101 protein-coding genes (2 of these 101 running past the window's edge) are annotated in these 115,343 nt (G+C 63.5%); 56 read left to right on the top strand and 45 right to left on the bottom strand.

From position 1 onward, the window contains the following. From ACVW17_RS31700 to ACVW17_RS31645, 12 genes are all read right to left on the bottom strand, one after another. Positions 1 to 530: the start of an NAD-dependent epimerase/dehydratase family protein gene (locus tag ACVW17_RS31700; RefSeq protein WP_456755530.1), read on the bottom strand. 538 nt of this gene lie to the left of the window's left edge; only the first 530 of its 1,068 coding nucleotides appear in the window; the start codon lies at positions 528 to 530; the stop codon falls past the left edge of the window. Beyond that, the gene (locus ACVW17_RS31695; protein WP_456755529.1) at positions 523 to 1,776 is read right to left on the bottom strand and encodes an HAD-IIIA family hydrolase; all 1,254 of its coding nucleotides are present in this window, start codon (positions 1,774 to 1,776) and stop codon (positions 523 to 525) included. Before ACVW17_RS31695 ends, ACVW17_RS31700 begins: the two co-directional genes overlap by 8 nt. Next, positions 1,776 to 2,411 (bottom strand): D-sedoheptulose-7-phosphate isomerase, encoded by a 636-nt coding sequence (locus ACVW17_RS31690; RefSeq protein WP_456755528.1) that lies wholly within the window; start codon positions 2,409 to 2,411, stop codon positions 1,776 to 1,778. The genes ACVW17_RS31695 and ACVW17_RS31690 overlap by 1 nt, the downstream gene beginning before the upstream one ends. 181 nt (positions 2,412 to 2,592) lie before the next feature. Next, positions 2,593 to 3,759: a glycosyltransferase family protein gene (locus ACVW17_RS31685; protein WP_456755527.1), complete on the bottom strand. Its 1,167-nt coding sequence runs from the start codon at positions 3,757 to 3,759 to the stop codon at positions 2,593 to 2,595. Between the two features lie 49 nt (positions 3,760 to 3,808). Then, positions 3,809 to 5,473 carry a GMC family oxidoreductase gene (locus tag ACVW17_RS31680; RefSeq protein WP_456798261.1) on the bottom strand — a complete coding sequence of 555 codons (1,665 nt, stop codon included), beginning with the start codon at positions 5,471 to 5,473 and terminating at the stop codon, positions 3,809 to 3,811. Between the two features lie 155 nt (positions 5,474 to 5,628). Then, complete coding sequence (locus tag ACVW17_RS31675; RefSeq protein WP_456755525.1) at positions 5,629 to 7,020, bottom strand: O-antigen ligase family protein; 1,392 nt, start codon at positions 7,018 to 7,020, stop codon at positions 5,629 to 5,631. A gap of 25 nt (positions 7,021 to 7,045) precedes the next feature. Then, positions 7,046 to 7,786: a class I SAM-dependent methyltransferase gene (locus tag ACVW17_RS31670; RefSeq protein ID WP_456755524.1), complete on the bottom strand. Its 741-nt coding sequence runs from the start codon at positions 7,784 to 7,786 to the stop codon at positions 7,046 to 7,048. A 684-nt stretch (positions 7,787 to 8,470) separates the two neighbouring features. Then, on the bottom strand, positions 8,471 to 8,734 hold the full coding sequence (locus ACVW17_RS31665) for a recombinase family protein (RefSeq protein WP_456798260.1): 264 nt from the start codon (positions 8,732 to 8,734) through the stop codon (positions 8,471 to 8,473). Between the two features lie 307 nt (positions 8,735 to 9,041). Continuing rightward, on the bottom strand, positions 9,042 to 10,199 hold the full coding sequence (locus ACVW17_RS31660; protein ID WP_456755522.1) for a sugar transferase: 1,158 nt from the start codon (positions 10,197 to 10,199) through the stop codon (positions 9,042 to 9,044). Between the two features lie 66 nt (positions 10,200 to 10,265). Beyond that, positions 10,266 to 11,258, bottom strand: coding sequence for an NAD-dependent epimerase/dehydratase family protein (locus ACVW17_RS31655; RefSeq protein WP_456756572.1), 993 nt, complete (start codon positions 11,256 to 11,258; stop codon positions 10,266 to 10,268). A gap of 192 nt (positions 11,259 to 11,450) precedes the next feature. Continuing rightward, positions 11,451 to 13,073: a right-handed parallel beta-helix repeat-containing protein gene (locus tag ACVW17_RS31650; protein ID WP_456798259.1), complete on the bottom strand. Its 1,623-nt coding sequence runs from the start codon at positions 13,071 to 13,073 to the stop codon at positions 11,451 to 11,453. Positions 13,074 to 13,205: 132 nt separating this feature from the next. Continuing rightward, on the bottom strand, positions 13,206 to 14,546 hold the full coding sequence (locus ACVW17_RS31645; RefSeq protein ID WP_456755520.1) for a polysaccharide biosynthesis/export family protein: 1,341 nt from the start codon (positions 14,544 to 14,546) through the stop codon (positions 13,206 to 13,208). Between the two features lie 273 nt (positions 14,547 to 14,819). On the opposite strand from ACVW17_RS31645, the gene ACVW17_RS31640 reads away from it, so the two are divergent. From ACVW17_RS31640 to ACVW17_RS31610, 7 genes are all read left to right on the top strand, one after another. Then, entirely contained in the window at positions 14,820 to 15,800 is a 981-nt protein-coding gene (locus ACVW17_RS31640; RefSeq protein WP_456755519.1) for a UDP-glucuronic acid decarboxylase family protein, read from the top strand. Positions 15,801 to 15,865: 65 nt separating this feature from the next. After that, entirely contained in the window at positions 15,866 to 16,615 is a 750-nt protein-coding gene (locus ACVW17_RS31635) for a WecB/TagA/CpsF family glycosyltransferase (protein ID WP_456756571.1), read from the top strand. Between the two features lie 28 nt (positions 16,616 to 16,643). Beyond that, a complete protein-coding gene (locus ACVW17_RS31630) occupies positions 16,644 to 18,914 on the top strand; it encodes a hypothetical protein (RefSeq protein ID WP_456755518.1) in 2,271 nt (756 codons plus the stop codon). Further along, positions 18,911 to 19,714 carry a polysaccharide deacetylase family protein gene (locus ACVW17_RS31625; protein ID WP_456755517.1) on the top strand — a complete coding sequence of 268 codons (804 nt, stop codon included), beginning with the start codon at positions 18,911 to 18,913 and terminating at the stop codon, positions 19,712 to 19,714. The genes ACVW17_RS31630 and ACVW17_RS31625 overlap by 4 nt, the downstream gene beginning before the upstream one ends. Continuing rightward, complete coding sequence (locus ACVW17_RS31620; RefSeq protein WP_456755516.1) at positions 19,711 to 20,913, top strand: glycosyltransferase family 4 protein; 1,203 nt, start codon at positions 19,711 to 19,713, stop codon at positions 20,911 to 20,913. The genes ACVW17_RS31625 and ACVW17_RS31620 overlap by 4 nt, the downstream gene beginning before the upstream one ends. Before the next feature lie 28 nt (positions 20,914 to 20,941). Further along, positions 20,942 to 23,857 carry an HAD hydrolase family protein gene (locus ACVW17_RS31615; RefSeq protein ID WP_456755515.1) on the top strand — a complete coding sequence of 972 codons (2,916 nt, stop codon included), beginning with the start codon at positions 20,942 to 20,944 and terminating at the stop codon, positions 23,855 to 23,857. 83 nt (positions 23,858 to 23,940) lie between these two features. Beyond that, positions 23,941 to 24,855, top strand: a complete 915-nt coding sequence (locus ACVW17_RS31610; RefSeq protein WP_456755514.1) for a hypothetical protein — start codon at positions 23,941 to 23,943, stop codon at positions 24,853 to 24,855. Positions 24,856 to 25,042: 187 nt separating this feature from the next. On the opposite strand, the gene ACVW17_RS31605 is transcribed toward ACVW17_RS31610, so the two are convergent. Beyond that, positions 25,043 to 25,966, bottom strand: coding sequence for a LuxR C-terminal-related transcriptional regulator (locus ACVW17_RS31605; RefSeq protein WP_456755513.1), 924 nt, complete (start codon positions 25,964 to 25,966; stop codon positions 25,043 to 25,045). Positions 25,967 to 26,455: 489 nt separating this feature from the next. On the opposite strand from ACVW17_RS31605, the gene ACVW17_RS31600 reads away from it, so the two are divergent. Further along, complete coding sequence (locus ACVW17_RS31600) at positions 26,456 to 27,109, top strand: LuxR C-terminal-related transcriptional regulator (RefSeq protein ID WP_456755512.1); 654 nt, start codon at positions 26,456 to 26,458, stop codon at positions 27,107 to 27,109. A gap of 162 nt (positions 27,110 to 27,271) precedes the next feature. Here the strand turns inward: ACVW17_RS31600 and ACVW17_RS31595 are convergent, their stop codons facing one another. Genes ACVW17_RS31595 through ACVW17_RS31585 form a run of 3 tightly spaced genes read right to left on the bottom strand, consistent with a single transcriptional unit; the run spans position 27,272 to position 30,054 of the window. Continuing rightward, the gene (locus tag ACVW17_RS31595) at positions 27,272 to 27,961 is read right to left on the bottom strand and encodes a class II aldolase/adducin family protein (protein WP_456755511.1); all 690 of its coding nucleotides are present in this window, start codon (positions 27,959 to 27,961) and stop codon (positions 27,272 to 27,274) included. A 32-nt stretch (positions 27,962 to 27,993) separates the two neighbouring features. Continuing rightward, positions 27,994 to 28,719 (bottom strand): SDR family oxidoreductase, encoded by a 726-nt coding sequence (locus tag ACVW17_RS31590; RefSeq protein ID WP_456755510.1) that lies wholly within the window; start codon positions 28,717 to 28,719, stop codon positions 27,994 to 27,996. 15 nt (positions 28,720 to 28,734) lie between these two features. Then, positions 28,735 to 30,054 (bottom strand): iron-containing alcohol dehydrogenase, encoded by a 1,320-nt coding sequence (locus ACVW17_RS31585; protein ID WP_456755509.1) that lies wholly within the window; start codon positions 30,052 to 30,054, stop codon positions 28,735 to 28,737. Positions 30,055 to 30,192: 138 nt separating this feature from the next. Between ACVW17_RS31585 and ACVW17_RS31580 the strand changes: the two genes are divergently transcribed. The 8 genes from ACVW17_RS31580 (at position 30,193) to ACVW17_RS31545 (ending at position 39,910) form a co-directional block, all read left to right on the top strand. Continuing rightward, on the top strand, positions 30,193 to 31,230 hold the full coding sequence (locus ACVW17_RS31580) for a sugar-binding transcriptional regulator (RefSeq protein WP_456755508.1): 1,038 nt from the start codon (positions 30,193 to 30,195) through the stop codon (positions 31,228 to 31,230). 72 nt (positions 31,231 to 31,302) lie between these two features. Continuing rightward, on the top strand, positions 31,303 to 32,244 hold the full coding sequence (locus ACVW17_RS31575) for a carbohydrate ABC transporter permease (protein WP_456755507.1): 942 nt from the start codon (positions 31,303 to 31,305) through the stop codon (positions 32,242 to 32,244). Continuing rightward, positions 32,244 to 33,134, top strand: coding sequence for a carbohydrate ABC transporter permease (locus tag ACVW17_RS31570; protein ID WP_456755506.1), 891 nt, complete (start codon positions 32,244 to 32,246; stop codon positions 33,132 to 33,134). Before ACVW17_RS31575 ends, ACVW17_RS31570 begins: the two co-directional genes overlap by 1 nt. Positions 33,135 to 33,184: 50 nt before the next feature. Next, the gene (locus tag ACVW17_RS31565) at positions 33,185 to 34,711 is read left to right on the top strand and encodes an ABC transporter substrate-binding protein (protein ID WP_456798258.1); all 1,527 of its coding nucleotides are present in this window, start codon (positions 33,185 to 33,187) and stop codon (positions 34,709 to 34,711) included. A gap of 67 nt (positions 34,712 to 34,778) precedes the next feature. Then, positions 34,779 to 36,308 carry an FGGY-family carbohydrate kinase gene (locus ACVW17_RS31560; protein WP_456798257.1) on the top strand — a complete coding sequence of 510 codons (1,530 nt, stop codon included), beginning with the start codon at positions 34,779 to 34,781 and terminating at the stop codon, positions 36,306 to 36,308. Further along, complete coding sequence (locus ACVW17_RS31555) at positions 36,305 to 37,108, top strand: HAD-IIB family hydrolase (protein WP_456755503.1); 804 nt, start codon at positions 36,305 to 36,307, stop codon at positions 37,106 to 37,108. Before ACVW17_RS31560 ends, ACVW17_RS31555 begins: the two co-directional genes overlap by 4 nt. Positions 37,109 to 37,123: 15 nt before the next feature. After that, on the top strand, positions 37,124 to 38,233 hold the full coding sequence (locus ACVW17_RS31550) for an ABC transporter ATP-binding protein (protein ID WP_456755502.1): 1,110 nt from the start codon (positions 37,124 to 37,126) through the stop codon (positions 38,231 to 38,233). A 54-nt stretch (positions 38,234 to 38,287) separates the two neighbouring features. Beyond that, entirely contained in the window at positions 38,288 to 39,910 is a 1,623-nt protein-coding gene (locus ACVW17_RS31545) for a choline dehydrogenase (RefSeq protein WP_456798256.1), read from the top strand. A 34-nt stretch (positions 39,911 to 39,944) separates the two neighbouring features. Here ACVW17_RS31545 and ACVW17_RS31540 read toward each other — a convergent pair whose 3' ends face one another. The 3 genes from ACVW17_RS31540 to ACVW17_RS31530 are packed head-to-tail and all read right to left on the bottom strand — an operon-like array spanning position 39,945 to position 42,626. Continuing rightward, complete coding sequence (locus ACVW17_RS31540) at positions 39,945 to 40,616, bottom strand: TetR/AcrR family transcriptional regulator (protein ID WP_456755500.1); 672 nt, start codon at positions 40,614 to 40,616, stop codon at positions 39,945 to 39,947. Further along, positions 40,613 to 41,821, bottom strand: coding sequence for an amidase (locus tag ACVW17_RS31535; protein WP_456798255.1), 1,209 nt, complete (start codon positions 41,819 to 41,821; stop codon positions 40,613 to 40,615). The genes ACVW17_RS31540 and ACVW17_RS31535 overlap by 4 nt, the downstream gene beginning before the upstream one ends. Before the next feature lies 1 nt (position 41,822). Then, positions 41,823 to 42,626 carry a cysteine hydrolase family protein gene (locus ACVW17_RS31530; RefSeq protein ID WP_456798254.1) on the bottom strand — a complete coding sequence of 268 codons (804 nt, stop codon included), beginning with the start codon at positions 42,624 to 42,626 and terminating at the stop codon, positions 41,823 to 41,825. A gap of 331 nt (positions 42,627 to 42,957) precedes the next feature. On the opposite strand from ACVW17_RS31530, the gene ACVW17_RS31525 reads away from it, so the two are divergent. From ACVW17_RS31525 to ACVW17_RS31510, 4 genes are read left to right on the top strand one after another with little or no spacing between them, the layout of a single operon-like run. After that, entirely contained in the window at positions 42,958 to 43,911 is a 954-nt protein-coding gene (locus tag ACVW17_RS31525; protein WP_456798253.1) for a BMP family protein, read from the top strand. Between the two features lie 6 nt (positions 43,912 to 43,917). Continuing rightward, on the top strand, positions 43,918 to 45,498 hold the full coding sequence (locus ACVW17_RS31520; RefSeq protein ID WP_456798252.1) for an ABC transporter ATP-binding protein: 1,581 nt from the start codon (positions 43,918 to 43,920) through the stop codon (positions 45,496 to 45,498). Beyond that, positions 45,495 to 46,586, top strand: a complete 1,092-nt coding sequence (locus ACVW17_RS31515) for an ABC transporter permease (RefSeq protein WP_456798251.1) — start codon at positions 45,495 to 45,497, stop codon at positions 46,584 to 46,586. The genes ACVW17_RS31520 and ACVW17_RS31515 overlap by 4 nt, the downstream gene beginning before the upstream one ends. Further along, positions 46,583 to 47,500, top strand: a complete 918-nt coding sequence (locus tag ACVW17_RS31510) for an ABC transporter permease (RefSeq protein ID WP_456798250.1) — start codon at positions 46,583 to 46,585, stop codon at positions 47,498 to 47,500. Before ACVW17_RS31515 ends, ACVW17_RS31510 begins: the two co-directional genes overlap by 4 nt. Before the next feature lie 158 nt (positions 47,501 to 47,658). On the opposite strand, the gene ACVW17_RS31505 is transcribed toward ACVW17_RS31510, so the two are convergent. Together ACVW17_RS31505 and ACVW17_RS31500 are read right to left on the bottom strand one after the other, a co-directional pair. Next, positions 47,659 to 48,882 carry an acyl-CoA dehydrogenase family protein gene (locus ACVW17_RS31505; protein ID WP_456755493.1) on the bottom strand — a complete coding sequence of 408 codons (1,224 nt, stop codon included), beginning with the start codon at positions 48,880 to 48,882 and terminating at the stop codon, positions 47,659 to 47,661. A 93-nt stretch (positions 48,883 to 48,975) separates the two neighbouring features. After that, entirely contained in the window at positions 48,976 to 49,104 is a 129-nt protein-coding gene (locus ACVW17_RS31500) for a hypothetical protein (RefSeq protein WP_456755492.1), read from the bottom strand. A gap of 288 nt (positions 49,105 to 49,392) precedes the next feature. Here ACVW17_RS31500 and ACVW17_RS31495 point away from each other — a divergent pair, with 288 nt between their 5' ends. The 7 genes from ACVW17_RS31495 to sfnG all read left to right on the top strand — a co-directional run bounded on the left by ACVW17_RS31495 (position 49,393) and on the right by sfnG (position 56,919). Next, positions 49,393 to 50,814: an LLM class flavin-dependent oxidoreductase gene (locus ACVW17_RS31495; protein WP_456755491.1), complete on the top strand. Its 1,422-nt coding sequence runs from the start codon at positions 49,393 to 49,395 to the stop codon at positions 50,812 to 50,814. A 6-nt stretch (positions 50,815 to 50,820) separates the two neighbouring features. Continuing rightward, positions 50,821 to 51,591 carry an ABC transporter ATP-binding protein gene (locus ACVW17_RS31490; protein WP_456755490.1) on the top strand — a complete coding sequence of 257 codons (771 nt, stop codon included), beginning with the start codon at positions 50,821 to 50,823 and terminating at the stop codon, positions 51,589 to 51,591. Between the two features lie 7 nt (positions 51,592 to 51,598). Then, a complete protein-coding gene (locus tag ACVW17_RS31485) occupies positions 51,599 to 52,480 on the top strand; it encodes a branched-chain amino acid ABC transporter permease (RefSeq protein ID WP_456755489.1) in 882 nt (293 codons plus the stop codon). Positions 52,481 to 52,546: 66 nt separating this feature from the next. Further along, a complete protein-coding gene (locus tag ACVW17_RS31480; RefSeq protein ID WP_456756570.1) occupies positions 52,547 to 53,551 on the top strand; it encodes a branched-chain amino acid ABC transporter permease in 1,005 nt (334 codons plus the stop codon). Between the two features lie 79 nt (positions 53,552 to 53,630). After that, positions 53,631 to 54,980, top strand: a complete 1,350-nt coding sequence (locus tag ACVW17_RS31475; protein WP_456755488.1) for an ABC transporter substrate-binding protein — start codon at positions 53,631 to 53,633, stop codon at positions 54,978 to 54,980. Positions 54,981 to 55,025: 45 nt separating this feature from the next. Beyond that, positions 55,026 to 55,817 (top strand): ABC transporter ATP-binding protein, encoded by a 792-nt coding sequence (locus ACVW17_RS31470; protein ID WP_456755487.1) that lies wholly within the window; start codon positions 55,026 to 55,028, stop codon positions 55,815 to 55,817. A gap of 16 nt (positions 55,818 to 55,833) precedes the next feature. Further along, positions 55,834 to 56,919 (top strand): dimethylsulfone monooxygenase SfnG, encoded by a 1,086-nt coding sequence (sfnG, locus tag ACVW17_RS31465; protein WP_456755486.1) that lies wholly within the window; start codon positions 55,834 to 55,836, stop codon positions 56,917 to 56,919. A 77-nt stretch (positions 56,920 to 56,996) separates the two neighbouring features. Here the strand turns inward: sfnG and lpdA are convergent, their stop codons facing one another. From lpdA to ACVW17_RS31445, 4 genes are read right to left on the bottom strand one after another with little or no spacing between them, the layout of a single operon-like run. Then, the gene (gene lpdA, locus ACVW17_RS31460) at positions 56,997 to 58,394 is read right to left on the bottom strand and encodes a dihydrolipoyl dehydrogenase (RefSeq protein WP_456798249.1); all 1,398 of its coding nucleotides are present in this window, start codon (positions 58,392 to 58,394) and stop codon (positions 56,997 to 56,999) included. A 4-nt stretch (positions 58,395 to 58,398) separates the two neighbouring features. Further along, positions 58,399 to 59,670, bottom strand: a complete 1,272-nt coding sequence (locus ACVW17_RS31455) for a dihydrolipoamide acetyltransferase family protein (RefSeq protein WP_456755484.1) — start codon at positions 59,668 to 59,670, stop codon at positions 58,399 to 58,401. Position 59,671: 1 nt separating this feature from the next. Continuing rightward, positions 59,672 to 60,685, bottom strand: a complete 1,014-nt coding sequence (locus ACVW17_RS31450) for an alpha-ketoacid dehydrogenase subunit beta (protein WP_456755483.1) — start codon at positions 60,683 to 60,685, stop codon at positions 59,672 to 59,674. A 3-nt stretch (positions 60,686 to 60,688) separates the two neighbouring features. Then, on the bottom strand, positions 60,689 to 61,948 hold the full coding sequence (locus tag ACVW17_RS31445) for a thiamine pyrophosphate-dependent enzyme (protein ID WP_456756569.1): 1,260 nt from the start codon (positions 61,946 to 61,948) through the stop codon (positions 60,689 to 60,691). A gap of 32 nt (positions 61,949 to 61,980) precedes the next feature. Between ACVW17_RS31445 and ACVW17_RS31440 the strand changes: the two genes are divergently transcribed. Beyond that, the gene (locus ACVW17_RS31440) at positions 61,981 to 62,250 is read left to right on the top strand and encodes a hypothetical protein (protein WP_456755482.1); all 270 of its coding nucleotides are present in this window, start codon (positions 61,981 to 61,983) and stop codon (positions 62,248 to 62,250) included. Between the two features lie 96 nt (positions 62,251 to 62,346). Then, positions 62,347 to 62,859, top strand: a complete 513-nt coding sequence (locus ACVW17_RS31435) for an Lrp/AsnC family transcriptional regulator (protein ID WP_456755481.1) — start codon at positions 62,347 to 62,349, stop codon at positions 62,857 to 62,859. Between the two features lie 105 nt (positions 62,860 to 62,964). Here the strand turns inward: ACVW17_RS31435 and ACVW17_RS31430 are convergent, their stop codons facing one another. Beyond that, positions 62,965 to 63,474 carry a hypothetical protein gene (locus tag ACVW17_RS31430; protein ID WP_456755480.1) on the bottom strand — a complete coding sequence of 170 codons (510 nt, stop codon included), beginning with the start codon at positions 63,472 to 63,474 and terminating at the stop codon, positions 62,965 to 62,967. 384 nt (positions 63,475 to 63,858) lie between these two features. On the opposite strand from ACVW17_RS31430, the gene ACVW17_RS31425 reads away from it, so the two are divergent. The 8 genes from ACVW17_RS31425 to ACVW17_RS31390 all read left to right on the top strand — a co-directional run bounded on the left by ACVW17_RS31425 (position 63,859) and on the right by ACVW17_RS31390 (position 74,344). Continuing rightward, on the top strand, positions 63,859 to 64,857 hold the full coding sequence (locus tag ACVW17_RS31425) for an ABC transporter permease (protein ID WP_456755479.1): 999 nt from the start codon (positions 63,859 to 63,861) through the stop codon (positions 64,855 to 64,857). Between the two features lie 37 nt (positions 64,858 to 64,894). Next, positions 64,895 to 65,908 (top strand): sugar ABC transporter substrate-binding protein, encoded by a 1,014-nt coding sequence (locus ACVW17_RS31420; RefSeq protein ID WP_456755478.1) that lies wholly within the window; start codon positions 64,895 to 64,897, stop codon positions 65,906 to 65,908. A 52-nt stretch (positions 65,909 to 65,960) separates the two neighbouring features. Then, positions 65,961 to 68,081: an ABC transporter permease gene (locus ACVW17_RS31415; protein WP_456755477.1), complete on the top strand. Its 2,121-nt coding sequence runs from the start codon at positions 65,961 to 65,963 to the stop codon at positions 68,079 to 68,081. Next, complete coding sequence (locus tag ACVW17_RS31410; protein WP_456798248.1) at positions 68,078 to 69,157, top strand: strictosidine synthase; 1,080 nt, start codon at positions 68,078 to 68,080, stop codon at positions 69,155 to 69,157. The genes ACVW17_RS31415 and ACVW17_RS31410 overlap by 4 nt, the downstream gene beginning before the upstream one ends. A 5-nt stretch (positions 69,158 to 69,162) precedes the next feature. Further along, positions 69,163 to 70,656, top strand: a complete 1,494-nt coding sequence (locus ACVW17_RS31405) for a sugar ABC transporter ATP-binding protein (protein ID WP_456798247.1) — start codon at positions 69,163 to 69,165, stop codon at positions 70,654 to 70,656. A gap of 69 nt (positions 70,657 to 70,725) precedes the next feature. Further along, the gene (locus ACVW17_RS31400; RefSeq protein WP_456755473.1) at positions 70,726 to 71,631 is read left to right on the top strand and encodes an NAD(P)-dependent oxidoreductase; all 906 of its coding nucleotides are present in this window, start codon (positions 70,726 to 70,728) and stop codon (positions 71,629 to 71,631) included. Positions 71,632 to 71,726: 95 nt separating this feature from the next. Next, entirely contained in the window at positions 71,727 to 73,208 is a 1,482-nt protein-coding gene (locus ACVW17_RS31395) for an aldehyde dehydrogenase family protein (protein WP_456755472.1), read from the top strand. A gap of 56 nt (positions 73,209 to 73,264) precedes the next feature. After that, the gene (locus ACVW17_RS31390) at positions 73,265 to 74,344 is read left to right on the top strand and encodes an isocitrate/isopropylmalate dehydrogenase family protein (RefSeq protein ID WP_456755471.1); all 1,080 of its coding nucleotides are present in this window, start codon (positions 73,265 to 73,267) and stop codon (positions 74,342 to 74,344) included. A gap of 11 nt (positions 74,345 to 74,355) precedes the next feature. On the opposite strand, the gene ACVW17_RS31385 is transcribed toward ACVW17_RS31390, so the two are convergent. Next, positions 74,356 to 75,252 (bottom strand): LysR family transcriptional regulator, encoded by an 897-nt coding sequence (locus ACVW17_RS31385; protein WP_456798246.1) that lies wholly within the window; start codon positions 75,250 to 75,252, stop codon positions 74,356 to 74,358. 171 nt (positions 75,253 to 75,423) lie between these two features. On the opposite strand from ACVW17_RS31385, the gene ACVW17_RS31380 reads away from it, so the two are divergent. Then, the gene (locus ACVW17_RS31380) at positions 75,424 to 75,552 is read left to right on the top strand and encodes an SDR family oxidoreductase (RefSeq protein ID WP_456798245.1); all 129 of its coding nucleotides are present in this window, start codon (positions 75,424 to 75,426) and stop codon (positions 75,550 to 75,552) included. A gap of 438 nt (positions 75,553 to 75,990) precedes the next feature. Then, positions 75,991 to 76,986, top strand: a complete 996-nt coding sequence (gene dusA / locus ACVW17_RS31375; RefSeq protein WP_456755468.1) for a tRNA dihydrouridine(20/20a) synthase DusA — start codon at positions 75,991 to 75,993, stop codon at positions 76,984 to 76,986. A 129-nt stretch (positions 76,987 to 77,115) separates the two neighbouring features. Here dusA and ACVW17_RS31370 read toward each other — a convergent pair whose 3' ends face one another. The 3 genes from ACVW17_RS31370 to ACVW17_RS31360 all read right to left on the bottom strand — a co-directional run bounded on the left by ACVW17_RS31370 (position 77,116) and on the right by ACVW17_RS31360 (position 79,694). Next, positions 77,116 to 77,706, bottom strand: a complete 591-nt coding sequence (locus tag ACVW17_RS31370; protein ID WP_456755467.1) for a TIGR02281 family clan AA aspartic protease — start codon at positions 77,704 to 77,706, stop codon at positions 77,116 to 77,118. Positions 77,707 to 77,731: 25 nt separating this feature from the next. Then, the gene (locus tag ACVW17_RS31365) at positions 77,732 to 77,935 is read right to left on the bottom strand and encodes a DUF1289 domain-containing protein (RefSeq protein ID WP_456755466.1); all 204 of its coding nucleotides are present in this window, start codon (positions 77,933 to 77,935) and stop codon (positions 77,732 to 77,734) included. 154 nt (positions 77,936 to 78,089) lie between these two features. After that, on the bottom strand, positions 78,090 to 79,694 hold the full coding sequence (locus ACVW17_RS31360; RefSeq protein WP_456755465.1) for a sensor histidine kinase: 1,605 nt from the start codon (positions 79,692 to 79,694) through the stop codon (positions 78,090 to 78,092). A 1,736-nt stretch (positions 79,695 to 81,430) separates the two neighbouring features. On the opposite strand from ACVW17_RS31360, the gene ACVW17_RS31355 reads away from it, so the two are divergent. The 3 genes from ACVW17_RS31355 (at position 81,431) to ACVW17_RS31345 (ending at position 86,027) form a co-directional block, all read left to right on the top strand. Next, positions 81,431 to 82,033 (top strand): CarD family transcriptional regulator, encoded by a 603-nt coding sequence (locus ACVW17_RS31355; protein ID WP_456755464.1) that lies wholly within the window; start codon positions 81,431 to 81,433, stop codon positions 82,031 to 82,033. A gap of 1,186 nt (positions 82,034 to 83,219) precedes the next feature. Next, positions 83,220 to 85,007: a retroviral-like aspartic protease family protein gene (locus ACVW17_RS31350; protein WP_456755463.1), complete on the top strand. Its 1,788-nt coding sequence runs from the start codon at positions 83,220 to 83,222 to the stop codon at positions 85,005 to 85,007. A 348-nt stretch (positions 85,008 to 85,355) separates the two neighbouring features. After that, entirely contained in the window at positions 85,356 to 86,027 is a 672-nt protein-coding gene (locus ACVW17_RS31345; RefSeq protein WP_456755462.1) for a transposase, read from the top strand. A 614-nt stretch (positions 86,028 to 86,641) separates the two neighbouring features. Here the strand turns inward: ACVW17_RS31345 and ACVW17_RS31340 are convergent. From ACVW17_RS31340 to ACVW17_RS31330, 3 genes are all read right to left on the bottom strand, one after another. Next, positions 86,642 to 87,211, bottom strand: a complete 570-nt coding sequence (locus tag ACVW17_RS31340; RefSeq protein ID WP_137479178.1) for a peptidase S14 — start codon at positions 87,209 to 87,211, stop codon at positions 86,642 to 86,644. 315 nt (positions 87,212 to 87,526) lie between these two features. Beyond that, complete coding sequence (locus ACVW17_RS31335; protein WP_456755461.1) at positions 87,527 to 87,727, bottom strand: hypothetical protein; 201 nt, start codon at positions 87,725 to 87,727, stop codon at positions 87,527 to 87,529. Positions 87,728 to 88,440: 713 nt separating this feature from the next. Next, positions 88,441 to 89,313 carry an NAD(P)-dependent oxidoreductase gene (locus ACVW17_RS31330; RefSeq protein WP_456755460.1) on the bottom strand — a complete coding sequence of 291 codons (873 nt, stop codon included), beginning with the start codon at positions 89,311 to 89,313 and terminating at the stop codon, positions 88,441 to 88,443. Positions 89,314 to 89,531: 218 nt separating this feature from the next. Between ACVW17_RS31330 and ACVW17_RS31325 the strand changes: the two genes are divergently transcribed. The 6 genes from ACVW17_RS31325 to ACVW17_RS31300 all read left to right on the top strand — a co-directional run bounded on the left by ACVW17_RS31325 (position 89,532) and on the right by ACVW17_RS31300 (position 94,749). Continuing rightward, positions 89,532 to 89,969 carry a VOC family protein gene (locus ACVW17_RS31325; RefSeq protein ID WP_456755459.1) on the top strand — a complete coding sequence of 146 codons (438 nt, stop codon included), beginning with the start codon at positions 89,532 to 89,534 and terminating at the stop codon, positions 89,967 to 89,969. Positions 89,970 to 90,025: 56 nt separating this feature from the next. Next, a complete protein-coding gene (locus tag ACVW17_RS31320; RefSeq protein WP_456755458.1) occupies positions 90,026 to 91,156 on the top strand; it encodes an Mrp/NBP35 family ATP-binding protein in 1,131 nt (376 codons plus the stop codon). A 220-nt stretch (positions 91,157 to 91,376) separates the two neighbouring features. Then, the gene (locus ACVW17_RS31315; RefSeq protein WP_456755457.1) at positions 91,377 to 91,613 is read left to right on the top strand and encodes a hypothetical protein; all 237 of its coding nucleotides are present in this window, start codon (positions 91,377 to 91,379) and stop codon (positions 91,611 to 91,613) included. A 297-nt stretch (positions 91,614 to 91,910) separates the two neighbouring features. Then, entirely contained in the window at positions 91,911 to 92,999 is a 1,089-nt protein-coding gene (locus ACVW17_RS31310) for a TRAP transporter substrate-binding protein (RefSeq protein WP_212022595.1), read from the top strand. A gap of 245 nt (positions 93,000 to 93,244) precedes the next feature. Next, a complete protein-coding gene (locus ACVW17_RS31305; RefSeq protein WP_456755456.1) occupies positions 93,245 to 94,333 on the top strand; it encodes a TRAP transporter substrate-binding protein in 1,089 nt (362 codons plus the stop codon). A gap of 143 nt (positions 94,334 to 94,476) precedes the next feature. Next, positions 94,477 to 94,749 (top strand): hypothetical protein, encoded by a 273-nt coding sequence (locus ACVW17_RS31300; RefSeq protein ID WP_456755455.1) that lies wholly within the window; start codon positions 94,477 to 94,479, stop codon positions 94,747 to 94,749. A gap of 61 nt (positions 94,750 to 94,810) precedes the next feature. On the opposite strand, the gene ACVW17_RS31295 is transcribed toward ACVW17_RS31300, so the two are convergent. The 5 genes from ACVW17_RS31295 to ACVW17_RS31275 form a co-directional block, all read right to left on the bottom strand. After that, positions 94,811 to 95,134: a hypothetical protein gene (locus ACVW17_RS31295; protein WP_456755454.1), complete on the bottom strand. Its 324-nt coding sequence runs from the start codon at positions 95,132 to 95,134 to the stop codon at positions 94,811 to 94,813. 61 nt (positions 95,135 to 95,195) lie between these two features. Next, positions 95,196 to 95,396, bottom strand: coding sequence for a hypothetical protein (locus ACVW17_RS31290; RefSeq protein ID WP_456755453.1), 201 nt, complete (start codon positions 95,394 to 95,396; stop codon positions 95,196 to 95,198). A 38-nt stretch (positions 95,397 to 95,434) separates the two neighbouring features. Continuing rightward, on the bottom strand, positions 95,435 to 97,030 hold the full coding sequence (locus ACVW17_RS31285; RefSeq protein ID WP_456755452.1) for an efflux transporter outer membrane subunit: 1,596 nt from the start codon (positions 97,028 to 97,030) through the stop codon (positions 95,435 to 95,437). Continuing rightward, positions 97,030 to 100,290: an efflux RND transporter permease subunit gene (locus ACVW17_RS31280; RefSeq protein WP_456755451.1), complete on the bottom strand. Its 3,261-nt coding sequence runs from the start codon at positions 100,288 to 100,290 to the stop codon at positions 97,030 to 97,032. The genes ACVW17_RS31285 and ACVW17_RS31280 overlap by 1 nt, the downstream gene beginning before the upstream one ends. A gap of 46 nt (positions 100,291 to 100,336) precedes the next feature. Then, on the bottom strand, positions 100,337 to 101,524 hold the full coding sequence (locus tag ACVW17_RS31275; protein ID WP_456798244.1) for an efflux RND transporter periplasmic adaptor subunit: 1,188 nt from the start codon (positions 101,522 to 101,524) through the stop codon (positions 100,337 to 100,339). A gap of 405 nt (positions 101,525 to 101,929) precedes the next feature. On the opposite strand from ACVW17_RS31275, the gene ACVW17_RS31270 reads away from it, so the two are divergent. Beyond that, entirely contained in the window at positions 101,930 to 102,604 is a 675-nt protein-coding gene (locus ACVW17_RS31270; protein ID WP_456755449.1) for a response regulator transcription factor, read from the top strand. A gap of 2 nt (positions 102,605 to 102,606) precedes the next feature. After that, positions 102,607 to 103,941 carry a sensor histidine kinase gene (locus ACVW17_RS31265; protein ID WP_456755448.1) on the top strand — a complete coding sequence of 445 codons (1,335 nt, stop codon included), beginning with the start codon at positions 102,607 to 102,609 and terminating at the stop codon, positions 103,939 to 103,941. Positions 103,942 to 103,975: 34 nt separating this feature from the next. Here ACVW17_RS31265 and ACVW17_RS31260 read toward each other — a convergent pair whose 3' ends face one another. The 6 genes from ACVW17_RS31260 to ACVW17_RS31235 all read right to left on the bottom strand — a co-directional run bounded on the left by ACVW17_RS31260 (position 103,976) and on the right by ACVW17_RS31235 (position 110,494). Further along, positions 103,976 to 105,265 carry a M20/M25/M40 family metallo-hydrolase gene (locus ACVW17_RS31260; protein WP_456755447.1) on the bottom strand — a complete coding sequence of 430 codons (1,290 nt, stop codon included), beginning with the start codon at positions 105,263 to 105,265 and terminating at the stop codon, positions 103,976 to 103,978. 117 nt (positions 105,266 to 105,382) lie between these two features. Beyond that, the gene (locus ACVW17_RS31255) at positions 105,383 to 106,984 is read right to left on the bottom strand and encodes a TRAP transporter large permease (protein WP_456755446.1); all 1,602 of its coding nucleotides are present in this window, start codon (positions 106,982 to 106,984) and stop codon (positions 105,383 to 105,385) included. After that, the gene (locus ACVW17_RS31250; protein ID WP_456755445.1) at positions 106,981 to 107,520 is read right to left on the bottom strand and encodes a TRAP transporter small permease subunit; all 540 of its coding nucleotides are present in this window, start codon (positions 107,518 to 107,520) and stop codon (positions 106,981 to 106,983) included. The genes ACVW17_RS31255 and ACVW17_RS31250 overlap by 4 nt, the downstream gene beginning before the upstream one ends. A gap of 340 nt (positions 107,521 to 107,860) precedes the next feature. Then, positions 107,861 to 108,895 (bottom strand): GTP 3',8-cyclase MoaA, encoded by a 1,035-nt coding sequence (gene moaA, locus ACVW17_RS31245; protein WP_456755444.1) that lies wholly within the window; start codon positions 108,893 to 108,895, stop codon positions 107,861 to 107,863. Positions 108,896 to 109,158: 263 nt separating this feature from the next. Continuing rightward, entirely contained in the window at positions 109,159 to 109,653 is a 495-nt protein-coding gene (locus ACVW17_RS31240; protein ID WP_456755443.1) for a hypothetical protein, read from the bottom strand. A 160-nt stretch (positions 109,654 to 109,813) separates the two neighbouring features. Further along, complete coding sequence (locus ACVW17_RS31235) at positions 109,814 to 110,494, bottom strand: HAD hydrolase-like protein (protein WP_456755442.1); 681 nt, start codon at positions 110,492 to 110,494, stop codon at positions 109,814 to 109,816. 56 nt (positions 110,495 to 110,550) lie between these two features. Here ACVW17_RS31235 and ACVW17_RS31230 point away from each other — a divergent pair, with 56 nt between their 5' ends. From ACVW17_RS31230 to ACVW17_RS31205, 6 genes are all read left to right on the top strand, one after another. Then, entirely contained in the window at positions 110,551 to 110,673 is a 123-nt protein-coding gene (locus tag ACVW17_RS31230; RefSeq protein WP_456755441.1) for a hypothetical protein, read from the top strand. Between the two features lie 108 nt (positions 110,674 to 110,781). Further along, the gene (rpiA, locus tag ACVW17_RS31225) at positions 110,782 to 111,480 is read left to right on the top strand and encodes a ribose-5-phosphate isomerase RpiA (protein WP_456755440.1); all 699 of its coding nucleotides are present in this window, start codon (positions 110,782 to 110,784) and stop codon (positions 111,478 to 111,480) included. A gap of 23 nt (positions 111,481 to 111,503) precedes the next feature. Further along, positions 111,504 to 112,040 (top strand): DUF2059 domain-containing protein, encoded by a 537-nt coding sequence (locus ACVW17_RS31220; RefSeq protein ID WP_456755439.1) that lies wholly within the window; start codon positions 111,504 to 111,506, stop codon positions 112,038 to 112,040. Positions 112,041 to 112,106: 66 nt separating this feature from the next. Next, positions 112,107 to 113,492 carry a glutathione-disulfide reductase gene (gene gor / locus ACVW17_RS31215; protein ID WP_456755438.1) on the top strand — a complete coding sequence of 462 codons (1,386 nt, stop codon included), beginning with the start codon at positions 112,107 to 112,109 and terminating at the stop codon, positions 113,490 to 113,492. A gap of 46 nt (positions 113,493 to 113,538) precedes the next feature. Beyond that, on the top strand, positions 113,539 to 114,627 hold the full coding sequence (locus ACVW17_RS31210; protein ID WP_456798243.1) for an alpha/beta hydrolase family protein: 1,089 nt from the start codon (positions 113,539 to 113,541) through the stop codon (positions 114,625 to 114,627). Between the two features lie 249 nt (positions 114,628 to 114,876). Next, positions 114,877 to 115,065, top strand: coding sequence for a DUF2934 domain-containing protein (locus tag ACVW17_RS31205; protein WP_456755436.1), 189 nt, complete (start codon positions 114,877 to 114,879; stop codon positions 115,063 to 115,065). A gap of 237 nt (positions 115,066 to 115,302) precedes the next feature. Here ACVW17_RS31205 and ACVW17_RS31200 read toward each other — a convergent pair whose 3' ends face one another. Next, positions 115,303 to 115,343: the 3' portion of a hypothetical protein gene (locus ACVW17_RS31200; RefSeq protein ID WP_456755435.1), read on the bottom strand. The gene runs 127 nt beyond the window's last position; only the last 41 of its 168 coding nucleotides appear in the window; the start codon falls outside the window, past its right edge; it ends in the stop codon at positions 115,303 to 115,305.

The raw sequence follows: 115,343 nt of genomic DNA, 5'->3' as shown, positions 1-115,343 counted from the left end.
GGTGACAGGCCGTAGACGGTCCCGTTGCGGCAATAGGTCGGAGAGAAGCGATCGTCGGCGAGGGCGCGCAGCGCCATCTCCGCTTCGACCTTGGAGCGGGCGTATTCGGTGCGCGGCGCGAGCGGCGCAGTTTCGTCGACGACGGCCGCTTCGGAGGTCCCGTACATGATGCAGGAGGATGAAAAAATGAAACGCCGGACGCCCGCCTGCTTCGCCAGCTTCGCGAGCCGGATCGTTCCCTGCGAGTTGATCTCCCGCGTCCAGGCTTCGTTCAAATTTCCGATCGGATCGTTGCTGAGCGCCGCCAGGTGAATCACCGCGTCGAAACCGGCGAGTTCGTTGGCGGTAACCTCGCGCAGGTCCTGACGGATCGTCGGGACCTCGCCGAGGTCGGGGACGAGTGTGCAGGCAGAGAAATATCCGGTGTCGAGACCGACCACATCGTAGCCCTGGCGCTGGAGCCAGGGCGCCATGACCGATCCGATATAACCATCGTTGCCCGTGATCAGGATGCGCTTGTTGTCAGGCATATTCCGGGGTTCCATTCAGCATTTGCCGGGTGAGGTCGAGGAGCGAACAGGCATCGGTCACGCGCTGGAAGAGACAGTCGGCCGCTGCCGCTGCGTCGGCGTCGCGCTCGTCGTCGCCGACGAACAGCGTGCGCGTGAGATCGAGGTGGAAGTCGCGCTGGGCCTGGTAAAGCAGACCGGGTTTCGGCTTGCGACACTCGCAGCCGTCTTCCCAACCATGCGGACAGTAGTATATCGCGTCGATCCGGCCTCCCGCCTGCGCGACGTCTCGCTTCATGCGGTCGTGTACGGCTTCGAGATCGGCCTCACTCATGACGCCGCGGCCAATGCCGGGCTGGTTCGAGGCGATGATCGTGCGGTAGCCGCGGTCGTGCAGTAGCCGGAGTGCTTCGAGAGAGCCCGGGCACCATGCCCACTCATTCCAGTTCCGCACGTATTGCGCTTGCGGCGGCTTGCGGTTGAGCACCCCGTCACGATCGAGGATCACGGTCGGCTTGCGCCGCATAAAGGCTTCCGTCGTGGGCAGCCGGTCCAGCGAGCCGACGCTGTAATAGCGGTGATCGCTCGCATAGGCCGTGAGCCGCCCTTGTCGAGCGAGCGGTGTATAGATCGCCTCCTCGAGCAGCATATCCTGCTCCGGCAGCAACGCGAGGGCGAGGTCGGTCAGGATCGCGTAACTTATTTCGACCTGCTGGAGTCCGGGGGTCGTGCGCAAACGATCGAACACGCTGACATGACCGTCGCGATCGAGCAGGGCGCTGCCCCGGGAGTAACGATCCTTGTTGTTATAGACGGTGATCAAAGCGGGCTTCCCGGCCTCGCTGAACCGCGCCCACAGCCGCTCCATCTGCATCGGCCAGTAGTTGTCGCAGTACAGCAGCAGGAAGCAGGGATCGATCATGTGCCGAGCAGTCGCCACTCGGCTGCTGGTCAGTTGATCGGGCTCCGTGACCGAGTACTCGATGTGCACACCCCAGTCACGTCCATCGCCGAAATGGTTCTGTACGACCTCGGGCAAATATCCGAGGAGGATCAGGACACGTTCAAAACCCTGGTCGCGCAATTGCTCGATCTGGTACTCGAGGAAGGGGCGCCCAAGAACCGGCACCATCGGCTTGGGCCGATCGTTCGTGATCGGCTGCATTCGCGTGCCGCGGCCACCGGCCAGGATGACCGCCTGCGTCGGCCGGTCGTAGATCCGGCCTTCGATGCGAGCCTGGCGAGAAGTGCCGTCGAGGGCGGCCATTAGTTCAAACCTGGTCTGTCGGCAACGAGACACCTTGTGACCGCATGACAGATCGCCGAATGGACGTCCTCGACGAGTTCGTATTTGCCTTTCTCGGTCTCGACGCACATGGGCTCATCCACCAGACCCCGCAGCACGCCGCCGTCAAATCCGAGCAGCGCCACGGTAGTGAGCTTCTGCCTTCGCGCCAGTTCGACCGCGCGAACCAGGTTCGCGGAGTTGCCGCTCGCGGAAATGCAGGTCAGCACATCGCCCGGCGTCGCGAAGTTCTCGAGCTGGCCCGAGAAGGCCCGCTCGTAACCTTCATCGTTCGACAGAGCCGAGAACCACGACATGTTGTCGGACAGGCACATGACCTTCAGCGGTCGGCAACCCGAGCGTTTGGTGGCCTTGCCAAGGTCATTGACCCAGTGAGAGGCGGTTGACGCACTGCCGCCATTTCCGGCGATGTAAATGAACGCTCCCCGGTCGCGGGCCTCACGGAAAATATCGACCAGTCTCTGGACCGCGTGCACCTGAACTTCCGCCAGCACACGCCGCACATTCTCGAAATGCGTCGAGATGACGTCTGACGTCTCCGGTGGTGTCGTGATCACCGGCGGCACAAGTGGTGATTCAGACCGAATTGTGCGCATACGCCCGGTTCTCCAAGGTGAACAACGGCTCAAACCTCTGAGTGTATTAGACGCCAGTTCTTGCCGCGCGACATTCACTCTTTGGGGGTAGGCCGGATGGCGGCCGCAAATGTCACAGTCGCGAGCAGGATATTTCCGCGCTTTCATGACGACCGGCAGAACGGGCATCTCGGGCTGTGCGTCATGCCGGCAATGGCGACATGGCGGCGGCTGCGACTTCGCTGAGCCGGGACTTGCGATCGTGGAGCTGCGGCAACGGCTCCACTCCGATTGCAGACAGGATGTGCTCCCAGCGGTAGACCCAGTCGTGCCGCTGCAGGCTGCGTACGGCGTTCGTTCGGCGCACGCGCGCTATCCGCTCCGGCTGCGCATCCAGGTCCTCGATCACGGCGGCGATGTCGTCTATCTGCGGAGAGACCTCGATCACCGCATCCGGCCAATCGAAATACTCCTTAAACTCGGCGCACTGCGGCGCGTTTCCAAGGATGACGGCGCCCCCGGCGGCGCCCTCGAACAGGCGCGACGGCAGGACCTGTTCGCCGGCGACCTTGCGCGAGTTTGCGCCCGCGACTGCCGCGGGATTGAAGCCCATGAAGTAACGGGTGCGCTTGATGGTGTTGGCAAGAAGCAGTCGGTGCTCCCGCCAATCCTTGACCTGGGAATTGCCGCTCGAGAGCGAGTCATAGAGGTAGAAGAAGTTGCGGCGTTCTGCCAGCGCCACCAATTGCCGATGTGGTCCCACCGCGCGATTGCCCATCGAATAGACATCGATGACCCGTTCGGGGGGCGACGGATACGGCGTGGCAGTCAGGCAATCGACGGCGGGCGCCAGGAAGGAACAGGGAGCATCCGTATACGCGGAGAGGCGCGGTATGCTTGCGCTGTGCAGCAGAAACACGTGGTCGAACTGGTCCAATAGTCTCAGGTAATGGCGGTCCTCCTCGAGCGTGCTGGACCAGAGCTCGATCAGATACGCCACGGCGATCTTGCAGCGACCGCGCCAATTTCGGATGCGCGAGAGCTCAACGAAACTTTGCGGGCTCCAGGCCACGAAAAAGAAGACGTCGTAGTTCTGCTCCAGCTCGACCCGCTCGATCGTCGGCGCGTTCTTCAGTCCGAGCCCCTTGCGGACACCGTTGACCAGCCTGTTGAAGTCGCTCTGGACGCTCTGGCTGTCGTGAGAGGGCAGGATGCCGCCGAGATTTTTCGTCAGGTAGTTGTCGATGCCCGGCGCGACGAGGTCGGCATGATCGCACTCGGTGACGATACGGCAGAACTCGTAGGACGATGCGAAATGGGCTCGATCTTTCGCGTTGAAGTCGGAAGCAACGAGGATTCGTCTCTTCAAGGACCGGTCCTCCATTTACCTTTAACCAGCTTGGCCTCTGGATTCGGATCTACGCCGTCAAGGCGCGCTGAGGACGCTGGACTCGGTCGGAAGGATCAGAATGCATTGCAGGCAAGGGATGAAGTCCAAGTATCATGTCTGCGGCTTTCTCTGCGATCATGAAGACGGCCGCGGATGTGTTGGCCGAGGGCACGGCGGGCATAATCGAAGCATCGGCTATCCGCAGGCTCTCCAAACCGTGGACACGCAATTGATCATCGACGACAGACGCCGGATTGTCCTGCGGGCCCATTTGGCATGTCCCGCACGGATGGTATGATGTCAGTCCGGCTTCCCGCGCAAACTCCAGGCACTCGGAGTCGCTCAAGACCGAAGGACCGGGCAATTCCTCTCCGTAGTAGTAAGGCTGAAGCTCGGGGGCGGCGAGCAACCGCCGCATCATCCGGATGCCGTCGACGGCAACGCGCTGGTCCCTCTCGTCCACGAGAAAGTTGGGCTGAATGATCGGGGCCCGGAACGGATCTGGCGAGCTCGCGCGGACGAACCCGGTGCTGTACGGCCGCAGCTGATAGAAACCGGGCTTGAGGACGGGAAACCGCTCCCGGAGATTGGAGTAATTCCCGATGGCAACGTCGATTTGAACGTCCGGAGTAGAACAGAGATCGCGCGAATTGGCGAAGCCGTACACGAGAGACGGGCTGAGGGCGAGAATGCTCGGACGGCCGAGGACCCATTTGGTGCCTTCCCGAAGCAGACTCAAGCCGTGCCCGCTGACCGTCTTGCCCTTCACCCGGACGATGAAATGGATCATGTAGTGGTCTTGCAGGTTCTGGCCGACGCCAGACAGCTCATGCAGGAGCGGAACCCCGAGGTCGGCGAGCAATGCCGGTGAACCGACGCCTGAAACCTGCAGCAGCTTCGGTGTGTTCGCGGCGCCCGCGGTGAGGATCACCTCGCGGCGTGCTTTCACTTCACGGGTGGGACGGCCAGGTCCTTGCGCGTACCGGACGCCGACCGCTCGCTTTCCCTCGAACAGCACGGCGGTTGCCTGGGCTCGGGTTCGAATCTCCAGGTTCTTCTTCCTGGCAACGGGTCGCAGAAACGCCCGCGCTGCGCTGACGCGCCAGCCGTTCTCGATGTAGCGCTGGTAGTATCCGAAACCTGCCTGCCGTGCGCCGTTGTAGTCGGAATTGTGCGGGAGTCCGAGGTTGTGCGCAGCCTCAATGAATGAATCGCAGAGCGGGTGTTTCCAATCGCAGTCGGTGATGGGCAGCGCTCCCTCGATACCTCGGTATGTGGTGTCGCATGTCCCGATTCTTCGTTCAGTCTTCTTGAAGTACGGCAGCACGTCGGCGTAGCCCCATCCCCGGTTGCCGCGTCGGGCCCAACCATCGAAATCGTCGGAATGGCCCCGGTTGTAGTTCATTCCGTTGATGGCGGTCGAGCCACCGAGCGTTTTGCCCTGCGGGATCGGAATGGCGCGGTTTGCCGTTGCCGGGTTCGGCTCCGTTTCGTACTGCCATGCGTATTTCGGAATGGATGCGGCCTTGTAGACCCCGGCGGGGACACGCAGGAACACGCTGTAGTCCGGCGGGCCCGCCTCGAGCAGACAGACAGTGTAGGCTTCGGTGGCCGCGAGCCGATTGGCCACGACGCATCCCGCGGCCCCGGCACCGACGATGACATAGTCGAAAACCTCTGCGTCCGCCGACATTGCTTCTACCCCACGGGTGCCACTGCATGGCGGATGTTAGCGGACAGGTCTTTGCGCCACTTGGTTCATCGGTGTTACCCCTTCGGGGAGTTTTTGAGATCGTCATCCGCAGGCATGCTTCAGAGCAGACGCGGCTCACTATGATAGGGCCCCTCTCAGGCAGGCGGCGACGCTTCGCGTGCACTGGCCGGCAGGGGCGAGCCGGTTGCCGGTGCTTCGCGTTCATCCGAACCCTGAAGGTAGCGATAGATCATCGTCGTGCCGATGCCGAAGCCGATCAGGCACCAGAACCAGATCCCCTGCATCGGAGCCTCGAGTGCGACGTCGAACGAAGCGTTGATGATGCAGGATGAGGCGTAACAGGCGATGAACAGCATCAGCGCGGCCCATTCGGCGTGCCCGCGCCTGTAGGCCGGCGCCATGGCGCGAAGCAGCGTGCCATACCAAACGGCGAGAAAAGCTGCCCACAGCACAAGCCCCGGCACCCCCGCGCGCGCCAGGATCGTCATATGGGCGCTGTGCGGGCTGCGCAGGGGCCGCTCGCTGTTGGCCCTCGCGAGCCCGTCCTCGACAGCCAGGTTCACCCCAAATCCGCGGCCGGTCCAGAAATACGGTCCATGCACCGTTTTCTCAACGATGGTCCGCCACCAATTTGCGCGCCACTGCGTGGTGTCCTCGGTCTGGGCGCCTCCCTGGCCGACGATGCTGGCCATATTCTCGACGATCTGCGCAACGCTGACCCGCCGTTCGGTCGAGACGCGGGCTTCCTGGTAGCCGGAGACGCTGATCTCGATCGCGTAGGAAGTGGCGAGGAGCATTGTGCCGGCCGCGACGACGATCAGGACGGGACGCAGCTTGCCGAGCACCAGCGCCGCCAGAACGACAGGCACGGCAAATGCAAGAACGGCAGCACGGCTAACGGCGCTGACCATCACCACGGCCATGATGAGACAGGCCGTCCAGATCGGAGTTGGCTTGCGCAAGCCTGCGAGGACAAACACGGTGGCGCCTGCAAGGTGTGTCGCGACCTCGCCGGCGCCGAGCCAGATCAGGCCGACACTGGTGCCGGGTATGGTCGGTATCTCGTCTGCAAAATAGAAGCTGAGCGGAAACAGGATGGGGACGAGGGGAACGTAGATATCCAGGAATCTCTGGTAGTAACCAATGATCGTGTCGATGCGTCGATAGTCTTCGATCAGAAGAGCGGCAACGACGAAGGCGAAGCCCCCATACACGAGGATTACGCTGTCGCGCAACGCGTCGACACCATAGGTGTTGAGATAAGGAAAGGTGCGCACCAGGACCCAGCCCATGGCCACCGCGAGAGGGAGGCTCGGTCCGGATGCGAATACGGCCACCAGGCAACCCGATCGCAACAGCACAAGGAGCCCGACCAGGAAGGCGATCTCGCCGACGAAAAACGGCCGGTAGCCCCAATAGGCGAAACCCTTTCCCATCAGCGCATATCCTGCCAGGGCGCAGCAGAGCGCGAGGGTGTAGCGGTCACCCAGGCCTGCAGAACGTGAAACTGGGAGCGGGGTGGTCATGATCAGTCAGGCATTCATCCCTCGCTTACGGCCGGTAGGCGACCATACGCAGACCTCCGTCGATAGCCAGCTTTTGCATGCCGACGTGAAGAAGCGCACGTAACGGGGAAGCCTCGGGATACCGGACATGCCAGCGCTGGCGCTGGACGCGGTTGAACCCATTCTTCTTCAGGAGCCTGGCGAGCGCTGCGGGAGTGAAGAAGACGATATGACCCGGCCTTGCAGCTTCGCGCCAACGCTGACCCATCAGCCGTGCCGGGAAACCAGCTGCATTCGGAGTGGTGATCAGGAGCCAGCCGCCCGGTGACAAGCGCTCGTACAAGCCCGCCAGCACGCGGCCTGGGTCACGAAGGTGCTCAATGACCTCGAGGGACACAATCCCGTCGAAGCTGGATCCTTCCGGGAGGTCTGCAAGATCCCGATAGACTGCAATGCCACGTTCGGCAAGGAACTGATACCCGAACGGTTCGACAGCGGCGAGCCTGGCGCCGCGCTTCATCAATTCGAAAGTCATTGCGCCGCGGCCAGCACCGAAATCCAGGATGCGCATGCCGGAAAGGCCACGTACGCCCAGCGTATCTGTCAGTGAATCCACGAGACATCGGGCGACCGCTTCATCCGTAGCGCCGGTTTCGACGGTGTTCTGCTCAGGTTGTTTCCATCCTTCGCGGTAATAGTCCGCAAGCTCCGACTCGTCTGGGTAGGGATCACGGAAGATCGTGCCGCATTCGCGGCAGCGCAGGAAGCGGGGCGCCTGCCAGTGCAAGCAAGCGTCTCCCTGATGCTTGCATTGAGGACAGATCGGAGTATTCATCTTGGTGGTTTACCCTTCGTATGCCCGTGGCGGCGCCGCTCTCTCCTACGCAACAATTCCCCCGATACCACCGCTGATGGCGTCAGCAGGCATCAGCGGGCAATTGGACTTCGTTCCAGCCAGAGCCGGTTTTCGCGCCTTGCAGATTGTCCCCACCCGGCGGCGCGGTATCGGTTTGCGGAAATTGTCGATATCCGATCGTCGCTGGTGAAGGTTCGATACATCGTGGCACAGGCTCGCGTTGGTGCTCGCGTGGTCATGTTGTCGACCCGACGGCCCGAGACTAGTGGTTGCGTACGCCCCTGTTGCCGAGAAACACGGGCTATCGGAATGCCTTTTGGAAGTACTTCACTGGGGGTACGGGCTTCGCCGCTGCGGATTCGGTACTGCATCGTCACCAGAGTTGTCCCCCCGCGCCGACGCGACGTGCTTTCCCGGGGAGCGGCGGGCGCCCCGCATGTATGGGGTATATCTGTATCGAGACTTCTGTGATCCACAATCACAGTCGGAGAGGTCGCGCGGTGGATGTCGGGCAACGCTAAGTGTCCGGAATCGGATGCGCCGAACATGCCGTCAGAACAGAAATCCAAGGCGGCGGCGTCTTGCGTGGCGTCCCGCCGCACGCCGAAGCGGCCGTCATCGTCCGCGCCACCAGCCGATGCTCAGATCCCACAGCACAGACCGCAGCGGGGAAGCGCCAAGCGACCAAAGCGGCGCCGATCCGAGGATCATCCGTCCGGTCGTGGTACTCGTGTCGATCGGCGTGCCGAGGATGCGAAGGCCGACGCCCTTGCGGCCCAGCCGCTCGATGAGCGCCAGCACGCCGCGGGTCGAATGTGCCACGCGATAGGGTTTCGTGATCGCTATCACGTCCCCCTTTGCGGGTGACCTTGATCGCACGCTCCAGCTCCGGCATCTTTCCGAAGACGCTGGCCTTCTCGCAAAAGTGCTCTTGCGCCCCGAGCGCGGCCAGGTCGCGCTTCTGGGCGTCAAGTCGCTCGATGGGTTCGAGTGGACCAACGCGACAATAGCTCACGATCACCGGCCTTCCTCCTAGCTGTCACCTGGCTCAAGCAGGTTGAAACACGTGCCGCTTTGGACGGTGGTCCATGGCGGTCCCGCGGCAACCATCGTGAGCAGGCCTTCCGTCCGCCGCGCTGAACGCGCGCCTCGGCTTCGAAGCCGGTTCAAGGGCACGGCTTGACGGTTAACGGGCTCCCTTTGCCCCCAGCACGGCGGGCAGCGTTTGCAGCATGATGTACACGTCCAGCCAGAATGACGAATTGCGGATGTAGGAAAGGTCCTGTTCTCTCAGAACCTGCAGATCGCCGTCGCTGCGGGACGAGACCTGCCACAGTCCGGTGAGGCCCGGCAGAACGCTCGTGCGCAGTGACTGGAATTCCTCATCGAGCTGTTCGATATGGTAAGCGGGGAGAGGGCGCGGGCCGACCAGACTCATGTCGCCACGGATGACGTTCCAGAGCTGCGGCAGTTCATCGATGCTGGAACGGCGCAGGAAATTGCCGATAACAGGCAGAATGCGTGGGTCGTTCCGCAACTTGAAGAATTGTTGCCACTCGGCACGCGCATGCGGGTTACGATTGAGATGCTCCTCCAGCAGACGGCCGCTGTCGGCATACATGGTCCGCAACTTGTACATCTTCACCAGCTTTCCGCGGAATCCAATGCGCTGCTGGGCAAAGAAAGCCGAACCCGGGTCGATCAGCTTGATCAATATCGCGGCCAGCGCCACGACGGGCAGCGCGAGCAGCGCCAGCGGAACAGCGAGTACGATATCCAGCATACGTTTGAGGAACTGGTTCTGCCGGGAGTATCGTGCGAGGTCGCGGTATTGACTGACCGGACCGATCAGGGCGGTTGAGCCATCCCACAAGTCGAAATTAATCAGCAGAGTTCGCAGCGCGGCCTCTACATAATGGCCGATCAAGAGGAGACAAGCCGCATAAGCGGTCTCGACGAAGATCAGATGGACGATGTTTCCGCCGCCGCCCCGCGCCATCGTGACGATGCTCCACATCGCCACGACAATGCCAACGCCACGGATGCGCTGCCGGAAACGCTGGTAGGGCTCCGGACCCGGACCGCTGTAGAGTCCGGTTGCGAAGAACGCGAAAACCGCAAGGAGCACCGCGACCCCAAGATGCTCCGGTGCCGGCAGTCCGACCGCTTGGGCCAGTAAGCTGGTACAGCAGCCGGCGTACAATGCAGCGGCCAGATCGCCACTGAACAGCAGGGGCGCCACGATCGACTTGCGATGCCGGCGGACCAATCCAAAGCCGGCTGGGCTGCCAGAGGGCAGGTTCGCGCGGCTCGCCTGGCGCAGGTGCAGCCCCTGGTCGGTCATGATACTGGCTTCCGTTCGATCCAATGGAAGATGTCCTCCGGCTGCGATGCCGGAGGACGTCTAGTGCTATGCGGCTGCGATGTTGGAGAGATCGGGCTTGCCAAGAACCCGCCCTTCGATCCAGCGGTAGGTGGGAACGAGGCCCTGCCGCAACGTCGTTCCGGGTTCCCAGCCGAGGACCGTCCTTAACCGCGAGTTGTCGCTGTTGCGGCCGCGCACGCCCTGCGGCTTCGATATGTCGTGACGCTTGATCACGGATTTGCCGGCGATCGCGGCAATGATGTCGACCAGTTCGTCGACCGTCACCAGTTCGTCCGTGCCGAGGTTCAGCGGCAGGGAATAGTCCGACTGCATGATGCGATGAATGCCTTCGACGCAATCGTCGATGTACATGAACGAGCGTGTCTGCTTGCCGTCGCCCCAGATCGGCATTTCGTCTCCGCTGCGCAGGCCGGCGATCTTGCGCGAAAGAGCTGCGGGCGCCTTTTCGCGGCCGCCGTCATAGGTGCCGAGCGGGCCGTAGACGTTGTGGAAGCGGACAACGCGCGTAGGCAGGTGCCAGTCCTCGGTGAAGTACTGGCAGAGTTTTTCGGTATAGAGCTTTTCGAGCCCGTACCCTTCTTCCGGATCGGCCGGAAACGCATCGTCCTCGCGCAGCGGGACGACGTCGGGACTTCGCTGCAGATGTTGCGGATAGACGCAGGCGGACGAGGAAAACAGGAAGCGCTTGACCTTGTTGTGCTGTGCAGCTTGCAGCATGTGCGCATCGATCAAGGTGTTGTTGAGCGTGATCTCGGCGTGTTGCGTGCTGATATAGCCGATGCCGCCCATGTCGGCGGCAAGATGATAGACCTCGTCGATTTTCTCGGTGACGCGCAGGCACTCTGCGCGCTCACGCAAGTCGGCAATCATGAACTCGTCGGCGGCGGTCTCTTCGTATTCGGGAGACTTGATGTCGGCGCCGCGGACGAAGTATCCGTGTCCGACAAGGTACTTGACTAAATGGTGGCCGATGAACCCACCGGCACCCGTGACGAGCGCCGTTTTCCTGCCTCGCATTTTCGCGCCTCCATGTTGTCTCGGTAGCTGTCTGAACTGCACCAATCGTGGAAGGATTGAGCAACGTCGAACGCGAGCTTAACCGGAGCGTTTCAAAGTCCCGATTGAAACGAGGTGGTAGTCCGAAATCGCACTGATCATGGAATGACATTCGATGTGCGCGGCTTGCGAGCATCGTGACCCCGGGTCATGTCAATGGACGAGGAGACTGCCGTGCTGTTCGAGCCCGGCGTGTTGCAGTCGGTCCCAATCGAGGACGGCACGCCCCCACGCGAATCTGACCGGTGCGCCTCCACGAGAGATGCGATAGACGTTGTGATCGAACCGGTTGTTGCCGGTCTCGATGACATCGGCGTTTGCGCTGTCAGCTCCGACGTCGGAGGCGGCGCCGGCACAAACTGCACCCTCGAACGTCATGTCGTTGTCATGGATGTGGTTGTCGCGGGTCTTGTAGAGCTCACCCGATTTGGTGCGGCGGCCCTGGTCGACAAGGATGACGCCGCACTTCCCAGCGCTTACGATCAGCTCGTTGCCATACACGTCGACGTTCTGGGACGCGGCAATCAGGAGGTTGTTACCCCAGAACCCGCCCTTGCCGAGGCCGTTGTGTCGAAGCTTGTTGTTGCGGATCACAGCCGCGAACGAGATTTCGTGAAATATTCCGGCCTCGCTGTTTCCTTCGGCGATATTGCCCTCGTAGAGAACATCGCGGCATTCGATGTCGCACCACAGGCCCGGGCCACGATTGTTGTAGACGAGATTATCCCGCATCACGACGTTCGAGCTGACCGCAAGCTTGACGCCGCCGGCTTCCCAGTTGGGATTGAACGCGCGGGTGTTGTTCTCGAACACGTGATTGCGTTCGATCACGACGTCGTGGCCGACGCCCGTGATCCCGATCTGGCCGTTGTGGTGGACGTCACAGTCGCGGATCCGGGTGCCGGAGCCCACCGCGATCCCCGCCGCGCTGTTCAGCCGAAGTTCGCAATTCTCGACCACCCAGCCGTTGGCATCCTGAGCCTGGACGGCCCCCTTCTGGCCGACACTGGCATATTTCTCGATAATGAGATTCTTGATCAGGACGCCGGGTGCAGTACTGCCGAACGCGAATGCCGCGACAGTGACTTCGACCTTATGGCCGGCAGGGTCATTGGCGAGGAATATCTTTCCAGCTGAATGATCGAAGTAAAAGCGATCGGCCGTCACCTCGCTTTTCGTCAACACCTGAGTGAGCGGAACGTCGTCGACGAAGACGGCCTCCGGCAAATTGCAGGCCGGCGCCGACTTGACACATGATCCGACCCGGCGTCCTTGCTGGTTCTGGCCCTCGGCAACCCAGTAAGCGCCTTCTCGGCTGAAGTCGGTGAGAACGCGGCTGCCGTTCAGGATTGTCCGGCCTTCTCCATAAAAGCGCTGGTCTTTGCGTGGCCGGACAGCTTGGCTGCGATGAATGCCGTTCTTCAGACAAAAGGCCGCGCCCTCCTGGGCACGATCGACTGCGGCCTGGATCGGCTCGTCCGGCTGAATCGGAATGGTATCGGCCGGGCAGGGCTCCTCGACGGGGCCACACAGCGCCGGCTGGGCCGAGACGACCCAGATCAACGCCGTGAGCCAGGCCGAGTGCCTCAGCCTGCGCCGGCCGACGGGACCTCGCGACGGGTGGCCGCGGAGAAGGCCCGGGGCAGACGCGAGCGGGACGATCAGGCAGCCTGCCTGAAGCAGGGCAAGCAACGCCGCGATCAAGGTGAATTCGCCGACGAGGATCTGTCGATAACCAAAAAAGGCAAAGCCCGTTCCGAGCAGCGCATAACCCATGAGAACGCAACTTGGCAGGAGGACGTAGCGGTCCGGGGATAGGGTGTGCGCGGTCGCGGCGGGTGCTGTCATGGCTCCTGAAAAGCCCAGGCTGGATTCATGGGCGGCAGTTCGTATGGCGGCGCCACCTGGCTATCTGGCAATCGGGTTGGTGAAGTCCTGGCCGCTGGCTTGTTCAGTTCCGGACGATCGCGATCCAAGCGATTGCGCGGCGGCCTGGTCGCTCGACGTGATGCCGCCTGGCATCTCGTTCTTGACCTCGATGACGTCGCCGGGCTCAACGGACGTCGTCTCGTCGGCATCCGAGACGACGGCCTTGCCATTCCGCATGCGCGTGATGCTGATCAAATGCTTGGCGCCAACCCCGCCGCCGACGTTCCGCCATCGGGCGTCGCGAACCGCAGTGGCCGCCGGCAGCGTGATCTCGAGGTCGTTGAGCTGATCGCGCGTCTGCTGCAGATCTATCGCGACCTGGCGCTTGAATGCCGCGTCAACCTCCTTGATCCTGAAATCCACGTTTCCCGCATCGACCTGCAGGCGGGACACGTCCGAGAGCGATCGCCAGACCGCCGCTTCCTGGTTTGCCTCGAGGACACGGTAATTGAAGTCGTTGTTCTGTGTCCCCAATCCTTGTCGGAGAAGGTTGGCATATCGATCGATCTGCTGCCGGATCAGGTCGAGCTGCTTCTTCCCGGCGTTGCCCTGCTCGCTGTTGGCCTCGATCTGCTCCTTCAGCAGCGGCTTTTGCGACCGAAGCAGGTCGATCTGGCCTTGCAGAATCGCAGCCTGGACCCGGAGCATGTCCTGCTCGCTTGCGATGATCCGGAGCGTTTCCTTGTCGTTGGCTGCGTTGCCGAGATCAGGCGGGGAGAAGCTGTCCTTGCCGTCGCGCTGCGCCTCGAGACGAGCCTGGCGGATGAGCATGGTGCGCTTCTGATTGGTGAGCTGGCGGACACGTTCCTCTGCCAGCAGATAGTCGGAGAGCGCGGTCTGGCGCAGTGCGTCGACGGGGCCATATCCTCCGGCAAGCGCCACGGCACTCTGCGTCGTGCTGCCATAGCGGAACGGATAGGCGCCCGGCAGCCGCACGTCGCCCAGCACGTAGAGCGGCCGCAGCTCGGCGATGCGCACGCCGACGGATCGGGTCCGGAGAAGTCCCTCGGCAAGCAATTGGTCGTTGATCCGCTCCTGGCATTCGAACACGGTCAGGTCCTTGACCTCGATGGCGGCGGCAAGCGGAAGGCTGATGGTGCCGGCATCATCGATCAGGTGATCGCCCGAGAGTTCTGGCTGCCCGAACACGGTCACCGTGATGCGGTCGCCGGGCGCAAGATGGTAGGTGGTCTGGCCTGCCGACGCTATGCCGGAGCACAACAGCACGGAAAGGCACGCCGCCGACAACGATATCAGCAAGCGTCGGATCGGCGTCGACGCGCCGGTGCCGGAAGCAATCGGTCGGTGATCACTGTCCACGAAGAACTCCACGCGTGGCCGGCTGGATCGGCGCAGACGCGCCATGGCCGGCGGCCTCAAGACTAGTGGTTGTGTGGGCCAAGTGCGGAAAAACACGGGCTAATAAGGCGCGCGTCGGCGGTACTTCGCTGGTGGTACCCCTCGATTCGCGCCGGATAGCTCCTATTCGTTGCGGCTTATCCATGAGCGCGACTGTCGGCTGCCCGTTGGCTCACGCAAGATCAGGACCGCCGGAGACTGTTCGGCGAACATGCAAAACGGCGGAGAGCCAGCGTGAAAAGACGTGTTCTGGTCACCGGGGGAGCAGGATTCCTCGGCTCACATCTGTGTGCACGGCTGCTGAAGCAGGAATGCGAGGTGCTTTGCGTCGACAATTTCTTCACCGGGATGCGCCGGAACATTGAACCGCTCCTCGGCGAGCCTGCATTCGAGGTCATGCGGCACGACGTCACGTTCCCGCTCTATGTCGAGGTCGACGAGATCTACAACCTCGCATGCCCGGCATCGCCAATTCACTACCAGCGCGATCCGATCCAGACCACGAAGACGAGCGTGCTCGGCGCCATCAATATGCTGGGCCTCGCCAAGCGGCTGCATGCCCGTATCCTTCAGGCGTCGACCAGCGAGGTCTATGGTGATCCGGACGTCCATCCCCAGACCGAGGATTACTGCGGCATCGTCAACATCGCCGGACCGCGCGCTTGTTACGACGAGGCAAAGCGCTGCACCGAGACACTGTTCTACGATTACCGGCGGCAGCATCGGCTGGATATCCGCATCGCCCGCATCTTCAACACCTACGGCCCGAACATGCATCCGCAGGACGGCCGCGTCGTGTCCAGCTTCATCGTGCAGGCGCTCAGGGGTGAACCGATCACGGTCTTCGGCACGGGAATGCAGACACGATCGTTCTGCTACGTCGACGATCTGATCGATGGCTTGACGCGGTTGATGAACGCGACCGTGGACATCGAGGGATCGGTCAATCTCGGCAATCCCACCGAGATGACCATGTGCCAACTCGCCGAGCTCATCATCTCGCTGACGGGGTCGCGCTCCAGGCTCGAGTTCCGGCCCTTGCCGCAGGACGATCCGCGCCAGCGCCGGCCGGACATTTCCCGCGCGCGCGAGCTGCTGCACTGGGCGCCGGTCGTGAGCGTGGTCGAAGGACTGAGCAAGACCATCGAATATTTCGACAAACTGCTGTCCGATCCGCGCGAGGCCGACAAGCTCGTGTGGAAGGTGCCCCAGTGATTGCCAGGGCCAACCCAGCGCTTGATCGTGGCGACGTGCTCGGTGTCGGCGTGAGCGCCATTACCATGGACGACGCGGTTGCGACGCTCGAGCGCTGGATCGAGGAACGACGCCGCGAATATGTCTGCGTCACGGGCGTGCACGGCGTGATGGAATGTCGAGGCGATCCGTCGCTGCGCAAGATCCACGATGAGGCCGGCATGGTGACCCCGGACGGGATGCCGCTTGTGTATTTCCTGCGCCTGGTCGGCAAGAGGCGCACGCAACGGGTCTACGGACCGGACCTGATGCGGGCGATGACGGCGCTTTCCGCAAGGCGGGGTTATCGGCAATTCTACTATGGCGGAGATGTCGGCCTCGCCGAGAAGCTGAAGGAAACGCTGGTTCGCGCCGCTCCGGGACTGCAAGTGGTGGGCACCTTCTCGCCGCCGTTTCGCGCACTGACGCCGGACGAAGACCGCGCGATTGTCGACATGATCAACGCCGCGCGGCCGGACGTCGTCTGGGTCGGCCTGAGCACGCCGAAGCAAGAGCGGTGGATGGCGGCGCATCGCGAACAGATCGAGGCGCCGGTGATGGTCGGCGTCGGCGCAGCATTCGATTTCCTCGCGGGAACCAAGCGTCAGGCGCCGCTGTGGATGCAGCGTCATAGCCTCGAATGGCTGTTCCGGCTGTGCTCGGAGCCGCGGCGTCTGTGGCGACGCTATGCCTACATCGTCCCCGGATTCTCCTGCCTTGCGGCGGGTGAGCTGTTGCGGCGCGCCGTGCGAAGTCGAAGGTCGACCGGCGCGATGCCGTCGCGTGAGGCCGGGTGAGTCGAAGGTTGGGATGCCGAAAATTGGAATGAAAGACCGTTCCGTGGCGCTTGGTGTGGACCGCAACGCGCTGCCGCATCCGGACCGCCACGCCGTCCGAGAACCCACCAGCCGCAGCGCCGCAGCGTGGGCAGCGATCGCGCGCATCATCTTTGGAACGCATGTCTTGGCGTTGGCGGACCAGGCGATCGTGAGCGGCACCAGCCTGTTGTCGACGGTGCTGGTTGGTCGTTTCACCCAGCCCAGCCAACTCGGCATCTACGCCATCGGACTGTCGGTATTGGGATTTGTGCTCGCGGTCCAGGACGCCCTTGTCCTGATGCCTTATACGATTCAGCGGCACCGCTCGTCGCGTACCCCCGCGCAGCATGCCGGACTCGCACTGCTGCACAGCACGTGGTTGGCAGTGGCCGCTATCGTCGTGCTGGCGATCGTGACCATCGTGATGATCGTGCTATGGGGCGGGAGGGATTTGACCTGGTTGGTCTGCACGCTGGTGCTGACCGTTCCGTTCGTATTGCAGCGGGAGTTCAATCGGACTTACGCATTCGCACATTTGAATGTGGCGAACGCCTTCATCCTGGACGCCGGCGTGGCGGCGGTGCAACTGCCTGCGCTGGCCTGGCTCGGATGGACCGGCAGAATGTCCGCAGTCAGTGCCTCCGTCGCACTGGGCGGCGCCTGCGCGTTGACAAGCCTCGTCTGGCTCTATCTGGCGCGACGGAATTTCTCGGTTCAGACGGGCCAGGTGCGGCAGGCGACCGCGGACAGCTGGCGACTTGGCAAATGGCTGTGCGCCGGACAGATCACGGTCACGATCCAGAGCTATGTCACCTACTGGGTGCTGCCGCTCTTGATCAGCCTGGTGGAAACCGGCGTTTTCGCGGCTTGCAACAGTATTGCGTCTCTGGCCAACCCATTGCTGAGCGCGTTCCGCAACACGCTGACGCCGCGCTCGGTCCTTGCTTTCAAGGAGGGAGGCGTCGAGAGACTGCGCCGTCAGGCGTCGCGCGATGCGCTTCTGCTCGTCGGCGTCATGTCGCTTTTCTGGTTCGTGATTTTCTTCAGCGGCGACGCCTTGATGAGCGTGGTCTACCACGATCACGGATACGACGGGCGAGGGGACGTGGTGACGATCCTCGCGCTGGCCGTGCTTGCGACTGCCGCCGGCGCGTCGGCCTCCAACGCAATGGCAAGCATGGAACGGCCGCGGGCGGTCGTGATGGCGACGTCGGTCGGAGCGTTCGTCACGGCGGTAGCGGTCTGGGCATTTACCGTCGAATGGGGATTGCTCGGAGCAGCTTACGGGATATTGGCCGGCAGCGTAGCGGGCTCGGCGGCCCGCTGGATCGCATTCCTGACGATCGCGGCCAGGCCCGCTCCTGAAGATCACGTCCGCGCTCCCATCGTGCGGGTTTTGCAACAGTTCGCGCAACCGAATCCGGCCGTCGAACTGGACATCAGGCAAATCGGAGAAGGATTCCAGGGCCGGATCTACGGCATCCGCGCCGGCAGGGACGATGCGGTCTGGAAAGGATATCGCGATCTGGCCGTCAAGCTCTATCCCGATGAGCCGGCCGCGATCGAAACGGCAAAGCGGCAGTTCGATGCCCAGGTGCGGCTGCACGGCTCGGTTGACGGCAGGACGGTTCATGACTGGACCTTACGCGCGCCATTGCCGCTTCACGTCTCCGAAGCGCCGCCGGCTCTGGTGATGACGATGGCCGCCGGCACCGACCTCAACAAGTCCCTTGCCGCCGATAGCGATCAGCCTCCCGAAGTGCTGGCGGCCATGGCCCGGGTTCTTGTCACCGTGTTGCAGCCGCATTGGGCGTCGGGCAGTCCACACGGTGATCTCTGCCTTCAGAACATTCTTTACGATCCTACGCATCGCATTCTCACGCTCGTCGACGCCGACAAGCCGGCATGTGCCGGCGCCGTATTCAACCAAAGCTACCCGGCGGCCTACGACCTGGCCGGCCTGCTTTGCGACGTGGCGACTGATATTCGCACCATCGATCGGCGCGTGGCCCTCAGCAAGCGGACGTTTGTGGAAAGCGCCTTGTCGGCCTTCCTGACAATGATGGAGGCACCGGAGCAGGAGCCGGCGCTGATAGCGGAAATCCGCGCCTTCGCACGGGCCGAGCTCAAATTGCTCGACCTGCGATGGTCGCCGCGCGGGCTTTTCCGCCTGATACAGCGAAGCATCGCGATGCCCCGCATCGATCGGATGCTCGCCGCCGCTCAGGCGAACGTCCGGACGCGGCATCGCCTGAGTGTGGTGGGAGGTGGGGCATGACGTTGCCGGCCTACATCACGACCAGCTGGGATGATGGCCACCCCCTGGATCATCGTGTGGCGGCATTGCTCGCGAAATACGGACTGGAGGGCACCTTCTACGTGCCGGCGACGACGCGCGAACGACCGACCATGTCCGCCACGCAGTTGCGCGCGCTGAGCAAGAGCTTCGAGATTGGCGCACACACGCTCCATCATGTCGATCTGACGTCCGTGACGACAGAAACGGCCTCGCGGGAGATCATTGATTCCAAGTCCTGGATCGAGGACGGCACGGGCGTTCGTTGCGAGTGCTTCTGCCCGCCGATCGGCCGCTACCGCAGCGAGCATGTGCGCATGGTCCAGAGCGCGGGATATATCGGCCTGCGCACCGTCGAGCTCCTCGCGCTCGGTTTTCCGCAACCGTTGGCCGGCCTGTTGCACATACCGACGACGGTCCAGGCGTTTCCGCACCGCGGTTCCGCGCTGGCGAGGAATGCGATCAAGCGGAGGGCCTTCGTCAATCTCTGGCGCTACATCCGCCAAGGCCGCACCGCAGATTGGCCCGCGCTCGCGGAAACGCTGCTGTCTCAGGTCATTGCACGCGGCGGCGTCTTCCATCTCTGGGGACATTCCTGGGAGCTGGAGGAGTTGGACCAGTGGCAGCGGCTGGAAACCGTGCTGCGCCTGATGGGGCAGTGCACGCGGCAGGCGCCGGCGGTCAGCAACGGCGAGCTTTGCCGCCTGCCGATTCCGCCCGTCGCGGCGTCCGGTCAGACCGTGCCCGCCATGGAAGCCGCGGCTGCAGGAGGACCTCGATGAACATTCTCGTGGCGCACAATTTCTACAAGCTCGCCGGCGGCGAGGACCAATGCGTCGCGGCCGAGGTTGCGCTGCTCAGGGCGCACGGCCACGAAGTGACGCAGTATTGTCTCTCCAACGACGCGATCGACGACATGGGCCGTCTGGCGCTCGCGGGCCGCACGATCTGGAGCCGGCCGACCGTTGTCGAGATGCGGCGATTGATCCGTTCGCACCGTCCGCAGGTCGTTCACTTCCACAACACGTTTCCCCTGATGTCTCCGGCCGCCTATTACGCCGCGCATGCCGAGGGCGTTCCCGTGGTGCAGACGCTGCATAATTTCCGTCTGGTTTGCGTCAATGCGCTGCTGTTCCGCGATGGCAAGCCTTGTGAGGATTGCCTCGGCAAGGCGACGCTCTGGCGTGGCGTTGCGCACAACTGCTACCGGCATAGCACGGCGGCGAGCGCGACCGTCGCGACGATGCTTGCGACGCATCGCTTGCTCGGGACCTGGCAGCACGCGGTCGATGCGTATGTCGCCCTGAGCGCATTCAGTCGCCGGAAGTTCATCGAAGGAGGGCTTCCCGCGGAGAAGATCGTGGTAAAGCCCAACTTCCTGTTTCCCGAGCCGCGCGTCGGCGCCGGCGATGGCGGCTACGCCGTCTATGTCGGCCGGCTTTCCGAGGAAAAAGGCATTAAAGCGCTTCTTGAGGCCTGGCGGGGACTCGACGTGCCGCTGAAGATCGTCGGCGACGGCCCGCTTGATGGGCTGGTCCGCGAGGCGGCCGCCCGCAATGCGGCGATCGACTGGTTGCACGGCGTGTCCCACGACGACGTCTACCAACTGGTCGGTGCCGCGGCAGCGTTGATCCTGCCGTCGCAGTGTTACGAGGGGGCACTTCCTCGTGTCGTGATCGAGGCGTTCGCCAAGGGCACGCCCGTTATCGTTCCCCGACATGGCGCGATGGCCGACATCGTCGATGGGCGCAACGGCGTGTGCTTTGCAGCAGGCGACGCGGACGACCTCGCGGCGTCTGTGCGCTCCCTCTGGTCCGAACCATCAGCACTGACCGGAATGCGCCACGCCGCGCGAGAGACGTTTGACCGGTATTTCACCGCCGACGCCAATTATCACGCGCTGATGGCGGTCTATGCACGCGCCATCGATCAATACGCCCGGCGCGATGTGTCCGAAATCGAAGCGGGGTCGGCAGCGTAACGTCTGGGGAATCGGAGCCGAGATAGCGATGTTGATGCTGGAGAGGCAGGCGATAATCGAGCGATCGACGGTGGTGCTGGACCCCCTGCCGGCCGAGACCAGGTTCTATTCCGCCTACGATTGGTGCCTCGATCCTCATTTGACGGTCGGCGAAGCGAGCGAGCGACTTGCCGCCGAGCTCGACCGGCTCGGCGATGTTGAACCGGGCTGGCAGGCGAGGGACGTTGCCACAAACATATATCTGCTTTCGTGCTCGATTCTGAATGGCGTCGACGAATATCTGCGCGGACACACGCTGCGCATACCTTCGCAGCTGGCAAAAACCCGGCTCGGGCGTCTCGCATCATGGACCACCGATAACGTCGCGCAGACGTGGCCGTTGCGGCACAGGTCTGAGCTTCGTCGCTGGAGACAGGAGTGGCAGAACGGGCTCGACATGCTCCTTGCCGGCCTGATGCAATCGGAAGGCGATGCGGGGCCGTTTGCGGAGGTGATCGGGAAGCTGTCGGCGTTGTTGCGCTGGCGGTTCCCGTCCGGTCTGCGCGACATTCGCCTGGGCATCCCGTCCGCATTCAATCGGCTCGATCTGACGCCTGTCGATGTGTTCGAGCTGGGGCGACAATTTATGCGGGAGGTTCCCGACAGGTCGCATCCGGTTCTCGTCCTGGGTTTGCGAACGGCCGGCACCTACTTTTCCGCGCTGTTGTGCTCCTTCTTCAAGGCTGAAGGTTACGGCCGGATCGCCGAGCTCACGGTGCAGCCGAAGAAGGGCCCGAGCAAGTCGGAGCGCAGGCAGTTGTCGGAATACGCCCGGCAGGGCTTCACGCTCGTCATTGTCGACGACCCGCCGAATTCGGGAGGCACGATCGTTCTTGCCGTCGATATCGCGCGTCAGGCGGGCTTCGACCTTTCCAGGATAAGGGCGCTGGTACCGACGCATCCGGCAACGCCCGATTGGGCGGCGGCGTTGCCGGACGGCCTGGTGATCACGCTCGAGCCGGAGCGCTGGCGAAAGCAGCAGCTGCTTGATCCCGGGATCGTCGAGGCACGATTGGCCGAATACCTTGCACCGCGCGGGTTCGCCGCTGTCGAGGTGCTGGATAGCTGGCGGGCGGAGGAACTCGACGGCGGTCCACAGCACGGCGCGGGCGCCAAGCGAGGCGCGACGCTGAAGCGAATATTCAAGGTGCAGCTGCAGACTGCGCAAGGCGATCGCGAGATCCGTCACTTCGTGGCGAAGAGCGTTGGACTGGGATACCTCGGTTACCCGGCGTTCCTTGTCGCGCAGCGGCTGTCCGAATTCGTTGCGCCGATCCTTGGGCTGCGCGACGGCATCCTCTACAGCGAGTGGCTGCCGCAAAAGCAGGCTGCCATGGACGTCGGACTGAATCGCGATTCCTGGATCGACCGGGTGGCCTGCTACGTTGCTGCGCGCACCCGTCTGCTGGCGCTGCCGAAGTCGCGTGTAGCGGGCAAGGCCGTGTACGAGAACGGCTGGACGCTGCTGGCGGAGGCGTTCGGCCGCGCGTATGGCAGTTTCGTGCTCGACGTACCGATGCGGTCGCTGATCCAGCAGCGGCTTTATCGGTTGCATTGCCCATATCCCACGCTGATCGATGGCAACATGGGACCTGCCGGGTGGATCGGGGGCGGGACGGGCCTGTTGAAGACGGGCTATTTTGGGCATGGCCTCGGCAAGACCCTGCTGAACAGCGTCGATCCGGCTTACGACCTCGCCGAGGCCATCTTGAGCTTCGAGCTGTCGCCCGACGAGGAGGATCGATTGGTCCGCCGTTACGTCGAGCATTCCGGCGACGCGTCGGTTGCAGACCGGCTCTTCATCAGCAAGCTGCTGGCCGGCCTGTGGGCGATGGAGACCGCGCAGGAGAATCTTTTCAGTGTCGTGCAGTGCGGCAAGCAGCAGCAGGAGCAGCACCGCCGCTTCCTCGGTGCATGGGATTTCCTGACCGTACAGACCGCTCGATTCTGCGGTGCGCGATGTCGGCCCTCGCGAGCGGTGTCCTGGCGCTCGCCGCTCGTGTTCCTCGACATCGACGGCGTCGTGGATCGGCGCATCTTCGGTTATCCGTCCACGACGGCGGCCGGCATTGAGGCTCTTTCCCTGCTGTCAAAGCACGGCTGCTCGGTCGCGCTCAACACGGCGCGGTCGGTCTACGAGGTCAAGGATTATTGTGAAGCCTACGGACTGGCCGGGGGCGTGGCGGAAAGCGGCGCTTATTTGTGGGATGCCGTTGCCGGGCACGGACTGCCGCTGCTCGATCAGGACTCGCTGGTTCAGCTCGACGAATTCAGGAGAGCGCTGCGACAACTTCCCGGCGTTTTTCTCGACGAGCGCCACAGATATTCCATCCGAGCCTACATGATCGAGAAGAAGCCCCAGAGCCTGCTATCGCGGATGCGCCGCTTTACCGTCGGCCAGGGCGTCCCGGTCCCGCTGCCAACGCTGACCGTGCGTGATCTGATCACGACGCTGCGGCTCGACCGGCTTTGCTTCCGTCAGACCACGAGCGATACCACCGTGGTAGCAAAGGGCGTCAACAAGGGGACAGGCCTTGCGGCCCTGCGCGACCGGGTGTTGGGACCGGACGCCGAGACGATTGCGATCGGCGACACCGAAGCCGACCTGCCGATGTTTCGGGCGGCTACGCTCAGCTTTGCTCCGGCGCAGATCCGCTGCAGCAGGGAGGCGCGGCTGCTCGGCTGCACGGTCTCGCGCTATTCCTATCAGCGGGGTCTGCTCGATATCGTCGGCGCTCTCGTCGACCGAAAAGCTGACGGGTGCGATGGCCGGACGGAACTGGCCGGCCGATCCGACGGCGAGCACCTGTTTCTGGATCTGCTCAGGGTAGCCGACCGCCTTCAGGCCCGTGCGCTGGTCGGCGCGCTTTTCAACCGGGCCACTTTCAGGATTTTCATACGATGACGTCACTGAGCCATCGGCTACTGGCCAACCGCCTTGGCCACTCGCAAAGATCGGGGACCAACCCCCGTTCGGGAGATCAGGACATGTTTGTCGAGACAGGCGCGATCAACGCCCCCCGCATGCATTATGAGCAGGTCGTACATAATGCGCTGGGTGTCGTATGGAGGCACCGGCGGCTCGTCACGGGAACCGTCGTGGTTGCCCTGGCCGCCTTTCTGGTCGCATTCATGTTCATGGCATCGCGATACACCGGCGAAGCCATCATTCAGCTCGACTTCGTCCGCAACGAAAACATCGCCGGCGAAAGGCTGCAATCGACAGCAGCCGTCGATGCGGCCGCCGTCGTGGACAGCTCGGCGCGCATCATCCGGTCGCGCGGCACCGCCAGCGCGGTGGTGTCGGCACTGCGGCTCGATCAGGACCCGGAATACACGCGCCCGAGCCGCCTGGAGCGGGTGTTGTCCCATGTCGGGCAGTACTTCGGGCCTCATCCCGCGACAACGCCGCGCGAGCTCGCGATCACACATCTCATGAAGCAAATCACCGTCACCAACGATCCGCGGTCTTATCTGATCTCGATCGCGGTGACCACGTCGGACCCGGAGCGCGCGGCCAGCCTGGCGAATTGGGTTGCGTCCGAATATCTGCGCGGGCGGCTGCGCGCACAGGCGACGGAGGGGTACGCCGCGGCCGAGCGGGAATTGGCCGGGCTTTCGGCCGTGTTGGGCCCGCGTCATCCGACCTATCTCAGCGCCCAAGCCAAACTCGAACGTCTGAAGCAGGTCATGGAGGGCGCGGAGAAGGATGCCGCGCTCGACAACCAAGACGGCGCGCCGGCGCATGACGTGGTCAGGTTCGCTGCGGGTCAAACGCTACTGCCCGCGGAAGCCGTGATGATACCCTCCGGTCCCAACGGTCCGCTGCTGTTCGCGCTGACGTTCCTCGCCGCACTGGTGCTCGGTGGTCTGCTGTCGTTGCTCGCCGAAAGACGCCGCTAACAACAACGGTCCGCCCGTCCGGGGGCCCTTGCAGAGGTTGGCTCCCAACGACTCCCGTTTGGTCCGGAGCTCCCGTCGTTCAGCCGCACGCGGATGCAAATGGAGGATAGATCGGTCAAGCCCGGTCGCAGTTCGCGCGACGTCCCGCTGGGGTAACCCGGCGGGACGTCAAGCGGGAAGGCGTCAGCTATTTGCGAAGCCGGATCGCCCCGTCGATCTTCGAGTTCATGCCGCCGTGGGCGTGGCCGTTCGTGAGTGGCACTTCAAAATACTTCACGGCGTGGTCGAGCGTGCCGAGTGGCGCCGGCTGGCTCGCTCGTGCGATCCTGGGAGCTTCCCGCTTCAGCGGGAGCGGCCGCTCGGCATCATTGGCTTGATGCGCAGAGCCGTTGCTTTTCGGCCAGGCCGCAGGCCGATGGTTCAGGCCCCAGATCGCGGCCTGGGTCCTGTTCTGCACCCGGATCTTGCGAAGGATCGCCTTGATGTGAACCTTCACCGTGGCTTCGGCGATATTGATCTTGCGTGCAATGCACTTGTTGGAGTCGCCTTCGATCAGGCACTGCAGAATGGAGACTTCCCGCGGCGACAATTGCCGAGCAAGCCGGTCATCGGCCTCCGCGACGGCACGATCGTCGTCGATCGGGGCCGGCGCATCGTCTGCGTCGTGTTCTTCGGCATCGAGCGCGGACGTCAGGAAGGCCGGCGGGAACACGGTCCCGCCCATCATGACGAGTTCGATCGACTTGATGAACGCGTCGCAATTCATCACGTCGATGAAGTATCCGGTGGCGCCGGCGCGAAGCGCGGCAGCGAGGTCGCTCACACGATATTGATCGGCGACGACTGCCACGCGCCCGTCGACGTGACGACGTTTGAAGGATTCGATCTGCTCGATTGTCGGGCGGAAATCATCGCCGGTATGAACAATGAGGAGCAGCAGCGGCTGGCTGGTCGGAGCTTTCTGATGCGCGTCGCCGCCAAGCAAGCCGTCGGCATCGGATATTGAAGCCAGGACTTGAAAACTTTCCGAATTCAGAATTCTGGCAAGACCTTCTTTGCGAAGACTATTTTCACCAACAAGCACAATGGAAAAAGGATATCGTCGTCTCATGGAAACTCTCCTGGACGCTACAATGAAACAATGGGCTGATCGGTTGAATCCGGTTCATGTTCGGTGATTGGTTCCGCCCAGTTAAAAACAACGTCGTATGAAAAATCCGCCTTGGTCGTTTGAAGCAGCAAATCTGAGGACGAAAAGTCCCGAGCCCACTCTGAAAATATTTAAGAATGTTAGATGCTAATCCCCAATATCCCTATATACCTTTGGTTATAGGCATTGTTTGCATGCCGACCATAATATGAAAGCCGCTGGTGTAGCCCGGATGGGCCATGGCTGCCTGTCGAGGGTACTCGCCCGGGGTGAGTTGGGCCACCGTTGCGATTATGCGTTGTCGGAATAATGCTTCTCCGCGTGCGTTGGCCGTAGATTCCCGGATGCCCGCGACAACAAAACCTTACTGAAAAGCCTCATATTGGAGTAGCCTGATTAAGGAACGCGGGGCGCCGAGCCGAACTGGAGGGACGTGAGGGTTGGTCGTAAATGCATTTCAGTCGTGTGGTTATTGCGAGTAGATTTCCAGTTGTCTTATTGGGTTTGAACTGCCTGCTCGAAGCAGAACATGATTTCAAGGTTGTCGCTCGTTGCAACGATGGTGCGAGCTGTTTCGAGACAATACGAAGCTTGGCGCCCGATATAGCCATTTTGGATATGTCGATGCCCGACGTTCTGGGGCAGGCGATGCTCGACGTCGCAAAGGCAGGGACGGCTGCTGCGCGGCTCGTATTCCTCGCCACCTCGGTCGAGGATCGCGACCTCGCCGTGTTGGCGGCAGCGGGGGCCTATGCCGTTATCCTGAACGACGAGGAGCCGGAGACGCTCGTACAGACGTTGCGGCAGGTCGCGGACGGCCAGAAGATGTTGCCGCCGCCCGCGTGCGAGGAAGCGCTCTCTTGTGCGCAAACCGCAATGCCGGAGAAATATCTGGCGGTGCTGACCGACCGCGAGCGTCAGATCATGAGCCTGGTGTCGGAGGGCTTGTCGAACAAGGAGATTGGCCGCCGCCTGAAGGTGGCCGACGGGACAATCAAGGTTCACTTGCACCACATCTTCCGCAAGCTCGAGATCAGCAACAGGACAATTCTCGCCACGCTCGTCGTCTCGCAGGCCGGGCCGGGCGGTCTGCCATCCAGCTGATAGGTGGTGCGGCACGCGTGACGAACGGCGCGGCTCGGCGAATGCGCTCCAGGGTCGGGTGCATGACCAGACGAGTTGACGCTTCTTATCGCCCTTGTCGCAGTGATCCTCGTCAGCGAATGTCCGCAGGTGCAGGTCGGAGATTCTCCAGCAGGAAGCCGGTCACGCACTCTCGCGACGGGTGCCAAGCCCCTTGGGCGGATCCTGAACGCCATAGCTGCCGAACGCGGCCGCGGTCTCGGCAATCTCGGCTTGGCTCAGGATGACCGGTCCGCCGATTGCCAGCGTGAGATAGTACTGCCGGGCGATCGTCTCGAGCTCGACTGCCAGCCACATCGCCTTCTCCAGCGATGCGCCGGTTGCGATCATTCCGTGGTTGGCAAGCAGGCAGGCGGTCCGGTTCTCCAGGGCGTTCAGCGCATTCTCGGACAATTCCTTGGTGCCGAATCTGGCATAGCCGGCGACGCGTACGTTCATGCCGCCGAACGCCGCCATCATGTAGTGGCACGCCGGAATCTCCTTGCGCGCGATCGCCAGCACGGTGGAATAGGTGGAATGGGTGTGAACGATGCCTCCGACTTCGGGACGCGCCTTCATGATGTCGAGGTGAAAGCGCCATTCGGTGGAGGGCTTGAGCGGTCCCTCCCATGATCCGTATTCGCCGTCGATCGGCATCGCCGCGATCATGTCTGGAGTCAGCGAGTCATAGGGCGTCGCGGATGGCGAGATCAGCATGGTGTTGCCGTGGCGCGCCGAGATGTTTCCGGACGTCCCCTGGTTCAGTCCTGTGGCGTTCATCCAGCGGCATTTCGCAATGATCATCTCGCGCAGCTGAAGTTCGGTGTCGGTCATCGTTGGTCCCTGGCGGTTGGTGCGGCCGGCGTTTAGAATTTCTGCCGGGTCGGCGTGATGCAGATTTCCTGCACCAGCGCGTTCTGTGGAAGGTTGTAGGCGTCGAGAATGAGGTCTGCGACATGTTCGGCCCCGATGCCGCCACCGATCGCGGCCTTGTTGGCTCTGTAATTGGCAAGGGTCACCGGGTCCTTCACGCCGTCAAGCACTTCGGTCTCGATAATCCCCGGCGATATCACGATGACGCGGACGTCATACGCCGACAGATACTCGCGGAGGCTCTCGGACACGCCATGAACGAAGAACTTCGTTCCGCAATAGACCGTATGATCGGGATAGACCTTGCGCCCGGCGATCGAGCTCATCATCACGAGCGTGCCGTGCCGGCGCGCCATCATGCCCGACATCACGGCGTGGACGCTGTTCATCACGCCATTGACGTTGATGGCGATCATCTCGTCCCAGTCGGCCGGGTCCTGCTTGCCGATGTCGCCAAGCCTTGCGATGCCGGCGTTGGCGAACATCATGTCGACGGGGCCGAACTTGGCTTCGGCTTCGCGCACCGCCGCGGCCAGCGCCGCGCGGTCGCGCACATCCACCTGTCGGCAGATCGAGTTGGACAGGCGCATGGCCTCCAACCGGTCGATCCGCCGGGCCATCATGAGCACAGGGTGGCCGGCGGCAGAGAAGGCGCGGGCGGTTGCCTCACCAATCCCGGAGCTCGCGCCCGTCACGGCGATGAGCGGCTTTGCAGTCATGTCACGGCCCTCCCGCTAGATTTCGCCTTGCGCAAACGCGGCCAGCGTGCCGGCATCCGCGGCGATGTCGAGGAATGAAAAGCGGTTGCGCATTTCGCGGCAATGGATGATGGCCTCGTGATAGAGGTCGATCGGCACGCCGAGCTCGGCGGCGGTCGTGGCGCCGCCGGCAGCCGAGAGCAGCCGCTTCATCTCGTCGACCGGAATGGTGAAGCCTGCCAGCTCGCGGCGCAGCGCGGGCCAGGTCTCCTCGAGCTTGCGGTTGAATGCGATGGCGCCGTCAGCGTCGAAGGCCTTTCGTTTGAGCTCCGCAAGGCACTGGGCTGCGACCTCGTCGCCGAAGCGGCGCGCCATGTCGGTTGCATCGATCAGTGTCGCCTGAACGGAGGGCGGCTGATCGCTCGACAGCATGTGCTGCTGCAACCGCGCCATGCTCAGGGATGCGATGCCCACCTGCTGGCCGTGCAGGCTGCCGGGATGCCGGTTGCCGGCGAAGCAATCGATATAGTGCGAAATCTGGTGCTCGCCCATCGAGCCATGGTGCGACATGCCGGTGAAGGAAATGCCGAGCCCGCACAATGTCAGCACGCGATAGAGATAACCCATGGCTTCGATGTCGCCCTTGGGCAGATTGCCGGCGCGCTTGTTGAGCTCGATCTCGTCGGCGGCCTGGATCGTGTAGGGTTCCTGGAAATAGGCCGTGCCCAACAGCCGGTGCGACATCCACCAGTCGTTCTGCGCGACCGAGCGCGCCAGGCAGTCGGCAAAGCCGGATGCGGCGAGGAAAGCCGGCGCCGCAGCGGATACCGCGAGGTCGACGAAGAACCCGGACGGCGTGTGCGATGGCAGCGACACCTTCAAGCCGCTGTCGAGCGTCAGCGACGCCGTCGACGAGGTATATCCGTTCATCGACGCCGCGGTCGCGAACACGCAATAACGCCGCCCGTCGAGACCGGTGACGTATTTGCAGAGGTCGTTGACGGTGCCGGAGCCGACCGCGACGACGGCATCGAAGCCGCGCAACTCCTCGGTCAGGCCGCGAACTTCGACCATGTCGGCGTGGGGCTGCTCCATCACGATGGTCCTGATCGGGCCGAGCTTGCGCAGGGCTTTTTCGACGCGCGCGCCCATCGCCTCGTAAGTCGCTTCATCGGCGACCAGCGCCAGGCGCTCGCCGAGCGCTAGGGATGCGACCAGGTCGGCCTCGCGACCGTCGAGGCTGTCCTCGATCACGATGGAATCGTAGGGCACCTTGATCTGTGCGCCGGTCAGCGGATTGGTCCAGCGGCCAGCCACCATATCGTCAATCAGAGCGGTCCAGTTCTGCTTCGGCATCGACAACATCCCGCGCCACATCTTCGGTGTCGCGCCCTGATCGTGACATTTGACAAAAGCGATTGGCAATTAAGCGAGACAATTGACAAATGTCAACTCGGTGTGCATTTTGTACAGAACGTCGAAACTGGATCGTCGATGACCCGGACGCTGCAACGCCAAGTGACCCCGCCGCGGATCAAGCGCAGGGCGCTGTCGATTCCCGCCGAGTTCGACAGCGATCCCGTCGTATGGGCGGCGTGGCTCTATTACGAAGAGGGCATGACGCAGGAGGAGGTCGCCGATCAGCTTGGCGTCTCGCGCGCGTCGGTGGTGAACTTCCTGCAGGAGGCCCGCGACCGCAACATCGTCACCATCGCGGTGTCGTCGCGGCATCTGCAGACCATCGGTCTCGCGCGCGAGGTCGCGGACGCCTACGGGCTGACCAATTGCCTTGTCGTGCCTGATGATGGCGGCCGGCTGCCGGTGCATGAGCGGATCGGCATGGCCGGCGCGCGGCTTTTGATCGAGCGGTTGCAGCCCGACGATGTGCTCGGGGTGTCCTGGGGGCGCACGGTGCAGGCGCTGTCGGCGGCGCTGCCCGAAATGAAGCTTCCCGGCGTCACCGTCGCGCAGATCACCGGCTGTTCGATCGGGACGACGGAGTTTTCGCCGGAGCTGTGCACGTCCAACATCGCCACCAGGCTCGGCGCGCGCTGCGTCAACCTGCACGCGCCCGGCATCGTCTCGACCGCCCAGATCAAGCGCTTGTTCGTGCAGGAGCCGGCGCTGGTCGAGACCTTCAGGATCATCCGCACCAGCAACAAGGTGCTGTTCGGTGTCGGCAGCGTCGACGATGCCGGCACCGCGATGCGCAGCGGCTACATGTCGCCGGAGAACATCGGGCCATATGTCGCGCGCGGAGCGGTCGGCGTGGTCAGCGGGCGCTTCATCGATCGCGATGGCAAGCCGCTGCTCGGCGCGCTCGACAACCGGATGATCGGCCTGACACTCGACGAAATCGCCGAGGTGCCCGAACGGATCTGCATTGCCGGCGGCGCCGACAAGATCGACGCGGTGTTCGCCGCGCTCAACAACAATTACGCAACCATCCTGGTCACCGACGTGGCAACGGCGAGAGCGCTGGTGCCGCGCGCGGCTCGATCGTCCCGAACCGGAGTGCCGCGCCGGCCCTGAAGACCCCGAGAACGAGGCGAACCGGCCGCAGAGCCCGGCGCCATGAGAAAAAAGATGCGCGAGGAAACGTCTATGGTTTCGAACCAGGTACCTAGTCTGGCTGTCGACGTGCCGGTATCGGAGACGCCGCGCCGCCGTGCCTGGCCGCGATTTCTGACCTCGGAGCACCCGTTTCCGTGGCTCGCGCCGATCACCGCGCTGATCCTGGCGTTCGGTGTCTATCCGTTGCTCTATGCACTCTGGCTGTCGTTCTTCAAGCGCAACCCGATCACGCGCCTGAATGTCTTCAATCCCACCTGGAATTGGGGAAAGCTGTTCGCCGACGACCGGGTGTGGGGTGCGATCGGCCACACCTATCTGTACACCGTCACGGCGCTTCTGATCGAGCTTTGCCTTGGGCTTGCCATCGCGCTGCTGCTCGACAGTGATCGCAAGGGCTATGGGCTGCTGCGTGCGCTGATGACGTTGCCGCTCGTGGTGCCGCCTGCGGTCACGGGCATGATGTTCCTGCTGATGCTGGATGGATCCTTTGGCGTGATCAGCACCGGCCTGGTGTCGCTCGGCCTGTGGCCGCCGCAGCATCCGATCCTGGCTTCGGGGAGCACGGCGCTGCTGGGCGTCCTGCTGGCTGATATCTGGCAATGGACGCCGTTCATGGTCCTGATCATGCTGGCGGGGCTGCGTGCCTTGCCGAAGGAGCCGTTCGAGGCCGCCGCGATCGATGGCGCGACCACGAGCCAGGCCTTCTTCCGGCTGACCTTGCCGATGCTTTCCAAGATCATCGCGCTCGCAGTCCTGATCCGCGGCGTCGATCTGTTCCGCATCTACGACTACGTGAAGGTGATGACGGATAGCGGGCCGGGCACCGCGACCGAGACGCTGACGTCCTACGCCGGCACCATCTACTTCAAGAACGCCGACTTCCCCTATGCCTCGACGATCTCACTGTTCACGCTGCTGCTGGTGATCGTCACCTCGAGCCTGTTCATCAAGCTGTTCAAGGTGCGGTTCTGATGCAGGAAACATTCTGGCAGAAGCGATTGCGTGACGTGGCCGCGGTGCTCGTGGTCGGCATCTTCATGTTCCCGCTGTTCTGGTGGGCGTTGACGTCGTTCAAGCCGACATCGGCGATCTTCGACAAGGACGGGATCGTCTGGTTCGACTTCAAGCCGACGCTGGTGAACTATCAGGTCACCATGCTCGGAAAGTCGCGGGCTGAGCTTGCGATCGAATCCGGCAATACCTTTGGAGTGGGCGGTGCGAGCTCCTACGACAGCCGGCAGACCATCATCGATTCCCTGATCGTCGCGATCGGTGCGACCGCGCTGACGGTGCTGCTGGCGGTGCTGGCGTCCTACGCGCTGTCACGGATGCGCTTTTACGGGCGGCAGGCCTATCTGAACTGGATCCTGTCGCAGCGCTTCATGCCGCCGATCGCGATCATCGTGCCCGTGGTCTTCATGTTCCACTACATGTCGCTGCTCGACACCCGGCTTGGCCTGATCATCGTCGATACGCTGATCAACCTGCCGATTGCCGTGCTGCTGATGAAGTCCTTCTATGACGACGTGCCGGTCGACGTCGACGAAGCCGCCATGATCGACGGGGCTTCGCGCTTGCAGATATTCTGGCGCGTCGTGCTGCCGATGGTGAAGGGCGGTGTCGCGGCGACCGCCGTGCTCTGCTTCATCTTCTCGTGGACCGAATTCCTGCTGTCGCTGTTCCTGACCAACTCGATACGGACGCTACCGGTCAAGATCACGACCTTCGTCACCTCGACCGGCTCGGAATGGGGATTCATCGCGGCTCTCGGCACCACCGCCGTGATCCCGAGCTTCATCTTCATCCTGCTGGTTCAGAAGCAACTTGTCCGTGGCCTGACCCTCGGATCTCTCAAGGAGTAGGCGCGCGGATCGGGACTACAAAGTCAAACAAAACGTTGGGAGGAGTATCTATGAGTTTCAAGAAGTTCGACCAGCAGACATTCATCGTCGATAGCGCCAACGCCTACACCAACAAGCAGATATCCAAGCGCGAATTCCTGCGCCGGATGGGATTGGCGGGCGTCGGCTTCTCCGCCTTCGGGGCCGGCATGCTCGGCAACCCCAGGGGCTTGCGCACCGACAACATGCTCACCAGCGCGGCCTATGCCGAGGGGCTGCCGGACAATCAGGCCAAATGGCTGAAGGACGTCGGCAGCAAGTTCAAGGGCGCCAAGATCCGCTACTCGACCGAGTCGACGCCGCCGTCGGTGATCCTCAACCAGATCAAGAAGGAGTTCACCGATCCGACCGGCATCGAGGTCGAGGTCGAGATCGTGCCGCTCGAGCAGGTGCTCGCCAAGGCGACGCAGGACGTGCAGGGCCAGCTCGGGTCCTATGACCTCTATTATCTCGATCAGTCCTGGATCTCGATGTTCCAGCCCGACTGCGTCGATCCGGTGGCCTACTACAAGGACAAGCCGGAACTGGCGATGCCGGATTTCGATTGGGACGACTTCTCCAAGCCGCTGGTCAAGAACGTCGCCCAGGTCGAAGGACAGTGGATGGGCATTCCGTTCGACATTCCGATCTTCACGCTGATGTACCGCAAGGACATCCTCGAGAAGCACAAGATCGCGGTGCCGACCACCTACGAGGATTTCCTCGCTGCCGCAAAGCAGATCACCGAAGCCGAGAAAGGCAACGGCGTGTTCGGCACCGGCCTGCAGGCCAAGTCCGGCCACTACTCGCTGGAATGCGACTGGAGCCAGGCGGTATGGGGCCATGGCGGGTCGATCTTCAACAAGAACAAGAGATTCTCGGGCAATGACGAGCAGGGCGTTGCCGGCTTGAAATGGTACCAGGAGCTGCTGAAGGTCTCGCCGCCGAACTCGACGGCATCGACCTGGGACGGCCAGTTCGAGATGATGCATTCGGGCCAGGTGGCGCTGGTGCAGAGCTGGGATGAATTCTTCCCGGGTCTCGACGCCGACGATTCCAAGGTCAAGGGCCTGTGGGAGCCGGCGAAGCCGCTGACCGCCAAGAAGCTGCGCTCGCCGTCGGATGCCGGATTCAACGAGCAGCCCAATCTCGGCCATCAGGGCGGCTCGTGCATCTCGCTGTCGAAATACTCCAAGAACAAGGAAGCGGCGTGGATCTTCATGCAGTGGGGCTGCTGCAAGGAGATCATGACGCGCTGCACGCTGCTCGGCGGCTTCGCACCGATGCGCAACTCCTCGTTCGCCGATCCACGGGTCAAGGCGAAGGCCAAGGTCGGCGCCGGCACCACGCGGCACCTCGAAACGGTGAAGTGGGTGATCGACAATGCGATGGCGACCGAGCCGCACATGGCGCTGTGGGCGGGCCTGTCGACCAACGAGATCCCGACCGAGCTCGGCAAGCTGCTCACCGGCCAGGCCTATGGCGGCGACCCGCAGAAGTGCATGGATGCCCTGGCCAAGGACATCGATGCCAAGGTGAAGGATGCCGGCCTGCTCTAGGGGCCCGCACGACAAGAACTTGCGAAGGCGACCTCGGCCGCCTTCGCGTCTTGTGGAATGAGGCGGCATGACCAAGGATCTGGTGATCGGTATCGACAGCTCGACCTCGGCGACCAAGGCGATCGCCTGGGACCGCAGCGGTCGTGCCGTCGCGGAAGGACGCAAGGCGATCGGCCTTGCCAATCCGCAGCCGGGTTATTTCGAGCAGAACCCGGACGAGTGGTGGGATTCGACGGCGGCCGCCTTGCGCGGCATCACCGACCAGGTCGGCGCCGGCCGCATCGCGGCGTTGGCGATCTCCAATCAGCGCGAGACGTTCAGTGCGTTCAGCGAGGACGGCACCGCGATCAGGCCCGGCATGACCTGGCTCGACGAGCGGGCGCGGCCGCAGGTCGTGCGCTTCGGCAAGTCGTTCGGGGCCGAACGCGTCCATGCGATTTCCGGCAAGCCGCTGGACGTGTTGCCGTGCCTGTACCGCATCATCTGGATGGCGGAGCAGGAGCCTGACATCTTCGCGCGCACCGCACGGTTCGCCGAGGTTCACGGCTATCTGACGCATTGCCTGACCGGTCAGTGGCGGACATCGACGGCGTCAGCCGATCCGACCGGGCTGCTCGATATGACGCGCAACACCTGGTCGGTCGAGATCCTCGATGCCGCAGGCATTGCCGCGGAAAAGCTGCCGTCGCTGGAGCGGCCCGGCATGCGGATGGGTGAGGTCACGCCGACGGCAGCCGCGTTCACCGGTCTGTCCGCCGGGACGCCGGTCATCTCCGGCGGTGGCGACGGCCAATGCGCCAGCACCGGCGCCGGCGTCACCTCGCCGGGCAGCGCCTACATCAATCTGGGCACGGCCGTTGTCTCAGGCAGCTACGGCCTCAACTATGCCTATGACCGCGCATTCCGCACCGAGAAAGCGGTGTGCGACGACGGCTACATCTACGAGCAGTGCGTCCGGACCGGAACGTTCCTGGTCGACTGGATGGCGCGCGAGATGTTCGGGATCGATCCGGCGGCGCAGCGCAGCACGTTCAAGGCGCTCGAAGCTGAAGCCGCAACATGTCCGATCGGGGCGGGGGGCGTCGTGGTGCTGCCGTACTGGCTCGGCTGCATGACCCCCTATTGGGACCCCTATGCGCGCGGCGTCATCGCCGGGCTGTCGGGCTCGACCCGGCGCGGCGCGATCTATCGCGCGTTGCTGGAGGGCATCGCGCTCGAGGTTGCCGCGCAAGCCGAGAAGATCGCGGCGGTGACCGGCGGCGAGATCGGGCAGTTCTCGGCGATCGGCGGCGGGTCGGACAGCGATCTCTGGCTGCAGATCCTGGCCGATGCCTCGGGGCGTCCGGTGTCCCGCTCGACGGCACGCGAAGCCTCGTCGCTCGGTGCTGCGATTGCCGCCGCCAAGGGCTGTGGCTGGTATGGGACCATTGCCGAGGCAACCGCGGCGATGACACGGCCGCCGGCCAGGATCTTCCAGCCTGTCGCGGCCAATGTCGCGCGCTATGCCGAGCTGCGCGCCATCCACGCCGACCTCTGGCCGAAGATGCTCGATTGGAACGCGCGCCTCGCGGCGTTCGCCGAGGGCGCGCCCTCATGAAGCCGATCTCGTGCTTTCCCGCGGAGACCGCGCGTCGGATCGTCTGCGTCCTGACCGATATCGACGACACGCTGACCACGGACGGCCAGCTCTCCGCGGCCTCCTACGCCGCGCTGGAACGTCTGCGCGCGGCCGGCCTCGCCGTGGTCCCGGTCACCGGCCGGCCGGCGGGTTGGTGCGACATGATTGCGCGGTTCTGGCCGGTCGACGGCGTGATCGGGGAGAACGGCGCGTTCTACTTCCGGCACGATCCGGTCGCGCGCAAGATGGAGCGCAAGTTCATTGCGAGCGAAGCCGAACGCGCCGCCAACCGGCACAAGCTGCGGGCGCTCAGTGAGCGGATCCTGTCCGAGGTGCCGGGAGCTGCGATCTCCGCCGACCAGCTCTACCGCGAGGCGGATCTTGCGATCGACTTTTGCGAGGACGTGCCGCCGCTGCCGCGCGATGCCGTCGACAAGATCGTGTGGCTGTTCGAGAGCGCAGGCGGCATCGCCAAGGTGTCGTCGATCCACGTCAACGGATGGTTCGGCCGCTACGACAAGCTCGCCATGACCCGGATCTTCCTGCGCGACAGGCTGGGCCTCGATCTCGATGCCGCCAGGGACCGCATTGTGTTCTGTGGCGACAGTCCGAACGACGCGCCCATGTTCGGGTTCTTTCCATATGCCTGCGGTGTCGCGAATGTCCGGGACTTCGAAGGCGCGATGGCTGCAACGCCGGCCTTCGTGGCCAACAAGCGGGGCGGCGAGGGCTTCGTCGAGATTGCGGAGCACATTTTGTCGGCGCGGGCGGCTGCGTAGCGGAAGGGTTCAGTCATGGCATCGGTCACCATCAATAGCGTACGCAAATCCTATGGCGGGTTCGAGGTGCTGCACGGCATCGATCTCTCGATCGCCAACGGCGAATTCGTCGTGCTGCTGGGGCCGTCCGGTTGCGGAAAATCGACGCTGCTGCGGATGATCGCGGGTCTCGAGCCGATCACGTCGGGCCAGATCAGCATCGGAAATGTCGTGGTCAACGAGTTGCATCCGAAGGACCGCAACATCGCGATGGTGTTCCAGAACTACGCGCTCTACGCGCATTTGAGCGTGTTCGACAACATGGCGTTCTCGATGCAGCTCAAGAAGGTCCCGAAAGAGGAGATCCGGCGCAAGGTGGAGTGGGCCGCGTCGATCCTCAATCTCACGCCTTATCTCGACCGCCAGCCGCGGCAGTTGTCCGGTGGTCAACGCCAGCGCGTGGCGATGGGCCGTGCCATCGTGCGGGATCCCTCCGTGTTCCTGTTCGACGAACCGTTGTCGAACCTCGACGCCAAGCTGCGCGTGCAGATGCGAACCGAGATCAAGGAGCTGCACCACAAGCTGTCGACCACGACGGTCTATGTCACCCACGACCAGATCGAGGCGATGACGATGGCCGATACCATCGTGGTGCTGCGCGACGGCCACATCGAGCAGATCGGCAAGCCACTCGACATCTACGACCGTCCGGCGAACCTGTTCGTCGCCGAGTTCATCGGCTCGCCGTCGATGAATTTCCTGTCCGGCGAGGTCGCCGCCGAAGCGGGCCGGCTGGTTGTGCGCGCCAACGGCGTCTCACTGCCCTTGCCGCCGGGCGCCAATGTGACCGCGGGGCAGGTCGTGAAGTACGGCATCCGGCCCGAGCATCTGCGGCCGGATACCAGCGGCGCGGGCATCCCGGCCAAGGTGTCCGTCGTCGAGCCGACCGGTCCCGAAATTCATATCTACGCGGATATCGGAGGACAGGAGATCTGCGCCATCACACAAGATCGCCTCGAATTGGCGCCTGACGATCCGATCAGCCTGGTTCCCGCACTCGACCGCATCCGCCTGTTCGACCCGACCACAGGCAAGGTCATCAATGGGCCCAACGAGACCCCGTCGCGTACCCTGATGCGGGCCTAGCTCGAGCGCCGCGGCCGCGCGGGCGTCACCAAACATAAGAAGCCGGAGGAAAACATGGTGGACTACGTCATCGTCGGCGCAGGCTCGGCCGGATGCGTCTTGGCGAACCGTCTGTCAGCATCCCCGGACAGCAAGGTCGTGCTGCTCGAGGCCGGCGGCAGGGACACCAATCCGTTCATCCATATGCCGGCGGGATACCTCGCGCTGATGAAGTCGGGCAGCGTCGACTGGCACTACCACACCGATCCGCAGCCGCATCTGAACGACCGCATCCTGTTCTGGCCGCGCGGCAAGGTGCTGGGCGGATCAAGCGCGATCAATGGCATGGTCTATATCCGCGGCCATGTCTCCGACTACGACATGTGGGCGCAGCTCGGCAATCGAGGCTGGTCTGCCGCGGACTGCCTGCCTTATTTCATCCGCTCGGAAGGACGCGAGACGGGAGCCGACGCTTATCACGGCGGCGATGGCCCATTGCTGACGAGCAGGATGAAGGAGATCACCCATCCGCTGACCAGGGCATGGTTCGAAGCCGGCAAGCAGGCCGGATTTCCCGCGACCGACGACTTCAACGCTGCGGACCAGGAAGGCTTCGGTCCGGTCGACAGCACCATCGGTGACAACCGGCGCGCCAGCGCGGCGCGGTGCTACCTGCATCCGGTCATGAGCCGTCCGAACCTCCAGGTGATCACCAAGGCGCTGGCGTCGCGCGTCCTGGTCGAAGGCGGCCGCGCCGTCGGCGTCGAGTATATCCGGAACGGCCAGCTCCACACGCTGCGGGCCGAGCGCGAGGTGATCCTGTCGGGCGGCGCGATCAACTCGCCGCAACTGTTGCAGCTGTCGGGGATCGGCGATGGCGATCATCTGCAATCGCTCGGGATCAAGGTCGTCCACGAGCTGAAAGGCGTCGGCCAGAATCTGCAGGATCACCTTGCCTGCGGCGTCAAGCAGCGCTGCACCCAGCCGATCTCGTTCCTCAAGCACACCAAGCCGCTCGGCGCCACCAAGGCCTTCATCCAGTATGTGCTGACCAGGACGGGGCCGGCGACGTCCCATGGACTGGAGGCGATGGCGTTCCTGAAATCGCAACCCGATCTGGTCGCACCGGATCTGCAATATTTCTTCGTTCTGTTGATGTATAGCGATCACGGTCGCCAGATCACCAACGAGCACGGCTTCATGGCCTACTTCAACATCGCGCGTCCCGAAAGTCGCGGCACGATCAAGATCAGATCGGCGGATCCGCGGCAGCATCCCTCGATCCAGCCGAACTATCTGGAGGCACAAAAGGACAGGGCCAACATGCGCGACGGCATCAGGATCGGCCGTGACATCATCGCCCAAAAGGCGTTCGACCCGTATCGAGGCGAAGAATATGCCCCCGGTCCTCGCGCGAATTCAGATGCAGACGTCGATGCCTATGTGCGTCAAACCGCCGAAACCATCTATCATCCGGTCGGCACGTGCAAGATGGGTTCCGACCCGCTTGCCGTCGTCGATGATCGCCTTCGCGTCCACGGCATCGAGGGATTGCGGGTCATCGACGCGTCCATCATGCCGCGATTGGTTTCTGGAAACACCAACGCACCGACGATCATGATTGCGGAAAAGGCCGCGGACTTCATCCTCGGCCGGCAGCCTCTCGCGGCGAAGGCGAGGCTGATGGAGGTGCAATAGCTGTCCGCTGATGCCGGCAGACCTTCACCGAAGGTCAGCTTCGCTTCAGATAGGCCGCCAGCATCTTGCGTGCGTCGTCGCGTCGGCTGGCGCGCCACGCCGGGTCTGCAAGGTCGCTGGCGAACATCGAAGACAGCGTGTGGACGTTGGTCAGATGAAACTGGCTCAACGCAGCGATCATGACGTAAAGTCGCAGCGGATCAATATCGGGGGCAAGCGCGCCCTCGGCGACACCGCGCGCCAGCAGGCGCTTGGTCATCGATAGAACCGGCGAGGACATCTCGTGGATGCGCGGCGACTTCTTCATGAAGCGCGCCTTCAGCAGGTTCTCGGTCCGCAGCAGGCTCACGAGGTGGCCGTTGCGTTCGAAATGCCCGTTCATGAAATCGAACAGTTTCAGCAGTCCCTCCAGCGGATCGAGATGCATCACGTCGAGCGTGAGCTCTTCGGTTCGCAGCGCGCTGAGCGCGCTTTCCAGGGTTGCGACATAAAGCTCGGACTTGCTGCCGAACAACTCGTAGATGATCCGCGGGTTGGCGCCGGCTTTCTTGACGATCCGGGTGATGCGGCCACCGGCATAGCCATGTGCGGCGAACTCGGCCGTCGCCGCGCGCAGGATCTCCGCACGGTTCTGCTCGGCGGAGCGGCGCGGTCGCCGCCGCGGCTTTGGATTGTGATCTGCGCTGGAGGAGAGACGTTCGGTCATGTCAGTCTGCTGGCCGTGAATGGAAGCGCCCAGGCGCGGGCGCCATCGAGCAGCGCACGGTCGTGACCGGCCGGGGCGACGATCGACAGGCCGACGGGGCAGCCATCGACCAGGCCAACGGGAACCGTGATCTGGGGCAAGCCGGCGTGACCGGCGATCGAGGTCAGCGCCAATGCCCTTTGATAGAAGGCGCCGATCTCCTCGCCGCCGGCGTCCTTCCGCAGGGCAGGCGAGGGTGCCGTTGGGATCACCAGCGCTGTGCCATCCGCAAGCTTCGCCCGGACGCGCGCCGCGAAGGCCGCGCGAATCGGCGTCCAACGTGCGACCTCTGCTGAGGTGATGGACGCTGCGTCCGCAAAGCGCGGGGCGATGTTATCGCCGAAGGCCGGCTTCGTTGCCGTGATCCAGGCGCCCAGCTCGCGCCAGATTTCTGCTCCCTGAAGCACCCGGTAGCATTCGCGCCAGTCGTCGCCACGGTCGTCAAAGATCGTAATCTCGTCGCTGACGCCGAGCTTTGCGCAGGCGTCGCGCATGACCGCGCCGACCGAGCCATCGGCCAGCTCGAGCGCGTCGCGCACGGCGATCAATCTGGTGATGCGCGGCGGCGCGGTCATTGGCAGCAGGACATCGCCGACCGCGGCGAGCGTTGCGGCTTCGCGCGCGAGCCAACCGATCGTGTCGTAGGACGGCGCGAACGGGACGACGCCCGCCAACGGAATCGCGTTGTGGGTCGGGCGGAAGCCGAACAGGCCGCAGAAGCTCGCCGGCACGCGCACCGATCCGCCGGTGTCGGTGCCGAGTGCGAAGTCGACCAGGCCGGCGGCCACCGCGGCGGCTGAACCCGACGATGATCCACCGGGGATCCGATCCGGGCAGGCCGCATTCAGTGGCGTACCGTAATGGGCATTGACGCCTTCGAGGCTGAAGGCGAGTTCGTCGGTCACGGTCTTGCCGCGCAATGAAGCGCCCGCGGCCAGAAGCCGGTTCACGGCCGGTGCCGAGCCTGCCGCCGGCGGATGCGTGCGCTGCCAGTCAGGGTTGCCGCCGCCGGTGACATGGCCTGCGACATCGATCAGGTCCTTCGCTGCGAAGGCCAGGCCACGCAGTGGCCCGGTGGCCGTCGGCTCCAGCGCAACCGGTGGTCCGGGAACGAATGCGCCGATATCGGCGTCCGGTCCGCGTCCCGTCGTGTCGGCCGTACCCACGTCAGCCGCGCTTCTCGAGCGCGCTGATGATGGCGGAGGAGTCCGTGACGAAGCCGAAGCACTTCTTCACATTCCACACCGTCGCCTCGGTGCAGAAGTCCGGTGACGAGGTGGCGCAGCAATCTTCGACCAGGAGACAGCCATAGCCGAGGAAGTTGGCATCGGTCAGCGAATGCATCACGCATTGGTCGGTATTGACGCCGGCGAAGAGCACCGACCTGACGCCGAGATTGCGCAGGATGCTGTCGAGCGGCGTGTCCCAGAAGCCGCTGATGCGATACTTGTCGACCTTGATGTCCTGCGGCTCCTGCGGCAGCTCATCGACGATCGCGGCGGCCCATGAATCCTTCTCCAACACGTGCGCGCCGCTCCCGGGCAGGGGATCACCGAGCCCGACGCCGGTGCCCTTCGGCTTGTAGAGGTGAATCTGGTTCGGCGGCATGTTGGCCAGATCGGGCCGATTGCCCCAGTTCACCCAGATCACCGGCACGCCGGCCTTGCGCAGCGCCGGCAGCAGGCGTTGCAGGGGCTCGATCGGCTTGCGGTCCGGGCGATAGTCGCCGCCGATGTGGTCGACCCAGCCGCCGGCCGCGCAGAAATCGTTCTGCATGTCGATGACGATGATCGCGGCGCGCAGGAGATCGACCGTGACGTTCTGCGGCGCGCACGCAATGGTCACGGCAACCGGCGTCGGCTGCGGCATCGCCATGTTCACGTCGGTTTCGGTCGCCCACCATGTGTATTGCCTGCCGAGTCCAAGCCGTCCGCCCGAGGTCGGCTCCGCGCGTTGTTCACTCGTCTTCATGGTCCTCTCCTCTCAAGCGAGGCCGGCGTGCGGATCGCGTTGCGCGCTCGGTGCATGGATGGCGATGAGGAAGTGCAAATTCGCTGCCAGAGATATTTCGCGAGGATTTTCAACGCCGGCTCGCTTGCGCGCCGGTCCCTTTGCCCATGAATCCGACAAATGCTCACGCGGTCTGGATAAAAAGTAAGCATTTGTTTGTTTCGAGCGGACTTCTCAATGTGATTATTGAGTGAAATCAATGCATTGAACCTCTGGCATGCCGCTTGCTGCGCGAACGTTGCCGGACGATTTAACGCGCTGTGCAAGAGGTTTTTCCATGAGGTCATGCCGTTTGGTTTTTCAGGCCGCGCTGCTTGCCGGCGCGCTTGCGCTTTCCGCAAACGCGGCCCACGCCGATCCGCTCAAGGTCGGCATCCTCATTCCGGGATCGAAGTCCGACAAGGGATGGATGGAGTCGTCCTATGACGGCCTGATGGCCGCCGAAAAGAAGTACGGCGACAAGGTCCAGGTGCAGATGATCGAGAACATCAACTACGCCGACATGGATCAGGCGCTGACCAATCTGGCGAGCAAGAATGAACTGGTGATCGGCGTGGGCGGCCAGACCCAGGCGTCGGTGTACAAGATCGCAAAGCGCTTTCCCAAGGTGCATTTCTCGATCGTCGGCGGCAATGACGGGGAGAGCGCGCCGAACGTTGCCGGCTATGACGTGAAGCAGGCCGAGATCGCCTATGTCGCCGGTGCCGCGGCCGCGATGCTGTCGAAGACCGGCGCGATCAGCTATGTCGGCGGCCTCGAAATTCCCTCGATCGTCAACGCCGGCAAGGAATTCGGCAACGGCGCGAAGTCGATCAACCCGAACATCAAGTATACCGAGAACTATACCGGCGATTTCGACGACGTCGCCAAGGCCAAGGAAGCAACCCTGGCCGCGATCGCGCAAGGTGCCGACATCCACTACCACATCCTGAACCTCGGCCTGCGCGGAATGGAGCAGGCGGCGAAGGAGAAGGGCACCCACATCATCGGCAGCTACACCGATCGCTGCGGCACCGATCCGCTCTACGTCGCCTATTCGATCACCGGCACCGGCTACCAGGTGCAATATGCGATCGACGAGGCGGTGAAGGGCTCGTGGAAGGCCGGCTACAAGGAGTTCGGCCTCAAGATGGGGCCCGAGGCGTCCAGCATGGTGATCTGCGGTGCGACGCCCGAGCAGAAGGCGAAGCTCGACCAGATCATGAAGGATCTGCTCGACGGCAAGATCAAAGTGCTGAAGGGCTGAGGCCTGATGACCGTCATGTCCCAGGCATCGGTCGCAGCCGCAGCCGAGCCGCTGCTCACCCTGTCGGAGGTGACGAAGCGGTTCGGCAGCTTCACCGCGTTGTCGGAGGTCTCGCTCGAGCTCCGGCGCGGCGAGGTGCACTGCATCCTGGGAGAGAACGGTGCCGGCAAGTCGACGCTGTGCAACCTGATCTTCGGCGTGCACCGGCCCGATGGCGGCGTCATGCGCTATCGCGGTGCGCCGTTCCAGCCCGCCGGGCCGGCGGACGCATTGGCGCAGGGCATCGCGATGGTGCACCAGCATTTCAGCCTCGTCGACGACATGAGTGTCGTCGACAATGTGCTGCTGGGCCGCGAGCGCGGCATTCTCAACCGCAAGCAGTGCGCGCAGCAGCTCGAGAAGGTTGCCGCCGAATACGGCCTGCCGCTCGACCCGTTCGCAAAGATCGAGCAGCTCTCCGTCGGCGAGCGGCAGCGGGTCGAGATCGTCAAGTGCCTGATCCGCGATCCCCAGCTGTTCGTGCTTGACGAACCGACCGCGGTGCTGCTTCCGGATGAAATCTCGGCGCTGCTCGATGTCTGCCGCCGGGTCGCGGCCGGCGGCCGCGCGGTGGTGCTTGTGACCCACAAGCTCGCCGAGATCAAGAAGGTCGCCGATTGCGTCACGGTGCTGCGCGGCGGCCGCACGGTGGCAACATCGAGCGATCCGGCCGGCGATATCGACGCGCTGGTGCGCGCGATGATCCAGGGCAATGTCGACGCGCTCGACACCTCCGCGGCATCGATCCTCGGGCTCGAGCCCGTCACGCATGTCGGTCATGGGCCGGCTGCGAAAACCAGGATCGAGGCGCTGCAGATCGACGGCCTGACCGTGAAGGACAGTCAGGGTGTCACCCGGCTCGACAATTTCACGCTCACGGTCGATCGCGGCGAGATCGTCGGCGTCGCCGGCGTCGAGGGCAACGGTCAGAGTGAACTGACGGCCGTGCTTGCCGGCATGATGGAGCCGACCGAGGGACGCATCCATCTCGGCGCGACCGACCTGACCGGCCGATCGCCGCAGCAGATCACGGCGGCCGGCATTGGCATCGTGCCGGAGGACCGTCATGCCGTCGGCTGCGTGCTCGGCATGAGCCTTGCCGAAAACATCTATCTCAACCGGCTCGACGAGTTCACCCGCTTCGGCTTCCTCAACCGCGCCGCGCTGGAGCGCGAGGCGAACGTCCTGATGCAGCGCTTTGACGTCCGCGCCCGCGGACCGGGATCGCTGTTCTCCTCGCTCTCCGGCGGCAATCAGCAGAAGGCGGTGCTCGCCCGCGAAATCACGCTGCCGAACCTGTCGTGCCTGGTTGCAGCGCAGCCGACCCGCGGCCTCGATGTCGGTGCGGTCGCCGCAGTCTACAGCCACATCCGAGAAGCCTGCGGTCGCGGCATTGCGGTGCTGCTGGTGTCATCCGAGCTCGATGAGCTCCTGACCGTTGCCGACCGCATCATCGTGCTCTACCGGGGCCGCATCATGGGATCCTGCCCGGCCGATCCGGCGCGAAAAGAAGCGATCGGCGCCATGATGGCGGGGCAGCCGCAATGACCGCCGTGAATCAGGAGCGTCCGCCGGCGGCGTTGCCGCGATTTGCGCTGCGTCCGGCACTCATCGTGCCCGTGCTTGCGGTGGCTTTCGCGTCCGCGGTCGGGCTCGTCTTGATCGCGCTGATCGGCGTTTCCGTGCCGAAGGCGGTCGCAGCGTTCGTTGACGGGACCCTCGGTTCGCCGTTCGCGCTCGCGGCGTCGCTCAACCGCAGCTCGGTGTTCGCGCTGGTCGGTTTCGGCTTCGTGCTCGCCAACCACGCCAACCTGACCAATGTCGGCGGCGAGGGCCAGATCGCGGTCGGCGGCATCGCGGCCACCGCGGTCGCGCTCTACGGCCATGTCAGCGGGCTGCCGCTGGGCCTCGCCTTCATCCTCCCGACGCTAGCGGCCGTGATTGCCGGCGCGCTTTGGGGCGCGCTTGCCGCCGTGCTGAAGGTGAAGTCGGGTACCAACGAGGTGATCTCGACCCTGTTGCTCTCCTTCATCGGGGTCTGGCTGCTCTATTGGTCCGTGCAGTCTCCATCGCTGTTGCGCAAGCCGATGACGAGCTCGGCGACATTGCCTGAATCGCTCGAGATTCCGGAATCGACGCAGCTTCCGCTGCTGACCGGCGACTATTCCTTCCCGGTTCACGTCGGGCTGCCCCTGACACTGATCCTCGCTGTCATCGTCGGCGTGGTCCTGTCGCGTACCATCCTGGGCTTTCGCCTGCGCGCGATCGGTCTCAATCCCGTTGCGGCCAAGCGGGCCGGATTCTCCTACGCCAGGACCGTCATTTTCGCGCTCTCGACCGCCGGCGCGCTCGGCGGTCTTGCGGGCGCGCTGATGCTGCTCGGCGAGCAATACACGCTGAAGGACGGATTCTCGTCCGGCTATGGCTTCGACGGCCTCGTCGCGGGACTGCTGTCGCGCGGCTCGATTCCGGGCGTGATCGCCGCGTCGCTGCTGTTCGGCTTCATGCGCTCCGGCGGCATCAACATGGAGATGGTCGCCGCGGTGCCGACCGCGCTGGTGCTGGTGATTCAGGGCCTGATCGTCGTGACGCTGGCGGGCGCCGGCCTCTTCATCGAGAAGTGGGAGCAGCGATGACCTGGGAGCTGTTTGCGGTCTTCTTGGGCTCCTCGATCCGGCTGGCGACCCCGCTGCTGCTCGCCGGCATCGGCGAGATGGTGTCCGAGCGTGCCGGTGTGCTCAACATGAGCATCGAGGGCATGATGCTGATGTCGGCGTTTGCCGCCGCTGTGGGCGCCTGGGCGAGCGGCGATCCGCTGATTGGCCTCCTGATCGGCATCGTCTCGGTCGTCCCGGTCGCGCTGCTGCAGGCGTTCCTCAGCAACACGCTGCGCGCCAACCAGATCGTATCGGGCATCGGCATCAATATCCTGGTGCTCGGCGCCACCACGCTCGCCTATCGCGAGATTTTCGGCGCGCGGTCGCGCGCGGAAATACCCGGGCTTGCCAAGGTGAAGCCGCCGCTGCTCGGCGACATTCCGATCATTGGTCCGGCCGTATTCGAGCAGGTGTGGCTGCTCTACGCCGGCGTCGCCGTGATCATCGTCACCGCGCTGGTGCTGCGCTACACGTCGATCGGTCTCGCGATCCATGCGGCCGGCGCGGAGCCCAAGGCCGTCGACAAGTCGGGCCTGTCGGTCGGGCGCATCCGATATGCCTGCGTGATTTTCGCGGGCTTGATGGCGGCGCTCGCCGGGGCCTTCCTGTCGATCGGCGACATCCACACCTTCACCGAGGGCATGACCCGCGGCGCCGGATATCTTGCGATCGCCTCCGTCATCTTCGGCAAGTGGCGGATCGGCGGGACCGTATTGGCCTGTTTGCTGTTCGGGGCGGCGACCGCGCTGCAATTCCAGTTGCCCGCGCTCGGTGTCAACGTACCCAACGCGCTGCTGATCATGCTGCCGTATCTTCTCGCCCTGCTGGCGGTGGGCGGCCTTGTCGGCCGCCAGGCGGCGCCATCGGCGTTAGGTGTTCCATACCGGCGCTGATGGCCCCCGGTTGGATAGGCGACCGGCCGGCGTCGCGCCGGTTCCATCGGGCGATGCGGGTCGGGAGCTAGACGACGATCCCAGCCGGGGTGCTCCTTTGCATGGGGTTGTTTTCGATATTTGAGTTGGGGCAGGCCGCCAGGTTATCAGAAGCAAGCCTAGTTGCTCCGCTGCCTTGTTGAACGAACACCGGCACTCCAGGCATATGGAAGGGTCTCGCCGTTCAACTCGTACGCGCCGATCGCGCGGAGCTTGAAGATCGCGGGGTTGTGGGAAGCGATGGTCCGAGCATTGCGCCAGTGCCGATCGATGGCGAGCGTCTCCGAGCTGAGCGAGGCGCCACCTACCTCGAAAAGCGTGGTTACGGCGTCGAGCACGAGCTTGATGACGGTCACCTGGGCCTGCGCCGCCGCAAGTTCTGAGGCATCGAGCTGTTGAGGGTCCTGGTGACGGCCGTCAAGCGTCCGCGCCAGCTCGTCGACGGCGGCGAGCACCGTTGCCCGCGCGCCAAACGCCGCGCTGAGGAGCTGGCCGATGACCTGCTGCACCAGGGGATCGTTGCGTGGCAGGTCAGCGACCGCATGGGTGAACGTGCGCGTTCGTGCCTTGATCCAGTCGCCGGTATCCGCCGCGGCGCGCTTCGCAATCCCTGCGAGGGTGGCGAGCAGGATCAGCTGGACGTGAGCCGTTCCGAATACTCGGCCTTCCGTTCCATAGCCGGGGCCGATGATCCGGTCCTCGGTCACCGCGACATCCTTGAACTCCGCGGTGCCGCTTGCCGTGAGCCGCTGGCCGAAGCCGTCCCAATCGTCCGCGACGCCGACACCTGGCTGGCCGGTATCGACAATAACGGTAACTCGTTTGCCGTTCCGGTCGGCCGCGACGAGCAGGTGATCGGCGTACAGCGTGCCGGTCGTGTAATACTTCAGCCCATTGAGCCGAAGCCCAGTTCCGTCTGAAGTGATGGCGGTCCGATAACGATCGACCGCGCCAAGTCCTGGCTCGGTAACGGCGACACCGAAAAGGGCGCCCTTTGCAATTGCGCCGAGCCACCGAGCCTTGATGGCCTCATTCTCGTTCAGTTGCAAGTCTTCAACCAGGTTGACGTGTGCCCGCAGCGCCTGCGGCAGGTTCGAGTCCGCGGCGGCGAGGTCGATCAGCAGGTCAAACGTCTGGCGGAGCGTTGCGCCGAGCCCTCCGAACTCGATCGGCACGCGCAGGGCTCCGAAGCCCGCCTCCTTCAACAGTCTGATCTGCTCGGTCGGCAACGTGCGGTTTCGTTCACGCGCCACCGCGCCCGCTGCGATCGTCTCAAAGATTGGAGCGAAGCGCTTGTGAAGGGCGTCGTCGGTGATGTTCGGTATGCCGGGATGAATAGTCATCGTGCTGTGTCCGATCGCTCGATCGGTCCTTGAATGGACGGGTCTTGTTGTTCCGAAGAATAGTCCGCGGGTCGACGAGAGCCAGACTGAATTTCAGTTCTGATGGAGCACGATCGTTTGGAGCGGCAGGATGCGCGGAGAACGATTCTGCTGCGCGGGCATTCTGCCCGATGCCCGCAGTGAGGTGAAGTCGCACATCGAGGTTGCGATGTCCGCGATCATGATCAGCTCATAACACGCCATCTCATCGACGCCAGGTCTATGCATCGTCTCATGCGATCGAAGCGAAGCCTGTTATCTTCGGTGCATATATCGAGAGTTGAGCTGCATGATTTCGATGTCAGGCTCGAGTACGAAGAGTGAGTTTCTCATCCGGTAGCGAGGTACAACGAAAGAAGCATCTCGAAAGAGATCGATAAACGCGATGGACGATCGATCGCGTCTTGTGGCGAGATGTCGCGCGAAATGAGCCAACGGTGTCGCGCCAAGCGACACGACGGAGAAGTGCGAATGGCGCGACAGATCAGGTTCAATGCGTTCGACATGAACTGTGTCGGCCATCAGTCTCCCGGCGTCTGGGCGCATCCGCGAGATCGTTCCTACAAGTACAAGGATCTCGACTATTGGCAGGACCTCGGGCGAACGCTGGAGCGTGGGATATTTGACGGCATCTTCATCGCCGACGTGATCGGCTACTATGACGTCTACAAGAACTCTCTGTTCCATGCGCTTGAGCAGGCCGCGCAGATTCCCGTCAACGACCCCTTGCAACTGGTCGCTCCCATTGCCTTGGCTACCGAACATCTCGGCATCGGCATCACGGCATCGACGTCATTCGAGCATCCCTACACGTTCGCGCGCAGGCTTTCGACTGCGGATCATCACAGCAAGGGGCGCGTCGGCTGGAACATCGTGACCTCGTATTTGGAGAGTGGGGCAAAGAATATCGGCCAGGGCGGTCTGCGCCGACACGACAACCGCTACGAGGTGGCGGCCGAATACACCGAGGTGCTCTACAAGTTGTTGGAGGGCAGCTGGGAGGAGGGGGCCGTCCTGCGCGATGCCGGGAAGCGGATATTCACCGACCCGTCGAAAGTTCACGAGATCGCGCACAAGGGGCGATACTTTGACGTGCCGGGCTATCATCTCTGTGAGCCGTCGCCGCAGCGGACGCCGGTGCTGTATCAGGCCGGTGCCTCAGGTGCCGGCAAGGCCTTTGCTGCCGGGCACGCCGAATGCGTGTTTGTCGCCGCTCCGATCAAGCCGGTCCTGAAGTCCTACGTGGCCGAGGTACGGCGGCTGGCGGTTGAAGCCGGCCGCGATCCGCGCAAGGTCCTGACCTACAATCTGGTTACGGTGATCGTCGATGAAACCGACGCCAAGGCCGAGGCAAAGTTCAGGGAGTATCAGCGATACGCCTCTTATGACGGCGCGCTGGTGTTCATGTCCGGCTGGAGCGGCATCGACTTCGGGCAATACGCGCCGACCGATCTGGTCAAGAAGGTCGAGACCAATGCGATCGTTTCCGTCGTCGACAATCTCGCCAGTGGCAGCAAGTCCTGGACCATCGAGGAACTGGCGCGCTGGGGCGGTATCGGCGGGCTCGGTCCGGTGTTCGTCGGCTCGGCGTCGACGGTGGCCGATATCCTGCAGCAGTGGGTCGAGGAGACCGACGTCGACGGATTCAATCTCGCCTACGCGGTGACGCCGGAGACCTTCGAGGACGTCGTCAACCTGCTGGTTCCGGAGCTGCAGAAGCGCGGCGTCTATCCGAGCGGCTATCGTCCCGGCACTCTGCGGGAGAAGCTGTTCGGAGAGGGCCCGTATCTGCCCTCGAGTCATCCCGCTGCGGCCTATCGCGACATTGAGGCGGTCAAGCGCCGCGAGCGCGAGGCGGCCGGCGTCGCTCCGCGGCAGCCCGTCGAGGCGTGATGAGCGATGGCCGAGCCCATTCTGCAGTTGCGTGACGTCTCGCTGTCGTTCAAGGGGATCAAGGCGCTCAATGCCCTCAGCTTCGATGTGGAGCGAGGCGAGATTTGCGCGCTGATCGGGCCGAACGGAGCCGGCAAGAGCTCGCTGCTCAACATCATCAACGGAGTCTACCGGGCCGACAGGGGCAGCATCACCTTCAATGGTGAGCAATTTGTCCGCATCCGCCCGGCGCAGGCCGCGCATTTGGGCATTGGCCGGACCTTCCAGCACAATGCCCTGTTCCGGCATCTCAGCGTGCTCGACAACGTGCTGGCCGGACTGATCCGGCATTGCCGCTCGACGATGCTCGAGCACGCCTTCGGTGTCGGTCGGGACCGGCGCGAGTCGCGCGAGTTCAACCAGCGGGTCGACGAGATCGTCGCCTTTCTCGACTTGACCAAACACCGTGACCGGGTTGTCGCGACGCTTCCTTACGGTGTCCAGAAGCGGGTCGATCTTGCGCGTGCCCTGGTCGGTGGCCCCAGCCTGCTGCTGCTGGACGAGCCGATGGCCGGGATGAACCAGGACGAGAAGCAGGAGATGAGCCGCTTCATTCTGGAGACCAACGCGAGCCTCGGCACCAGCATCGTACTGATCGAGCACGACATGAGCGTCGTGATGGGGCTGTCGCATCACGTGGTCGTGCTCGATTACGGCCGCAAGGTCGGCGATGGGTCTCCGGAGGACGTGCGTCGGAACCCGGACGTGATCTCCGCTTACCTGGGCACGACACATTGAGGTCCAGATGAGCTTCTTCGTCGAAACGCTGGTTGGCGGCCTGCTTGCCGGAGTCATGTACTCGCTGGTTGCGATCGGATTTGTGCTGGTCTTCAAGGCATCCGGCGTTTTCAATTTCGCGCAGGGGTCGATGGTGCTGTGTGCGGCGCTGACCTTCGTGACCTTGCGCGACAAGGGTATCGATTTCTGGCTGGCCGCGCTGATCACGCTTTCGGTCATGGTGGCGCTCGGGATCGCGGTGGAGCGCGTCGTGCTGCGGCCGTTGGTCAACCGGCCGCAGATCACGCTGTTCATGGCGACGCTGGGTGTCTCCTTCGTGATCGAGGGCGTCGCGCAGATCGTGATGGGCGCGAGCGTGCACGAACTCGATCTCGGGATCGTCGATACCCCGATCGAGATCGGCGGAGTTCAGATCAGCCAGTTCGACCTGGCGGCCGCGGGCACGGCCGGCATTCTCGTGATCGCGCTCTCGATCTTCTTTAACAGGACACGCGTTGGGATCGCGCTGCGTGCGATCGCCGACGATCCCCAGGCCGCCCTCTCGATCGGGATTCGGCTCCAGACGCTGTGGCAGATCGTCTGGAGCGTTGCCGGCTTCGTCTCCCTGATTGCGGGGCTGCTCTGGGGTGCACGCCAGGGCGTTCAGTTCGCGCTCACCCTGGTCGTGCTCAAGGCGCTGCCGGTGCTCATCATCGGCGGATTCACCTCGATCGCCGGCGCGATCATCGGCGGGCTGATCGTCGGCGCCGGCGACAGCCTCGCTGAAATCTATCTCGGAAGCCTGCTGGGCGGCAGCGTGTCGACCTGGTTTGCCTATGTGCTGGCGGTCGCCTTCCTTCTGATCCGCCCGGCCGGCCTGTTCGGCGAAGCGCCGATCGAAAGGATTTGATGCATGTCTGCGATCGGCACCGACGCCATCGAAGGGTTCAGCGCGACGGATAATACCGCTCAGGCGATGCGGGATCGGCTGCGCGTCGGCGCGGCGGTGCTGCTGCTCGCAGGGCTGCTCGGCATTCCGCTGGTGGCGAACGACTATTGGCTCAATGCCGTTCTGATTCCGTTTCTGATCATGTCGCTCACCGCGCTGGGGCTGAACCTGCTGATGGGGTACGCCGGTCAGGCCTCGCTCGGCACCGGCGGGTTTATGTCGGTCGGCGCGTATGCGACATACAATCTGCTGCTGCGCCTGCCGGAACTGCCGCTGCCGGTCAGCCTGCTGCTCGGCGGCATCATCTCCGGGCTTGTGGGGGTCGTAGCCGGGCTGCCAAGCCTGCGGATCAAAGGCTTCTACCTCGTCGCATCGACGCTGGCGACGCAATTTTTGCTCGAATGGTTGTTCAATCAGTATGGCTGGTTCTCGAACTACTCGACCTCAAGCTCGATCTCGGCGCCGCGGCTTGCAGTCTTCGGCCATGATCTCTCGAGCCCGACGGGCCGCTATTTCCTGACGCTGGCGACCGTCGTCGTCGTGACGGCTGTCGCGACGCGGCTGGTTCGCAGTCAGACCGGCCGGACCTGGATGGCGATCCGCGACATGGATACCGCGGCCGCGGTGATCGGTATTCCGGTTTCCGCCGGAAAACTGAAGGCGTTCTTCGTGAGCTCGCTGGTGATCGGAATCGCAGGTGCACTCTGGGCCTTTGCCTATCTTGGCACGGTCGATGCGCGCAGCTTCAACCTGGACCGTTCGTTCCAGGTGATGTTTGCGATCATTATCGGCGGCATGGGCAGCGTCAGCGGCAACTATCTGGGCGCCGCCTTCATGATCCTGCTGCCGATCCTGCTCGATCATGTTGGGGGTGGATTGTTCGGGGGCGCAATCGATGCCGGACAACTCGAGAATCTTCAGAGGGCGCTATTCGGTGCGTTGATCGTCTGGTTCCTGATCAAGGAGCCGAGAGGGCTCGCTGCGTTGCTGTCGCGGGCATGGACGCAGCTGGCTTCGCGCTTCGACCGCTAGCAAGCGGTCAAACCATCATGCGCGGATGTGAACCACAGCCGCGTCGACCTGAATTCTGCATCACATGGAGGGTAAGCAGATGTCTTTGCGGCAACAGACACGGATCACGAGCAGGGCGATCGGGCTGGCAGCACTGGTGCTGTCGGCGGTCGCCGGCACCACCGCATCGGCGGAAGAGCCCAAAACACAATACTTCCCGCTCGCGACGTTTCGTGCCGGAGCCTACGCGTCGAGCGGCATTCCGGTCTGGGCCGGCGAGATCGACTATTTCCGCTACATCAACGAGGTCGAAGGCGGCATCAACGGCATCAAGCTGGTCTGGGACGAATGCGAGACCAACTGGGAAGTCGAGAAGGGCGTCGAGTGCTATGAGCGGGTGAAGGCGGGCAAGAACGGTTCGCCGGTGCCGATCTTCCTGCCGCATGGCGACCCGATTTCGAAGGCGCTGACCGAGAAATCGGTGGCCGACAAGATTCCGCTGGTGACGATCGCCTATGGCCGCACCGAGGCGATCGACGGGCGGGTGTTCCCGTACAGCTTCCCGGTCGTGTTCAGCTTCTGGAGCGAGGCGTCATCGGCAGTCAATTTCATCGCGGAGAAGGTCGGCGGCAAGGACAAGCTGAAAGGCCTGAAAATCGCGACCGTCTATCACGACTCGCCCTATGGCAAGGAAACCCAGGTCCCGCTTGCCCATCTTGCCAAGACGTATGGCTTCGAGGACATCCAGATTCCGGTGCCGCATCCGGGCAATGAACAATCGGCGCAATGGGCCAAGATCCGCCAGCTCAAGCCTGACTGGGTGTTCTTGCGGGGCTGGGGCGTCATGACGCCGGTTGCGATCAAGACCGCTGCCAAGGTGGGCTTTCCGGTCGATCACATCATCGGGGGCATCTGGTCGGGCTCCGAGGAGGACGTTCGTCCCGCCGGTGCCGTGGCCAAGGGCTATCTCGCGATCACGCCGTTCCCCGCCGGCGCGAATTTCGAGATCCATCAGAAGCTCAAGCAGCACATTCTCGACAAGGGTCTCAGCGATCTCAAGGACCCGAAGAGTTTCGGCTCCGTCTACTACAATTCCGGCGTGGACGAGGCGATCGTTGCGGTGGAGGCGATCCGGACCGCCCAGGCGCATTTCGGTGTGCGGCCGATCAACGGCGAGGAAGCGCAGTGGGGCCTCGAGCATCTCGACCTCTCCGAGAAGCGGCTTGCGGAAATCGGCGCTACCGGTCTTCAGCAGCCGCTGAAGCTCTCGGCGAAGGACCACGAGGGCGGCGGCGCAGGCAAGGTGCTGCAGTGGGACGGCGAGAAGTGGAACGTGGTGTCCAACGGTTGGGTGAAATCCGACCGCGAGCTGCTGTTGCCGCTGATCTATGAGCGGGCCGCCGCCTACGCCAGGGAAAAGGGCATCACGCCGCGCGATGCAACCAACTGATGTTGCCTTGAAGGGTTCGCCGAAGGGATCGCCAAAGGGATCACCATGACCACGTCGCAATTTCTCGAAGTCGATGACATCGAGGTCCTCTACAGTCAGGCGATCCTGGCCTTGCGCGGCGTCTCGCTCAGGGTCGAAGAGGGATCAATCGTTGCTCTTCTCGGCGCCAATGGCGCCGGGAAGACCACTACGCTGAAGGCAATTTCGAATCTGCTCGCGTCCGAGCGCGGACACTTGAGCCGCGGCACAATCACGTGGCGCGGCGAGGTCACCGGAACGCTGGATCCCGCCGACCTTGTCGCCAGGGGGGTGGTCCAGGTTCTCGAAGGCCGTCACGTCTTTCCCCAGCTCACGGTCGAGGAGAACCTTCTCAGCGGCGGGTTCGTGCGCCGACCGAGCCGTCGTGCGCTCGCCGACGACCTCGAGCGCATCTACAGCTGGTTTCCCCGACTCAAGCAGCGCAGTGGCGTGCGTTGCGGCCTGACCTCGGGCGGCGAGCAACAGATGGTCGCGATCGGGCGCGCGATGATGACGCGGCCGACCCTCGTGCTGCTCGACGAACCCTCGATGGGCCTTGCGCCGATCATCGTGGAAGAGATATTCCACATCATCCGCGATCTCAACAGGAATGAGGGCGTCAGCTTTCTGCTGGCCGAGCAGAACGCTCATCTCGTTCTTCAATTTGCGGATCACGGCTACGTGCTGGAGAACGGCAGGGTGGCCACTTCGGGCACAGCCGCAGAACTCGCCGGCCGGGACGATGTTGCCGAATTCTATCTTGGTGCTGCAGCGGCCGGAGCGGCGGCTGCGGAGCCGGTCCAAACCCCGATTGCATGAGCAGGAGCTGCGCATCATGGCGATTCGTTTCGGATATTGGATGCCGCTCGGCAGCGGCGGCTTCGTCATCAGCAATGTTCCGCAGCGCACCGACTGGACGCTGGATTACAACGCCTCGCTCGCGCGCGAGGCCGAACAGCTCGGCTTCGAGTATGGCTTGGCGCCGGCGCGCTTCATCGCGAGCCATGGCTGGGAGTTGCAGCAGGAGGCGATCACCTGCACTGCAGTGCTCTCCGCGCAGACCTCGCGGCTGAAACTGATCAGCGCAATTCACACCGGCTTCTGGCACCCGGCCATGATCGCGAAGGTAGGCTCGACGATCGACGTCTATTCCAGGGGCCGATTTGCGATCAACATCCTCACCGGCTGGTTCAAGGACGAGTTTCGTGCCTTTGGCGAGCCCTGGCTGGAGCATGACGAACGGTATCGCCGCTCGGAAGAGTTCATCCAGGTGCTCAAGGGCCTCTGGACCCAGGATCGCTTCACCTTCAAGGGCGACTTCTACAGCATCAACGACGCCTGGTTGAAGCCGAGACCGATCTCGCAGCCGCACCCGGAGATCTTCCAGGGCGGCAATTCCAAGGCCGCACGCCGCATGGCCGCGAAGTATTCGGATTGGTATTTTCTCAACGGAACCACGGTGGAGGGGGCCAAACAGCAGATCGACGAGGTCCGCGCGCTTGCCAAGGCGGAAGGCCGCACCGTCAAGTTCGGGCTCAATGGCTTCGTCATCCAGCGGCCGACCGAACGGGAAGCGCTCGAGCAGCTCGAAGCGATCATCGCCGGCGCCGATCCCGAGATCGTGCAGGCCTTCGCCGATCAGGTGAAGCAGGCCGGTGCGTCGACTGCCGAAAAGATCGGAATGTGGGCAGATTCGAGCCACGCCAATCTGGTCCAGCCGAATGACGGCTTCAAGACCCGTCTGTTCGGTCCCCCCGAGCTGATCGCGGAGCGCATCCGTGCCTATGAGGCGATCGGCGTCGACATGATCCTCTGCGCGTTCCTGAATTTCACCGACGAGCTGCCGGCGTTCGGCCGCGAGGTGATTCCTTTGTTGAACTCGACCAAAGCGAGCCGGGCCCACGACCATGAGCCTGCTTGAACCTGGCGATCAAGCAAGCGGCGCCTCCCGATTTGTCGGTCTGAGACGCGGTGCTGCGAAGGTCCGTGTCCACGTGCTCAGATATGAATTGCATGCCCAAGCGATTTCAGCGCGGCCTCGTGAAAGGCCTCGCCTTGGGTTGGATGGGCATGGATGGTCATGGCGACATCCTCCAGGCGCGCGCCCATCTCCAGCGCAAGGCTGAAGGCGGCCGAAAGTTCGGCGATGCCGGCGCCTACGCCCTGGATCCCTAGCAAGAGATGGTTGTCGGCTCGCGCGACGGTCCGGATGAAGCCGTCTTCCCGATCGAGCGTCAGTGCGCGGCCGTTGGCCTTGAACGGAAAGAGGTCGGTCTTGACATCGAACCCCTTTTCGATCGCCTCGCTCGGTGACAGGCCAACGGTCACGATCTCTGGATCGGTGAAGCAGATCGCCGGGATCGAAACCCGATCCCAGGCGCGGCGCTGGCCGGCGATGATCTCGGCCACCATCTCGCCTTGCGCCATGGCACGATGCGCGAGCATCGGCTCTCCCGTGACGTCGCCGATCGCCGAGATGCCGTGCATTGAGGTCCGGCATCGGTCGTCGATGCGGATAAAGGGGCCGTCCATGTCGAGATCGAGTTGATCGAGGGCCAAACCGCCGGTCGCGGGTCTGCGGCCGACCGTCACCAGAATCTTGTCGGCACCGCGCGTTGTCTGCTCGCCGGCAGCGGTCTCGATCGCGAGTGCCGTGCCGTCGGCGACCAGCGCCTTTGCCTTCGCGCCGGTCAACACTGTAACTCCGAGCGCGGCCAGGCGCCTGGCGACGGGCGCGCTCAGCTCAGCATCATATTGCGGCAGGATCCGCGGCGCGGCCTCGACGATGGTGACGGCCGCCCCCATTTTCGCGAATGCTGTGCCGAGCTCGAGGCCGATATAACCGCCGCCGACCACGACCAGCCGCCTCGGAATGTTGGCAAGAGACAGTGCCTCGGTCGATGAGATCACGCGACCGCCGTAGGGAAGCAACGGCAGTGGGACCGGCTCGGAGCCCGTCGCGATCACCACCATTTCGGCATGGATGGTTTGTCGGCCGGATTGGGTTACGACCTCGACGGTCTTGCCGTCGCGAAACGAGGCGCGGCCGGTTACATACCGGGCGCCGGCTCGTTTCAGCAGACCGGCCACGCCGCCGTTCAGACGCCGGACGACATCGTCCTTCCAGGCGATGGTCTTGGCAAAGTCGAGCGTCGGCGTCGTCGTGGAAATGCCGAGCGCATTGTTGCCTTCTGCCGCGCGCGCAATGGTTTCATATTCGCCGGCCGCATGGATCAGGGCCTTCGAAGGAATGCACCCGACATTGAGACAGGTTCCACCGGGCTTTTCGGCCTCGACGACGACCGTATCGATGCCGAGTTGGCTGGCGCGGATCGCGCAGGTGTAGCCGCCGGGGCCGGCGCCGATGACGAGGAGCTTGCAGGTGATTTCGGTCATCGTCCTACGCGTCAATGAAGATCATGGCCGGCGTTTCCAGAAGCAGCTTGATGCGCTGCACGAACTGAGCCGCGTCGAACCCGTCGATGACACGATGATCGAAGCTTGACGACAGGTTCATGGTCCGGCGCGGCACGAACGCCGTACCGTCCCAATGCGGCCGGATGGCAATTCGGTTGACGCCGATGATCGCGACCTCCGGATGATTGATGATGGGGGTCGTCGCAAGCCCGCCCAGGGCGCCGAGCGAAGTGATGGTGATGGTCGAGCCGGTGAGTTCGTCGCGGGTGGCGTTGCCGTTCCGGGCGGCTTCCGCGAGCCGGGCGACTTCTGCGGCACAACGCCAGAGGTCGAGCGCTTCCGTGTGCCGGACCACGGGGACCACCAGGCCGGTCTGTGTCTGGGTGGCGACACCAATGTGGACGCCCGCGTGCTGATGTACGATCCCGGCCTCGTCGTCGAAATGCGCGTTCAGGATCGGCTGTTCGGCGATCGCGCGCACCATTGCGCGCATCAGGAACGGCAACAGCGTCAGCTTCGGCCGATCGGATCGTCGCTGGCCGTTGAGCTTGCCACGCAGATCCTCGAGCGACGTGACATCGACCTCCTCGACATAGGTGATGTGCGGGATCCGCGCGCTTGCGATCGACATCTTCTCGGCGATCCTGCGCCGCAAGCCGACGATCTTGATGTCTTCGACCGCGTTTTTCGCCTGATAGGCCGCCGCCGTGGCGGCAGGGCTGCGCGCCAGATGGCCATCGAGGTCATCGTGGGTGATCCGTCCAGCCGGACCTGTGCCGCGAAGCTGGCGCAGATCGACGCCTGCTTCGCGCGCACGCAGCCGGACCGCGGGAGCGGCCAAGGGCCGTTCGCCTGCGCGCTCGAACGGCGTTGCGGCGGGCTGCGGCCTTGGCGGCACGGGCGGCGCGCTCGCTTGCGGGCGCAGGGCGCTTGCGGGATCGTCAGGCTGTCCGGCCGAAAGGCTTGCCGCATGCGGTGGCGGCTTCTTTGTCTGCGTCACCGGTTCGCTGTTGCCGGTCACCTCGAGCCGAACGAAATCCGAGCCGACGGCCAGAACGTCGCCCACCTTGCCGGCGAGCCAGCTGACGCGGCCATCCGCGGGCGAGGGAATTTCCACGGTCGCCTTGTCGGTCATCACGGCGCCGAGCACGGCGTCTTCCCGCACGACGTCACCGACCTTCACGTGCCATTCCACGAGCTCGGCTTCCGCAATGCCCTCGCCGACGTCGGGCAGCCTGACGATGCGCTCGGCCATCTCAGGCCTCCAGCGTTTCGATCAGCGCGCGTCCGATCCGCGCCGGTCCGGGGAAGTAGTCCCATTCCTGCGCATGCGGATAGGGCGTGTCCCAGCCGGCGACCCGGACGATCGGCGCTTCCAGATGGTAGAAACACCGCGACTGCACCAGCGCGCAGAGTTCGGCACCGAAGCCCGAGGTCAATGTCGCCTCATGCACGATCACGCAACGTCCCGTCTTCTTGACCGAGGCCTCGATGGTATCGAGATCGAGCGGCAACAGCGTGCGGAGGTCGATGATCTCGGCATCGATTGCCGTTTCGGTCACCGCGCTCTCGGCGACATGAACCATTGCGCCGTAGGCCAGGATGGTGACGGCGCTACCCTGTCGTCGGATCGCGGCGCTGCCGAGCGGAATTGCGAAATGTCCATCGGCGACTTCGCCGAGATCGTGTTTGGACCATGGGGTCACCGGCCGGTCGTGATGGCCGTCGAACGGACCGTTGTAGAGTCGCTTCGGCTCGAGGAAGATCACGGGATCCGGATCTTCGATCGCCGAGATCAGCAGACCCTTGGCGTCACTCGGGTTCGATGGCACCACCGTCTTGATGCCGCAGACATGGGTGAACAGCGCTTCCGGGCTCTGGCTGTGCGTCTGGCCGCCAAAGATGCCGCCGCCGGTCGGCATGCGTACGACGAGCGGGCAGGTGAACTGGCCGTTGGATCGGTAGCGCAACCGCGCGGCTTCGGACACGATCTGGTCGTAGGCCGGGTACATGTAGTCGGCGAACTGGATTTCGACACAGGGTTTCAGGCCATAGGCGGCCATGCCGACCGCGACGCCGACGATGCCGAGCTCGCTGATCGGCGTGTCGAAGCAGCGGCTGGTTCCGTATTTGGCTTGCAGTCCCTGGCTTGCCCGAAACACGCCGCCGAAATAGCCGACATCCTCGCCGAACACGACGACATCGCCGTCGCGCGCCATCATGACGTCCATGGCATCGCGGATCGCCTCGATCATGGTCCGTCGCGGCATGGCTCAGACTCCGGCCTCTTGGCGCTGTCGGCGCAGATGCGGGGGCATCTGCGAGAAGACGCCTTCGAACATGTCGCGCGCTGAAGGCCGCTGCTCGGAATGCAGCGTGCCATAGGCTTCGGCTGCTTTCTGCGCCGCGACCACGGTGTCGAGGATCTCGGCTTCGGTCTGCTTGTGCCGCTCCTCCGACCAGGCGCCGCGGACGATCAGATGGTTCTTGAGCCGGATCACGGGATCCCCCAGCGGCCAGGCATCGGACTCCGTCTTCGGCCGATAGCCCGCCGGGTCGTCGGAGGTGGAATGCGCGCCGACCCGATAGGTCACGTGCTCGATCAGGGTCGGGCCGAGATTGCGGCGCGCCCGCTCGCAGGCCCATTTCGCCACCGCATGAACCGCGAGGTAATCGTTGCCGTCGACGCGGAGCGCCGGAATACCGAAGCCGAGGCCGCGCGCCGCGAACGTGCCGGAGCCGCCGCGTGCGATGCCCTGGAAGGTCGAAATGGCCCATTGATTGTTGACGATGTTGAGCACGACCGGCGCGCGGTAGGTCGAGGCGAACACCAACGCGGCGTGGAAGTCGGATTCGGCCGTTGCTCCATCACCGATCCAGCCGACCGCAATCTTGTTGTCGTTCTTGATCGCAGAGGCCATCGCCCAGCCGACGGCCTGGATGTATTGGGTGGCGAGATTGCCCGAGATCGAGAAGAACCCGTGCTCCCTGGCGGAATAGAACACAGGAAGTTGGCGTCCCTTGAGCGGATCGTGCGTGTTGGAATAGATCTGGCAGGCCATATCGACCAGCGAATAGCCGCCGGCGATCAGGAGACCCGCCTGGCGGTAGGTCGGAAAGTTCATGTCTCCCGGTAAGAGAGCCTTGCGAAAGGCGCAGCTGACGGCCTCTTCGCCCATATGCTGCATATAGAAAGACGTCTTGCCCTGGCGTTGCGCCATCTGCATGCGCGCATCGAATGCGCGCAACGTCATCATGTGGCGCAGGCCCTCGAGCAATTCGCTATCCGAGAGCGAGCCGGCCCAGGGGCCGACGGCTTTGCCGTCGCGATTGAGCACGCGAATGACGGAGAACGCGAGGTCGCGGATCGCCTCCGCGTCGACGTCGACTTCGGGGCGATCGACCTTGCCCGCGCTCGGGATCCGGATGTTCGAGAAATCCGGCGTGCCGCCGGGGCGCACCGCGGGCTCCGGCACATGCAGTTGCAGCGGCGCGTGCTCCGCGGGTCGCGCCGCCTCGTGCTGCGGGATCATGGTGTCGGGCATGATGTTGGCGTCGGGCATTGGTGTCCGCCTTTCACCTCGATCGCATCGATGCAAAACAGCGCGCCGACGCGGCGGGCGAGCCGCTCGATGACGTCGCGGTCCTTGACGTCTATGGAAGCCGAGATGCGGCATTCGTTCGCTTCCGCTCGGGCGCTGACGGCCGCGAGCCGAAGCCCCGCAACGCGCGTCTGGTCGAGCAGGCGGCCGAGCGCAGCGTGAATGTCGCTGGTCTGGAGTTCGAGAAGAAACACCGCAAAAACCCCGCTTTGTCAGTATATACGTACTGCTAAATCGCGGGATTGTTGTTCTTTTTGTCTGGGTGTATATAGGATTTGCGATATAGAAATTCTGCACTTCGCCTACACGACCAGAATGGAGTTCTTGGTATGGTTTCGGTCGGACGTGCCGCTGCGCCGGTCAAGGCCTCGCGCAAGGACGCGCTTCGGCTCGATGAGATCGATCGCAAGATCCTGCGCGCCTTGCAGCAGGATGCGCGCCTGACGACGGCGCAACTGGCCGACAGGATCGGGCTCTCCACGACACCGTGCTGGAACAGGCTGAAGCGCCTTGAGACCCAGGGTTACATCGATGGCTATGTCGCGCTGCTCAATCAGGACAAGCTCGGCCTGCCTGAAACGGTGATCCTGGAGGTGACGCTCGACCGCCACGACGAGGAAGTGCTCGAACGTTTCGGGCAACTGCTCGCGGACTTGCCGGAGGTGATCGAAGCCTATCTCACCACGGGTGATTACGATTATTTGGTGAAGGTCGCGGTCGAAAGCACCGCCGGCTATGAACGCTTCCTGCGCGAAAAGCTCTATCGCATTCCGGGCATCCGCCACAGCCGGTCGTCGTTCGCGCTGCGTTGCCTGAAGAAGCTGACGTCGGTCCAGGTATGAAGGTGCGCGAAGCGCCGCCTCAACGTGCCTGCGCCGCTGCGGGCAATGCAGACGTCACCCGGTTGACGTCCGCTGCTCATGTTCGCCTTGAAAGCGGGCGGCGCGTCAGAAGGCGGTCTTCTTGCCGATGACGCCGACATAGCTCGATCGTACCAGAGCGCCCCAGCGCCCATCCTTCTTGACGATCACATAGAAGGAATCGGCCGACAATATCGGCTTGTCGTTGGCGTCGTAACGCGTGAACCGCGTGACGAAGTGGAGCTTGTCGTCTGACTTCTGCACCAGCTTGCGAACTGTCCAGGCTGAGCGAGCCCAAGTCGAGGCCTGCGCCAGCTGCGACGCATCGTTCGACTGCGCGTATTCTTCCGGCGTGTTCCAGACCTGCACCTGTCCGCCGGCGATCCGGATGTGCGGATAGTGGACGGTCTTGGCCCAGGCCGCCGCATCTCGCGAATTGAACGCCTTCATGAACTCGTCGAGATAGGCGCATCCCTGCTTCAAGAGCTCGTCGTTCCCGGGATTCAGGCACTCGTCGTCCGCCTGACTTTGAGCGAACGCTGCGCCGCTCATGCCAAACAACACACCCGCAAGCGCCAGCAGTTTGCGAATCTTCACGGTTAGACCTCCCTGATCGGCCAGGTTGACCTGGCTTCGTTGTGATCGACGCAAGCGACGATCGGATTTCCATCTTAGGTAGGCCGAGTGATGAAGCAATGCCGGAGCAGCGCAGTATTTCTGAACAGGGCCTCAGCATTTCTCAATGCAACACCGGGTTCCAGCGGGAAGCGTGGGTAGATCAGAAAAGCCAAACAGGGGTTCAGAAAAAGCGCCTTGCAAGCAGCAGGGCGAGATCGCTTGTCTTGCCGGACAAACAACAACCAACTTCAGGCAGGAGACGATGGTCGCGGGCGATCAATCTGGCATGAGAGGCCGGCTCTGTCGCGTTTCCGAATACCGGACCGGCGGCGGTCGAGTAGCGCGGCAAATCCGGATCGGACAATGAGCAGTTCGGAGCATCTCGGGCGCAGAATGCGGTCGTTCAAGCTGACGCAGGAAGAGGTGATCTTCTGTATCACGCTCGTCCTGATCGGGGCGTTCTCGCTGTTCCTGCCGAAATTCCTCACCGCCGGAAACATTCTCACCCTGCTGAACAACGTCGCAACGCTCGGCATCCTGGCCGTCGGCATGGCGCTGGTTGTCGTCGGCCGCGGCATCGACCTGACCATGATCGCGGTCATGGTGATCGGTGTTGCGTTCAGCATCTGGCTGTCGACCACCGGGGTGCCGTTCGGCTGGTCGCTTGTCGTGGGCGGGCTTCTCGTCATCCTGGTCGGCATCGGCACCGGGACGCTCATCGCCGTGGCCGATGTGCCGCCGATCTTCGCGACCCTCGGCCTTGCATCGGTGATCTACGGTGCCGGACGGATCGTATTCAAATCCGACGTCGTTTACGCCCCGACCGGGCATGACTGGTTCACCTTCCTGGGCACGGGGACGATTGCCGGGATTCCCGTCTCGGTCTGCGCGGCGGCGTTGCTCGCTGGGCTGGTCGCATTGTTCCTGCGCAAGACCCGGTTCGGACGATTCATCTACGCGACCGGCGACAATCCGTTTGCAGCGCGTACCATCGGACTGCCGACCCGCCCGGTGATCATCTCGCAATACGCCGCCAGCGCATTGATCGCCTTTCTCTCGGGCATTCTGATGTGTGCGGTGGTCTCCGGCATCAATACGCGTTTGTACAATTCGACGCTGATCTACGACGTGCTCCTTGTCGTTGTGCTCGGAGGAATCGGCCTCAGCGGCGGGCAGGGCGGCGTCCGCAACGTGGTCGTCGGCACGGTTCTGGTCGGGGTTCTCACCAACGGCATGACGATTCTCAACATCAGCTTCACCGCCCAGAACCTGATCAAGGGCGTGATCCTGCTTGCTGCTCTGGCAATCGATGCGGTGCTCAATCCGCGCGATGAGCAGACGTCGCAAAGCGGCGACATCTAGGGCCGCGTCTCAAGAAACTTCAAACCGGGAGGGCATCATGATTTCCATTCTGCGCAGATTGCTGTTGACCGGCCTCATGCTTGGCGGGCTTGCGTCCGCAACGCCGGGCATGGCCGCTGAGGTTCAGCAGGTCGGACGCGAGGCATACCTGAAAGCCCTCAAGGGCAAGAAGGTGATCTTCGTTCCGATCTCCCAGGGCTTCGATCTCAACCAGGCCTGGGTGACGGTGTGGGAACGGCATGCCGCACGCTACGGCTTCACGCTTGAGGTGCGCGACCCCAACATGAACACCGAGGCCGGCATTCGTGCCCTGACGGGTGCGATCGCCGAGAAGCCGGATCTGCTGATCGTGCAGAATCCGGACGTGCAGACCTACGCGCGACAGCTGAAACAGGCTCAGGAGGCCGGAATTCCGGTGCTCCAGGTCAACATGCAGTCGGCGACCCAGACCGATTCCTATGTCGGCAACGACTGGATCGAGATGGGCCGCCTCGAGATGGGCGAACTCGCCAAGGCCTGTGCCAAGGGCAGGGGCCCGTCCACCAAGGTCGTCTGGCTTGCGGGCGTCGAGACCGGGGCGGCGAACATCTACATGCGCCAGGGCATCAACGAGGTGTTGGCCGCAAATCCGGACCTTCAATTGGTGTCGGACCAGGCCGCCAATTATGACTCCGACAAGGCGCGCCAGATCACCGCGACGGTTCTCCAGCAGCACCCCGATCTCTGTGGCGTGATGGGCATCTGGGACAATGCCGAGGTTGGCGCCGGTGCGGCCGTCGCGGCCGCGGGCAAGACCGGCCAGGTCACGATCGTCACCAATGGCGCCGGCAGCCAGACCGGTTGCGACAGCGTCAAGAAGGGACTCTTGACCGTCATCTACAACTTCCATGCCGACATCCAGGGCGAGGTCGCGGCAAGCCAGATCTCCGAACTGCTGCAGAGCAACCGCAAGGCGGGGGCCGTCAAGGACGTCTTCTTCGGGCCGATCACGCGGGTCGACAAGACCAACGCGACCGGCCGCAATTGCTGGACGCTCGACGAACTCAAGTGAGAGAGATGCAGCGCGTCCGGTCGCAAGCCGGCGTACGCATGGAACAGGCCAGATGAGCTTTTCGTCGGATATCGTTCGGTGGCGTTACAGGCTTCTCCCCGATCACGTGGTCGGGGAGGTGCTCACCAAGAAATGGGTCGACAGTGCGATCCCCTTTCTGGCGCTGTCGCTGCTCGTCTTCGGTCTGGGGCCGTTCGTCCCGCACTTTTTCGAATGGACGACGCTCGGCAATCTCGCGCGCCAATTTGCCGAGTTCGGACTGATCGTCCTCGGTCTGACGATCGTGATGATCTCGGGCGGCATCGATCTGTCGGTCGGCTCGGTGTTCGCGCTGTCCGTGCTGATGTCGTTGATCGGCATGAACGTCGAGGGCTGGAACGCCGGCGCCGGGCTTCTGGCCGCGCTGGCGGTCGGAGCCATATGCGGTGCCCTGAACGGGTTCCTCGTCGGCTATGTCAGGATGCGGGCCTTCCTGACGACGTTGGTCAGCCTCATCATCTTTCGATCGCTGTTCGAGATCATCTTTCCGCAGTTCTCGACTGCGATCGTGACCAACGTGTCGGACTCTGCGGTCTTCGAGTATCTCGGCACCGCACAGATCGGGCTGTTGCCGGTTTCGTTCCTGATCACGGCCGTGATCGCAATCGGTATTCACATCGTGCTGTCCCGCACGCGATATGGCTGGCACCTGCTCGCCGTCGGTGGCGCGCGCCGCTCCGCGTACAATGCAGGCATCAACGTCCGCTGGACCATCTTCAGCGCTTACGTCTGCTGCAGCACCCTCGTCGCGCTGTCCGGTTTCCTGTTTGCGAGCCGCATCGGAAGCGCGGCATCGGATGTCGGAGCAGGACTCGAACTGCAGGCGCTCACCGCCACGGTGCTGGGCGGCATCTCTCTTGGTGGAGGCCGCGGCACGGTCGCGAAGGCGACCATGGGAGCGGTTTTCGTGCTGCTCCTGTCAAACAGCTTCCTCGCGCTCGCGATCTCCGGCCCCGGGACCGATCTCGCGCTGGGCCTGATCCTCGTCGCCGCGGTCTTCCTCGACGTGCGTTGGGTCAAGAACCGCCACAAGCTGCTGCGCAGCGTCTACATCTCGCCTGCTTACGCCCGGATGCCCGACGCCATTGCGACCGAGCAGGGCGCCGGCGCGATGGCGCCGAACGATACGCTGCGCGACGTCGGCGTCATCGGCCTCGGCATTCTGGAGGGCGCGGAGGACGTCATCTTCGATCGCGACGACAATCTCTACACGGGCAACCGTCACGGCGACATCCTGCGCTGGTTTCCACCCGATTATCAGCGCTGGGAGGTGTTGGCGCATATCGGCGGGTCGCCGCTCGGAATGGCGTTCGATCGCCAGGGGCATCTCAATGTCTGCGTCGCCGGAATGGGACTTTATCAGGTCGAGATGAACGGCACGGTGCATCGGCTGACTGCGGAGACGAACCGGAGTCTGTTGTCGATCGTCGACGATTCCAACATGAAGCTCGCGGATGACCTCGACATCGCGCCAGATGGCGCGATCTATTTCAGCGAGGCGACGACGCGGTTCGAGATGCACGACTGGTATTCCGACGCACTCGAGAGTCGAGGCAACGGCCGCATCATCCGTTACGATCCGAAGACCAGAAGAACCCGGACGGTGCTGAAGAACCTGGTATTTCCGAACGGCATTTGCATGTCCTACGACAACCAGTCTCTGCTCTTCGCGGAGAGCTGGGCCTGTCGGATCAGCCGGTACTATTTCGACGGACCGAAAAAGGGCCAGGTCGAGGTCGTCATCTCGAATCTTCCCGGCTATCCCGACAACATCAATCGCGCGTCCGACGGGAGTTACTGGCTGGCGTTGATGGGGATGCGCACACCCGCGCTCGACCTGTCACTCGAATTGCCGGGCTTCCGCAAGAGGATGTCGCGGCGCTGTTCCGAAGACGCCTGGCTGATGCCGAACCTGAATACCGGATGCGTGCTCAAGTTCAGCGAGCGCGGCGAGATCCTCGAAAGCTACTGGGATCAGGGCGGCGAGAAGCATCCCATGATCACCTCGATGCGGGAGCACAAGGGCGTGCTTTATCTCTGCGGGATCTTCAACAACCGGATGGGGACTTACCGGCTGCAGGGGGCGGACCCCGCATTTTGCGGCGTGGATAGCTATTGGGGCCGTCGCTCGTGAAATGGATCGACAAACTGCTCGGGCGTCGCGAAGGGGCCGTTACAGTGCCCGTGCTCGACGGACCGTTCCTGCCGAACCAGAAGCTCGAACTGGCTCCGGTGCTCTGCGAGGTCGACGAGGTCGATAATCTCGTCGCGATCGACGCTGGGTTGTTTGCCTCGAAAGGCTCGGAGTTGCTTCGTCTCCAACCGGCCTCCTCGGGCCCGGAGAGACTGGCAGGGTTCGACGCGCCGATCTCGGCGATGGCCGGACTGGGTGAAGCGCTCGCGATCGGGTTGGATGGCAAGGGCATCGTCGTGCGGGGCGGCCGCTTCGACGGCAAGGTGGTGCAGCCGTCAGGCGACGTCCTGCGATGCCCGACCGCGATCGCATGGCTGGACGAGTCGACGCTTGCGGTGTGCAACGGGTCGAAGCGGTTGGGCGCGCATGACTGGCGACGGGCATTGATGATGCTGGACAGTTCCGGTTGCGTTGCCGTCGTGGATCTGGCCGAGGACCAGATCAAGGTCGTGGCCACTGGATTGGCGTGGCCAGCCGGCGTTGCCGCATCGGCAGGTCGGTTGATCGTCTCCGAGTGCCTCAAGCACCGCATCGTTGCGGTGACGCTTCCGGACGGCAAGCTTCTCGAACTGGCCGCGGGCCTGCCTGGTTATCCGGCTCGTCTGACCCGTGCGGCCGCCGGTGGCATGTGGCTCTGCTTCTATTCCGTGCGCAATCAACTCGTGGAATTCATCCTGCGCGAGGATGAATACCGGACGCGCATGGTGAACGAGGTGCCGGAACAGTACTGGATGGCGCCTTCACTCCGCTCCGGCCGCAGCTTCAAGGAGCCGATGCAGGGAAGTCAGCTCAAGCAGATGGGCATCCTGAAGCCCTATTCCGTCACGCGGTCCTACGGGCTTGTCGCCTATTGCGACGCGAACACGACGCCTGCCGGGTCCTTTCACTCGCGCGCGGACGGCACGCGGCATGGCGCCGTGGCCGCAGCCGAATACGCCGGCGCGCTCTATGTCGCCAGCCGCGGCTCGAACGCGGTTCTGGAGATTCGCGATCCGGCGGCGGTCCTTTCGGAGTAGATCGAATGCAGCCCATCCTCGAGATCCGCAAAGGAACCAAGCTGTTCGGAAAGATCCCGGCTTTCCAGGACGTCGATTTCGCCGTTTCGCCCGGAGAGGTCCACGCAATTCTGGGCGAGAACGGTGCCGGCAAATCGACCCTGACCAAGATCCTCGCCGGGGTCTACAAGCTCAGCTCCGGAGAGATGTTTCTCAATGGCGCGCCGGTGAGTCTTTCGACGCCCGCAGAAGGCCTGAAGAACGGCGTCGTCATGGTCTATCAGGAAACCAATCTGGTGCCGTCGATGACGGTGGCCCAGAACATCTATCTGGGCGAGGAAAAGACCTTCAATCGGCTGCGCGGCCTCTACATCCAGGCCCGCCAGTTCCTGGCCGGCATGGGATTCCAGGTCGATCCGACCGCGCAGGTGTCGCAGCTCGGAGCTGCGCAAAAGCAGATGGTCGAAATTGCGCGCGCCGTTCATCACAACGCGAAGGTGATCATCTTCGATGAGCCGACGGCGACGCTGACGCCGGAAGAAAAGCGGCATTTCTTCAATCTGATCCGCCGTCTCGTGGCCGACAAGGTCGCGATCATCTTCATTTCGCACGCACTCGAAGAGGCGCTGCAACTGGCCGACCGCATCACCATTCTTCGCGATGGGCGGCTTGTTGCGTCGGATGTGAAAGCAGCGTTCACGCGCGATACCATCATTCAGGCGATGGTCGGACGCAACCTGACGGAAACGCTGCATGGTGACCGCGGCCGTCCGCCCCGGCCGTACGGAGAGCGGGTGCTCAGCGTCGAGAACCTGTCCTTGGGCACGGTGGTCCGCAACACGTCGTTCTCGATCTTCGCCGGGCAGGTGACCGGCGTGTTCGGACTGGTTGGCGCCGGCCGGACCGAAATGATGAAAGTGGTCGCGGGCGTGCTGAAACGCGACTTCTTCCATGGCGGCGAGATCAAGTACTGCGGAAAATCGGTTAGCTATCGGGTGCCGCGCAAGGCGGTGCGCGACGGCATCGTCTACGTCACGGAAGATCGCAAGTTCGACGGTTTCTTCGAGACGATGACGGTGGCCGAGAACCTCCATTTGGGCGAGCTCTCGCGCCTCTCGAACCCATTGTCCGTCATCTCCATGACGCAGGCGAAGGAGCTGGCGCGGCAATGGGCCCGCCGGCTTCAGCTGCGGTCGAACAACGACAAGGCCAGGGTGATCGAGCTCTCCGGCGGCAACCAGCAGAAGGTCGTCATCGCGAGATCGCTGATCCAGAAGCCGAAGCTCATCATCTTCGATGAGCCGACGCGCGGCGTCGATGTCGGCGCCATTGTCGAGATCCACCAGTTCATCAATGGCCTTGCCGATGAAGGCCTCGCCGTGGTCGTGATCTCATCCTACCTGCCCGAGGTGCTGGCACTCTCGGACCGCATCCTGGTCGCAAAGCGCGGCAAGATCGTCGAAGAGATCAAGGCTACCGAAGCGACCGAGCAGCAGATCATGTACGCCGCCGTCCACTAGCGAATGGACTCCCAGCACGATCGTGCCGCAGGGCACGCGGACCGCCGTCCGGTCCAACCAGAGATGTGAATGATCAGCGAGGTTACCGTGAAGAGAGTGGGAATCATCGGAGTCGGTCTGATGGGCCATGGCATCGCGAAGAACGTTCTCGCGCGGGGCGGCTTTCCTCTGGCCTTTCTCGATCATCCAGGCAACCAGCCCGTCGACGATCTCATCGGCCTTGGCGCCACCGCCTGCAACAGTCCAGGCGGATTGGCTGACCTGTCCGACCTCATCATCCTCTGCGTGACGGGCTCACCCCAGGTCGAAGCGGTTCTCACCGGCGAGACCGGCGTTCTGTCGCGGCTGCGCAAGGGGACCATCATCGTCGATTGCTCGACCGCGCTGCCGGAATCGACGTTGCGGATGGCTGCTGCCGTCCGGGCGGCGGGCGGACGCTTCCTCGATGCGCCAATGACGCGCACGGCAGTGCATGCGGAGAAAGGGACGCTGAACCTGCTGGTCGGCGGCGATGAAGAAGACCTTGAAAATGTCCGCGCGGTTCTTGCATCCTTCACCGAGAGTGTTGAGCGGGTAGGCCCGGTGAGCTTCGGCCATCGGCTCAAGCTGCTGCACAACTATGTCTCGATCGGATTCATGGCGCTGCTCGGCGAGGCCGCCGCGCAGGCTGCTGACGCCGGCGTGGACCCGGCGGTCTTCGTCGATGTGCTCGCCAAGGGCGGCGGCGCCGGCGCCGCGCTGCAGCGCTTGACGCCCGCCATCGTAAACGACGACGTCGCTGCGGTGCCGTTCTTCATCGGCAATGCGCTGAAGGATATCGACTACTACCGGACGATGGCCGGTACATCGGGCGCCTCCAGGACGATCGCCGACGGCGTTGCCGGCGCGCTCGCGGCAGTCGTCGAGCGCGGCCGCGGCCAAGCCTACATTCCCGAGCTCGTGCGCTTGCTGCGGAAGCAGCAGCCGGCTGCATAGAGGCGGTTCGCGGAGGGCGATCGCCGCCACGAGAATATGAATCAAACGAAGGCGAGGCGTTCGCCGGCCGCCTCAGGTGAGACAGGAGCAGACTGATGACAAAGACCGAAATCCGATTCCCCATCGATGGACAAACCCGAAAGATGTTCATCGATGGCGCATGGGTGGACGCCCGTTCAGGGGAGGTGTTCGAGACGCGCAATCCCGCGACCGGGGAAGTGATCGGTCGCGTTCCGCGTGGCGATGCGGCCGATATCGGTCTTGCCGTCACCGCGGCTCGTCGCGCCTTCGACGGGCCGTGGAGCCGCTTCAAGCCGTTCGAGAGGCAGGCGCTGCTGTTGCGGATCGCCGAGCTGTTCGAGAAGCACTGGGAAGAGATCAGCCAGTCCGACACCGCCGACATGGGAATGCCGATCGTCAGGACACGGGCGAACAAGCTCCGCGTGCTCGGTATGCTCAGATACTACGCGGGCATGGCGACGGCGCTCCACGGCCAGACGGTCGATAATTCGCTTCCGGGCGACATCGTCTCGTTCACGCGGAAAGAGCCGGTCGGCGTGGTCGGAGCCATCATCCCGTGGAACGCGCCGACGGCGGCGTCGGTCTGGAAGATCGGACCGGCGCTTGCGACCGGCTGCACGATCGTGCTCAAGCCCTCCGAGGAGGCGCCGCTGACGCCGTTGCTGATCGCGGATTTGATGAACGAGGCAGGCGTGCCTCCCGGTGTCGTCAACGTTGTGACCGGGACCGGACCGGAAGCGGGCGCGCCGCTCGCCGAACATTCCGGTGTCGACAAGATCGTCTTCACCGGCTCCACCGCAACCGGCCAAGCCATCATTCGCGCCTCGGCCGGCAATCTCAAGCGGGTGTCGCTGGAGCTTGGCGGAAAATCACCGGTCATCGTCTGCGCCGACGCGGACCTCGACAAGGCTGTCCCGATTGCCGCGATGGCTGCGTTCGCCAATTCAGGCCAGATCTGCATTGCAGGTTCGCGCTTGTTCGTCGAGCGAGCGGTCCACGACGAACTGGTCGAGCGGCTCGGCAGGTTTGCCGCGGCCCTGAAAATCGGCGACGGCGCCGATCCCTCGACCGAGATCGGACCTCTGGTTTCCGAGCGGCAGCTCGACAAGGTCGAAGGCTTTCTGAGAAGCGGACGCGACGAGGGCGCGCGGGTGGTGACCGGCGGCCGAAGAGTGAGGGAGGGGAATCTCTCGAAGGGTAACTTCGTCGAGCCGACCGTGTTCGCCGGTGTCTCCGACAGCATGCAGATTGCCCGCGACGAAATCTTTGGCCCGGTCATTTCGGCGCTGCCGTTCGACACGCTCGACGAGGCGGTGACGCGAGCCAACGCGACGCCATACGGGCTCGCTGCCGGTGTCTTCACGCGCGACGTGAGCAAGGCCCACGTCATCTCGCGCAGCCTGCGCGCTGGATCGGTCTGGGTGAACACCTATCACGCCATCGATCCCGCGATGCCGTTCGGCGGCTACAAAATGAGTGGATACGGCCGCGAGGGCGGCACCGAACAGCTCGATGAATACCTCAACACGAAGGGGGTCTGGATCAAGCTGGATTGATCCGACATTCGTCCGCGACGTCATCATCACCAGGCACAATTTATCGAGCGAGTATCATGAAGGACACTTACAAGATCGCCGTCGTACATGGGGACGGTATTGGACCTGAAGTCGCTCGTGCGGCAGTCGCGGTGCTGCAAGCCGGGGTCCAGACCGGCACACTCCAGTTTGTGGAGTATCCGGCGGGCGCCACCCACTTCCTTGAAGCGGGGGATTCGTTTCCGGCAACCTCGTTTGAGGGCTGTCGTGCCGCCGACGCCATTCTCCATGGCGCCGCCGGCATTCCCGGCGTGGTTCATCGTGACGGCACCGAAGCCGGACTGGACTTCACGCTGACGCTGCGCTTCAAGCTCGACCTGTTCGCCAATGTGCGGCCGATCAAGCTCTACAAGGGCGTGCCGTCGCCGCTCGGGCGGCCGGGTTCGATCGATTACGTCATCGTGAGGGAGAACAGTGAGGGCCTCTACGCCGCGCGGGGCGCCGGGGCGCTGTTGCGCGAAGAAGTGGCGGTCGATACGCTCGTCCAAACCAGGAAGGGGATCGAGCGCATCGTCCGGTTCGCGTTCGAACTTGCCAGATCGAGGAACGGGTCGCCAAAGGACGGACGGCGCCGGGTGACCTGCTGCGACAAGGCCAACGTGTTGCGCACCTATGCGTTCTTCCGTGCCGTGTTCGACGAGGTGGCCAGGGATTATCCCGATATCGAAGCCGAGCACGTCCTGGTCGACGCGATGACGGTTCACCTCGTCAACAAGCCATCCCATTTCGACGTCATCGTCACCGAGAACATGTTCGGCGACATCATTTCCGATCTCGGCGCCGCGACCGTCGGCGGCATGGGCATGTCGCCATCCGAGGAGGTTGGTGACGGGATTGGTTTCTTCCAGGCTTCGCATGGCTCTGCCCCCGATATCGCCGGAAAAGGACTTGCCAATCCCTATGGAACGATCCTCGCATCGATCCTGATGCTGCGGCGTCTGGATCAGCGCTACCGTGACAACCGGTTGCGGCTTGGTGCCGACAGGATCGAAGCTGCTGTCCGCGCCGGGCTGGAGGACGCCGCGCTGAGGACCCGTGACATCGGCGGACATGCGACGACCGGTCAGGTCGTCGACGCGCTTCTGAAATTGCTCTGAGCGCGAGGGCGTCAGCGCAGCTGGGCGAGACTCGAACGGATCAATGAAATCAGTTGCTCGGTGTTCGGACGCCGCACCGGGCCGCGCGTGGTGATCAGACCGATTTGGCGTAGCTTGACGTGGTCGGAGATCGGCACCACGCGAAACTGCTGCGCGCCGGCCTGCACCAGAGCGACCCGCGGTACGATTGCGATGCCGAGGCCCGAGGCGGCCAGAGCCAACGCCGTGGTGGCCGCCTGAACTTCGAATTGCACGTCGAGGCGAACCGCGAGCGTCTCCAGCGTCTCATCGATCAGTCCCCGGACGGCAGTCGTCTTCGAGAGCAGGATGACCGGCTTCTCGACGAGATCAGCGAAGCCGATGCTCGATTGCCCCTCGTCGAACGCCGGCGGGACACACGCGAAAAGCGGATCCTCAAGGATCGGCTCGAACTCATAATCCCCCATGTCCGCAACTTGCGGGCCGATGCCGAACTCGACATCCTGGCGTTTCAGCAGTTCAAGCATCGGCGCCGTGGATATCTCCATCAGCTGCACCTGGCTTCGCGGATAGCGGACCTTGAACGTTGCCAGGATATTGGGGAGCCATCCGGACGCAAGCGTTGGAACGCAGGCCATCCGGATGTGGCGGCTGCGGGACTGCGCTGATTCCGTCAGCAAATCGAGCCCGGACTGCACTTCCTGTAACGCTCGCTTCGCCTGCTCGAACAAGATCCGACCCTCAGGCGTGAGCAGCACTTTCTGCGGCGTTCTACGAAAAAGCAGGACGCCGATCTGCTCCTCCAAATCGCGGACCTGCATGCTTACGGCTGATGGGGATCGGTTCGATTCTTCGGCTGCTTTCCGGAAGCTTTCGTGCTCTGCAGCGAGCAAGAAGGTATGCAGAAGCTTGAGATTGATGTTCGACAAGTCTTGGATACCTCGGTCGATGCCTACTTGTTCTGGAATGCAGAGCGACCCCAGCACCGATCGATATATATCTGGCGAAAGAGGCTGCCGTCTTGGAGAAAACAGGACACAGTTGCGGTGCAGCATACTCGGCGATTAGCCAACTTGCGCATGCCGGTGGGAAAAGAAAAGATGACGCCGATGCGACGCTTCGCCGAGCCTTCCGAGGTCGCCTACACGATGCCGTTCCTCGCCAGCGACGGCGCAAGCTATGTAGCGGGACCCATTCTTCTCGTCGACGGCGGATACATCTGCTGGTGATGGTGCAGTCAAGCGTGCAGCTTGCACCTTCATGGCGCAGATCGTGAAAATGCAGATCCTCGATCTTCAACTCGGTCTCGCTCATCAGACTTTCCGACCAGACCCAGGTGGTTGAGCGCGAAGCGGGCCAGGCGAACGGCAGCGCGCGGCTTGAGGGGCGCTGGCGATCAAGGCTGCGCTCCATGTCGAGCGGCCAGTCTTCGCCGTCCTTGCGGCGGCGAATGATCTCTGCTGCCACGTAGCGGTTCCTGCGGCGGACCTGGACGCGCCAGTTCCCGGACGGCAGCTGAATGAAGCTGGCCGCGGCCGTGTGTAGTCCCTATTTCGTGTGCGCGACGTGTGCACTGACAGGTCAAAACGGGTACATCCGTGTGCAATTTCGGCTAATTTGGAGTGCACATGGCCATGGTTCATTCTGTTGAAGTCTAAGGTAAATAATTGAAATCGCAAGACTATCGCTTTTCCGTGGCTCCGATGATGGACTGGACTGACCGGCATTGCCGCGTCTTCCATCGCCTGATGTCGCGCAGGGCGCGGCTTTATACGGAGATGTTGACGACTGGCGCCATCATCCATGGCGACCGGGCGCGGCTGCTCGGCTTCGATGCCCGCGAGCATCCGGTGGCGCTGCAACTCGGCGGTTCCGATCCGGCCGATCTCGCCACCGCAGCCCGGATCGGCGAGGAGTTCGGCTACGACGAGATCAACCTCAATGTCGGCTGTCCGTCCGATCGGGTGAAGGACGGCCGCTTCGGCGCCTGCCTGATGGCGGAGCCGGCGCTGGTGGCCGCAGGCGTCGCGGCGATGAAGCGCGCGGTGCAAATTCCGGTCACGGTGAAGTGCCGGATCGGTATCGACGACCAGGATCCGGAGGTCGCGCTCGATACCCTGGCACGCGGCGTCATTGCCGCCGGTGCGGATGTGCTGGTCGTGCACGCCCGCAAGGCCTGGCTGAACGGATTGTCGCCGAAGGAGAACCGCGACATCCCGCCGCTCGACTACGATCGGGTCTATCGCCTCAAGGCGGCGCTGCCGGATGTGCCCATCATCATCAATGGCGGCATCACGAGCCTTGCCGAAGCAAAGCAGCATCTCGCGCATGTCGATGGCGTGATGCTGGGGCGGGCGGCCTATCAGGAGCCGTGGCGGCTGCTGACCGTCGATTCCGAGCTGTTCGGCGAAGCGCCGCCGCACGCGACGATGAAGGATGTGTTCGCGGCGATGCTGCCCTATATCGCGCGGCAACTGGCCGAGGGCACGCGGCTGCATTCGATCACGCGCCATTTCGTCGGCGCCTTCCACGGCGTCCCCGGCGCGCGCGCGTTCCGCAGGCATCTCGCGGAGAACGGCGTTCGGCCGGGCGCCGGGATTGATGTGCTCCGCGATGCGATCGCGCTGGTTGACGATCGCGCACGCGCAGCGGTGGCGGCCTGACGATTCAACCTGGCGTCATCGCGCGAGCGCCTTCCCGTTCCGATCAATCGGAACGGGGCTCTGGACTTTTGTATTGACGCGTTTTCTTCACGCGAACCGCTATCCACTTCGCTCGAAAACGCGCTAGCGCTAGTCGACCACCGTGCGCGGGCGCCGGTGGCGGCTCGGGGTGTTGATGCTGCCGGTGACGTCGGGATAGCCGGTCAGGCTCAGCGTGTCGGAGCGGACGCCCCAGCTCTCGAGCCGGTCGAGGAAGCTCATGCCGAGCAGATTGGTCTTCATCTGCCCGCGCTGCACCACCAGCGCCGGGACCGATTTCTCGACCAGCTTGCCGACCGCGAGACGATCGAGCGTCAGCCGCGCCGCCTTGGTGTGACCGCCGGCGGTCTCGAGGTCGACATTGTAGTCGAGCATGTCGGTCGGCAGCCCGATCGCCTTGGCGGTTTCCCAGGTCAGCACCACCGAGGTCGCGCCGGTGTCGATCACCATCGGCGCACTGACACCGTTGATCTTGGCGCGGAAGGCGAACTCGCCGCCCTGGCTGCGGGCGATCTGCACCGCGGGGGCGGAGGTGGACGTGGACGCCGAGGCGGTGATGCTGCGGCCGAAGATCTGGGTCAGGTTCTCCCTGGCGCGCGCGATCTGGTCGGGATCGCCATAGGCGACGACGGCGCCGGCGGTTGCCATCAGAAGCAGGATCACGAGGAGGATGCGGGTCACCATGCACCTCCGGCCGCGGCGGTGCTCAGGCGCGCGTCGGACGCGGCTCCATGCGCTGGAGCCCGGCCTCGGTCATCCGTGCCGGCAGCGCCGCCATCACCGACCGCCGCTCCGTGCTGTCCATCTTGTGCCAGCGCGCGATCTCCGGAAGCGTGCGGCCACAGCCGAAGCAGAGCTTCGTCCTGGGGTCCATCATGCAGACTGCGATACACGGTGTCTCTGAGCTCATTCTTCAACTGTTGAACCGTTTCGGCCGCCAGTGCAAGCCGGCCGAAGCGGGATGCGCCATCACGCCCCGGCTTTTTGTCGCGAGCATGGTCGTCGCGCGAACGCCTTGCATTTATTGGCAGCCAAGACCGCGTCACGTGTTTCCGCGACATGCTCTACAATCCAGTGCCGGCACTCATGATCGACTTGCGGCGTACGCTTTTCCGGTCGGCGGCCATCGTGGGCTCGGCGGGCTCCGGCTGCATCGGCGGCGATTCTTCCGCCATCGGTGCCAGCGCGCTCATCACCCGCTCCGGCGGCAAGGTCACGATCACCTCGGTGCCGATGCGCAGCTTCGATTTCAGCGTGAAGGTGCCGCCATGCATGTCGATCAGGCTCTTCGCGATCGGCAGGCCAAGGCCCGCACCCTGTTCCGCCGACTTGATCGAGTTGGAGCCCTGGCCGAACGAGGCCAGTACCACCGGGATCTCGTCCTCGGCGATGCCGCTGCCGGTGTCCTTGACGCTCAGATACTGCCCGCCCGACGCGGTCCAGCCGACCTTGAGCCAGATCTCGCCGCCCTGCGGGGTGAACTTGATCGAGTTGGAGAGCAGATTGAGCACGACCTGGCGGATGGCGCGCTCGTCGCCCCAAATCCGGGGCATGCCGTGCTCGAACACCTCGTGGATGGTGATGCCGCGGCTCGAGGCGCGCAGCTTCAAGAGATGATGGCAATCGGCGACGACATGCACCAGCGCCACGGCCTCCTCGTTCAGCTCGTAGCGGCCGGCCTCGATGCGCGACAGGTCAAGGATCTCGTTGATAAGGTTGAGCAGGTGCACGCCGGAATTATGGATGTCGGCGGAGTATTCCTTGTAGACCGGCACCGCATGCGCGCCGAAGATCTCGCTCTTCATCACCTCGGAGAAGCCGAGGATGGCGTTGAGCGGCGTGCGCAGCTCGTGGCTCATCTGGGCCAGGAAGCGCGACTTGGCGACATTGGCGGATTCGGCGCGGTGCCGTGCTTCGTCTGAGATCGCCTTGGCCTGTTCCAGTTCGCCGATCAGCGCATCCTTTTCGGCGCGGGCCTCCAAGGTTGCCAATGTGGTCGAATGCAGGCGGTGCGCCAGCAGGGCGAAATAGCCCTCGGCGGCGAGCGCCAGCAGCGCCAGCACGTAATTGTCGAATGCGCCGTTGAGCACGAGGTCGAGCGCGATCCCGACCGTCACCGGAACGGTCGCCGCGAGCGCTGCGATCGGCAGGCTCGCCGCCAGCATGCTGGAGACCGCGATCACCAGCAGCATCAGGAACATCATCAGCGTGTTGGAGGCGAGATCGCGCCCCGCGGGGTGGATCAGGATCGCGGTCCAGCACAGGCCGTAGAGCAGGTCGAGCAGCACGAAGCGCGTGCGCCATTTGCGGGTCACCGCGACCGAGGTCGGTTCGGCGAGGAAGCGGGCGCAACTGCGGATGATCGCGACGTGGACGCAGAGGATGCCGACGGTCCAGGCGCCGGCCACGATCGGCTTCATCCAGAGGCCGAACAGCACGCCGGTGGCCACCACCAGCAGCATCACGACGTAGGAGGCCGAGATCCGGGTCTGGGCGTATTGGCGGAGCAGCTCGGCGTCGAACGCCGGGCGGGTTCCACTGGTTGACGTTAACCGATCCCGCGCCTCGCGCACCCGCTGCGCGGCGACGCGCCGGCTGTTCACCGGCACCGTCACCTGAGGTCCTGCCGGAAGCGCGACAACTTCAGGCTTTTCTGCGGGATTACTCATAAACAACACAAATCCTGCCAGCGAACCGCGCGGGCCTTTTGCATTGTCTATCTGTGACGCCAAATCATTAAGCGATGACTTAAAGAGCTAAAGAAACTCGTTAACCGGAGGTTAAATTAACTTTTGCGCGGGCGGTGCGCCGTTGCGCAAAGCCGCGCACTTGCACGCGCCGCAGCGCTTGTGAACATCGGGAGATGCCGCCGCAGGGCAGGTGACCCGCCTGCGAGGGTCGCCATGACCGGATGCAAGGAGGCGTTAACGCTGCAGACGCGCCAGCAGGCTCGACGTATCTCGAGATTGACAGTGCACTAAACCGCCCGACTAGAAGTTGAGTGCACTCCAGCAGTGTCAGCGCAATTCAAAGAATGCTCCCGACACGCCGGGCACGCGTCCAAGCACAGCCACTTGGTGTTCTTGCGGACGAACGAAATCTCCGCGCTGAACCGGCGGTCAACGTGGTGGCCTGGAGAACGATGACGGTTCTAACGCTCGTCCCGCATATATGGACTTCGCTGGGAGACGAGTCGCAAGTCTTGATCCGCTGCTATCGTCTTTGGCCCGTACATGTGCGGCACGCTCACCGGATTGCCCCACAAGGTCCAAGCAATAGCGCCACTGGCAAGTATTCCACCGCAGATCGCCAAAAGGTCCTGCCTCATTGCGCGCCTCCATATACGGTCGGCAATCTCGAAGCATAAATCAGGCCACCCCGTCGCGCACGGCAGGTCGAGGGCATATGATGGATCCCTGATTTCGGAACCGCACAGTCTGCTCAAATCCGCAGCCGGTAGCCTAGCAAATCAGCTTGCTGGGACTGCCCGGGACCGAGATCCGGCGCGGGAATATTGTATTGTTGTCCACAGTGGGTATCGCGCAACACCGCGCGGGTTGGAATCGCCGTAAGGTACGTGCGGGCTTTTCCCACTTGAACCCGTTAGCGGTTCAATGCCTTTGTGGCGGCGACGCTGCCCGAGCATTTGCCAGACAATTGTAACGCATTGCGACTTCATTTCCAGAACAATGGCGCGGCTGGCGTGGACCTATTTCGAGCTGAGAAGATCGCCACGGTCCCGGACCGGTCACATCATGACTGCCGCTTTTGTGGAGCTACACTTACCCTTGTCAGAACAATCATGGAATCTGAAAGCGGAATTGTCGTTCATATGTTTGAATGCGGGCGGTGTGGGGACCGTACTTGGACCGACTAAAGGTTAGCAGCAAGCGCAAGACCGAGGTCAATCGCTCACCACAACTGGGACAGCACCGATCCTCATAAACGCACCAGCGTCCTGCCTGGTGTTGAAGTTGCGCAAGCATGTAGCGTTCACCGCTGCGCACAGAGAGCTTCCCCAAACTGCTAGACAGTGCACCGATCGGTCTGAGCGGAACTCGCCAAACCGGCCCGAGCCACCGGTCAACGCACAACGTGACGGCGGCCACATCGCGCAAAAGTTCCCTGCATAACTTCCTCGCACACCATTACCACTCGCTTGCCTGCAGGCGTGGCAACTGCTGGATTTGTATGCTGCGAACTCGTTGCCAAGAAGTCACGCCGCCGAACCGAATGGACAGCTGACGTCATTATCGTGGCGGCGCTCGCGCCCGCAGCTTATTGATGAGGGATAGATGGGGCGGCATTTTTTCTGAGCCCCACGCAATCTGTTTCTAATGCGTTCATTGATCAGAGCTCGAGTTGGCAAGAAACCCATTTCAGATGTCATGGAGCATGTTGCGAAATGAATCTTGACCATCAGTCTATCACCAATCATTCAGGCCATCCGCAGTCAGCGATGTCCGCTGCCGCTCAAGCGGATGGAAACCAAAGCAACAAGACGCGCTTTGGATTCAAGGCGACTGACCTCATCGTCTACCCTGCGCACGGTGTCGGTCAAATCGTTGCGATCGAAGAGCAGACTGTAGCCGGCGCCTGCCTCGAGTTCTTCGTCGTCTATTTCGAGAAGAGCAAGATGACACTACGCGTTCCAACGAGCAGAGCGGCCAAAACCGGAATGCGTCGGTTGTCCGACCCCAGCACCATCCAGCACGCACGACGAATCCTGGGTCAACCACCTCATAAGGCGCGGGGCAACTGGTCCCGGATTGCTGAAGAGTACGAAAGCAAGATCAATTCGGGTGATATCGTTGCAATTGCCGAAGTGATGCGCGATCTCCACAGGCGCGCTGCCAGCCCTGACCAGAGCTACGCCGAACGGCAGCTCTACACGACGGCCGTTGATCGCTTGTCCGAAGAAGTAGCTCTTGTTAGCGGCATCACCGAACAAGAAGCGGCGAAAGAACTTGAAAACGTGATAGCCGCCGAAGTCAGGCGCAGCGCCTAATTGAGGCTTCTCGAACCAGTCGCTATTCGCCTGAAACGAGCCCCAGCGAGAGCGCAAGCCGGGGCCTTTAACCTCAGCAAACGGCCTCAGCGTCCGGCAGGGAGCTGAGGCCGAGGAGCGCCCGTGGGGTAAGGGAAAGATTCTGGACACTCCCAAGGTCACCTAAGACTGCCGCTCGCGTGACGGGCATTTGCATATGTAAATGAGCGCTCTGATTTCTCCCAGGGACGGCCCGCGCCAAAGGAAAAGGGGCCGCCTGACGAGACGGCCCCTTAACCGGAAACATTTTGAAACATCGATCTTAATGAAATAACCGGCAGCGAAATCCTACTTTCATTCGCAATCGCAGCAATTCCGCAGAAATAGCTACCCCAATAGAAGTAGGTCCGGACTTGAGAGCAGACCCAAGGGTGACCGTCGGAGAATTTCGTGGACTGATCCAGTTCCACTTCGGAAGCATGTTCAGCTGATCAACAGAGCGCCGACGCCTACGATGAGCGCTGCGAACGATATCGCCGCCAGCGCTATGAATCTGTACTCGGCGCCATCCGTGCGATGATCGTATCCGCCGTACATCGCCGCACGTTGCGCTCCGGCTGTAGTGCCCGCATTCACAACGAAGCAGTCGGAAGCGAAGAACGGCCCCAGCACGTTGGGGGCCTAAATTGGCCGATGCTGGGGCCGGTCGCCTATCCGGGGCTAGCAAGGATTAGGCATCGACACGCTGATGGCCTTCGCGGGTTCCGACACTAACATGGGTTAAGTCTGGTGCGTTTCCCCCCGCAATTGCGCGGACATGATTGCAAAAATTGCGTCGTGCTATGAACCGGGTCGGCTATCTCACTCAGCACGGGACGCCCGGCCCAGGCTCGCTGCCGGTCATCTCGAAAGAGACGAGCGTCGATTGGCGTTCGGCTGGACAGCGACCAGCAAGGACACCTGGCAGCTGTGCTCAGCTCCCAGAGGGCCCCTCCCTGGCCGCGTCAGGCCTCCGGCGGGACAGGCGAAGGGATACTGGGCGGGCGCGAGCTGTCCCTGAAGGAGCGGGATTCTTAATCAACCGAGAGTTTTGGGCTTGCCGCCGCACATCTTCTCGAACATCCGGCATTGGCAGGAGCGAGCCGGACGGATAGGCTTGGTCTTATTTTAGCGAAACACTTTCAGTTCGTCTCACGGGAGGAGTGCGGTGAGGCTGATTTGGATCTCCGTCGGACTCTTGATTGGATTTGGTTGTTCCTCTATTTCCGCTGCCGCGAAGCCGGTCGTTGAACTTCTAGCAGCCTGCGATCAAGTTGCGGCTCATCCATTTGATAGTACGCGACCGGCGGGAGTCGCTGGCGTCAGTTCTGAAAAGATCGTCGCACAGGTCGCAATCGATGCATGCGAGCGCGCAGCGAAGGTGGCTCCAAACGAGCCCAGGATTGCCCTCCAGCTCGGTCGGGCATATCAGGCCGCAAAGAACTTTGATGCGGCCCGGCGGCAATACGCCAAGGCGTTCGAGGGTGGCAGCGTTCAAGGTGCGGCCAACCTGGCGTCGCTTTATCTGATTGGCGAGGGCGGCATCCCGAAGGATGACGCCGAAGCGCTCCGCCTCTCGAAATTCGCTGCAGATCACGGGAATGCGCAAGGTCAAAACGACCTTGGAGTTCTTTATCTAGGGGGACGCGGCGGGCTGCCCCAAAACGATAGTGAAGCCGCCCGTCTTTTCGGGCTTTCCGCAGATCAGGGCTTCGCGCCGGCGCAATATAATCTCGGCAGATTATATCAAACGGGACGTGGCGGCTTGGCCAAGGATGAGTACGCGGCCGCCCGTCTATACAGAACGGCAGCAGAGCGTGATAACGCCTTCGCGCAAGTCTATCTCGGGATCTTTCATCTCGAGGGACGCGGCGGGGTCACCAAAGATGAACGCGAAGCGGGCCGCCTGTACAAATTGTCGGCCGACCAAGGCAATGCTCTCGGAGAGGCCTACCTCGGGCTTGCCTACGCGCGAGGTCACGCAGGGGTATCGAAAGACGAGCGCGAAGCCGTACGACTTTTCAAGCTTTCGGCCGACCAAGGTAACGCCGTTGGCCAGGTGAACCTCGGATTTGCCTATGAGCGTGGAGCGGGCGGGCTGGCAAGAGACGATCGTGAAGCTGTGCGCCTCTACAAACTGTCAGCTGAACAAGGCAACGATCAGGCGCAAACCAACTTGGGCGCGGCGTATTTGCGCGGCTCCGGTGGGTTAGCTAGGGACGAGGCCGAAGCAGTACGGCTTTATAAGCTCGCAGCAGAACACAGGAATGCGCAGGCGCAGGCGAATCTAGGACTTGCCTATTTGGGTGGAGTCGGAGGACTGCCGAAAGATGTCGTCGAGGCAGTTCGGTTCTTCAAAATGGCTGCAGAGGGTGGCAACGCTCAAGGTCAGGCAAATCTGGCAGCTGCATACGAGCGCGGCGATGGCGGGTTGGCAAAAGATGAGCGCGAAGCCGTCCGCCTGTACAGGCTAGCCGCAGACCACGGAAATCGTTTTGCCCAGGCGGCATTGGCCCGTCTCGGCGTGCTTCGGCCCGCGGCACCTCAGATAGCGACCGAACTATCCGCGGGCGACGTGCGCGTGAGGATGGTTTCAGGCAACGGGACCTTTTACGTGCCCGCTCTCATAAACGACACCTTGAAGTTAAACTTCGTTGTTGACAGTGGAGCCTCCGACGTTTCGATCCCGGCCAATGTTGCTCAAACCTTGATGAGGACCGGCACGATCAACGAAAGCGACTTTACTGGATCGGCGAACCACCGCCTTGCTGATGGTTCGATTGTCTCATCGAGGACATTCATCATCAGATCTTTGAAGGTTGGAGATCGAACGGTGACCAATGTTCCCGCAAGCATCGCACGCGCCAATGCCCCTTTGCTGCTTGGACAGTCTTTTTTGAATCGGTTCAGATCTTGGTCGCAGGACAACGTAAACCACGAACTTGTCCTTCAATAAGGTCTCACACTCAGGGGTGATCTCATCGGCACGTACGACCACTATGGCGAGTCGCCGCCGACGCGTTCCTTGCCGCACCTTCTATGGAGCAATTCTACATCAGAACATCGAGGGGACCGGTGCGGATGGCCCGTATGACTGCCGAGTTTGCTGCCGTTCGACTGAGAAGGAGACAAAAGCGGTGAACGTCTTCAAAAGCGCAATTGAGGGGAACGATTGTCTTCCGTCGTGTTCGTTGAAGATTATGTCCAGCTAGTGTTCGACGGTGACGTCCCCACGATGTTTGTCTGTAATTGCGGTGACAGTGCATTCAAGTGACAGACCACGCCCCGACGTGCATCATACGGCATGGCTCGCCTTGCCCGTGTCGTGATCCCCGGTTGCCCGCACCATCTCACGCAGCGTGGCAATGGCCGCGCGCGGACCTTCTTTGGCGACGGCGACTATGCGCTCTACCGCGACCTGCTCGCCGCCCATTGCGCCGCGGCCGGGGTTGAAGTGTGGGCCTGGTGCCTGATGCCGAACCACGTTCACCTCATCCTGGTACCGTCCGATCCCGACGGGCTGCGCCGCGCGCTGGCGCGCGTGCATCGCATCTACGCCGGAACGATCCAGGCGCGGCGCAAACGCACCGGTCATTTCTGGCAAGGCCGGTTCGGCGGCGTCGCGATGGACGAGCCGCATCTTGCCGCGGCGCTGCGCTACGTGTCACTCAATCCGGTGCGGGCGCGTCTGGTGCAACGCGCCCAGGACTGGCACTGGTCGAGCACGCGCGCGCATCTGCGCGGCAAGGACGACGGCGTCTCGGCGCTGGCGCCGGTGCGCGATCGCTTCCCGGATTTCGCCGATCTCATGGCATGCGAACCGGAGGCGGATCTGTTTGAGAGCCTGCGTGCCGCCGAGAGCATCGGGCGGCCGCTCGGTGACGAGCGTTTCCTCGCCCGCATCGAGCGCAAGACGGGCCGCATTCTCAAACCAGGCAAACGCGGGCCTAAGGCGTCTGTGGAGCAGCACGATTGAGCGCGAAGAATTAAGTGCACCGTCACCGTAATAATGTGATCGAACTCGAACATGCTGCTCAGTCCGAGGCAGGATGATGGTTCCCGCATTTCCTTATGCACGGCAGCAAGGCCGACTTGTTGCTCTATGTGATTGCGGGATTTTCCAATCGGTCCAGACTACTCACATGTCACCAGCTGAAATGATGAAACGTGCCGAAGCCTATGAAGCAATGGCTGGATGGGCTGACCAGTTGAACCGGACCCGCTTCCATGAGGTGGCCGATAACTGGAGGAAGGTTGCTTGCCAGGTCGAGGCTCTTGAACGATCTTCCGTCTACCGGATGATCCGCCGAGCCTCGCATCCACACCCCGAGCCGGTTCTTCGAGCGGAGCGCGCGGCGAAGCAAGGCGTTGGCGCTTGGCAACCATGAAGCTACTAACAGAGTATATTGAGCACGCTTTGCAATTTGAGCGCCTCGCCGCCGCGGAGAGTGATCCCAGGCTGAAAGCGCAGTTCATTCAGCAGGCAAAGGACTATCGGAAGTTGGCCGCCGATCGGGCCAAGCGCTACGGGCTCCCCCCACCGAGCCCTTCGTCTGAGGCTGAGTAAGCCTTGTTGCATCCTTTCCGGCGTTACAGAACCGTCTCGATCAGACCCAACGTCTTCGCCTCCTGCGCCTCCAAATACCAATTTGACGGCGCCTTCTGCATGACCTCATCGATCGTTACGTTCGAGCCCAGTATAAGATTTTGAAAGCCCTCGTTCTGTATGGCGATCGAGCATTCGATTTCGTTGAGCGTCGCTCTCACAACCGCAATGCATGTTGTTAAAGGGCCATCGATCACCAAGCTCTTCGAAAGCTTGCGTTCATGGATCATCAGTCGCGTGCCGCGCGCGAGGTACCTGTTCGGCCGCGCAAAGAAGCTCATGAACGTAACGCCCGCCGAATAGATCACAGCCTTACCGAGGAACACGAAGCGACGTTGCGGCTCCGTCTCGCTCGCGAACCGCACGTCCTCCCCCATCATTCGGGCGACCTCGGGGTCGCCGCCCAAGGTCGACAGTTCGATCACGACAAGATCTTTATCGGCCGCGTTGTCGAACTGCGTTCGAAAGGCGGTGTACATGTTGTAGTCGACAATGCCCGAGAGGCTAATGGCCGGCGACTTGAAGGCTGTGGCCGGTAGCGTTGCGAGTTGCATCTAACAATCCCTTGGCGGCTTTCGTCCTGGACTACACGCAGATGCCGTAACTGGTTCCCGATCGGCCCACGGACCGGGCGGACGCGGCTCCAAGAATCTGCAATTACTGCTGGCATTTCATCATTGGAGAGGTTCATGCCAGCAGGATCGTGGTCCGCTAAAGAAGAGAACGGAGCTATTGCAATTGATCCGGGAGACCGGGATGACACGGCGCGAGATCGCCCAGAAGCTCGGCCTTACCGAGGCGGCGGTCAGCGCCCGGCTGACTATCATCCGAAGGCGGAGTAACGCGACCTATGACGCTGATAGGTTCGGCTAGTCGTGCCGATTGTTCAGTTTCTCCTCCACTTCTAGCGAAGCCGCGAGGGCTGCTTCGCTCGCAGCCAGGACACGATAACTGTGCTCCATCCGCTCGAGAAAATAGCGAGTGAACGTGTCGTCGGCCGTCTCTTTGGCCCGCCGGTAGTGTTCCGCCCTCACCAGGTAATCGCCCGCGCTCATGACCGGAAAATCCATCAGCGTCCGGAGCGTTCCAGAGCGCCGGGAGGGACGCCGCCCTAGCGGACCGCCCGCTAACCGTCTCTGTCCTATGCGCGATCGGTCGATGCCAGCTCAGGTCGCCTAAAGAAAGCGACCCCAGCATCCGGATCATGCTGGGGTCAATCTGGATCGCTGACAGTAGCAGCCGTCTTTAGTTTAGGGCTGAAAAAATACGAAATGAAAATCACCTGCCCCTCGGGGTTATCATCGCGTAGGCCGGCCGCTGCAAAAATAACCCGTGTGAATCTGCTCCCAGATTTTCTCAATACACGTGGAGGAGCCGGAATTTTGTTCCTTTCGCGGAACCATACTGCCGACCTCGGCAGTATCGTCGTCTTTTGCCCCTGCGGCTGAGGTTAGACCTTCTTGACCGCCTTCTTCACAGACGCCGCAGACTTGCCGGTTTTCCGCGCCTCGTAGCCTCATAGGACCCCATAGTCCTGCGACTACGGTGGCAGTGCATTAACCGCCGACTACCAGCTACAATTTCGGAATAATGGAAGTGTGCCCCTGATTTGCCCGACATGTCAAGCTGCCAAATCGAATGCCGGCGGCCGGCCCGCTCCTTTGCATGGGGTTGTTTTCGAAGTTTTGGTAGCGCGCACCTTCAAGGGGGAATTCTCCATGGCAGACGCCGCCGCAGGGCAGGTGACCCGCGGGCGCGGGTCACCGTGGCCGGATGCGAGGCGTTAACGCTGCAACCGCGCCAGCAAGCTCGACGTATCCCAGCGCTTGCCGCCCATCTTCTCGACCTCGGCGTAGAACTGGTCGACCAGCGCGGTCGCGGGCAGGGTAGCGCCGTTGCGGCGGGCTTCGGCCAGCGCGATCGAGAGGTCCTTGCGCATCCATTCGACGGCGAAGCCGAAATCGTACTTGCCCTCGTTCATGGTCTTGTAGCGGTTCTCCATCTGCCAGGATTGCGCGGCGCCCTTGGAGATGGTCTCGATCACCGCGGTGACGTCGAGGCCGCTCTTCTTGGCGAAGTGGATGCCCTCGGAGAGGCCCTGCACCAGGCCGGCGATGCAGATCTGGTTGACCATTTTTGTCAGTTGGCCCGCGCCTGCCGGTCCGAGCAATTTGCACATCCGCGCGTAGGCGCCGGTAATGATCGGCTCGGCGCCGGCATAGGCGTCCTCGCTGCCGCCGCACATCACCGTCAGCACGCCGTTCTCGGCGCCGGCCTGGCCGCCGGACACCGGCGCGTCGACGAACTTGAAGCCGGCCTTGGCGGCGGCGGCATCGAGCTCGCGGGCGACCTCGGCGGAGGCGGTGGTGTGATCGACGAAGGTCGCGCCCTTCTTCATCCCGGCAAACGCGCCGTCCGGCCCGATCGTGACCGCGCGCAGGTCGTTGTCGTTGCCGACGCAGCACATCACGAAGTCCTGACCTTCGGCGGCACCCTTCGGTGTCGGCGCCGTCTTGCCTCCGAACTTGTCGGCCCATTGCTTCGCCTTCGCCGCGGTCCGGTTGTACACGGTGACCTCATGGCCGCCCTTTTTCACGAGGTGCCCCGCCATCGGGAAGCCCATTACGCCGAGACCGAGAAAAGCGACTTTAGCCATATCTGCTACCTTGTGTCTGAGACCTTGTGGTTTGCCGTGGTGATCGCCCCTTGGGGGCGTGCCGGCAACGGCGCGCCGGGCAGGGCATTCCGTCCATGGAAGGAGCCGCACCATACCTCCTGTGCAGCGGAGGGCAACGGCCTTGGCGGGATGGCAGGACCCGGTTTTGTGCTAGGATTGCCGCACCAAAGAACCTCACAAAAAAGGGAGTGTCTCGCATGGGCATGAGCGTCGGTGTGCTCGATCATTTCAATATCCGGACCCGAAATCTCGCCGCCACGGTGCGGTTCTATGAGGACATTCTGGGCCTGGAAAAGGGTGCGCGGCCGAACTTCGCGTTCCCCGGCGCGTGGATGTACAGCGAAGGCAAGGCGGTGGTGCATCTGGTCGATATTTCGTCGACCGACGAGGCACAAAAGCCGGATTCCGGCGTCGTCCATCATGTCGCCTTTGCCAGCCGGGGTTTTGACGGCATGCGGCAGCGGCTGCAGGCCAAGGGCATGGAGTTCGACTCGCGCCAGGTTCCCGGCGGCGATCTGTGGCAGATCTTCGTCAACGACCCCAACGGGGTGATGATCGAATTGAACTACGAGGCCGCCAAGGAAGGCGGCGCGGCAGCACCGGTCGAGCGGCACGACGACGTCGGAGCGAGGTAGCCTTTTGCGCTGCAACGCTCTATGGGTGCTCCCTTGAATTTTCTGGGAGATGCGCGGTGAGCGTGACGCAGCAACAGGTTCTCGATTGCCTTGCCAAGGTGATGTCGCCGCGCGGCGTCCCCTTGACCAACGCCAATGTGCTGTCGGCGATCACGGTCACCGACGGCAAGGTGTTCTTCTCGATCAATGTCGACGCCGCGGAAGCCCGCGCCTGGGAAAGCGTGCGGGCGCAGGCCGAGAACGCCGTGCGCGCCATACCCGGCGTCAGCGTCGCGATGATCGCGCTGACCGCGGAGCGCAAGGCGGGCGCTGCGGCGTCTCCGCCGCGGCAGGCCGGCGGCGTCCCGCCCGCATCCGCGCACCGGCATCCGCACCCGCCCGGTGCGCAATCGCCGATGGCGCGCCAGGCCGAGATCCCCGGCATCGCCGCCGTCATCGCGGTTGCCTCGGGCAAGGGCGGTGTCGGCAAGTCGACCACCGCGCTCAACCTCGCGCTCGGCCTGCGCGACCTCGGCCTGCGGGTCGGGCTGCTTGATGCCGACATCTACGGCCCGTCGGTGCCGCGGCTGACCGGCATCCGCGAGAAGCCGCAGCTCAACGACGACAAGAAGATGATCCCGCTACAGCGCTTCGGCCTGTCGATCATGTCGATCGGCTTTTTGGTCGAGGAGGACACCGCGATGATCTGGCGCGGGCCGATGGTGATGTCGGCGATCACCCAGATGCTGCGCGACGTCGCCTGGGGCACCCTCGACGTGCTGGTCGTCGACATGCCGCCCGGCACCGGCGACGCCCAGCTAACGCTGGCGCAGAACGTCCCGCTCAAGGGCGCCGTCATCATCTCGACGCCGCAGGACCTCTCGCTGATCGATGCACGGCGGGGGCTGGCGATGTTCAAGAAGGTCAACGTGCCGGTGCTCGGCATCGTCGAGAACATGAGCTATTTCCAGTGCCCGCATTGCGGCACCCGTTCGGACATCTTCGGCCATGGCGGTGCCCGCCACGAGGCCGAGAAGCTCGGGGTGCCGTTCCTCGGCGAGATCCCGCTGCACATCGCGATCCGCACCGCCTCCGATGCCGGCACCCCGGTGGTCGAGAGCGAGCCGGACGGCCCGCACGCGGCGATTTACCGCGCGATCGGCGGCAAGGTCCGCGAGCAGCTGCAAGGCGTGATTGCCGCCGCCTGAGCCCAGGGTGCTGTCCCGGCGAGCCGACCGGCCCGGGATGCCGGCGTCCGGCAGGCCTTTCTTCACAGGGCTGTCGCCCCTGGTGCCTCTGGACGATTGCTGAATCGGTTTCGCCCTGTATGTTTGTGCGACAGAGGCCGAATCGTACCACCCTTGGATTGGTCGAAGGCGGTCACGGGTGAGGCCGAACTTGCAGAAGGGTCGTGGGGCGACCGTCGACATGGCAGCATCACGCGAAGCAAAGAAACCACGCCGCAAGCATCTGACGCGGGAGAAGCGCGAAGAGGCTTCCCGCCTCGCGTTCAACGCCGCGAAGAAATCCGACTCGATCGGCGAGGCCGCCGAGGCGATCGCCAAGATCTATGGCGTCAGCAAGACCACCGCGCAAAGCTGGATCCGGCGCGGGCGACATTTGGCCGACAAGGCCAAGAAGGCGCGGGAGACGACGCGGCGCTGATTGGCCGGGGAGCGGACGAGCCGGATGGCCCGCACGCGGCGATTTACCGCTGATCGCAGGCTTGCGCCGCGCGTGGGCTCAGGGCGTCATCGCCACCGCCCAAGCCCGCATTTTCCAGCCGATTTCCTGCGCCATCAGACTTTCGTTTAATTGGCGCGGTCATGCCATTGTCGCGTTTCCGTGAAGGCTCCTTCCGTGGTAAAGGGCCGACCCAGAGCGCCCCGGCAGGCCTTCCTGCGTGCTGCCGGAGAACCGCTTGCGGTCATTGGGAAACGCCCCTCAAGGAGAAGCCTTACGATGAAGCGTCGTGATTTTTTGAAAGTGTCGGCGGCCGGTGCTGCCGCGACGGCGGTTGCTGCGCCGGCGATTGCGCAGTCCTCGCCTGAAATCAAGTGGCGCCTGACCTCGAGCTTCCCGAAGTCGCTGGACACCATCTATGGCGGTGCCGAGCAGGTGGCGAAGTACGTCGCCGAAATGACCGACAACAAATTCCAGATCCAGGTGTTCGCGGCGGGCGAAATCGTGCCCGGCCTGCAGGCGCTGGACGCGACCTCCAACGGCACCGTCGAGATGTGCCACACCGTGTCCTACTACTATGTCGGCAAGGATCCGACCTTTGCGATCTACGCCTCGGTGCCGTTCGGCCTCAACGCGCGCATGCAGAACTCCTGGTGGTACCAGGGCGGCGGTGAGGCGCTCGGCAACGAGTTCTTCAAGAAGTTCGGCGTGATCGGCTTCCCCTGCGGCAACACCGGCACCCAGATGGGCGGCTGGTTCCGCAAGGAGATCAAGACGGTCGCCGATCTCTCCGGCCTCAAATTCCGCATCGGCGGCATCGCCGGCCAGGTGTTGCAGAAGGTCGGCGTGGTGCCGCAGCAGCTCGCCGGCGGCGACATCTATCCGGCGCTCGAAAAGGGCACCATCGACGCGGCCGAGTGGGTCGGTCCCTATGACGACGAGAAGCTCGGCTTCCAGAAGGTCGCCAAGTACTATTACTATCCGGGCTTCTGGGAAGGCGGCCCGACCGTGCACGCCTACTGCAACCTGGAAAAGTGGAACGCGCTGCCGAAGAACTATCAGGCGATCCTGACCAACGCGACCGCCAACGCCAACAGCTGGATGGCTGCGCGCTACGACATGCAGAACCCGACCGCGCTGAAGCGGCTGGTTGCCAGCGGCACGCAGCTGCGTCCGTTCACCAACGAAGTGCTCGAGGCCTGCCTCAAGGCGACCAACGAGCTGTGGGGTGAGATCTCGGCCAAGAATGCCGATTTCAAGAAGTCGATCGACGCCATGCAGGCCTACCGCTCCGACCAGTATCTGTGGTGGCAGGTCGCCGAATACACCTTCGACAGCTTCATGATCCGCTCGCGTACCCGCGGCTAACGGCGTCCCAAGCGTTCGCGAGAAGAGAACGGCAGAAAATTCAACTCAAGTAGCCCGGCCTCCGCAAGGAGGCCGGGTTTTTTGCGTCTGGCATTCGGCAAGGGGATGTTCCATGCTCGCACTCCAAGCCTCGGCACGAAGGCGGCGCGTGATCGGTGACCGGTCACGACGGCAAAGAAAAGCGGCGCGACGATGCAAAGCAGTCGACGCTCGGACAACACAATCACACAGGGCAGGATTCAAAAATGAAGCGCAGGGATTTCATCAAGGTGACGGGACTGGGCGTCGCCGGCGCCGCGACCGTCGCAGCGCCGGCGATCGCGCAGTCGATGCCGGAGCTGAAATGGCGCCTGACCACCAGCTGGCCGAAGACGCTCGACACGCTGCACGGCGGCGCCGAGCTGATGGCCAAGGCCGTCGGCGAGGCCACCGACAACAAATTCCAGATCCAGACCTTTGCCGCCGGCGAGATCGTGCCCGGCCTCCAGGTGCTCGATGCGGTGCAGAACGGCACGGTCGAGATGGGCCACACCGCGCCGTATTATTACTTCGGCAAGGATCCGACCTTCACCTTCGGCTCCTCGGTGCCGTTCGGGCCGAACATGCGGTTGAACCAGGCCTGGTACATTCTCGGCGGCGGCAAGGAGTTGCTGAACGAGTTCTACAAGAGCTACAACGTCACCTCGCTGCTGGCCGGCAACACCGGCTGCCAGATGGGCGGCTGGTTCCGCAAGGAGATCAACAGCGTCGACGATCTCAACGGCCTGAAATTCCGGATCGGCGGCTTTGCCGGGCGCGTGATGCAGAAGCTCGGCTGCGTGCCGCAGCAGCTTGCCGGCGGCGACATCTATCCGGCGCTCGAGAAGGGCACGATCGACGCGGCGGAATGGGTCGGCCCCTATGACGACGAGAAGCTCGGTCTCTACAAGGTCGCGCCGAACTACTACTTCCCCGGCTGGTGGGAAGGCGGCCCGATGCTGGTGGCGATGATCAATCTCGACAAGTGGAACGCGCTGCCGAAATACTATCGCAATGTGCTCGAGCAGGCCGGCCATCTCGCCAACAACTGGATGATGGCGCGTTACGATCAGGCCAATCCGCTCGCGCTGAAGAAGCTGCTCGCCAGCGGCACCAAGCTGCGTCCGTTTCCGGCACCGGTGATGGAGGCCTCCTTCAAAGCGGCCAAGGAGCTGCACAACGAGGTGGCGGCGAGCAACGCCAACTTCAAGAAGGTCTATGACTCCCTGACGTCGTTCTCCAACAACGGCTATCAGTGGTTCCAGGTCGCCGAAGTCGGCTACGACAATTTCATGGCGCGGCACTCCCAGGCCTGACGACGCTGCCTTCAACGTGAGCAGGAATCCCGGGGCATGGCTCCGGGATTTTTGTTTGGAGTTGGCGAGAGTGTAGCCAAATGAATGCTTTTTGGGCCGGATTCGTGCTATCGTTGCCGCGGCAGTGTGAATCAGGGCGCCATATGCGTTTCCTCGGTCTTATCCTGCGGACGCTGTTTCTGACCCTCGTGGTGGTGATCACGGCTCGCGTCGCGAGCCCGCAGAACGAAACCATTTGGTCGGCCTACGACACCCCCTCCGATCTGTTTCGCATCATCCTCGGTGCCGCGGTCTGCCTCTTCGTGGCCGTGCAGATCTTCAGATATTCCAGAGATCCGGCTGACATGCGCCGCTGGGTCGTGATCGGCGGCGCCGCCGTGCCGTTGGCACTGATCTGCGCGGTCGTCATCTGGTAGGCAGCCGTCGCCGGGAGCTCGTCCGCAGCATCTTGTGGCGGCATTCGCGCGACCTCGTCGATCAGAACGGAAACGGCAATGAGCGCACGGGAAGCCGGCTATCGAAGCTCAATCCGGTGCCCGGCCCGGTGCGGTAATGGCCGTTATAGTGCCCGCCGCCCGGGCAATAATTCGGATCCTGGCGCTCGTCGATTGTCCGGCGATGGCTTCGCTCCCGATAGAGCGTCCGCCAGCAATGGCAGTTCTGGTCACAGGCGAGCCGGACCTGAACGACGTTTGCAAGACGTTGTGACGGCAGCCTTGTGACGTCGACAGGTGCCGCGCAGACGTCCGATGCCATCATGGCAGCCGCGGCGACGACAAACAGACGCGTTGTGTTTTTCATATGTGTCTCATCGAGCCCATCGGTGAATCTCGGGAGCCGGCTCAATTGCGAAAGCGTGCCGCTATTTCTTTCGCGGTTGCTTTGGCGGCGATGCAGGGGGCGTTGGTACGGCACTCGGTGTTGTGCGGACCACCGGGTTCTTCTGCACGGTGGGGCCGCCCAGATTGCTTGGCTTTTTCGGACCGCCGACCGCGCTCTGCGCGGCCGCGGCTCCGGCCCAGATCGCAACCAGGATTGCCGCTGGGGCGAGCAGATTTTTCATGGGTCGGCTCCTCCTGATGTAACTCTGTGCGGCGGATGTCAGCGGGCAGGGGGCGTGTTTTCGCTGACCTGCTGCGGAGCGGGAGCGGGCACGTCCTCCATGACGCATTTGCGCCAGTCGTCGGATGCGCAGTTTGTCGGCCAGCCGCCGCCAAGCGCCATGAACAGGGCCGCGCTGTCCGAGAGGCGCGTCGCCTGGGCCTGAACGCGGACCACGGCAGCCGTCAGATAGACCTGCTGGGCATTGAGCACGACCACCTGACTGACCTGCCCAAGCGAGAGCTGCTTCTGGATGATGTCGAGGCTGGCCTTCGCGGCGAGCTCGGCCTTGACCGCGGCTTGCAGCGCACGCGAGTCGGCCTGCAGGCTGCGCAAGGCGTCGGCGACGTTCTGCATCGCGGTGACGACGGCCTGGCGATAGAGCGCGTCCGCCTGGTCCACCGCCGCCTCGGCGGCCTTCTGCTTGTGGTAAAGCGTCAGGCCGTCGAACAGCGGCTGGGTCGCGCTCGCCGCGATCACGTAGAAGCTGGTGCCGGGCGTGAATAGCTCGGCCAGGCTGAAGCCGGCGACGCCGGTATTTCCCGTGATCGTGAGGTTGGGCAGCCGCGCCGCGATCGAGACGCCGACCAGGGCGTTGGCCGAATGCAGCTGCGCCTCCGCGGCCCTGACGTCCGGACGCTGGCGTATCATCTTGCTCGGCACGCTCACCGGCAGGTTTGCCGGCAGCGCCAGGCGGTCGAGCGTGAACTTTTGCAGGATTTCGTCGGCGGAGAATTGCCCGGCCAGCGAGGTCAGCAAATCGCGCTGAACCGCGAGCTGCTTTTCCAGCGGCGGCAGCAATTGCTCGGACTGGGCCAGCGCGGCCTCCTGCGCCAGCACGTCGACCTGGGCGGCGCCGCCCGCGTTGAACTGGTTCTTCACGATGTCCAGGATGCCGCGTTCGATCTTCACGACGCGCTGGATCGCGGCGATCTGGCCGCGAAGCGATGCCTCCTGGATCGCCGCGGTGACGACATTGGCGGTCAGCGCGAGGTAGGCCGCCTCCAGCTGGAATAATTGCTGCTCGGAGAGCGCGTCGAGGCTCTCGACCTGGCGAATATTCTGGCCCCAGATGTCCGGCACGAAACTGACGTTCAGTTGCGCGGTGTGAAGCGAGAACACCGAAGGCGACTGGCCACCCGGGCCGGACGGCGACGCGCCGGAAATCTGCTGCTGGGAGGGCGTGTAGTTTGCGCCGACCTGCGGGAAGAACAGCCCGCGCTGCGCCAGCGCGTTGTATTGCGCGATCTTGATCGACGCTTCGGCCGCTTGCAGCGACGGATTGTGCTCGACCGACATCTTGATCAACTCGTCGAGCGGCTTCGAGCGAAAGGCCGCCCACCAGCGCAGCGAGACATCCTCTCCGCTGACGAAATGCTGCTTCGGCACGCTGGGGCCCCCGGCATTCGCGCTGGGGGAAGCGAGCTTCTCCGGGGTGTAGCGATCGACGTCGGGGGCCGGCGGCGGCGTGAAATTCGGGCCGACGGCGCAGCTCGCCAGCAACAGCCCGGCGGCGCCCGCGCCGAGCGCCGGACGCAGCGCGCGGCTCGTGCTCCGCGCCAGTGCGGCAACGATCCTTGCGGCGGTTCCGGACATCAGCTGCCCCCCTCATGTGCCGCACCGGGCGGTGCTTCGGGCGCGCCGTCTTCGCTCGGCACGTCTTCTCTCGCCCGCGACAGGAAGATCTTGCGCAGGGCAGGCGCCACGATCAGGAGCAGCAGCGGGCCGATGAACATGCCGCCGACCACCACGGTCGCGAGCGGCCGTTGCACCTGGCTGCCGATGCCGTGCGACAGCGCGGCCGGAAACAGGCCGACGCCGGCGGACAGCGCGGTCATCAGCATCGGTCGCATGCGCTGCTCGGCGCCGTTGAACACGGCCTCCGCGATGTTCATGCCCGAGGCCCGCAATTCGCGGAAATAGGTGATGTTGAGGATGCCGTCCATGACCGCGACGCCGAACAGCGAGATGAAGCCGATCGCGGCCGAGATCGAGAAATCGAGCCCTGCAAGGTACAGCGCGATCAGGCCGCCGCCGACCGCGAAGGGGATGCCGGCCAGCGCCAGCAGGCTGTCGCGCAGCGAGTTGAACAGGCTGTAGAGCAGCACGAAGATCAAGAGCAGCGTCACCGGCACCACGATCATCAGCCGCGCCTTGGCGGCTTCGAGGTTGTCGAATTCGCCGGACCAGATCATCCGGTAGCCGGTCGGAAGCTGCACGGCCTCGGCGACGCGGGTCTGCGCCTCCGCCACCGTGCTGCCGAGATCGCGGCCGCGCACGCTGAACTTGATCGGGATATAGCGCTGGCTCCGCTCGCGATAGATGAACGAGGCGCCGGTATCGAGCGAGATGTCGGCGAGCTCGCTCAACGGGATATAGGCGTTGGTGCCGGACGGCGTCTGGTAGGCGACCTTGATCTCGCGCACCTCGTCGATGCTCTGGCGGAATTTCGGATCGAGCCGCACCACCACGCCGAACTGCCGGTCGCCCTCGAGCACCGTCGTCGCGCTGGTGCCGCCGAGCGCGGCCTGCACCACGGTGGTGACGTCGCCGGAGTTGAGGCCGTAGCGCGCGGCCTTCTCGCGGTTCACCTTGATGTTGAGGTTGGGTTGCCCGACCAGATGGAAGATGCCGAGATCGGCGACGCCGCGGATCTTGGCCATCTCCTCCGCGGCCTTGGCCGCGAGCTGCTCGAGCACGGCGAGGTTCGGGCCGATGATCTTGACCGAGTTCGCGCCCTTGACGCCCGACAGGGCCTCTTCGACGTTGTCCTGGATATATTGCGAGAAGTTGAAGGTGACGCCGGGCAGTTCGTCGTCGAACTCCTTCTGCAACTCCTCGGTCAGCTTCTCCTTGGTCAGCCCGGGCGGCCATTGGTCGAACGGCTTGATCGGCGCGAACAGCTCGACATTGGAGAAGGCCGAGGCGTCGCTGCCATTGTCGGGACGGCCGTGCTGCGACACCACCGTGATGATCTCGGGGTGGCGCAGCAGGATCTCGCGCATCTTCCGGGTCGGTTCGGTGCCGGCCTCGAGCGACATCGTCGATGGCATCGAAGCGCGGATCCAGAAATTGCCTTCCTCGAGCGCCGGCAGGAATTCGCTGCCGAGCCGGCTCGCGGCAAGGCCGCTGATCGCGAGGAAGATGATGCCGGCTGCGACCGCGACCCTCAGATGGGTCAGCGACCAGCGCAGCACGGGAGTGTAGGCCCTGCGCAGCGCGCGCACGATGACCGTTTCGGTCTCCTCGATGTGCTTCGGTAGCAACAGCGAGGCCAGCACCGGCGTCACCGTGAATGTCGCCAGCAGCGCGCCCGCGAGCGCGTAGCCGTAGGTGCGCGCCATCGGCCCGAAGATCTGGCCTTCGACGCCCTGCATGGTGAACAGCGGCACGAACGCGGTGACCGTGATGGCCGCGGTGAAGAACACCGCCTTGTCGACCTGCAATGCGCTGACGAAGATCATGCGCAGCCGCTCGGTCCAGCCCGGCGTGGGCCGGCCGTTGCGCGTCGTGGGATCGTCGCCCCAGTAGCCCTCGGCGAGGTTCTGCAGCACGCGCAGCCGGTTCTCCGGACTGGACTGGAAGTTGCGGAAGATGTTCTCCATCATGATGACGGCGGAATCGACGATGATGCCGAAGTCGACGGCGCCGAGCGACAGCAGATTGGCATCCTCGCCCTGCAGCACCAGGATGATGATGGCGAAGAACAGCGCGAACGGGATGTTGGCGCTGACGATCAGCGCGCTTCTGAGGTCGCCGAGGAAGACCCACTGGATCACGAACACCAGCAGGCAGCCGAACATCAGATTGTGCAGCACCGTATGGGTCGTCACGCTGACCAGCGAGGTGCGATCGTAATAGGGGACCACCTTGACGCCGGGCGGCAGGGTGCCGTCGCTGTTGATCTTGGCGACTTCCTCCTCGACCTTCGGCACGATGTCGTTGGTGTGCTGCGTGCGTCCCATCACGACGATCGCCGCGGCGACGTCGTCGTCCTTGTCCTTTCCGGCGATGCCGAGCCGCGGCACATAGCCGACCGACACCTTGGCGACGTCCTTGATCTGGATCGGCAGGCCGTTGGATTGCGTCAGGACGACGTTCTCGATGTCCGCGACCCGGTAGCCCTTGGTGACGTCGTCATCGCCGCCGGAATTGATCAGGCCGATGCCGCGGATGTTGACGGATTGCTGGCCGATCGCGATCTCGCGGCCGCCGACATTGATGTTGGCGTTGCCGAGCGCGCTGATCAGCTGCGGCACGGTGATGTTGTAGGCTTCGAGCCTGGCCAGATCGGCGTCGACGTTGAACTGCTTGGTGGTGCCGCCCCAGGAGTTGATCTGCGCCACGCCGGGAAGCGTCATCAGCCGGCGGGCGACGACATAGTCCTGTAAGGTCCTGAGATTGGTCAGCCCGAAATTCGGCGGACCGACCAGCTGGTAGCGGTAGATCTCGCCGACCAGGCTGGATTGCTGGATTTGCGGGATCTGGTTGCCGGGAAGCTGGACGTTCTGCGTCAGGTTGTTGGTGGCCTGCGAGAGCGCGAAATAATAGTCGACGCCGTATCTGAAGGTGACCCGGACGAACGACAGGCCGTAGAACGAGGTCGAGCGGATGTTGACCACGCCCGGCGTCGAGTACAGCCCGACCTCCATCGGGATCGTATAGTACTTCTCCATTTCCTCGGCGGAGAGGCCGGCGGCTTGTGCCGTGATCTCGAGGATGACGGGCGCCGGATTCGGATAGGCCTCGATGTTCAGCTTGGTGAAAGCGGCGAAGCCGGCGGCGCAGAACACGGCGAGGCCGAGCACGATGACGGCGCTTCGGGTCAGACCGAATTGAAGGAGGCTCTTGATCAAGGTACTGCACTTACTCTTGAGCGGACCGGAGCGCGGTTGGCACGGGCTAGCCGGTGGCCGCGTTGGCGAACTTGTTGCTGAGGAAGATCGCGCCGGTGGAGGCGACCTTCTCGCCGGCTCCGAGACCTGAGAGGATCTGCCGCCAGCCGTCCTGCTCCATGCCTGTCGTCACCGTGCGGCGGTCGAACTTGCGGCCGTCGGTCGTGACCCAAACCGTCATCGTTCCGTCGCCCTCGCGCACGATGGCGTCGAGGGGAACGCTGACCGACAGTTTCGGCGGTTCGGTCTCGATGGTGAAGCTCGCCAGCATGCCGGCGCGCAGCTTGTGCTGGGGATCGTCGATCACCGAACGCACCAGCTGACGGTGCGAATTCGGATCGATGTTGAGGCCGAGCGTCGACACGCGGCCGCGAAACACCTCGTTCGGGTAGGCGGGCACCCGCACTTCGACCGGTTGGCCGATGCGGTAGGCCGGGGCATCGGTCTCGATCACGTTGGCGACCATCCACATCGTCGAGATGTCGGCCAGCGAGTAGGGCGCCGGCGCATTGCCGGGCTGCACGTAGAGACCCGGCGCGGCATTGCGGGCGATGATCCGGCCGGAGATCGGGCTCGGCACCACCAGGATCGAATCGACCTTGCGGTCGGCGACGATGCGGTCGATCTCGGCGTCGGTCTTGCCGAAGATGCGCACCGCGTCGCGCCCGGCCTTGTAGTTGCCTTCGGCGGTCTGCTGATCGGATGTCGCCTGGTCGACGTCCTTCTGCGCTCCGCCGCCGGTCTTCAACAGCTGCTTGACCCGCGCCAGCGTCCTGGTCTGCAATTCGAGCACGCCGGCCGCGGCGAGCAGCGACGACTCCGCCTGCAGCAGATCGGGGCTGTCGATCGTGAACAGCCTGTCGCCCTTCGCGACCTCGTCGCCGACGTTGAGCGGCGTGTCAACGATCCTGCCGGGATTCGGAGTGAAGGCCTGCACCAGCATGTTCTGGTTGAAGTCGATCGAGCCGACCGTGTTCTTCAGTGTCCGGAACGAGCGCTGCTCGGCGGCCATGATCTTCACGGAGGCCGCCTGCTTGTCGTTCAACGCGACATATTGCTGCTCGACATTGACGTCCTGCGGCGCCGTCTCCTGCGCCGCCTTTGCGCTCACGACGCCGTCGGTGCGCGTCACGAACCAGGCGCCGGCGATCACCAGCGCCAGCATCGGCATCGCCGCAAAGCCCATATACTTCATTCGAAATGACATCGCCCGCCTGGCCAATTCTGCTTGAAATCTCGCGCGAGAGACGAGGTCTTGCCGCATCGTGGGCCATCGTCGATCTCTCGGAGAGAACAGGGAAACTGTTATCAGGGCTAGCTGACGCCAGCCTTACATTCGCCGTGTTCAATCGCCGGTCCGGACCTCGAATTTTGATTGCGGTGCGTGCGGGTTTATCTATTTTGCGTGGGGATCGGAGCGGCCCCAGATAGCCAAAACATAGCGCTATGAGCGCCACTCCGGGCGTTGTGCTCAAAACCGTGTCGTTTGCATATCGCACTTGCCCAACGCGTAGTCTGTTGCAGAGTTTGTTGCGTCGCTGGCGTATCGCGACAGGGTGTGCAAACAGAAGAGCGATGGAATGAAGACAGGATTGCTGCGATGCGCCTTCTGATCGTCGAGGACAATGTCGAACTCTCGAGACTACTTGCCAGCGGGTTGATGGCGGCGGGATATGAGTCCGATATCGTCAACAGCGTTGCCGAGGCGCGCGATGCGCTGCGCAGCGTCAGTTATGCCGCCATGATCCTCGATCTCAGCCTGCCAGACGGCGATGGCCTGTCGGTGCTGTCGGAGCTGCGCCGCAGGAATGATCCACTGCCGGTGCTGGTGCTGACCGCGCGCAACGGATTGCAGGACCGCGTCAACGGCCTGCGCAGCGGCGCCGACGACTATCTGGCGAAGCCGTTCGCGCTGGAAGAGCTGGTGGCGCGGCTCGAAGCCATCCTGCGCCGGCCCGGCCAGCTGCTCGGCTCCTCGCTCAAGCTCGCCAATCTGATCTACGATACCGAGAGCAGGCAGGTGTTCGTCGACGGCGCGCCGCACGTGTTCTCGGCGCGCGAGACGTCGGTGCTGGAGATCCTGTTGCGGCGGCAGGGGCGGGTGGTGCCGAAGAAAAACGTCGAGGATCACATCTTCGGCCTGTCGGGCGAGGTCGCCTCGAACGCGGTCGAGGTCTACGTGTCGCGCCTGCGCAAGCTGCTCGCCGAGCACCAGGCCAAGGTCATCATCCACACCATTCGCGGCGTCGGCTATCTGATGGCGGAGGAGAAATAGCGGTGTTCCGCTTCAAGTCGCTGACTTCGCGGATCGTTTTCCTGCATATCGTGGCGGTCGCGGTCGCTGCGATCTTTCTGCCGCTGCTGCTGCTGTGGCTCTTGAATTCGGAGATCAACCATCTGCATCGCGAGGCGATGCGCGATCAGGCCGCCGATCTCGGCCAGAACCTCGCGGTCGACTCGGACGGCAAGGTGCAGCTCAATTTGCCCGACAGCCTGCGAGGGCTCTATTCCGACGCCTATGGCCGTTACCGCTACGACATCTACGATGCGGACGATCATCTGCTGTTTTCGTCGCATCGCGGGCCGCCACGGCTGCCGGCTGCGCCTGACCGGATTTCCGGTGCCAGCGTCACCAAGCTGCTCGGCGGCCAGACGTTGCGCATCCAGGTTGCCGAGGACCTGTCGCATCGCGACGTCATCATCGACGACATCGTCTCCAACTTCTTCCGTCGGGTCGGCTGGATCACCATCCCGATCCTGTTGATCCTGCTTGCGACCGACATCCTGATCTTCCGCCGCGCGGTCGTGCCGCTGCTGCGGGCCTCCGAGGAGGCCAGGAGCATCGGACCTGCCAGAACCGATATCCGGCTTCCGACCGAAGGGATTCCAAGCGAGATCCTGCCGCTGGTGACCGCCGTCAACCAGGCCTTCGACCGTCTGGAGGAGGGCTTTCACGCGCAGCGCCAGTTCACGGCCGATGCCGCCCATCAGCTTCGCACGCCGCTCGCGATCCTGACGACCCGGATCGAGACGCTGGATGTGGCAAAGGGCACCAAGGAGCTGCATGCCGACATCGAAAGCATGAGCCGCATCGTCAGCCAGCTCCTGGAGATCGCCGAGCTCGATACGCTGGTACTGGATCCCGGCGAGACCGCGGACCTGCGTGCGGTCTGTGCCGAGGTGGTCGGCTCGATCGCGCCTTACGCGCTGGCGCAGCACAAGGACATCGCGCTGCGCGGCGCCGACGGTCCGGTGCAGGTCAGGGGCAATGCCGAGATGCTGCAACGCGCGATCTTCAATCTGGCGGAGAACGCCATCAAGTACACCGCCGACCAGACCTCGGTCGATGTCGAGGTGCACGCGGACGGTTCGGTGCAGGTGCGCGACTGCGGGCCGGGGATTGCGCCCGCCGAGCAGGGCCTGATCTTCCAGCGCTTCTGGCGCGGCGACCGCCAGCGCCAGCGCACCGATGGCGCCGGGCTCGGGCTCTCGATCGTGCGCGGCGTGATCGACGATCACGACGCGACGGTCAAGGTGGAGAACCTGGCGTCCGGCGGCGCCCAGTTCACGCTGAGCTTCCGCCTCGCCAAGGCACAGCCGGCGTCCGCGTGAACGCCTCGCGATCCCGTGCTGCGGGCCTGCCGGCTTATTTCACCTTGCCGTTCGACAGATCCATGATCATGCGCGTCGTCAGATAGAGCCGCGGCACGATGCTGTTGAGCTGCACGTATTCGGCATCGTTGGAGTGCGCGCCGAAGCCGGAGAGGCCCATGCCTTCGACCACGGCGCCCCTGGCCTTGAGCGCGGCAAAGGCGGCGTCGGTGCCGCCGCCGGTCGCCCTCTCGGCCACGTTCAGCGGCAGGCCCAGTTCCTGGTAGATCGTCTTGCCGTGGCCGGCGACGCGGCGCGAGGCGTCGGTGGCCTCCAGCGGCGGGCGGCGCACCTCGAACTTCACCTCGACCTTGGAGTCGGGCAGCAGACGGTTCTCGATCTTGTCGTGCAGAGCTTTCTCGAGCGCGTCGAAGTCGGACACCTTGAGCGCGCGCGCATCGGCCTGCGCCGAGGCCTCGGCCGGGATCACGTTGCGGTTGGTGCCGGATTTGGACACCGTCCAGTTCAGCTTCAGGCCCTGCTCGGGTTTCGACAGGTCCTTCATCTGCAGCACCTGGTGCGACAGCTCATACAGCGCATTCACGCCACCTTCCGGCCGTGCGCCTGCATGCGACGACTTGCCGTGCACCGTGAGATAGGCCGAGCCGATGCCGCTGGTGGCGAGGCGGAGCGTGCCGCTGGCGTCGCTGCCTTCGAACGAGAACACGGCATCCTGCTCGGCGGCAAGGCGGGTGATGGTTGAGCGCCAGCCCGGCGAAGAGATCTCCTCGTCGCCGTTGATCAGCACCGTCAGCGTGCCGTAGTCCTTGAAGTTGAGCTTCTGCAACAGTGCCACGCTGTGGAGGATGGTGGCGATGCCCTGCTTGTCGTCGGCGATGCCGAGGCCGTAGGCCTTGTCGCCATCGACGCGGAACGGTTGGTCCTTCAGCATGCCCTTGAGATACACCGTGTCCATATGCGCGATCAGCATGATCTTGGCGCTGCCGGTGCCCTTGAACACGGCCTGCACGGCGGGGCCGATTGTCTCCGGCGTATCGTCCAGGCGATAGATGTCGGTGGTTTGCAGGATGTCCACGCTGCCGCCGAGCTGCTTGAGCTGGCCGGCGATGCGCGCCGCGATCTGGTTGAGGCCTTCGATGTCCTTGCTGCCGGATTCGATCTGCACGAGGTCGCGCAGGGTGTCGAGCAGCGGTTGCTGCTCCTGCTGCGCCAGCGCGCGAAGGTCGGCTGCCGGCTCCGCATGGGCTACTGCAGCGGCAAACACCATGCTGAAGGAGGCGACGAGCGGGCGGATGAACGAGCGGGCGGGATGCGGTTGGGGCATGAGCGGCGGTCTGTGAGTTGGAGGACGATCCCTATCCCCTTCACAGGACTCGACGCCGCCGTCAACGGTTCCGGCGTGCCCCGCTCCCGCAGGGCACGCCGAAGCAGCTGACGTCGGCTATTGCTTCGGTTGCCCGAAATCGAGCGGCGGCAGCTCGATCTGCGGCACCTCGATCTTGACCTTGTTGAGGTCGACGTCGAGCGGCTTGTCGAGCAGTCCGGTGACGACGACCGGGAAGGCGATCACCAGCGCCACCATGATCGCTTGCAGCCCGATCCAGGGCATGGCGCCCCAGTAGATGTCGGAGCTCTTCACTTCCTTCGGCGCCACGCCGCGCAGATAGAACAGCGCGAAGCCGAACGGCGGGTGCAGGAACGAGGTCTGCATGTTGACGCAGAGCATCACGCCGAACCAGATCAGCGCCGCGTCGGGACCGACCACCGGCGCCAGCACCTTCTGTGCGATCGGCGCGATCATCGGCAGGATGATGAAGGCGATCTCGAAGAAGTCGAGGAAGAATGCCAGGAAGAAGATGAACAGGTTGATGAAGATGAGGAAGCCCCAGACGCCGCCGGGCAGCGAGGTCAGATGGTGCTCGAGCCAGGTGCCGCCGGACACGCCGAGGAACACCACCGAGAAGCAGGTCGAGCCGATCAGGATGAAGGTGACCATGCAGGTGATGCGCATGGTGGTCTCGTAGCCCTGCTTGATCAGGTCGCGCAGGTCCGGGATCTTGACGGCCTCGAGGCAGATCCAGACCACCGCGGCATAGGTGATCGCGAAGGCGAGCTTGAAGATCAGGTTCTCGGTGTAGAGCATCGCGATGATGGTGCCGATGCCGCCGGCGATCACGCCGACGATGAGCACCTTGCGGCCGGTTGCGCTGAAATCCTTGTGGTGGATGGCGGCGAGCACGATGGCGCCGACCGCGCCCATGGCGCCGGCTTCGGTCGGGGTCGCAAGGCCCATCATCATGGTGCCGAGCACGACGAAGATCAGCACCGCGGACGGGATGATGCCGAGCAGGCACTTCTTCCACAGCGCCCAGCCGGTCAGCGTGCGCGCTTCGATCGGCACCGCAGGCACATGGCTCGGCTTGAAGATGCCGAGCAGGAAGGTGTAGCCGGCGAACAGCAGGATCTGGAACACCGACGGGCCCCAGGCGCCGAGATACATGTCGCCGACCGACTTGCCGAGCTGGTCGGCGAGCACGATCAGGACGAGAGAGGGCGGGACGAGTTGCGTGATGGTGCCGGAGGCGGCGAGCACGCCCGTGATGTAGCGGATGTTGTAGCCGTAGCGGATCATCACCGGCATCGAGATCAGCGCCATCGCGATCACCTGTGCCGCCACCGTGCCGGTGATGGCGCCGAGGATGAAGCCGACGATGATCACGGAATAGCCGAGGCCGCCGCGGATCGGGCCGAACAGCTGGCCCATCGAATCCAGCATGTCCTCGGCGAGCCCGCATCGCTCCAGTATCGCGCCCATGAAGGTGAAGAACGGGATCGCGAGCAGGAGCTCGTTGGACAGCACGCTGCCGAAGATGCGGCCCGGGATCGCCTGCAGGAAGTTGAGGTCGAAGAAGCCGAGATAGATCGAGAGGAACCCGAACGACAGGCCGACCGCGGCGAGCGTGAACGCCACCGGATAGCCGATCAGCATCGCAATGATCAGGCCGCCGAACATCAGAGGCGGCATCATCTCCAGCGTGATCATTGCGTCGGCCTCTCATACTTCGCGTCGATGGTCACATAGCCCTGCAGCGCGGCGATCCGCTTGATCACCTCTGAGACGCCTTGCAACGCAAGCATCACGAAGCCGGACGGGATAACGAACTTGATCGGCCAGCGCAGCAGGCCGCCGGCATTACCGCTCATCTCGCCGACCGCATAGGCCTGGTAGAAGAACGGCCAGGACAAATAGGCGAGCAGCAGGCAGGACGGGATCAGGAAGCACAGCGTGCCGATCAGGTCGAGCCAGAGCTGGCCGCGTTCGGACAGCATCAGATAGAGGATCTCGACGCGGACGTGCTCGTTGCGCTTGAAGGTGTAGGAGGCGCCGAACATCACGAGGATCGCGAACATGTACCACTGCGCCTCGAGCCAGCCGTTCGAGGAATAGCTGAACGCGTAGCGGATCATGGCGTTGCCGGCGCTGACCAGGCAGGCGATCAGCACGAGCAGATTGCAGACATAGCCGATCTTCTCGTTCAGTCGGTCGATGGCCTGACTGAGTGCCAACAATGGGCGCATCAAGATCTCCGTGGCCGCGCCATCGGCGCGCCGAATATTTCAAGCATCATCTGGCCGCCGCGCACAGGCGCACGGAGCCACGGCTCACTTTCAGGAGCAGTTGCAAACGTTCATCCTCCCCCGAAATCCGCTTCCGCCGTTCTTGGCTGCCGGATCGTCGGCGGGAGCCGACGGGAGGGCAACGGCCTATCCGGCCAGACTGGCGTGAAAGCTGAGGCACCAAATCAGCGCCGCGGAACGCCGTCAATCGGAAAATGGGCAAATTGACGGCGCGGCAAACCGTTGTCCCGCCTTGGTAAAACGGGAGCGGCAAGGGCATCCGGAAAGCTACGGATGGATGCTAGCCGCCGGTGACGCTCATGTGGCGGCTGACGCTCGGGCGGTTGTGGCGGCGGTCGATGATGAAATCGTGCCCCTTCGGCTTCAGCCCGATGGCGCGGTCGATCGCCGCCGCGAGCAGGTCGTTGTCGGCGGAGGCGCGCAGCGGCCGGCGCAGGTCGGAGGCGTCTTCATGGCCGAGACAGGTGTGCAGCGTGCCGGTGCAGGTGATCCGCACCCGGTTGCAGGACTCGCAGAAATTGTGGGTCATCGGGGTGATGAAGCCGAGCTTGCCGCCGGTCTCGGCGACGGCGACATAGCGGGCAGGGCCGCCGGTGTCGTCGGCGAGGTCGGTCAGCGTGTAGTGCTTCTCGAGCCGCGCGCGCAGCAGCGACAGCGGCACGTACTGATCGATCCGGCCTTCGCCGATGTCGCCCATCGGCATCACCTCGATCAGGGTCAGGCCCATGCCCTTGCCATGCGCCCATTCCATCAGCGCCGGGATCTCGTCCTCGTTCATGTTCTTCAGCGCGACGGCGTTGATCTTGACCGCGAGCCCGGCCGACCGCGCCGCCTCGATGCCCGCCAGCACCTTGTCGATGTCGCCCCAGCGAGTGATGGCCCGGAATTTTGCGCCGTCCAGCGTGTCGAGCGAGACGTTGACGCGGCGTACGCCGCAATCGGCCAATTCCCCGGCGAAGCGGGCGAGCTGCGAGCCGTTGGTGGTCAGCGTCAGTTCGTCGAGCGCGCCGGTGGTCAGATGCCGCGACAGCGAGCGCACCAGGCCCATCACGTTGCGGCGGACCAGCGGCTCGCCGCCGGTGAGGCGGATCTTGCGCACGCCCTTGGCGACGAAGGCCGAGCAGAGCCGGTCGAGCTCTTCCAGCGTCAGCAGATCGGCCTTCGGCAGGAAGGTCATGTCTTCCGACATGCAGTAGAAGCAGCGCAGGTCGCAGCGGTCGGTGACGGAGACGCGCAGGTAACGGATGGTCCGGCCGAACGGATCGGTCATCGGCCGAAACAGCGTGTCAGGATGCGCTTGCGTTGAGACGTTCATTCAACCCGGGCCTTCAACCAAAGTGCTGAAACCAGTTCCCTGCCTGCCGCGCCGTGATCGGCGCCGCGCATTCGCAATCTATGCATGTTGGCACGTTGTCACAATGCGTTCCAAGGGAGGATACGCAACATGCAAAGCCGATCGCAAAGCGATAGGTGAGCCATATCGCGTGATGCATGATCGCAATCGCCGATGTGCCTCCACACAATAGAAAAAACCCGGCTTGCGGCCGGGCTTTTGTGCAGTGCAAATCTCGCGCAGTGCTAGCGCGTCGGTGCCGGCGCGGCGGCCGGCGGCGGTGCCGCACCCGGAGCGGGGAATGCGGAATCCGGAGCGGCGGCAGCGGGAGCCGCGGCGGCAGCCGGCTTCGGCTTCTTCTTTCTCGGGCGCATCGCCTTGTGCGCGCGCGGCGGCGGGCCGGCGGGTTGTAACTCGGCGAACACCGGGCTCGGATCGAGAGTCGTGGTGGCCGGGCTCGTGAAGTCGCCCGGCGTGCGGGTCACGGTCACCGGCACCGTCGCCGGCTGGAACTTCGGCATATTGAAGGTGACAGAGAAGTTGGCCTCCGGCGTCGGGACCGACACGGAGCAGGGCGTCTTGCAGCCCGGTCCGAGCGAGGTCACGGCATCGGCACCCTGCGGCGCCGAGTCCAGTTGCACCTGCATCGGCGGCGGCGCCGACTTGAACGAATCCAATGAGAAGGAGGAGCAGCCGGCCAGGCTCAGCCCGGCGGCCGCGATTACGATGATACGACGCATGATCCACACTCTACTGCGGCAATCAGCCACAATCCCCGCGCCGACCATAGGAGCGTCGGAACAGAGGCGCAACAGGGGGTGGCCCGCTCGTTAAAGGATGGTTAACGGCAAAATCGCATGGCAAAGTATTGCCGAGCGATATCAGCATGTTGCGGAATTGTTATGCCGCGATCAGGGCGGCGACGGCGGCCGGCAGATCGCGCATATGGCTGATCAGCCGGTCGGGCTTCAGCTCGGTCATCGGGACGTCGGTATAGCCGAAGTCGACGCCGATCACCGGGACGCTGGCACGCCGGGCGACCCCGACATCGGGGCCGGCATCGCCGACCATGATGGCGCCGGGCAGCTTTCCACCGGCGCGGGCGACCGTCTCGCGCAGGAACGCCGGGTCGGGCTTGGCGACGCCGAATGTGTCCTGGCCGCAGATCGCGGCAAAGCGCGGCGTCAGGCCAAGCCGGTCGAGCAACAGCTTCGACAGCCATTCCAGCTTGTTGGTGCACACCGCAAAGCGATGGCCCTTGGCGGCGAGCTGGTCGAGCGCGGCTTCGAGCCCGTCGAACGGGCGCGAGCCGTCGGCGATGTGCTCGGCGTAGAAGTCGACGAAATCCTTGGTCAGGCGGTTGAGATCGCCGACGCTGACCGTGCGGCCGTCCACCTCGAGCCCGCGTTCCAGCAGCTTGCGCGCACCGGCGCCGATCATGTTGCGTGCCGCCGCCAGCGGCACCGGCGCCAGGCCCTCGCGGTTGAGCACATAATTGAGCGCACCGATCAGGTCGGGCGCGGTGTCGACCAGCGTGCCGTCGAGATCGAAGACGATGATGGGGGGAGATGAGGCGGGCATGATGCTTTTGGCTATCGGGCCGTGCGCTGCGATGCAAGAGCAGATGCAGGCGTGCCATGAAATTGCCGGGACGCCGCGTTCCCAGCCAGTCCGACATTTTCACCCATCCCGGGATGCGCGCCGAGGGCAAAGAGCTGTTTTCGGCGATTTTGGCCGCGGTGAATGCCGTTTCGGCCTAAAGACCGGTCCGGATGGCGCTATTCCTGCCCGTGAATCGAGGCTAGATATGCGCCCGCCGGGCCGCCCGATGGCGTGCCCGGAACGGACAATTGAGGGGCTATCGGCACGTGAACATGGACGCACTGAAACGCCAGGCGGCGGCGCGCGCGCTCGAAGAGGTGCGCGACGGCATGAAGCTCGGCCTCGGCACCGGCTCGACCGCCAAGCACTTCGTCGAGCTGCTCGGCGACAAGGTGCGCGCAGGCATGAAGGTGATCGGCGTGCCGACCTCGGAGGCGACCCGGGCCGATGCGATCCGCTGCGGCGTGCCGCTGACCACGCTGGACGAGATCGACCATCTCGACCTCACCATCGACGGCGCCGACGAGATCGACCCGGCGCTCAACCTGATCAAGGGCGGCGGCGGCGCGCTGCTGCGCGAGAAGATCGTGGCTGCCGCCAGTGATCGCATGATCGTGATCGCCGACGACAGCAAATGGGTCGACGTGCTCGGCCGCTTTCCGCTGCCGGTCGAGGTGATCCCGTTCGGGCTCGCCGCGACCCAGGCCGCGATGGCGCGGGCGTTCGCGCAAGCCGGCGTGTCCGGCCAAATGATCATCCGCAAGGGCAAGGACGGTCACGCTTTTGTCACCGATGGCGGCCACTGGATCGTCGATGCCCATCTCGGCCGGATCGGCGACCCGCCGCGTCTGGCCGGTCTGCTCAGCGTGATCCCGGGCGTGGTCGAACACGGCCTGTTCATCGGGCTTGGCAGCGTCGCCGTTCTGGCCGGCGCGCAGGGAATTCGGGTTGTTGAACGGCCATGAGGCCGCAAGCAAGGAGACTTGGAATGAAGCGTTTTTCGGGACTTTTGTCGGCAGCGGCCCTGGCGGTCGGACTGGCGCTCGCGACCGCACCGGCGATGGCGCAGCAGCCGCAGCTGCCGCCCATGCCGAAGGTCAAGCAGTCGACCCCCGCGGCGATCGGCTACGCCAAGGAAATCCTGGCGATGAAGAACGTCGCGGTGATGTACAACGGCGCCGTTCCCGGAATCATCGAGAAGACCAAGACCGGTCTCTTGCAGCAGTACCTGAACTACCAGAAGGATCTCGACGAGACGGCGCTGGTCGTCGCCAAGCAGTTCGCGGGCAGCGAGAAGGAGATCGGCGAGGGCATGGCCCAGATCTACGCCGCCGAGTTCACCGAGCAGGAGCTGAAGGATCTCGTCGCGTTCTACAAGACGCCGCTCGGCCAGAAGCTGCTGGTCGCTGAACCCACTGCAATCAACGGATCGCTGCAATATATGCAGCAATGGGCGCAGCAGTTCGGCGTGATCATCAACGGCCAGTTCAAGGCCGAGATGAAGAAGCGCGGCAAGGATATCTGAGAACGATACCTATATGCCTGTGACCTCGCCCCGCTTGCGGGGCGAGGGGAAGAGAGAGGTACTGCCATGGCCGAGTTCGACGTCGACCTGTTTGTCATCGGTGGCGGTTCGGGCGGCGTGCGCGCCGCGCGCATTGCCGCGAACTACGGCGCGAAGGTCATGGTCGCCGAAGAGTACCGGATGGGCGGCACCTGCGTGATCCGCGGCTGCGTGCCGAAGAAGCTGTTCGTGATCGGCAGCCATGTCCACCAGGAGATCGAGGACGCCGCCGGCTTCGGCTGGAGCATCGGCCAGGTCTCGTTCGACTGGGCCACCCTGGTCGCCAACAAGGACAAGGAGATCGCCCGGCTCGAGCGCGCCTACACCACGAATGTCGAGAAGTCCGGCGCCAGGATCGTCAAGACCCGCGCGGTGCTGGAGGATGCCCACACGCTCCGCCTCGCCACCGGCGAGAAGGTGACGGCGAAATACATCCTGATCGCGACCGGCGGCGCGCCCAACCATGGCCCGGCCGTCCCCGGCATCGAGCACGTGATCTCCTCCAACGAGGCATTTCACCTGAAGGAGCTGCCGAAGCGGATCGTGATCCAGGGCGGCGGCTATATCGCGCTGGAATTCGCCGGCATCTTCGCCGGCTTCGGCTCGGACGTGACTGTGATCTACCGCGGCGACAATATCCTGCGCGGCTTCGACGAAGACGTGCGCACGCATGTCCGCGCCGAGATGGAGAAGCGCGGCATCACGATCATCACCGGCTGCACGGTGGTGAAGATCGACAAGCACGGCAAGGATTACACCACGCATCTGTCGAGCGGCTCGAGCATCGCCTCCGACCAGGTGATGTTCGCGATCGGCCGGCATCCCAACGTCGCCAATCTCGGGCTGGAGACGGCCGGCGTCGCCATCAATCCCGCCAATGGCGGCATCCAGGTCGACGGCTGGTCGAAGACCTCGGTCGACAACATCTATGCGGTCGGCGACGTCACCCACCGCACCAACCTGACCCCGGTCGCGATCCGCGAGGGCCATGCCTTCGCCGACACCGTGTTCGGCAAGCGCCCGGTGCAGGTCGACCACGCCACGATCCCGACCGCGGTGTTCTCGCAGCCCGAGGTCGGCACGGTCGGCCTGACGGAGGAAGAGGCGCGGGCGCAGTTTTCCCACGTCGACATCTACAAGGCCGATTTCCGCCCGATCAAGGCGACGATGTCCGGCCGCGACACCCGCGTGCTGATGAAACTCGTGGTAGACGGGGCGAGCGACCGCGTGCTCGGCTGCCACATCGTCGGCGACAGCGCCGCCGAGATCACGCAGGTGGTTGCGATCGCCGTGAAGATGAAGGCGACCAAGGCCGATTTCGACGCCACCGTCGCGCTGCATCCGACCGCCTCCGAAGAGCTGGTGACGATGCGCACGCCCACCGCGCGCCACGTCCGCCAGGCGGCGGAGTAGGGCGCGTCCACCGCGGGGGCGTTTTCGCGCGGCAGAGGAAGGGCAGATGAAGTTTCTGGCGCTGTGGCTGATCTTGCTCGCGGCACCGGACCTCGCATCTGCAGAGGACGCCGTCTTCAAAGTCGGCGTCGCCAAGCGCGACTTCAGTCCTGCCGAGCCCTACGATTGGCGCGGCGCCACGCTGCACGCGCTCCGCGTCACCATCTGGTACCCCGCCGTGGCCGATGCGCGCGAGCAACCGCAATGGATCGGGCCACGCATCATCCCACTCGTCAGCACCGGCAGCGCCGCACCCGATGCGGCGCCGGCGGCGGGGCCCCGCCGCGCGCTGATCCTGTTGTCCCACGGTTTTGGCGGCTCCGCATCCACTCTCGCCTGGTTCGGCGCAGCGCTTGCGGCGCACGGATTCATCGCCGTCGCGGTCAATCACCCCGGCAACAATGGATCCGAACCTACGACGGTCGACGGTTACACGCTGACGTGGTTGCGCGCTGTCGACCTCAGCGCGGTGATCGACGCCATGCGTGCGGACAGCGTCTTCGGCGACCGGATCGATCCGGCGCGGATCGGCGCCGCCGGCCATTCATATGGCGGCTACACCGTGATCGCCATCGCCGGCGGCATCACCGACCCGGAACGCACTCCGGCGTTCTGCCGCTCGCCTGCCGCCGACGCGCTGTGCACGTCGCAGTTGGGCGCTGCAGAGCTGCGCCAGAAGAGCCTGTCACGCCTGGCGACCGACCCCGATTTCCGGCAACGCTACGGTCTTGCCGGCCAGTCCTATCGTGACGAGCGCGTTCGCGCCGTGTTCGCAATGGCGCCGGGGCCCGTGCCTTCGTTCACGCCGGAGAGTCTCGGCGCCATATCGATCCCGGTCGCGGTCGTCGCGGGAAGCGCCGACGAGATCACGCCGCCGGCCTCCGGTGCCGAAGCGCTCGGCAAGGCGGTCCCCCATGCCACGCTCAAGCTGTTTCCGGGCGCAGGCCACTTTGTCTTCTTCGGGACCTGCACCCTGGCAGGGCGCCTGGTGATTGGACGGACCGTATGCCGCGATCCCGACGGGACCGATCGGGATGCGGTTCATGCCGAGTCCGTCAGGCTGGCGGTCGGTTTCTTCACCGCGAATCTGCACTGAACGACCTCGACCGCAGGACGGCGGGTTGCGTCATGCCCGGCCTCGCGCCGGGCGCCCATGTCCTCGTTCCCACGAGAGCGGGGCGTGAGGACAAATTTTACCGTTGCGCGGCGTCAATACAGCATTGCCTTGGCCGCCAAATCCCGCAGAATTGGCGGGCCGGGAAGGGTTATGGCCGTTTGGAACCTTGTGCCGAACCAGAAGTTGATTTTTCAAGCATATGAATTCAACGGATTGAGGGAGCCGCTCATGACAGGCCCAACCGAGCAAGAGATTCGGACCCGCGCCTACGAATTATGGAAGGACGCCGGCGAGCCGCCGGGCCGGATGGACCAGCTCTGGTACCAGGCCGAACGCGAATTGCTGGCGCGCAAGGCCGCCAACGGCGAGGCGCATTGCGATATCAACGGCCATCACAAGGCGACCACGTTCCAGTAAAACGCCGATCGAGATTGATGCAATCAACGGCATGCGATCGCCGCGTCCCGAGGGCGCGGCGATCGCATCTGTGTTGCGAACCCTGCTTTGAGTTCGCGCGCAACCAGCCGCGGTTCGGAACATCTCACTCCCGCCGACATTGATCCCGGTGTCCCGAACGACGGAGGAGAAGAAAATGATCCGACCGATTGCTGTTGCCCTTTCAGTTCTCGTCGCCTCGACGTCCCTCGCTCTGGCTCAGGCCAGCTCGAGCTCCAGCGGCAGTGCAAGCTCCAGCG

It is taken from the genome of Bradyrhizobium sp. USDA 4473, assembly GCF_054063335.1.
The sequence above is the reverse complement of the archived record's forward strand: the minus strand, read 5'-3'. Positions and strand labels throughout refer to the sequence as shown.

Coding starts and splice junctions, on each gene's coding strand:
- ACVW17_RS31695 (WP_456755529.1), bottom strand. CDS start 1,776: ATGGCCGCCCTCGACGGCACTTCTCGCCAGGCTCGCATCGAAGGCCGG.
- ACVW17_RS31690 (WP_456755528.1), bottom strand. CDS start 2,411: ATGCGCACAATTCGGTCTGAATCACCACTTGTGCCGCCGGTGATCACG.
- ACVW17_RS31680 (WP_456798261.1), bottom strand. CDS start 5,473: ATGTCGGCGGACGCAGAGGTTTTCGACTATGTCATCGTCGGTGCCGGG.
- ACVW17_RS31675 (WP_456755525.1), bottom strand. CDS start 7,020: ATGACCACCCCGCTCCCAGTTTCACGTTCTGCAGGCCTGGGTGACCGC.
- ACVW17_RS31660 (WP_456755522.1), bottom strand. CDS start 10,199: ATGACCGACCAGGGGCTGCACCTGCGCCAGGCGAGCCGCGCGAACCTG.
- ACVW17_RS31655 (WP_456756572.1), bottom strand. CDS start 11,258: ATGCGAGGCAGGAAAACGGCGCTCGTCACGGGTGCCGGTGGGTTCATC.
- ACVW17_RS31650 (WP_456798259.1), bottom strand. CDS start 13,073: ATGGGTTATGCGCTGCTCGGAACGGGCTTTGCCTTTTTTGGTTATCGA.
- ACVW17_RS31635 (WP_456756571.1), top strand. CDS start 15,866: ATGGACGACGCGGTTGCGACGCTCGAGCGCTGGATCGAGGAACGACGC.
- ACVW17_RS31630 (WP_456755518.1), top strand. CDS start 16,644: ATGAAAGACCGTTCCGTGGCGCTTGGTGTGGACCGCAACGCGCTGCCG.
- ACVW17_RS31625 (WP_456755517.1), top strand. CDS start 18,911: ATGACGTTGCCGGCCTACATCACGACCAGCTGGGATGATGGCCACCCC.
- ACVW17_RS31620 (WP_456755516.1), top strand. CDS start 19,711: ATGAACATTCTCGTGGCGCACAATTTCTACAAGCTCGCCGGCGGCGAG.
- ACVW17_RS31615 (WP_456755515.1), top strand. CDS start 20,942: ATGTTGATGCTGGAGAGGCAGGCGATAATCGAGCGATCGACGGTGGTG.
- ACVW17_RS31610 (WP_456755514.1), top strand. CDS start 23,941: ATGTTTGTCGAGACAGGCGCGATCAACGCCCCCCGCATGCATTATGAG.
- ACVW17_RS31605 (WP_456755513.1), bottom strand. CDS start 25,966: ATGAGACGACGATATCCTTTTTCCATTGTGCTTGTTGGTGAAAATAGT.
- ACVW17_RS31600 (WP_456755512.1), top strand. CDS start 26,456: ATGCATTTCAGTCGTGTGGTTATTGCGAGTAGATTTCCAGTTGTCTTA.
- ACVW17_RS31595 (WP_456755511.1), bottom strand. CDS start 27,961: ATGACCGACACCGAACTTCAGCTGCGCGAGATGATCATTGCGAAATGC.
- ACVW17_RS31590 (WP_456755510.1), bottom strand. CDS start 28,719: ATGACTGCAAAGCCGCTCATCGCCGTGACGGGCGCGAGCTCCGGGATT.
- ACVW17_RS31585 (WP_456755509.1), bottom strand. CDS start 30,054: ATGCCGAAGCAGAACTGGACCGCTCTGATTGACGATATGGTGGCTGGC.
- ACVW17_RS31580 (WP_456755508.1), top strand. CDS start 30,193: ATGACCCGGACGCTGCAACGCCAAGTGACCCCGCCGCGGATCAAGCGC.
- ACVW17_RS31575 (WP_456755507.1), top strand. CDS start 31,303: ATGGTTTCGAACCAGGTACCTAGTCTGGCTGTCGACGTGCCGGTATCG.
- ACVW17_RS31570 (WP_456755506.1), top strand. CDS start 32,244: ATGCAGGAAACATTCTGGCAGAAGCGATTGCGTGACGTGGCCGCGGTG.
- ACVW17_RS31565 (WP_456798258.1), top strand. CDS start 33,185: ATGAGTTTCAAGAAGTTCGACCAGCAGACATTCATCGTCGATAGCGCC.
- ACVW17_RS31560 (WP_456798257.1), top strand. CDS start 34,779: ATGACCAAGGATCTGGTGATCGGTATCGACAGCTCGACCTCGGCGACC.
- ACVW17_RS31555 (WP_456755503.1), top strand. CDS start 36,305: ATGAAGCCGATCTCGTGCTTTCCCGCGGAGACCGCGCGTCGGATCGTC.
- ACVW17_RS31550 (WP_456755502.1), top strand. CDS start 37,124: ATGGCATCGGTCACCATCAATAGCGTACGCAAATCCTATGGCGGGTTC.
- ACVW17_RS31545 (WP_456798256.1), top strand. CDS start 38,288: ATGGTGGACTACGTCATCGTCGGCGCAGGCTCGGCCGGATGCGTCTTG.
- ACVW17_RS31540 (WP_456755500.1), bottom strand. CDS start 40,616: ATGACCGAACGTCTCTCCTCCAGCGCAGATCACAATCCAAAGCCGCGG.
- ACVW17_RS31530 (WP_456798254.1), bottom strand. CDS start 42,626: ATGAAGACGAGTGAACAACGCGCGGAGCCGACCTCGGGCGGACGGCTT.
- ACVW17_RS31520 (WP_456798252.1), top strand. CDS start 43,918: ATGACCGTCATGTCCCAGGCATCGGTCGCAGCCGCAGCCGAGCCGCTG.
- ACVW17_RS31515 (WP_456798251.1), top strand. CDS start 45,495: ATGACCGCCGTGAATCAGGAGCGTCCGCCGGCGGCGTTGCCGCGATTT.
- ACVW17_RS31510 (WP_456798250.1), top strand. CDS start 46,583: ATGACCTGGGAGCTGTTTGCGGTCTTCTTGGGCTCCTCGATCCGGCTG.
- ACVW17_RS31505 (WP_456755493.1), bottom strand. CDS start 48,882: ATGACTATTCATCCCGGCATACCGAACATCACCGACGACGCCCTTCAC.
- ACVW17_RS31500 (WP_456755492.1), bottom strand. CDS start 49,104: ATGATCGCGGACATCGCAACCTCGATGTGCGACTTCACCTCACTGCGG.
- ACVW17_RS31495 (WP_456755491.1), top strand. CDS start 49,393: ATGGCGCGACAGATCAGGTTCAATGCGTTCGACATGAACTGTGTCGGC.
- ACVW17_RS31490 (WP_456755490.1), top strand. CDS start 50,821: ATGGCCGAGCCCATTCTGCAGTTGCGTGACGTCTCGCTGTCGTTCAAG.
- ACVW17_RS31485 (WP_456755489.1), top strand. CDS start 51,599: ATGAGCTTCTTCGTCGAAACGCTGGTTGGCGGCCTGCTTGCCGGAGTC.
- ACVW17_RS31480 (WP_456756570.1), top strand. CDS start 52,547: ATGCGGGATCGGCTGCGCGTCGGCGCGGCGGTGCTGCTGCTCGCAGGG.
- ACVW17_RS31475 (WP_456755488.1), top strand. CDS start 53,631: ATGTCTTTGCGGCAACAGACACGGATCACGAGCAGGGCGATCGGGCTG.
- ACVW17_RS31470 (WP_456755487.1), top strand. CDS start 55,026: ATGACCACGTCGCAATTTCTCGAAGTCGATGACATCGAGGTCCTCTAC.
- sfnG (WP_456755486.1), top strand. CDS start 55,834: ATGGCGATTCGTTTCGGATATTGGATGCCGCTCGGCAGCGGCGGCTTC.
- lpdA (WP_456798249.1), bottom strand. CDS start 58,394: ATGACCGAAATCACCTGCAAGCTCCTCGTCATCGGCGCCGGCCCCGGC.
- ACVW17_RS31455 (WP_456755484.1), bottom strand. CDS start 59,670: ATGGCCGAGCGCATCGTCAGGCTGCCCGACGTCGGCGAGGGCATTGCG.
- ACVW17_RS31450 (WP_456755483.1), bottom strand. CDS start 60,685: ATGCCGCGACGGACCATGATCGAGGCGATCCGCGATGCCATGGACGTC.
- ACVW17_RS31445 (WP_456756569.1), bottom strand. CDS start 61,948: ATGATCCCGCAGCACGAGGCGGCGCGACCCGCGGAGCACGCGCCGCTG.
- ACVW17_RS31435 (WP_456755481.1), top strand. CDS start 62,347: ATGGTTTCGGTCGGACGTGCCGCTGCGCCGGTCAAGGCCTCGCGCAAG.
- ACVW17_RS31425 (WP_456755479.1), top strand. CDS start 63,859: ATGAGCAGTTCGGAGCATCTCGGGCGCAGAATGCGGTCGTTCAAGCTG.
- ACVW17_RS31420 (WP_456755478.1), top strand. CDS start 64,895: ATGATTTCCATTCTGCGCAGATTGCTGTTGACCGGCCTCATGCTTGGC.
- ACVW17_RS31415 (WP_456755477.1), top strand. CDS start 65,961: ATGAGCTTTTCGTCGGATATCGTTCGGTGGCGTTACAGGCTTCTCCCC.
- ACVW17_RS31405 (WP_456798247.1), top strand. CDS start 69,163: ATGCAGCCCATCCTCGAGATCCGCAAAGGAACCAAGCTGTTCGGAAAG.
- ACVW17_RS31400 (WP_456755473.1), top strand. CDS start 70,726: ATGATCAGCGAGGTTACCGTGAAGAGAGTGGGAATCATCGGAGTCGGT.
- ACVW17_RS31395 (WP_456755472.1), top strand. CDS start 71,727: ATGACAAAGACCGAAATCCGATTCCCCATCGATGGACAAACCCGAAAG.
- ACVW17_RS31390 (WP_456755471.1), top strand. CDS start 73,265: ATGAAGGACACTTACAAGATCGCCGTCGTACATGGGGACGGTATTGGA.
- ACVW17_RS31380 (WP_456798245.1), top strand. CDS start 75,424: ATGACGCCGATGCGACGCTTCGCCGAGCCTTCCGAGGTCGCCTACACG.
- ACVW17_RS31365 (WP_456755466.1), bottom strand. CDS start 77,935: ATGAGCTCAGAGACACCGTGTATCGCAGTCTGCATGATGGACCCCAGG.
- ACVW17_RS31360 (WP_456755465.1), bottom strand. CDS start 79,694: ATGAGTAATCCCGCAGAAAAGCCTGAAGTTGTCGCGCTTCCGGCAGGA.
- ACVW17_RS31355 (WP_456755464.1), top strand. CDS start 81,431: ATGAATCTTGACCATCAGTCTATCACCAATCATTCAGGCCATCCGCAG.
- ACVW17_RS31345 (WP_456755462.1), top strand. CDS start 85,356: ATGGCTCGCCTTGCCCGTGTCGTGATCCCCGGTTGCCCGCACCATCTC.
- ACVW17_RS31340 (WP_137479178.1), bottom strand. CDS start 87,211: ATGCAACTCGCAACGCTACCGGCCACAGCCTTCAAGTCGCCGGCCATT.
- ACVW17_RS31335 (WP_456755461.1), bottom strand. CDS start 87,727: ATGGATTTTCCGGTCATGAGCGCGGGCGATTACCTGGTGAGGGCGGAA.
- ACVW17_RS31330 (WP_456755460.1), bottom strand. CDS start 89,313: ATGGCTAAAGTCGCTTTTCTCGGTCTCGGCGTAATGGGCTTCCCGATG.
- ACVW17_RS31325 (WP_456755459.1), top strand. CDS start 89,532: ATGGGCATGAGCGTCGGTGTGCTCGATCATTTCAATATCCGGACCCGA.
- ACVW17_RS31315 (WP_456755457.1), top strand. CDS start 91,377: ATGGCAGCATCACGCGAAGCAAAGAAACCACGCCGCAAGCATCTGACG.
- ACVW17_RS31310 (WP_212022595.1), top strand. CDS start 91,911: ATGAAGCGTCGTGATTTTTTGAAAGTGTCGGCGGCCGGTGCTGCCGCG.
- ACVW17_RS31305 (WP_456755456.1), top strand. CDS start 93,245: ATGAAGCGCAGGGATTTCATCAAGGTGACGGGACTGGGCGTCGCCGGC.
- ACVW17_RS31300 (WP_456755455.1), top strand. CDS start 94,477: ATGCGTTTCCTCGGTCTTATCCTGCGGACGCTGTTTCTGACCCTCGTG.
- ACVW17_RS31295 (WP_456755454.1), bottom strand. CDS start 95,134: ATGAAAAACACAACGCGTCTGTTTGTCGTCGCCGCGGCTGCCATGATG.
- ACVW17_RS31290 (WP_456755453.1), bottom strand. CDS start 95,396: ATGAAAAATCTGCTCGCCCCAGCGGCAATCCTGGTTGCGATCTGGGCC.
- ACVW17_RS31285 (WP_456755452.1), bottom strand. CDS start 97,030: ATGTCCGGAACCGCCGCAAGGATCGTTGCCGCACTGGCGCGGAGCACG.
- ACVW17_RS31275 (WP_456798244.1), bottom strand. CDS start 101,524: ATGAAGTATATGGGCTTTGCGGCGATGCCGATGCTGGCGCTGGTGATC.
- ACVW17_RS31270 (WP_456755449.1), top strand. CDS start 101,930: ATGCGCCTTCTGATCGTCGAGGACAATGTCGAACTCTCGAGACTACTT.
- ACVW17_RS31260 (WP_456755447.1), bottom strand. CDS start 105,265: ATGCCCCAACCGCATCCCGCCCGCTCGTTCATCCGCCCGCTCGTCGCC.
- ACVW17_RS31255 (WP_456755446.1), bottom strand. CDS start 106,984: ATGATCACGCTGGAGATGATGCCGCCTCTGATGTTCGGCGGCCTGATC.
- ACVW17_RS31250 (WP_456755445.1), bottom strand. CDS start 107,520: ATGCGCCCATTGTTGGCACTCAGTCAGGCCATCGACCGACTGAACGAG.
- moaA (WP_456755444.1), bottom strand. CDS start 108,895: ATGAACGTCTCAACGCAAGCGCATCCTGACACGCTGTTTCGGCCGATG.
- ACVW17_RS31240 (WP_456755443.1), bottom strand. CDS start 109,653: ATGCGTCGTATCATCGTAATCGCGGCCGCCGGGCTGAGCCTGGCCGGC.
- ACVW17_RS31235 (WP_456755442.1), bottom strand. CDS start 110,494: ATGCCCGCCTCATCTCCCCCCATCATCGTCTTCGATCTCGACGGCACG.
- ACVW17_RS31230 (WP_456755441.1), top strand. CDS start 110,551: ATGAAATTGCCGGGACGCCGCGTTCCCAGCCAGTCCGACATTTTCACC.
- ACVW17_RS31220 (WP_456755439.1), top strand. CDS start 111,504: ATGAAGCGTTTTTCGGGACTTTTGTCGGCAGCGGCCCTGGCGGTCGGA.
- gor (WP_456755438.1), top strand. CDS start 112,107: ATGGCCGAGTTCGACGTCGACCTGTTTGTCATCGGTGGCGGTTCGGGC.
- ACVW17_RS31210 (WP_456798243.1), top strand. CDS start 113,539: ATGAAGTTTCTGGCGCTGTGGCTGATCTTGCTCGCGGCACCGGACCTC.
- ACVW17_RS31205 (WP_456755436.1), top strand. CDS start 114,877: ATGACAGGCCCAACCGAGCAAGAGATTCGGACCCGCGCCTACGAATTA.